Annotated in this window: 101 protein-coding genes, 1 tRNA gene and 1 other RNA gene (2 of these 103 running past the window's edge); 69 read left to right on the forward strand and 34 right to left on the reverse strand. The window is 54.0% G+C overall.

The features are described 5' to 3' along the window. Positions 1–6,053: the 5' portion of an excinuclease ABC subunit UvrA gene (gene uvrA, locus SH302x_RS11775; protein WP_479368884.1), read on the reverse strand. It extends 742 nt beyond the left edge of the window; only the first 6,053 of its 6,795 coding nucleotides appear in the window; it begins with the start codon at positions 6,051–6,053; its stop codon lies beyond the left edge, outside the window. A gap of 156 nt (positions 6,054–6,209) precedes the next feature. On the opposite strand from uvrA, the gene thrS reads away from it, so the two are divergent. Beyond that, positions 6,210–8,408, forward strand: a complete 2,199-nt coding sequence (thrS, locus tag SH302x_RS11780; protein WP_479368885.1) for a threonine--tRNA ligase — start codon at positions 6,210–6,212, stop codon at positions 8,406–8,408. A gap of 151 nt (positions 8,409–8,559) precedes the next feature. Next, the gene (locus SH302x_RS11785) at positions 8,560–9,324 is read left to right on the forward strand and encodes a PIG-L deacetylase family protein (RefSeq protein ID WP_479368886.1); all 765 of its coding nucleotides are present in this window, start codon (positions 8,560–8,562) and stop codon (positions 9,322–9,324) included. A gap of 612 nt (positions 9,325–9,936) precedes the next feature. Here SH302x_RS11785 and SH302x_RS11790 read toward each other — a convergent pair. The 3 genes from SH302x_RS11790 to SH302x_RS11800 all read right to left on the reverse strand — a co-directional run bounded on the left by SH302x_RS11790 (position 9,937) and on the right by SH302x_RS11800 (position 14,697). Continuing rightward, on the reverse strand, positions 9,937–11,682 hold the full coding sequence (locus SH302x_RS11790; protein ID WP_479368887.1) for a tetratricopeptide repeat protein: 1,746 nt from the start codon (positions 11,680–11,682) through the stop codon (positions 9,937–9,939). Between the two features lie 41 nt (positions 11,683–11,723). Then, positions 11,724–12,659, reverse strand: a complete 936-nt coding sequence (locus SH302x_RS11795; protein WP_479368888.1) for a hypothetical protein — start codon at positions 12,657–12,659, stop codon at positions 11,724–11,726. 715 nt (positions 12,660–13,374) lie between these two features. Then, the gene (locus SH302x_RS11800) at positions 13,375–14,697 is read right to left on the reverse strand and encodes an APC family permease (RefSeq protein WP_479368889.1); all 1,323 of its coding nucleotides are present in this window, start codon (positions 14,695–14,697) and stop codon (positions 13,375–13,377) included. Positions 14,698–14,815: 118 nt separating this feature from the next. Between SH302x_RS11800 and SH302x_RS11805 the strand changes: the two genes are divergently transcribed. Continuing rightward, positions 14,816–17,443 carry a PVC-type heme-binding CxxCH protein gene (locus SH302x_RS11805; protein WP_479368890.1) on the forward strand — a complete coding sequence of 876 codons (2,628 nt, stop codon included), beginning with the start codon at positions 14,816–14,818 and terminating at the stop codon, positions 17,441–17,443. 4 nt (positions 17,444–17,447) lie between these two features. On the opposite strand, the gene SH302x_RS11810 is transcribed toward SH302x_RS11805, so the two are convergent. Beyond that, positions 17,448–19,286, reverse strand: coding sequence for a prenyltransferase/squalene oxidase repeat-containing protein (locus SH302x_RS11810; RefSeq protein WP_479368891.1), 1,839 nt, complete (start codon positions 19,284–19,286; stop codon positions 17,448–17,450). Positions 19,287–19,639: 353 nt separating this feature from the next. On the opposite strand from SH302x_RS11810, the gene SH302x_RS11815 reads away from it, so the two are divergent. From SH302x_RS11815 to SH302x_RS11825, 3 genes are all read left to right on the forward strand, one after another. Next, positions 19,640–19,713 (forward strand) — tRNA-Met (locus SH302x_RS11815). A 607-nt stretch (positions 19,714–20,320) separates the two neighbouring features. Then, positions 20,321–21,574 (forward strand): PQQ-dependent sugar dehydrogenase, encoded by a 1,254-nt coding sequence (locus SH302x_RS11820; RefSeq protein WP_479368892.1) that lies wholly within the window; start codon positions 20,321–20,323, stop codon positions 21,572–21,574. Between the two features lie 18 nt (positions 21,575–21,592). Beyond that, the gene (locus SH302x_RS11825) at positions 21,593–23,716 is read left to right on the forward strand and encodes a ThuA domain-containing protein (RefSeq protein ID WP_479368893.1); all 2,124 of its coding nucleotides are present in this window, start codon (positions 21,593–21,595) and stop codon (positions 23,714–23,716) included. Between the two features lie 73 nt (positions 23,717–23,789). Here the strand turns inward: SH302x_RS11825 and SH302x_RS11830 are convergent, their stop codons facing one another. From SH302x_RS11830 to SH302x_RS11840, 3 genes are read right to left on the reverse strand one after another with little or no spacing between them, the layout of a single operon-like run. Beyond that, the gene (locus tag SH302x_RS11830) at positions 23,790–24,434 is read right to left on the reverse strand and encodes a leucine-rich repeat domain-containing protein (protein WP_479368894.1); all 645 of its coding nucleotides are present in this window, start codon (positions 24,432–24,434) and stop codon (positions 23,790–23,792) included. After that, on the reverse strand, positions 24,425–25,555 hold the full coding sequence (locus SH302x_RS11835; RefSeq protein WP_479368895.1) for a cysteine desulfurase family protein: 1,131 nt from the start codon (positions 25,553–25,555) through the stop codon (positions 24,425–24,427). The genes SH302x_RS11830 and SH302x_RS11835 overlap by 10 nt, the downstream gene beginning before the upstream one ends. After that, positions 25,552–25,950, reverse strand: a complete 399-nt coding sequence (locus tag SH302x_RS11840) for an ArsR/SmtB family transcription factor (RefSeq protein ID WP_479368896.1) — start codon at positions 25,948–25,950, stop codon at positions 25,552–25,554. Before SH302x_RS11840 ends, SH302x_RS11835 begins: the two co-directional genes overlap by 4 nt. An 80-nt stretch (positions 25,951–26,030) precedes the next feature. Between SH302x_RS11840 and SH302x_RS11845 the strand changes: the two genes are divergently transcribed. The 6 genes from SH302x_RS11845 to SH302x_RS11870 all read left to right on the forward strand — a co-directional run bounded on the left by SH302x_RS11845 (position 26,031) and on the right by SH302x_RS11870 (position 32,553). After that, complete coding sequence (locus SH302x_RS11845; RefSeq protein WP_479368897.1) at positions 26,031–26,645, forward strand: class I SAM-dependent methyltransferase; 615 nt, start codon at positions 26,031–26,033, stop codon at positions 26,643–26,645. 61 nt (positions 26,646–26,706) lie between these two features. Beyond that, positions 26,707–27,810: a cytochrome-c peroxidase gene (locus SH302x_RS11850; protein ID WP_479368898.1), complete on the forward strand. Its 1,104-nt coding sequence runs from the start codon at positions 26,707–26,709 to the stop codon at positions 27,808–27,810. 182 nt (positions 27,811–27,992) lie between these two features. Continuing rightward, entirely contained in the window at positions 27,993–28,991 is a 999-nt protein-coding gene (locus SH302x_RS11855; RefSeq protein ID WP_479368899.1) for a c-type cytochrome, read from the forward strand. Between the two features lie 55 nt (positions 28,992–29,046). After that, the gene (locus SH302x_RS11860; protein WP_479368900.1) at positions 29,047–30,369 is read left to right on the forward strand and encodes an APC family permease; all 1,323 of its coding nucleotides are present in this window, start codon (positions 29,047–29,049) and stop codon (positions 30,367–30,369) included. 100 nt (positions 30,370–30,469) lie between these two features. Then, entirely contained in the window at positions 30,470–31,147 is a 678-nt protein-coding gene (locus tag SH302x_RS11865) for a response regulator (protein WP_479368901.1), read from the forward strand. Next, positions 31,144–32,553 (forward strand): sensor histidine kinase, encoded by a 1,410-nt coding sequence (locus SH302x_RS11870; protein ID WP_479368902.1) that lies wholly within the window; start codon positions 31,144–31,146, stop codon positions 32,551–32,553. Before SH302x_RS11865 ends, SH302x_RS11870 begins: the two co-directional genes overlap by 4 nt. 1 nt (position 32,554) lies before the next feature. Here SH302x_RS11870 and SH302x_RS11875 read toward each other — a convergent pair whose 3' ends face one another. Continuing rightward, positions 32,555–34,216, reverse strand: coding sequence for a TolC family protein (locus SH302x_RS11875; RefSeq protein ID WP_479368903.1), 1,662 nt, complete (start codon positions 34,214–34,216; stop codon positions 32,555–32,557). 267 nt (positions 34,217–34,483) lie between these two features. Here SH302x_RS11875 and SH302x_RS11880 point away from each other — a divergent pair, with 267 nt between their 5' ends. From SH302x_RS11880 to SH302x_RS11990, 23 genes are all read left to right on the forward strand, one after another. After that, complete coding sequence (locus SH302x_RS11880) at positions 34,484–37,711, forward strand: efflux RND transporter permease subunit (protein WP_479368904.1); 3,228 nt, start codon at positions 34,484–34,486, stop codon at positions 37,709–37,711. Positions 37,712–37,744: 33 nt separating this feature from the next. Next, entirely contained in the window at positions 37,745–39,097 is a 1,353-nt protein-coding gene (locus SH302x_RS11885) for an efflux RND transporter periplasmic adaptor subunit (protein ID WP_479368905.1), read from the forward strand. Between the two features lie 465 nt (positions 39,098–39,562). Continuing rightward, complete coding sequence (locus tag SH302x_RS11890; protein ID WP_479368906.1) at positions 39,563–39,787, forward strand: hypothetical protein; 225 nt, start codon at positions 39,563–39,565, stop codon at positions 39,785–39,787. Continuing rightward, complete coding sequence (locus SH302x_RS11895; RefSeq protein ID WP_479368907.1) at positions 39,784–40,272, forward strand: DUF2924 domain-containing protein; 489 nt, start codon at positions 39,784–39,786, stop codon at positions 40,270–40,272. Before SH302x_RS11890 ends, SH302x_RS11895 begins: the two co-directional genes overlap by 4 nt. Next, positions 40,269–41,825, forward strand: a complete 1,557-nt coding sequence (locus SH302x_RS11900) for a recombinase family protein (RefSeq protein WP_479368908.1) — start codon at positions 40,269–40,271, stop codon at positions 41,823–41,825. The genes SH302x_RS11895 and SH302x_RS11900 overlap by 4 nt, the downstream gene beginning before the upstream one ends. Then, positions 41,825–42,256, forward strand: a complete 432-nt coding sequence (locus SH302x_RS11905) for a hypothetical protein (protein WP_479368909.1) — start codon at positions 41,825–41,827, stop codon at positions 42,254–42,256. Before SH302x_RS11900 ends, SH302x_RS11905 begins: the two co-directional genes overlap by 1 nt. A gap of 572 nt (positions 42,257–42,828) precedes the next feature. Further along, complete coding sequence (locus SH302x_RS11910) at positions 42,829–43,704, forward strand: OB-fold nucleic acid binding domain-containing protein (RefSeq protein WP_479368910.1); 876 nt, start codon at positions 42,829–42,831, stop codon at positions 43,702–43,704. Between the two features lie 13 nt (positions 43,705–43,717). After that, positions 43,718–44,377, forward strand: a complete 660-nt coding sequence (locus SH302x_RS11915) for a response regulator transcription factor (protein ID WP_479368911.1) — start codon at positions 43,718–43,720, stop codon at positions 44,375–44,377. 37 nt (positions 44,378–44,414) lie between these two features. Further along, on the forward strand, positions 44,415–45,782 hold the full coding sequence (locus SH302x_RS11920; protein ID WP_479368912.1) for a HAMP domain-containing sensor histidine kinase: 1,368 nt from the start codon (positions 44,415–44,417) through the stop codon (positions 45,780–45,782). Between the two features lie 829 nt (positions 45,783–46,611). Further along, complete coding sequence (locus SH302x_RS11925) at positions 46,612–47,814, forward strand: hypothetical protein (protein WP_479368913.1); 1,203 nt, start codon at positions 46,612–46,614, stop codon at positions 47,812–47,814. Continuing rightward, positions 47,789–48,985 carry an EMC3/TMCO1 family protein gene (locus SH302x_RS11930; RefSeq protein WP_479368914.1) on the forward strand — a complete coding sequence of 399 codons (1,197 nt, stop codon included), beginning with the start codon at positions 47,789–47,791 and terminating at the stop codon, positions 48,983–48,985. Before SH302x_RS11925 ends, SH302x_RS11930 begins: the two co-directional genes overlap by 26 nt. Positions 48,986–49,296: 311 nt before the next feature. Then, positions 49,297–49,986 (forward strand): sigma-70 RNA polymerase sigma factor region 4 domain-containing protein, encoded by a 690-nt coding sequence (locus SH302x_RS11935; protein WP_479368915.1) that lies wholly within the window; start codon positions 49,297–49,299, stop codon positions 49,984–49,986. Then, the gene (locus tag SH302x_RS11940) at positions 49,983–50,222 is read left to right on the forward strand and encodes a hypothetical protein (RefSeq protein ID WP_479368916.1); all 240 of its coding nucleotides are present in this window, start codon (positions 49,983–49,985) and stop codon (positions 50,220–50,222) included. Before SH302x_RS11935 ends, SH302x_RS11940 begins: the two co-directional genes overlap by 4 nt. 113 nt (positions 50,223–50,335) lie before the next feature. Further along, positions 50,336–50,500 (forward strand): hypothetical protein, encoded by a 165-nt coding sequence (locus SH302x_RS11945; RefSeq protein ID WP_479368917.1) that lies wholly within the window; start codon positions 50,336–50,338, stop codon positions 50,498–50,500. Between the two features lie 47 nt (positions 50,501–50,547). Continuing rightward, positions 50,548–51,594, forward strand: coding sequence for a PD-(D/E)XK nuclease family protein (locus tag SH302x_RS11950; protein ID WP_479368918.1), 1,047 nt, complete (start codon positions 50,548–50,550; stop codon positions 51,592–51,594). 15 nt (positions 51,595–51,609) lie between these two features. After that, on the forward strand, positions 51,610–52,392 hold the full coding sequence (locus SH302x_RS11955) for an ATP-binding protein (RefSeq protein ID WP_479368919.1): 783 nt from the start codon (positions 51,610–51,612) through the stop codon (positions 52,390–52,392). Positions 52,393–52,394: 2 nt separating this feature from the next. Further along, positions 52,395–52,856, forward strand: a complete 462-nt coding sequence (locus tag SH302x_RS11960) for a DUF669 domain-containing protein (RefSeq protein ID WP_479368920.1) — start codon at positions 52,395–52,397, stop codon at positions 52,854–52,856. A 190-nt stretch (positions 52,857–53,046) separates the two neighbouring features. After that, positions 53,047–53,499, forward strand: coding sequence for an ERCC4 domain-containing protein (locus tag SH302x_RS11965; RefSeq protein WP_479368921.1), 453 nt, complete (start codon positions 53,047–53,049; stop codon positions 53,497–53,499). Continuing rightward, entirely contained in the window at positions 53,492–55,657 is a 2,166-nt protein-coding gene (gene recD2, locus SH302x_RS11970) for an SF1B family DNA helicase RecD2 (protein ID WP_479368922.1), read from the forward strand. The genes SH302x_RS11965 and recD2 overlap by 8 nt, the downstream gene beginning before the upstream one ends. Beyond that, positions 55,654–58,227, forward strand: a complete 2,574-nt coding sequence (locus SH302x_RS11975) for a phage NrS-1 polymerase family protein (RefSeq protein WP_479368923.1) — start codon at positions 55,654–55,656, stop codon at positions 58,225–58,227. Before recD2 ends, SH302x_RS11975 begins: the two co-directional genes overlap by 4 nt. 776 nt (positions 58,228–59,003) lie before the next feature. Next, positions 59,004–59,243, forward strand: a complete 240-nt coding sequence (locus tag SH302x_RS11980) for a hypothetical protein (RefSeq protein WP_479368924.1) — start codon at positions 59,004–59,006, stop codon at positions 59,241–59,243. A gap of 177 nt (positions 59,244–59,420) precedes the next feature. Further along, a complete protein-coding gene (locus SH302x_RS11985; protein WP_479368925.1) occupies positions 59,421–60,803 on the forward strand; it encodes a DNA modification methylase in 1,383 nt (460 codons plus the stop codon). After that, positions 60,800–61,222, forward strand: coding sequence for an HNH endonuclease signature motif containing protein (locus tag SH302x_RS11990; RefSeq protein WP_479368926.1), 423 nt, complete (start codon positions 60,800–60,802; stop codon positions 61,220–61,222). The genes SH302x_RS11985 and SH302x_RS11990 overlap by 4 nt, the downstream gene beginning before the upstream one ends. 6 nt (positions 61,223–61,228) lie before the next feature. On the opposite strand, the gene SH302x_RS11995 is transcribed toward SH302x_RS11990, so the two are convergent. From SH302x_RS11995 to SH302x_RS12055, 13 genes are all read right to left on the reverse strand, one after another. Beyond that, positions 61,229–61,546 (reverse strand): hypothetical protein, encoded by a 318-nt coding sequence (locus SH302x_RS11995; RefSeq protein WP_479368927.1) that lies wholly within the window; start codon positions 61,544–61,546, stop codon positions 61,229–61,231. Positions 61,547–61,558: 12 nt separating this feature from the next. After that, positions 61,559–61,789, reverse strand: a complete 231-nt coding sequence (locus SH302x_RS12000; protein ID WP_479368928.1) for a DUF4314 domain-containing protein — start codon at positions 61,787–61,789, stop codon at positions 61,559–61,561. Between the two features lie 12 nt (positions 61,790–61,801). After that, positions 61,802–62,017: a hypothetical protein gene (locus tag SH302x_RS12005; protein ID WP_479368929.1), complete on the reverse strand. Its 216-nt coding sequence runs from the start codon at positions 62,015–62,017 to the stop codon at positions 61,802–61,804. Between the two features lie 252 nt (positions 62,018–62,269). After that, complete coding sequence (locus tag SH302x_RS12010) at positions 62,270–62,503, reverse strand: hypothetical protein (protein WP_479368930.1); 234 nt, start codon at positions 62,501–62,503, stop codon at positions 62,270–62,272. A 12-nt stretch (positions 62,504–62,515) separates the two neighbouring features. Then, complete coding sequence (locus SH302x_RS12015) at positions 62,516–63,085, reverse strand: winged helix-turn-helix domain-containing protein (RefSeq protein ID WP_479368931.1); 570 nt, start codon at positions 63,083–63,085, stop codon at positions 62,516–62,518. Between the two features lie 26 nt (positions 63,086–63,111). Continuing rightward, an RNA gene (locus SH302x_RS12020) (hammerhead ribozyme type II) lies at positions 63,112–63,179 on the reverse strand. Further along, positions 63,179–63,493, reverse strand: coding sequence for a DUF7678 domain-containing protein (locus SH302x_RS12025; RefSeq protein ID WP_479368932.1), 315 nt, complete (start codon positions 63,491–63,493; stop codon positions 63,179–63,181). Before SH302x_RS12025 ends, SH302x_RS12020 begins: the two co-directional genes overlap by 1 nt. An 84-nt stretch (positions 63,494–63,577) precedes the next feature. Continuing rightward, positions 63,578–63,826: a hypothetical protein gene (locus SH302x_RS12030; RefSeq protein WP_479368933.1), complete on the reverse strand. Its 249-nt coding sequence runs from the start codon at positions 63,824–63,826 to the stop codon at positions 63,578–63,580. 144 nt (positions 63,827–63,970) lie between these two features. Continuing rightward, on the reverse strand, positions 63,971–64,243 hold the full coding sequence (locus SH302x_RS12035) for a hypothetical protein (RefSeq protein WP_479368934.1): 273 nt from the start codon (positions 64,241–64,243) through the stop codon (positions 63,971–63,973). A gap of 108 nt (positions 64,244–64,351) precedes the next feature. After that, the gene (locus SH302x_RS12040) at positions 64,352–64,627 is read right to left on the reverse strand and encodes a hypothetical protein (RefSeq protein ID WP_479368935.1); all 276 of its coding nucleotides are present in this window, start codon (positions 64,625–64,627) and stop codon (positions 64,352–64,354) included. 291 nt (positions 64,628–64,918) lie between these two features. Continuing rightward, on the reverse strand, positions 64,919–65,176 hold the full coding sequence (locus tag SH302x_RS12045) for a hypothetical protein (RefSeq protein WP_479368936.1): 258 nt from the start codon (positions 65,174–65,176) through the stop codon (positions 64,919–64,921). A 279-nt stretch (positions 65,177–65,455) separates the two neighbouring features. Then, entirely contained in the window at positions 65,456–65,746 is a 291-nt protein-coding gene (locus tag SH302x_RS12050; protein ID WP_479368937.1) for a hypothetical protein, read from the reverse strand. A gap of 279 nt (positions 65,747–66,025) precedes the next feature. Then, positions 66,026–66,883 carry an amidoligase family protein gene (locus tag SH302x_RS12055; protein ID WP_479363196.1) on the reverse strand — a complete coding sequence of 286 codons (858 nt, stop codon included), beginning with the start codon at positions 66,881–66,883 and terminating at the stop codon, positions 66,026–66,028. 274 nt (positions 66,884–67,157) lie between these two features. On the opposite strand from SH302x_RS12055, the gene SH302x_RS12060 reads away from it, so the two are divergent. From SH302x_RS12060 to SH302x_RS12155, 20 genes are all read left to right on the forward strand, one after another. After that, positions 67,158–67,364, forward strand: a complete 207-nt coding sequence (locus SH302x_RS12060; RefSeq protein WP_479368938.1) for a hypothetical protein — start codon at positions 67,158–67,160, stop codon at positions 67,362–67,364. Next, positions 67,354–69,621, forward strand: a complete 2,268-nt coding sequence (locus SH302x_RS12065; protein ID WP_479368939.1) for a terminase gpA endonuclease subunit — start codon at positions 67,354–67,356, stop codon at positions 69,619–69,621. Before SH302x_RS12060 ends, SH302x_RS12065 begins: the two co-directional genes overlap by 11 nt. An 85-nt stretch (positions 69,622–69,706) precedes the next feature. Beyond that, the gene (locus SH302x_RS12070) at positions 69,707–69,904 is read left to right on the forward strand and encodes a hypothetical protein (RefSeq protein ID WP_479357489.1); all 198 of its coding nucleotides are present in this window, start codon (positions 69,707–69,709) and stop codon (positions 69,902–69,904) included. A 72-nt stretch (positions 69,905–69,976) separates the two neighbouring features. After that, complete coding sequence (locus tag SH302x_RS12075; protein ID WP_479368940.1) at positions 69,977–71,461, forward strand: phage portal protein; 1,485 nt, start codon at positions 69,977–69,979, stop codon at positions 71,459–71,461. Then, complete coding sequence (locus tag SH302x_RS12080; protein WP_479368941.1) at positions 71,427–73,460, forward strand: phage major capsid protein; 2,034 nt, start codon at positions 71,427–71,429, stop codon at positions 73,458–73,460. Before SH302x_RS12075 ends, SH302x_RS12080 begins: the two co-directional genes overlap by 35 nt. Positions 73,461–73,520: 60 nt before the next feature. After that, positions 73,521–73,850 carry a DUF2190 family protein gene (locus SH302x_RS12085; RefSeq protein WP_479357458.1) on the forward strand — a complete coding sequence of 110 codons (330 nt, stop codon included), beginning with the start codon at positions 73,521–73,523 and terminating at the stop codon, positions 73,848–73,850. A 9-nt stretch (positions 73,851–73,859) separates the two neighbouring features. Next, positions 73,860–74,213: a DUF2190 family protein gene (locus SH302x_RS12090; protein ID WP_479368942.1), complete on the forward strand. Its 354-nt coding sequence runs from the start codon at positions 73,860–73,862 to the stop codon at positions 74,211–74,213. 3 nt (positions 74,214–74,216) lie between these two features. Then, positions 74,217–74,543: a hypothetical protein gene (locus tag SH302x_RS12095; protein ID WP_146675902.1), complete on the forward strand. Its 327-nt coding sequence runs from the start codon at positions 74,217–74,219 to the stop codon at positions 74,541–74,543. Between the two features lie 119 nt (positions 74,544–74,662). Then, positions 74,663–75,262 carry a hypothetical protein gene (locus tag SH302x_RS12100; protein WP_479368943.1) on the forward strand — a complete coding sequence of 200 codons (600 nt, stop codon included), beginning with the start codon at positions 74,663–74,665 and terminating at the stop codon, positions 75,260–75,262. A gap of 5 nt (positions 75,263–75,267) precedes the next feature. Continuing rightward, positions 75,268–76,320 carry a hypothetical protein gene (locus tag SH302x_RS12105; RefSeq protein ID WP_479368944.1) on the forward strand — a complete coding sequence of 351 codons (1,053 nt, stop codon included), beginning with the start codon at positions 75,268–75,270 and terminating at the stop codon, positions 76,318–76,320. Positions 76,321–76,369: 49 nt separating this feature from the next. Continuing rightward, the gene (locus SH302x_RS12110; RefSeq protein ID WP_479368945.1) at positions 76,370–76,660 is read left to right on the forward strand and encodes a hypothetical protein; all 291 of its coding nucleotides are present in this window, start codon (positions 76,370–76,372) and stop codon (positions 76,658–76,660) included. Then, positions 76,657–77,040 (forward strand): hypothetical protein, encoded by a 384-nt coding sequence (locus tag SH302x_RS12115; RefSeq protein ID WP_146675898.1) that lies wholly within the window; start codon positions 76,657–76,659, stop codon positions 77,038–77,040. The genes SH302x_RS12110 and SH302x_RS12115 overlap by 4 nt, the downstream gene beginning before the upstream one ends. Continuing rightward, positions 77,037–77,465: a hypothetical protein gene (locus SH302x_RS12120; RefSeq protein WP_479368946.1), complete on the forward strand. Its 429-nt coding sequence runs from the start codon at positions 77,037–77,039 to the stop codon at positions 77,463–77,465. The genes SH302x_RS12115 and SH302x_RS12120 overlap by 4 nt, the downstream gene beginning before the upstream one ends. After that, positions 77,462–78,028 carry a hypothetical protein gene (locus tag SH302x_RS12125; RefSeq protein WP_479368947.1) on the forward strand — a complete coding sequence of 189 codons (567 nt, stop codon included), beginning with the start codon at positions 77,462–77,464 and terminating at the stop codon, positions 78,026–78,028. Before SH302x_RS12120 ends, SH302x_RS12125 begins: the two co-directional genes overlap by 4 nt. A 26-nt stretch (positions 78,029–78,054) precedes the next feature. Further along, positions 78,055–78,471, forward strand: coding sequence for a hypothetical protein (locus tag SH302x_RS12130; protein ID WP_479368948.1), 417 nt, complete (start codon positions 78,055–78,057; stop codon positions 78,469–78,471). A 51-nt stretch (positions 78,472–78,522) separates the two neighbouring features. Further along, positions 78,523–79,023: a hypothetical protein gene (locus tag SH302x_RS12135; RefSeq protein WP_479368949.1), complete on the forward strand. Its 501-nt coding sequence runs from the start codon at positions 78,523–78,525 to the stop codon at positions 79,021–79,023. 20 nt (positions 79,024–79,043) lie between these two features. Further along, positions 79,044–79,322, forward strand: coding sequence for a hypothetical protein (locus SH302x_RS12140; RefSeq protein WP_479368950.1), 279 nt, complete (start codon positions 79,044–79,046; stop codon positions 79,320–79,322). After that, on the forward strand, positions 79,283–82,468 hold the full coding sequence (locus SH302x_RS12145) for a phage tail tape measure protein (protein ID WP_479368951.1): 3,186 nt from the start codon (positions 79,283–79,285) through the stop codon (positions 82,466–82,468). Before SH302x_RS12140 ends, SH302x_RS12145 begins: the two co-directional genes overlap by 40 nt. Next, positions 82,468–83,259, forward strand: a complete 792-nt coding sequence (locus SH302x_RS12150; protein WP_479368952.1) for a hypothetical protein — start codon at positions 82,468–82,470, stop codon at positions 83,257–83,259. Before SH302x_RS12145 ends, SH302x_RS12150 begins: the two co-directional genes overlap by 1 nt. A 75-nt stretch (positions 83,260–83,334) precedes the next feature. After that, a complete protein-coding gene (locus SH302x_RS12155) occupies positions 83,335–83,646 on the forward strand; it encodes a hypothetical protein (protein ID WP_479368953.1) in 312 nt (103 codons plus the stop codon). 62 nt (positions 83,647–83,708) lie between these two features. On the opposite strand, the gene SH302x_RS12160 is transcribed toward SH302x_RS12155, so the two are convergent. After that, a complete protein-coding gene (locus tag SH302x_RS12160; RefSeq protein ID WP_479368954.1) occupies positions 83,709–84,233 on the reverse strand; it encodes a hypothetical protein in 525 nt (174 codons plus the stop codon). A gap of 20 nt (positions 84,234–84,253) precedes the next feature. Beyond that, positions 84,254–84,379, reverse strand: coding sequence for a hypothetical protein (locus SH302x_RS12165; RefSeq protein WP_479368955.1), 126 nt, complete (start codon positions 84,377–84,379; stop codon positions 84,254–84,256). Positions 84,380–84,780: 401 nt separating this feature from the next. Between SH302x_RS12165 and SH302x_RS12170 the strand changes: the two genes are divergently transcribed. Further along, complete coding sequence (locus tag SH302x_RS12170) at positions 84,781–85,455, forward strand: hypothetical protein (protein WP_479368956.1); 675 nt, start codon at positions 84,781–84,783, stop codon at positions 85,453–85,455. Here SH302x_RS12170 and SH302x_RS12175 read toward each other — a convergent pair. Then, positions 85,433–85,660 (reverse strand): hypothetical protein, encoded by a 228-nt coding sequence (locus SH302x_RS12175; RefSeq protein ID WP_479368957.1) that lies wholly within the window; start codon positions 85,658–85,660, stop codon positions 85,433–85,435. The two genes, SH302x_RS12170 and SH302x_RS12175, sit on opposite strands and share 23 nt — an antisense overlap. Before the next feature lie 129 nt (positions 85,661–85,789). Here SH302x_RS12175 and SH302x_RS12180 point away from each other — a divergent pair, with 129 nt between their 5' ends. Genes SH302x_RS12180 through SH302x_RS12220 form a run of 9 tightly spaced genes read left to right on the forward strand, consistent with a single transcriptional unit; the run spans position 85,790 to position 92,532 of the window. Further along, entirely contained in the window at positions 85,790–86,533 is a 744-nt protein-coding gene (locus SH302x_RS12180) for a hypothetical protein (RefSeq protein WP_479368958.1), read from the forward strand. After that, positions 86,530–87,102 carry a hypothetical protein gene (locus tag SH302x_RS12185; RefSeq protein ID WP_479368959.1) on the forward strand — a complete coding sequence of 191 codons (573 nt, stop codon included), beginning with the start codon at positions 86,530–86,532 and terminating at the stop codon, positions 87,100–87,102. The genes SH302x_RS12180 and SH302x_RS12185 overlap by 4 nt, the downstream gene beginning before the upstream one ends. Further along, entirely contained in the window at positions 87,080–88,450 is a 1,371-nt protein-coding gene (locus tag SH302x_RS12190; protein WP_479368960.1) for a glycosyltransferase family 25 protein, read from the forward strand. The genes SH302x_RS12185 and SH302x_RS12190 overlap by 23 nt, the downstream gene beginning before the upstream one ends. A 5-nt stretch (positions 88,451–88,455) precedes the next feature. Further along, complete coding sequence (locus SH302x_RS12195) at positions 88,456–88,893, forward strand: hypothetical protein (protein ID WP_479368961.1); 438 nt, start codon at positions 88,456–88,458, stop codon at positions 88,891–88,893. A gap of 3 nt (positions 88,894–88,896) precedes the next feature. After that, complete coding sequence (locus SH302x_RS12200; protein WP_479368962.1) at positions 88,897–89,652, forward strand: glycosyltransferase family 2 protein; 756 nt, start codon at positions 88,897–88,899, stop codon at positions 89,650–89,652. Next, positions 89,645–90,373 (forward strand): glycosyltransferase family 2 protein, encoded by a 729-nt coding sequence (locus tag SH302x_RS12205; RefSeq protein WP_479368963.1) that lies wholly within the window; start codon positions 89,645–89,647, stop codon positions 90,371–90,373. Before SH302x_RS12200 ends, SH302x_RS12205 begins: the two co-directional genes overlap by 8 nt. Beyond that, entirely contained in the window at positions 90,370–91,389 is a 1,020-nt protein-coding gene (locus SH302x_RS12210; RefSeq protein WP_479368964.1) for a hypothetical protein, read from the forward strand. Before SH302x_RS12205 ends, SH302x_RS12210 begins: the two co-directional genes overlap by 4 nt. Beyond that, entirely contained in the window at positions 91,361–92,173 is an 813-nt protein-coding gene (locus tag SH302x_RS12215) for a radical SAM protein (RefSeq protein WP_479368965.1), read from the forward strand. The genes SH302x_RS12210 and SH302x_RS12215 overlap by 29 nt, the downstream gene beginning before the upstream one ends. After that, on the forward strand, positions 92,170–92,532 hold the full coding sequence (locus SH302x_RS12220) for a hypothetical protein (protein WP_479368966.1): 363 nt from the start codon (positions 92,170–92,172) through the stop codon (positions 92,530–92,532). The genes SH302x_RS12215 and SH302x_RS12220 overlap by 4 nt, the downstream gene beginning before the upstream one ends. 199 nt (positions 92,533–92,731) lie before the next feature. On the opposite strand, the gene SH302x_RS12225 is transcribed toward SH302x_RS12220, so the two are convergent. The 9 genes from SH302x_RS12225 to SH302x_RS12265 all read right to left on the reverse strand — a co-directional run bounded on the left by SH302x_RS12225 (position 92,732) and on the right by SH302x_RS12265 (position 110,120). Continuing rightward, a complete protein-coding gene (locus tag SH302x_RS12225; RefSeq protein WP_479368967.1) occupies positions 92,732–94,555 on the reverse strand; it encodes a hypothetical protein in 1,824 nt (607 codons plus the stop codon). Further along, on the reverse strand, positions 94,552–94,776 hold the full coding sequence (locus SH302x_RS12230; RefSeq protein ID WP_479368968.1) for a hypothetical protein: 225 nt from the start codon (positions 94,774–94,776) through the stop codon (positions 94,552–94,554). The genes SH302x_RS12225 and SH302x_RS12230 overlap by 4 nt, the downstream gene beginning before the upstream one ends. Positions 94,777–94,839: 63 nt before the next feature. Further along, positions 94,840–97,023, reverse strand: a complete 2,184-nt coding sequence (locus tag SH302x_RS12235; protein ID WP_479368969.1) for a GmrSD restriction endonuclease domain-containing protein — start codon at positions 97,021–97,023, stop codon at positions 94,840–94,842. A 93-nt stretch (positions 97,024–97,116) separates the two neighbouring features. Further along, positions 97,117–99,183 carry a BREX system Lon protease-like protein BrxL gene (gene brxL / locus SH302x_RS12240; RefSeq protein ID WP_479368970.1) on the reverse strand — a complete coding sequence of 689 codons (2,067 nt, stop codon included), beginning with the start codon at positions 99,181–99,183 and terminating at the stop codon, positions 97,117–97,119. A 6-nt stretch (positions 99,184–99,189) separates the two neighbouring features. Further along, positions 99,190–101,532 carry a BREX-1 system phosphatase PglZ type B gene (gene pglZ, locus SH302x_RS12245; protein WP_479368971.1) on the reverse strand — a complete coding sequence of 781 codons (2,343 nt, stop codon included), beginning with the start codon at positions 101,530–101,532 and terminating at the stop codon, positions 99,190–99,192. Positions 101,533–101,719: 187 nt separating this feature from the next. Beyond that, on the reverse strand, positions 101,720–105,298 hold the full coding sequence (locus SH302x_RS12250) for an Eco57I restriction-modification methylase domain-containing protein (protein ID WP_479368972.1): 3,579 nt from the start codon (positions 105,296–105,298) through the stop codon (positions 101,720–101,722). A 39-nt stretch (positions 105,299–105,337) separates the two neighbouring features. Further along, on the reverse strand, positions 105,338–108,787 hold the full coding sequence (brxC, locus tag SH302x_RS12255; protein WP_479368973.1) for a BREX system P-loop protein BrxC: 3,450 nt from the start codon (positions 108,785–108,787) through the stop codon (positions 105,338–105,340). Between the two features lie 3 nt (positions 108,788–108,790). Next, positions 108,791–109,345, reverse strand: coding sequence for a hypothetical protein (locus SH302x_RS12260; protein WP_479368974.1), 555 nt, complete (start codon positions 109,343–109,345; stop codon positions 108,791–108,793). Continuing rightward, positions 109,338–110,120: a hypothetical protein gene (locus SH302x_RS12265; RefSeq protein ID WP_479368975.1), complete on the reverse strand. Its 783-nt coding sequence runs from the start codon at positions 110,118–110,120 to the stop codon at positions 109,338–109,340. The genes SH302x_RS12260 and SH302x_RS12265 overlap by 8 nt, the downstream gene beginning before the upstream one ends. Before the next feature lie 532 nt (positions 110,121–110,652). Between SH302x_RS12265 and SH302x_RS12270 the strand changes: the two genes are divergently transcribed. From SH302x_RS12270 to SH302x_RS12285, 4 genes are all read left to right on the forward strand, one after another. Next, positions 110,653–111,138 (forward strand): RNA polymerase sigma factor, encoded by a 486-nt coding sequence (locus SH302x_RS12270; protein WP_479368976.1) that lies wholly within the window; start codon positions 110,653–110,655, stop codon positions 111,136–111,138. Continuing rightward, on the forward strand, positions 111,128–111,724 hold the full coding sequence (locus SH302x_RS12275) for a hypothetical protein (protein ID WP_479368977.1): 597 nt from the start codon (positions 111,128–111,130) through the stop codon (positions 111,722–111,724). The genes SH302x_RS12270 and SH302x_RS12275 overlap by 11 nt, the downstream gene beginning before the upstream one ends. Then, on the forward strand, positions 111,663–115,127 hold the full coding sequence (locus tag SH302x_RS12280; protein ID WP_479368978.1) for a UvrD-helicase domain-containing protein: 3,465 nt from the start codon (positions 111,663–111,665) through the stop codon (positions 115,125–115,127). The genes SH302x_RS12275 and SH302x_RS12280 overlap by 62 nt, the downstream gene beginning before the upstream one ends. A gap of 88 nt (positions 115,128–115,215) precedes the next feature. Further along, positions 115,216–115,343: the start of a multiubiquitin domain-containing protein gene (locus SH302x_RS12285; RefSeq protein ID WP_479368979.1), read on the forward strand. Its footprint extends 553 nt past the window's final position; 128 of the gene's 681 nt are visible here — the first part of the coding sequence; it begins with the start codon at positions 115,216–115,218; its stop codon lies off the right edge, out of view.

Here is a 115,343-nt window from a genome sequence, read left to right on the forward strand (position 1 = left end):
ACTGACGCGAGCGCACTGCCGGTGTGGCTGACTAAAGGTAGTTTATCTGCTGGCTCTAACACCGCAACGGCCGCGGAAGCATAGTTTTGCGACGCGTCGACTTTCTTCGGCACACGTTTCGCCTTGGTTTTCGCAGTTGATTTCGTCGTCTGGCTGGTAGCGGTCAATCTCGCTTCTGTGGCGACAGCGTAATCAACCAGTTGCTCCGGAGTGCCTGCGAATACTAATTGGCCCCCAGCCCAGCCCGCTTCAGGCCCCAGCTCGATGACCCAGTCTGCGTTCTTGATCACGTCTAGATTGTGTTCAATGACCACGACCGTGTTGCCTTGATCGACCAATCGATGGAACACATCCAGTAGTTTTGCGATATCGTCAAAGTGCAAGCCGGTGGTGGGTTCGTCGAACAAATATAAAGTCTTACCTGTCGCTGGCCGCGCCAGTTCGGCCGCTAGCTTTACGCGTTGAGCTTCCCCGCCGCTCAGCGTTGGGGCCGACTGCCCTAGCGAAACATATCCCAAGCCCACATCGTCCAAGATATTCAAAACGCGCATGATGCGTTTTTCCGTCTTAAAGACCTCTTTGGCTTGCACGATCGACATATTCAGCACATCGTTGATCGACTTCCCACCATACAACACATCCAACGTTCGGCTTTGATATCGCTGGCCGTTGCATGAGTCGCACTGGACCCACACGTCAGGTAGAAAATGCATTTCGACTCGACATTGACCGTTGCCTTCGCATTTCTCGCAGCGACCGCCGGGAACATTAAAACTGAAGTCACGGGCGGTCAGGCCAGCGCCGGCTGCTTGCGGCTGTCGGGCGAACACATTACGAATATCATCAAAGATGCCCGTGTAAGTAGCTGGCGTTGACGAAGGCGAATTACCCAGCGGACTTTGATCGACACGGACAACTTTATCGATCCCACGCGTGCCTTCGATCCCGCGATGAGGGCCCGGCGTTACATTCGCGCGGTGGTACTTCCGCGCCAGCGATGGATAGAGGATACCATTGATCAAACTGCTTTTACCCGAACCGCTTGGCCCAGCGATCGCCGTGAATCTTCCGAGCGGAATGGATACATCGATATGCCTCAGCGTGTGCATGTGTGCGTCGCGAATCACCAGCATCTCACTGGAGGCAGCGATTGGACGCCGATTGGTGGGAATTGCAATCGCGTTCTTGCCACTCAAGTGAGGGCCAGTTACGCCTTGCCCGCGCCGCTTCACCTGTTCCACTGGCCCTTGGTCGACGACGGTGCCTCCCAAATGTCCTGAACCGGGGCCAAAGTCACACAACTGATCGCAGCTTGCAATCACATCGCGATCATGTTCCACCACAATTAACGTATTGCCGTTGTCCCGCAATCGGTGCATCGCGGATATTAAGCGATGATTGTCTCGCGGATGCAAGCCGATGGTCGGTTCGTCCAGCACATACAGCACGCCACACAAGCCGCTGCCCAGTTGCGCTGCCAAGCGAATGCGTTGCGCTTCACCGCCGCTCAGGCTGTTGGCCGCTCGGCCAAGTGTCAGATAGTCAAGTCCGACTTCGACCAGGAATTCTAAACGTTTGCGAATTTCAGCGATCAGCTCTGCGCAATACTTCTTCTCATGCGCGGTGAGTTTCCAGGAGCTTACCAATTGCAGCAAATTCCCCAACGACTGATTGACTAAGTCGACAATCGTATGGTCATGGAACACAGCATGCGCTGCTTCTGGTCGGACGCGTGAACCAGCGCAAGATAGGCATTCCACTTCCGCGATGATCGTATCCAGTTGCATGCGGACCGTGGTGCTCGCTCGGGAAGCGGTTTCCAGCGCAGGCACCACGCCGCGAAATTGAAACGAAAATCCGACGTGGATATCCTTGCTCGCAGGCACTTCATACCATTGCTCGCCAGAGCCAAACATTAGCAGTTGTCGATGTGCGGCCGATAATGAGCCGATTGGGACGTCGATACGGAACCCATGCTGATGCGCAACCGCGCTAAGCATCGCTTGTGATTCTGGCGTTTGCAACATAGGCCACAACGTGATGCCCTGTTGCAGCAGCGAACGCGTGGGATCGATAAAGCTGTCAAGGTTGCGGCCGATCTGAGTGCCCAGACCGTTACAGCTATCGCACCAACCGACGGCACTGTTGAATGAAAAATTATGCGGCGTCAAATGCTCGTACGACTTGCCACAATTCACGCAGGCCAAATGCAATGAATGCGTTTCGATCTCCCAGTTCTTTTCCATGCGTGCTTCATTCGCCAAAGCCAACCGGAGCCGTCCATCGCCAAGCCGCAACGCTTGCTCGATGGAATCTGCTAGTCGTGATCGAGATTTCTTGTCGATGGTAACGCGATCCACCACGACTTGGATTTCGTTCCTCTTCAGCGCGTCCAGCGGACCACGCTCGGCAATCAACGTCGTCTCGCCATTGATGCGAACACGTGTGTACCCATCGGCGGTCAGTTTGTCAAAGAACGCATCATCGACGACACGATTTGGCATCGATTTGGCATCGATAATCGGAGCCAGCAACATCGCTTTTGTGCCTGCTGGATGTTCCATTACGCGGTCGACAATTTGATCGATCGTCTGCGTCTTCACTTCTGATTTGCACGCGGGACAACGCATGCTGGCCGCCCGCGCCATCAGCACTCGCAGATAATCATAGATTTCTGTCACGGTACCAACCGTGCTGCGAGGCGTGTGGCCAAGGTTTTTTTGTTCCAACGCGACGGCGGGCGACAAACCGGTGATCGAGTCCACGATGGGTTTGGGCATCTGGCCCACGAACTGCCTAGCATACGAACTTAAGCTTTCGACATAGCGTCGTTGCCCTTCGGCATAGATTGTATCCATGGCCAACGAGGTTTTCCCGCTGCCACTGTGTCCGCAAAACACCGTCATCTTGTCGCGCGGGATCGTTACATCGACCGATTTCAGATTGTGCATCTGAGCGTTCTGCACCGTGATGCTTTCCAGCGGTGTAGGAATGAAATCATCGCTCGTTTTCGTCGCCGATTTGCTTGGCGACTTCTTCGATCGCTTCTTAATGACATTCTTTGCGACTTGTTGTTCGAAGTACCGCAGCAGTGACCGTGCGGTATATGACTTCTTGTGCTTGACGACATCCTCTGGAGTACCCGTCGCAATGATTTGACCGCCGCCATCGCCGCCTTCCAACCCCAGGTCGATGATCCAGTCGGCCGCTTGAATGAGATCCAAGTTGTGCTCGACAACAACAACCGTGTTTCCTAGATCCACCAATCGCTGCAGAACGCTCAATAGCATCGAGATATCGTGGAAATGCAAACCGGTGGTCGGTTCATCGAGTACGAAGATTGTCTTCCCTGTCGAGCGGCGGCTAAGTTCTTTGGCCAGCTTGATCCGTTGCGCTTCGCCGCCACTGAGCGTTGGCGATGGTTGCCCAAGCTTGATGTAATCCAATCCAACATCATGCAGCGTTTGCAGCTTCTCTGCGATCTTCGGTATATTCGCATAGTGCTGAAGCGCCTGCTGCACGTCCATCTCCAGCGTGTCGGCGATCGATGCTTCTTTGAAGCGGACATCTAACGTCTCATGGTCATAACGTTTGCCATCGCACACCGGACACGGAACCCAAATATCAGCCAACATCTCCATGTCCAGGCTAGTGGCCCCGTTACCACCGCAAGCGCTGCAGCGACCGCCTTCGGTATTGAAGCTAAACCGCCCCGCGTTAAACCCTCTGCGTTTCGCGTCTGGTAATTGGGCATACAGGTTTCGAATTTCGTCGAACACTTTGACATACGTCGCGGGATTGCTGCGAGGCGTACGACCGATGGGGCTTTGATCGATATCGATAATCTTGTCGAGATGTTCGGCACCCACAATCGAAGCGTGAGCCCCCGGCTTCTGTTCCGCTTTCATCAGCAGGTTGGACAATGCGGGCGTCAGAATATCGCTGATCAATGAGCTTTTACCGCTGCCGCTGACCCCGGTCACACACACTAAACAGCCCAGCGGAATTTCGACATCGACATTCTTGAGGTTGTGATGCCGAGCGCCTTGAATCTTCAGCGATTTACCGTTGCCCGCACGACGCTTCTCGGGCCGACCAATGTTCAAACGACCTGAAAGATAAGCCCCTGTTAAGCTATCGCCGTCCGAAGCGATGTCTTGCCAGTCGCCGATCTTCAAAAGCTTGCCGCCACGCACGCCGGGGCCTGGTCCAAAATCGACGACTAGATCTGCCTGCTGCATCGTGTCTTCGTCATGTTCGACCACCAGCAAAGTATTGCCCAGGTTGCGCAATCGCTTCAGCGAATGGATCAATCGATCGTTATCGCGAGGATGCAAGCCGATCGAAGGCTCATCCAAGACGTAAGTGACGCCGACCAAGCCGGAGCCGATCTGTGATGCCAGCCGTATCCGCTGCGATTCGCCGCCAGATAAAGTGGGCGCTGTTCGATTCAGCGTCAGGTATTCAAGTCCAACTTCTAGCAAGAACCCCAAGCGAGCGCGAATCTCCTTGACCGCTTCGCTGGCAATCTGCCAATTAAGCGTATCGAGTTCCAGATGTTCAAAGAACTCGAAGCAATCGGCAATAGCTAGATCGCCGACATCGGCCAGCGACAGCCACGCTCGTTTTTTGAATGCCGCTGCCGAACTGGAAGTCTTCAGCCGCAGGTGACGAGCTTGAGCGTTCAGCCGCTGGCCCTCGCACTCGTCGCAGTTCATGGTGCGCATCAACTTCTCATGCTGCCGACGCTGCATCGGATTCTTGGAGCTCTCCCAAGTTGATTTGAACTCACTCAATAGGCCCGCAAAGGATTTAAAAACCAACGTCGCTCGACGACCACTGCGGCGTTCTTTCTGTACCAGCGGCTTGCTATCGCCATAAAGCCAAAAGTGTTGATACTCGGGCTTTAATTTCATCCACGGCGTCTTCAGCAGATGGCCTTTTGCAGTTCCAAATAGCTTCTCCATACTATCGGCGATAGAACGCAAACGCACTTGCGTCGCCTTAGATAGACTTGCCCAATCGCCCAGCAGCGTCAAAGCACCTCCGCGAATCGACAGCTTGGGGTCCGGTATCAGCAGTTCAAGATCGTAGGAATAAGTGACGCCCAGTCCGTCGCAGCGTGGGCACATACCTTGCGGCGAATTAAAGCTGAGCATCTGAGGGCTGGGCGGCTGCAGCGATATCTGACAAGATGCGCAAGAGAACTGAGTCGAGAAGACTTGTTCGTTGCTGGATTTCTTTTTCCGCCTCGAACTGGGCTTGGTCCCCTTCGACGCTTTTGCCGAGTCACTCGATGCAGCGGCAGTTGAGGCAGCGGTATCGCTAGCGGCAACAATCACGCTGCCTTCGCCGAAACGAATGGCGACGGCCAAGGCGTCCAGCAGCGGTTTGCGATCAGCTTGCGGCGACGATTCGTCATGCACCAGCACACGATCGATCAACAATTCGACATCATGCTTTTTAAGTTTGTCTAGCTTGGGCGGGTCCGCTAGTTCAATCAGGGCACCGTCGACGCGTGCTCGCAAAAAGCCCTGTCGTTGGAGCTGTTCAAAAAGGTCGCGGTGCTCGCCTTTCTGAAGCCGAATGATCGGCGCGAGGAGAACGACTTCGCTGCCACCAAAGTTTGAAATAATGCTTGCGGCAATTTGATCCAGGGTTTGAGCTGTGACGGGCTGGTCGCAGCTTGGGCAAAACGAAGTCGCCACGCGAGCGAACAGCACGCGAAGGAAATCTTGGATTTCGGTAATGGTGCCAACCGTGCTGCGAGGATTATTGCTGGTCGATTTTTGGCTGATAGAAATCGACGGACTCAGGCCCGATAGATGGTCGACGTCCGGTTTCGGCAGTTGGCCAATGAATTGGCGTGCATAACTGGACAAGCTTTCCAGATAACGCCGCTGTCCCTCGGCGTAAATGGTATCAAAGGCCAGCGAACTTTTGCCGCTGCCGCTGACACCTGTAAAACAGATCAATTTTCCGTGGGGAAGTGCTAGATCGACATTCTGTAAATTGTGCTCACGAGCTCCTTTGACGACAATTTCTCGATCCACGGGAGTCCTTTCAGGCAGACGTCGTATAACACAGAATGGTTTTGGGCGTTACACTATTGAACCGCAACCGCTAACTTTTGCAATCGCAACCACGGCGGCGGAGGAAAGGTCTGTTTTGATAGGAAGGACGCCTGTAGGGCGCAGACAAAGATAACCATGATTTCAGTACAACTACCGGACGGAAAAATTCTAAACGTCGACCATGCCGCGACCCCGCTTTCGATCGCCAAGACGATCGGCCAGCGGCTAGCGGATGCCGTGATCGCGGCAAAAGTGAATGATACGATTGTGGACGCGAATCGCCCGCTGGCGGACTTGCAAAGCGATAATGCGACCACTCCGCTTGCTTTGAGACTGCTGACCGAACGAGATCCCGAATCACTTGGGGTCTTGCGACATTCGGCGGCGCACGTGATGGCCCGAGCGATCATGCGTTTGTTTCCCGACGTGTCTTTAGCATTCGGTCCAACCACCAACAACGGTTACTACTACGATTTCGACTTACCGCACAAACTGAACGAAGACGATTTTGCCGCGATCGAAGCGGAGATGGAACAGTTGGTCAAGGATGCGGAGTCCTTTGAGCGATTTGCCTTGCCGCGTCCCGAAGCGATCGAGCTGTGCAAAGGCATGAATCAGGCTTTGAAAGTCGAACATATCGAGACGGGGCTCGCCGAACATCCCGAGCTGGGCTTTTACCGCCAAGGCGAATTCGTCGATTTATGCCGAGGCCCCCACATTCCCGACGCGGGACGAATTAAGGCCTTCAAAGTAATGAGCGTGGCAGGCGCTTATTGGAAAGGGGATTCGGCCGGCAAACAACTGCAACGGGTCTATGGTACCGCTTTCTTCAGCAAGAAAGATATGCAGGCACATCTAGAACAAATGGAAGAGGCCAAGCGTCGTGACCATCGTGTGCTGGGTAAGAAGTTGGGCTTTTTCCAGATCTCGCCAGAAGTCGGCCAAGGATTCTGCTTATGGATGCCCAAAGGAGCTCGGATCCGTTTGCTGCTGGAAGATTTTTTACGCGGTGAACTGCTCAAACGTGGCTATCAACCCGTCTACAGTCCGCATCTGGGACGCGTGGAACTGTATGAAACCAGCGGACATTTTCCATACTATCGCGATTCCCAATTCCCCCCCCTCTTCGTGGAAAGCGCTGGTGCTTTGGTCGATGCGTGGATCGAACGGTTGAGTTCCGAGCGTGGCATGCTGGAGAAGGAAGAACATGCGTTCCTGGCCGCAGCGGCGGTGATGGGCTGCGAATTGAAAGAGTACGCCAAGGCGGAATCGAAGGCAGCGAAAATCGCAGAACTGAAGACTTGGCAAAGTTCGCACGAACGATACCTCGTCAAGCCGATGAATTGCCCTCATCATGCGATGATCTACAAAGCGGTACCTCGTTCCTACAAGCAACTGCCGCTGCGCCTATTCGAATTTGGAACGGTCTATCGATACGAACAAACGGGCGAGTTGAACGGTATGCTGCGCGTCCGCGGACTTACTCAAGACGATGCACATATCTTCTGTACCTCGGACCAAGTCGAAGACGAGTTTCGTAAGACGATCGACCTAACTCGCTTTGTGCTCGAAAGCGTCGGCCTTAGTGACTATCGCGTTCAGTTATCATTGCGTGACCCCAAGAGCGATAAGTACGTTGGTTCAGAAGAGAATTGGCAGAAAGCCGAATCTGCACTGCGGCGTGTGTTGGAGGAATCCGGATTGCCTTTTAGTGCCGCCGAAGGCGAAGCGGCATTTTACGGTCCAAAAGCAGACTTCATGGTCCGCGATTGCATCGGACGCCAATGGCAATTAGGGACCGTGCAGTTGGACTATAACTTGCCCGAGCGATTCCAGTTGGAATACATCGGTTCGGACAATGGTACGCATCGCCCTGTCATGATCCACCGAGCTCCATTCGGCTCGATGGAACGATTCGTCGGTATGTTGATCGAACACTTCGCAGGCGCATTCCCACTGTGGCTTGCACCGGAACAAGTTCGCATCTGTCCGCTCAGCGAAAAGAGTAATGATTTTGCGATGCAGTTGGAAGAAAAGATGACTGCCGCTGGCTTGCGTGTCTCGACCGATGCACGTGGTGCAAAGGTTCAGGCGAAGATTCGCGACGCGCAGCTTGAATTGATTCCGTACATGGCTGTGATTGGACCGAAGGAAGCCGAGAACAATATGGTTTCGCTTCGAGATCGTATCGATGGCGATCTGGGAGCCAAACCGGTGGACGAAGTGATCTCGATGCTATGCCAAGAGGTCCATTCGCGCAAGATTCGACAAGTCGCTCAGTCGGCCACACCAGCGGCGACCGAATCGAACGAAGCGGCCGGCAACGAGTATTAATCGTCCGCTGAAAAGGTAGTCAGTAGTTCGTAGTACCGCCTTCAGGCGGAAGTGTTAGTTCGTAGTACCGCCTTCAGGCGGAAAGGTCTCCTTCCTACGCAACACTTCCTCCTCAGCATCACTCACCCCTCACCCACAAGGACAAAAACCTATGCCAAGCGTACTTGCCATTGCCGCTCATCCCGACGACATCGAATTCGTGATGGCGGGGACGATGCTTCAGTTGCAGAAACGTGGCTGGGAGCTTCACTATTTGAACATTGCCAATGGCTGTTGTGGTTCCTTGGAAACCAACCGCGAAGAGACCGCTCGCATTCGGCTAGCAGAAGCTCAGCGGGCGGCGGAAATTTTAGGAGCACACTTTTATGCTCCGTTCTGTGACGACATGGGTATATTTTATACGCCAGAATACTTGGCCAAAACCGCTGCCATTGTTCGACGCGCGAATCCTCAAATCCTGCTGACTCACGCGCCGATTGATTATATGGAAGACCATCAGAACGCATGTCGCCTGGCGGTCTCTGCGGCATTTATCAAGTTCAGTCCGAACTTCCTGTGTGACCCTGACACGCCACCCGTCCAAGGTGACATCGCAGTCTATCATGCTCAACCGCACGGCAATTGCACTCAGGTTCTTGAGCCGATCCATCCACACTTTATTGTCGATTGCAGCGATATCATTGATCGCAAGCGGCTATCGCTGGAGCAGCATCAAAGCCAACAGAATTGGTTAGACAGTACCCAAAAAATGTCATCGTACGTTCAGACGATGATTGATAACTCGCAACGCGTGGGTGCCATGCGTTCGCCAGGTTTCGCACATGCTGAAGGTTGGCGAAGGCATTTAAGTTATGGGTTCTGCAGTGCAGACTATGATCCACTGACGGAAGCACTTGGCTCCCAGTTCATCTGTTAGCAGCCTTGATCAATGAATCCGCATCCTCGTTTAACCGTCAGCCGTAGGCGTACGCGTTCTTCTTCACCCTCCCGCTCGGGAGGGTCGGACGCGAGTTCCGCGAGCGACTGGGGAGGGGGGGCATCGTTCGTAGTCCCGCCTTCAGGCGGTCTTAGTTCTAAGTCCCGGCTTTAGCCGGACGCTCGCTGTAACCACAATCCCATTCCGCCTGAAGGCGGTACTACAAACAGTAGGCGTACGCGTTCTTCTTCACCCTCCCGTTTCGGGAGGGTCGGCCTACGGAGGCCGGTAACAAGCAAAGCCACCGCCCGCGCCGGAACATCGGTCGCTTGTATCTGGTCAACGTCACCAACCCACTCAGCCCATTCATGATCGGCTTTGCGCAGTTCCGGCAATAACACAAGCGACCTTGTTCCGGCCTACATTGAACAGCTTACGCGTCCGTCTTCACCCTCCCGCTCGGGAGGGTCGGCCGCGAGTTCCGCGAGCGACCGGGGAGGGGGCATCGTTTCAACGCCAACTCACCAATTGATTCAGTATCGATTTCATTTTCTATCGGGCTTTGCGCAGTTCCGGCAATAACACAAGCGACCTTGTTACCGGCCTACACCTCTATTGACCGTTGCTGGACTCTTCTGGCTCAGTTGGTGGCTGATCGGGCGCGTCGGCGTCGGCCGCCGACTCCTTCTCGGCAGGCATACTTTTCGATATGAATCTCAGATGCGCTTCGCTGATTTCGTTTTGGCCAATCGCAGCATAGCATTTGGCCAACAGCGCTCGCGTTGCCGGCCGATCTGGAGCAATACGAAGCGCTCGCTCAAACATCGCGATCGCTTCTTGATGACGTCCGACATTGTACAGCACTTGGCCGTACGAGTCGCAGACTTCGACGCTTTGCGGTGCCATCTCAAACGCTCGATGTATCCGCTCCAAAGCCAACTCCGTATTTGGCTTGGGAAGATCAAACTCAAGCATCGCCAGATTATTCAACGCTTCGATCAAATTGGGACGCAGCTCGACAGCTTTCTTCCATGCCGTTTCCGCTTGCAAGTATTTCTTCTGTTGGTAGTACATTCCACCCAAGATCATCAAAGTGTCAGGGGCAATCTTACTGGCCGCGATCTGCTTGGCCAACACATCGGTGAACGCCCGCGGGATATCGTCCTGCTTGATCATGTTTTGCGACAACAACATCGCAATGATGCGTCCCAGTTGTGGATTCAACGGCTCGATCTCAATCGCCTTTAGCAGCATGGCCATCGCATCCGTATTGACCGACTCGCGTTGGTCCTTTTGCAATTCGCTAAACTGACGCAAATAGAAGTCCGACAAAGCGAGTTTCAGCTCGGGTTGCGGCAGCGTCGAGTTTTGAATACCTGAGTTCAAGATTTCCACCGTCATCGCTTTGCGATCCAGCAGCATCTGCGTTTCTGCATAAGCGATTCGATCCATCGGTTTCTCCGACGCTTTGTCAATTCTGGCACGATAGTACTTCTCGGCCTTCGTCACCGCCTGCTGAAAGACACGTTCGCGATTGTTGCTTTTCGCAAGAACCGCGATGGGCAGCAGCCGCCCTGGCTGTCGTTCAGCGGCAATCATCAGTTGATCAAGTGCTCGATCGATCTTACCTTGTGACAAGAGAAGGCCAGCAAATGCCGCACGGATCTCCGGTTTGACCGATCGCCATTCAACAGCATGCCCCAGAATTCTGGCTAGTTCGGAATCCAAAACGGTTTGACCGCTGGAACGTTTATTCAGCAAGTTGATCGACTGCCAATGATGTGCTGGCAGCAAAGGAATCCCTGATTGTGACGTCAATTTGGCGATCACCTCGTTGGCCGATTCGACGTTGCCTTGAAGTGCATCCAAGACCGCACGTCGATACTTCACTTCTCCGTTCTCTGGCACGATTTGCTCGACCCGCGCCAAAGTCATGCTGATGCGATCGAACTGCTCAACTGTCGGGGACTCTAGATCTTGCAGCGTCACGCGGTTAGCGCCTGTACTGCTGGTCGATGAATTCTGATTTGCTTCGTAGTACTCTTCGTCGTCAGCGACCGACAGATTAGCGGCTTGAAGCTTGACGACATCGCGGTAAAGCAGCGATTCCAGGTTTGTCAAAGGATACTCGGAATCAATCTTCTCAAAGTAGGACCGTACGCGCTGTTGCTCGCCAGCCGAATCTCGCACCGCAGCAAAAATGAATATGCCGATAAAGAATAAGGCAAATGGGACCATTGGCAAGATTCGCATCCATCGACGCGAAGCACTCCACTCGCCACATGTTTCGATCGACGCCGTAAAGGCCTCGACGGGATTCAAGAAGAACCGCTTTAGTTCGCTAAATAATCGTTGCATAAGTCATCCAAAAATGGTTGGAATTGTACAAGCAAGTTCTTCTAATTTCTCGCAGCCGCGTCGGCTGTTATTGATGCTGGAAATCGAGCCATGAAATTCCAAAAATAGGTTGCCACCGGATAATCCCAGTCATTGCGTTCCAGCGGAATCGCTTCCGTAATCGCACTGACCATCACCGCAATGCCTAACGCCAGCAGTAGTGTCAGTAGATTCCACAAGACGCCCAACGCTCCTGGCTCAATTGCTCCAGTTACCGCGCCGGTCGATGCCGTAGAAATGTTCCACCAAATCGATAGCCCCTGCATACAAATCCAGACGCCAATCGCAGCCAACAGCATGCAGCACGCTTGGAACAAAGACTTGCGACCTACAATCACTGGCAAAATAACCACGGCAATCAGCGGCAAAATGCCCAGCCACGATTCCACGACGCTCATTATGCTAAGCGAAGCACCAATGGTTCGAATATCAGAACCTTCCCGAAGGTGTGCGACAGTCGATGTATCCAATAAACTGCTGGCCAGCCAGGAAGTCCATTGAACAACGACATCCTTGAAAACCACCAGACTACCAGCTTCCCCCGCCAGCCAAAACACCATCGAAATGACGGTCGCAAGTGCGGCTGGTCGAGTCCAAATTTCCTTGGGTTGCAGCAATCGGAAGATCGCAAAGCAGCTTAACCAAGTTGCCATCAAGCTGGCCGTGATACTGCCTGAGACCGCAAAAATGAGAGCGAATAGGGTAAAACCTAAAGCGGTGGCCGCGATCGCTAAATTCTTGATGGATACTTTGTCAGCCGAGTAATCTGACTGGTAAAGTCCAATGGCAACCGCAATCAACAGGAGCACGGTCGCAATCGCTTTGTCTGGCGTTCCAAAGACACTGATTAAGTTGAAGAACTGGAGACTGGCTGCCGTCAAAGTTGCAATCCCGCCGATGGCGAGCAGCACCATTTGAATAGTTTTTCGCTTGTTCATTGGATCGAGTGATCTTGGTTACGCGGTTCCGTTTCAACGCTAATTCGATGTTTGTCATTGTGAGTGTGAACGGGCGGCGGTCAAGTGCGAAGCGTGCGGTGACTAACGAATTCACGGACCTATTACAATTGCGCCGCTTGCCCCACCGTCAAATATTAAGATTTGATCGGAAAAGAAGAGCGGCACTGGTTCTCGCATCGATTTCGTTTAGCCGTCAGCCGTACGTGTTCTTCTTCACCCTCCCGCTCGGGAGTGTCGGCCGCGAGCGACCGGGGAGGGGGCATCCTATCAACGCCAACTCACCAATTGATTCAGCATCGATTTCGTTTAACCGTCAGCCGTAGGCGTACGCGTTTGTCTTCACCCTCCCGCTCGGGAGGGTCGGCCGCGAGTTCCGCGAGCGTCCGGGGAGGGAGCACCATATCAACGCCCACTCACCAATTGATTCAGCATCGCTTTCGTTTAACCGTCAGCCGTAGGCGTACGCGTTTGTCTTCACCCTCCCGCTCGGGAGGGTCGGCCGCGAGTTCCGCGAGCGACCGGGGAGGGAGCATCCTATCAACGCCCACTCACCAATTGATTCAGCATCGCTTTCACTCAACCGCGTGCCCAACGGGCCGCGTCGCCACCGCCGAACAATGCCACCGCCGAACAATGCCACCGCGGGGCGATGCCCAACGCGGTTAAACGAACTTCCGGCTTGTGTGCTGCAACACTATCGCCGAACCAAATCCGCCACACGCCACCAAACCAACCCGATCCCAATCAATACAAATCCAGTTGCCCACACATAACGGTCTACCCAAAAGGCCAAAAACAGACACGACAGCAACCCAAGGCATGCAATCGATCGCGGATAACGGCGTTCTTGGTTCGTCATCCGCATCGCCGCCATATTCGTAATCGCATAGTAAATCAAAACCGTGAATGCACTAAACGACCACGTCGTCTTCACATTGCCTATCAATACCAATCCCGCGATGATCATTCCGACCACCAACACGGCTGCCCGCGGCGAGCCAGCATCATGGCTAAGTTCAGCTAGTCGTTTTGGCATATCTCCGCGGCGCCCCATCGCCAGCACAACCCGCGACAACCCCAAAACCAGATTGATCAACACTCCTAACATGGCAGTGACCGCGCCAATAGCAATGATCGTATTCACGCCTGGAATTGAGAACTGGCTAGCGACTAACTCCAGTGGCGCGGCTGCCTGCTGCGTTGCACTGCCCAACGCGCCGGCACCAATTACTGCGATGGAAACCCATGCGACCGAGATATAAAGCAACATCGAGACCAGCAACGTCACGATGATTGCAAGTGGAATGTTGCGACGTGGATCGCGTATCTCTTCCCCTAAGGTGGCGATTCGACCGTATCCAGTGTACGCGACGAACATCAAAGCACACGCTTGCAGAAAACCACTGAATCCAATTTCTTCTATTGACTCATTGCTTTGTAATGGCGTCGGCGTCTGCAACGGCAAACTCCACAGCGTCATCAGACCGGCAATGACGAAAATCGCGAGTACCGCTAACGTGATCGACACCACGATCGAATTGACAATGCTGCTCCATCGGATACCAGCCAGCAATAAAACAGTCACTACCGCGACAGCAATAAGACCTATGGGAACTTGCAGCGAAGTGCTCTCCACATGCAACAGCCTTAATCCGTACCCAGCAAACCCTAAGGCCGCCGTGGCCGCCGAAGCACTTTTTGCGCACAGAAACATCCAGCCCGCTGTGAAACCTAGGCTCGGGTGCAACCACCGATAGCCATATTCGTAAGTCCCGCCGCTCACCGGATGCGCCGCGGCCAGTTGCGCACTGCTCAGTCCATTTAGTCCTGCCACAAATGCTGCCACGGCGATGGCTGTGACCACCCAGACACCAGACACACTGGCAGCATGTCCAATGCTTACGAAAATCCCTGTCCCAACGATCGCGCCTAAGCCCATCATGACCGCACCAGGGACGCCAACCTCACGACGCAAGGACTTTGGCAATCTTGTGGACTCCGCAGATCGGTTGGACATAGTTTTCCGAAGTACTGGGTAAGGTGGGATGACAGTGGCCTATCCACTGTACGCGACAATTGCAATTCGACTATAATTGGCCAAGTTCACTTAGGCCCATCTCGCTAACGGTACCATAATGCTCGCACAAAGCTTATCCAGGCAGCTTGCTATTCTAACAACTTTAGCTTTTTCTCTATGGTTCGGCGGCAAGCAGAGTGACGCTCAAACGTCAGTAATTCCCACACCCAAAGTGCTATTGGAAGGTTGGCAGATCGAGCTCGTTGACTCCGAGCCGAACATTGTGACGCCAACCGGCTGCGATGTGGACTCAAGCGACAACTTGTATGTCATCGAATGCCACACGCACTTTCCACCCAAAGACTACGATGGCCCAAAGACAGATCGTATTTGGGTTTATATCGATGCCGATAAGGATGGCAAATTCGAACGACGAGAATTGTTTCATGAAGGCGGCGTGGCCAGCATGTCGCTAGTCTGCGACTCTGACGGTTGGGTCTATATCAGCACGCGTTCAAGTATCACTCGTTATAAAGACACCAACGGCGATTTTGTTGCGGACCAACAAGAAGTGGTTATCAAGCATCAGACGCAAGCGAACTATCCTCATAATGGACTATCTGGCTTGCTGCTGGTGGGTGACGATGAGTTGATGTTTGGACAAGGCGAGAACTTTGGCGAGTACTATGAAGTGATCGGCACCGATGAATCCAAACAAACCGGTGGTGGCGAAGGCGGCAATGTGTTTATTTGCAAGCGGGACGGTTCGCAAGTACGACGCTATGCTACCGGCTTCTGGAATCCATTTGGCTTAGCCAAACAGAATGGACAGTTGTACGTTGTCGACAACGATCCTGACGCCACGCCGCCCAACCGTCTGCTGCAAGTCGCACAAGGCGCCGATTATGGATTTCAGTTTCGCTTTGGACGCGCGGGCACCAATCCGCTTTTGTCTTGGGACGGCGAATATCCTGGCACTTTCGGTATGGTCGCTGGCGTTGGCGAAGCTGCTTGTGCTGTCGAACCCATTGGCGATAGCTTGCTCGTCAGCAGTTGGGGTGACAATCGCATCGAAGCATATCGGCTTGAAGCATACGAGAAAACCATTCGGCAGCCGATCGACAGTTCGTTTGGAAACTATGGCGATTTTGAAAACCAAAGTGATGTCATAGTCCAAGGCAACTCGATGTTTCGGCCGGTGGATTTTGCGACCAATAGCAAAGGGGCGATTTATATTACGGATTGGGTAGATCGCAGCTATGAAGTTCACGGTAAGGGACGTATCTGGAAACTTGTCCCGCCGAAGAATCATGCAATGCAGTTTGCTTCAATGCCCGCCCTCGGCAACTCGATACAGTACAGACGAACCGTTGCTTCACTGCAGATGTGGGAGCTTTACTTCGCTGCCGCATCGAAGACGTTTTCCGATTACTTTGAAGCCGACCTGTATTCCGAGCGGGACTATCGCAGCATAGAATTTTCGCCGTCTGTTGCCGCAAAGCTTGACGGCATCTCAAAGTACGATCTCAGAAGATCGCAAGCGTTTCCCTGGCTGCTTGATTTCCGACTTCTTCATTGGAAATGGCTTGAAAATGGGCAAACTGCAGGCGATGAACAAATCGGATTATTACTAAAACGAATCGTTGCGTACTTGAAACTCGACGTGGAGTCTCGTCTCCTGGCAATTCGTTTTGCTGCTGAGTTAAACGACAAGCGATTGTTGCCTGCACTGGAAGATCGTCTTGGTCAACCAAACTTAGATTTCAAGCGTGAGCTCAAGCCCCTGATTGCCGCGATCAGCTACATCAAATCAGGCGGAGCTTCCGGTGGTCGAATCGATCCAGCACGTGAGGAGGTATTGAAAGAACTGTTATTAGCCAAGCGGAACAGCATCGAGCTGCGCACTTTTGCCATGCGAGAACTTGCTGCGGGATACAAAGGCGCGAAGATCAGCGATATCGATGCGATCGTACGGCAAGAAGACTATCCCCCGCTGACTCATCATTATGTCGCTTGGCTGGCAGCCAAAGGCGACGCCGACGCTCGCTCCACTCTTGAGAAAATCATCAGTGACCTCGATTTTGATAAGCCAGTTCGTGCGGATGCCTTCGCGGCTCTATCCGGGCTAGACCAGCAGAAGGCGATGAAGGCGTATGATTCGTTGCCATCGAAAGAATCGCTCGCTCAACTCACGGAAGAATTCAATCGTGTTCAACGTCATACGCAAGTACAATCATCTGCACCGGAGTCTTCGGAAGCCAAGGCGCACATCGCTTCATATCCACCACTGTCTGACACCGACGCTTGGCTATCGGAGATCAAAGGCAAAGGTGATGCCGAAGCGGGCTGGCGAGTTTGGGCTCGATCCCAGTGCGTGAAGTGTCACGCGTGGGAAGGCCGCGGAGCGACTGTGGGGCCTGAGTTGTCAGCGATTGCGAAAGGTTCAGTGGATCTACAACTTTTGATTTCCATCCTGCAACCCAGCAAAGAAGTCGCACCGCTTTACGTCACGTGGAAAGTGCTCACTACCGAGGGTAAAGTGGTCGTCGGTTCCAAAGTCAACGGCGGTGGCGTAGGCGAGTCGAATCGCTACCTCTTAGCGGACGGTTCGACCGTGGACATCGCTCAAGAAGACATCGAAGAGCAACAAGCTGTCGAACAAAGCATTATGCCAGAGAATATCGTCTATACGCTCAGCCTCGACGAACTTGCCGATCTCATGGCCATGTTCCGAGCTGCCAGATAGTTCCCTATCGCATCGTGCTTTTCGCGTGATCGTTATATAGTGGCAGATGGCGATAGTAGACTTCCAAGCAATAGATGGCTAGGCACGTCGCATACAAACGGCCGCCTGCGTAGTCGTGTGGATCGCCTTGCGGAGGCCAACTGCCCGTTTCATTGCCGCTGCGAACCTGCAACGCCGGTAGCGCTTCACGCATGACTGCATTCCAACCTGTCCAAGCCGACTGGCCAATATGATGCATCGTTTGAGTCGCGTAATACCAATAGTAATAGTCGCGAGATCGCACGTCGATCGAGATCGGCAACTGGCTGAGCATACTTGCCCCTTTGAGTACGCGAGGATCGGTGGGCGACCAGCCTAAATACATGCGGCACAGCAGGCCTTCGGCGGTCATCGCCGGATCGATGGCGTTGTCGTCGCCGATGCGAGAATAATCGGTATAAAAGTAAGAAGAGCCGTTCATTCCCGACACGGAATCAAGATACTTGTTCGCACGATCCAGCACTGCTTTATCGGTCGATAGCCCAGCCATGCGAGCACTGGTCAATGCCATGACATACCAGCCCGTTACGGAAAGGTCGGAGTCGGCGCGCGGCGAATATCTCCACCCCCCCCTTTTTTGGTCTTGCCAATCTTGCGCATGATTGACCGCGAGTTGCGCGGGCAGGCGAAGGCTATTGTCGCGTGTCATTCCAAAAAGCTCGCACAGTGCAATGGTTGCTTGAGCGTGCGCGTAGGATTGATGTTGCTCCGGAGTGCTTTCGCGACCAGGCTTAAATCCTCCTTCGGGCGTTTGCCAACTGAGCAGACGCTTGAGCCCTTTGGAAACCGCCTCTTGGTACTTGCCTTCCGTCGGAGTGTTACCAGCACCCGCAAAGGCGATCAACGCCATCGAAGTGGCCGCAAGCTTATTGACATGGTTACCGCCGTTGGAGTATGGCTCTTTCAGCGACCATGAGCCATCCTTCAGTTGGTTGCGTACCAGCCATTGCAAACCTAGATCGACAGCATCTTCGGTAGCTTGATTGCCACCGTAGGCACCTAGCAACGCGTCCTTCAAAGCACCGCTACGCCCCGAAAGTCCCATGCTGATGGCGGGCGACATGGTCGAATCGGTCATTGACATCGACAGTTCAGCGGGCTGGATATCTGGCAGAGCGCTTTCCATGGAAATGGAGTCCAGCATAAGTGCTTCGTTGGTCAAGCTGGCATCATCGATGACGTTTCCGGCCGCCAGTTCGAAGGTGGCTAACTCTCCATCGCCGCCATCGCCAGTGTTGAGAAACAAATTGAAGACCGACTTCGGCTCCGTAATGATGGGGATCAGAGCCAAAATGAGAATCAATCCTAGATGTACACAAAAAGAGACCAGCCAGGACGGAACACGGCGAGAATCGCTGGTGAGATAAGCGACAATCTTCGCCTTGATCACTTGCGGCCAATTCTGCGGCGTAAGTTCAGACGTCGAGTTGACGTCCAGCGGTTCGGAAGCGACCGGGGGGGGGAGGATCGTTGGGACAGGAGCCGACATCTGTGGCTTGGCGACAGGCGGCAGAGTGGACGAACTGGTAGTGGGTTTTGCAGAGCTGCGGGTGGACTCGGTGTTTGTCTGCGATTTCTGATTGACTTGCAACCCAATGAGATTTTTCGACTGAGGGTTGTTTTGCGGGACGTTTCTCTGTTCGGCGTTGGGCGTCCCCTTCTTTGCCAAGTTGGGGGGGGCCGTGTTTGATGAATGCGAAGTGATTGGTTGTGGCCGTTTGCTTGGAAACGGCAGCACGTCACTGTGGCTGGAAGAGCTATCTCCCGCGTTGGCTGAGCTGATTGGAGGCGGAACGGAACTCATCGGTATCACGAGCAAGAGGACAAAACTCAACACCCCAGGGTAGCAGGCACTCTCCAAGTGCCGTCCGCGATCGCCAAACGCAACTGCAGCGTCTTCCGCGCAACTCAATTCCAAGTTGAGCAGCCACAATGGCGAGAACTAAGTCATATTACGGCGTGCAGCAGCGAAACGACTACCTTAAAAAGTGGAACTTGGCAGAAAACGAGCGTCGAGTGCTTGGAATTTTAGCACATGGGGTTGGGTTGGAGGTTTAAATTTCTGTCGAAGCGAACTTTGCGGATAGATTTTTGACGTAATGGACTGAAATTCTGGCTTGGGCTGGACAATCCCGAGCGGATGTGCGATAACTCTCCTGCGGGATGGAGCAGCCCGGTAGCTCGCGAGGCTCATAACCTCGAGGTCGTCAGTTCGAATCTGGCTCCCGCAACTTCTCTGTTTGGTTAGGAAACTGACCGCAGTAGGTTATTCGATTAAGCCGGTGTCTTGCAGCAACGCAAAACACCGGCTTTTTTCGTATTTCCCTGCAATCTTCGGGCTCTCGACCACTCGCCAGAGACTCGATTCCCGGCCGCGACTCTCGCTAAAACAGCCCCTCTCTGGGGGCCAATCCGAGACAAATACTCTCAGAGTCTCTGGGTTATGAAAACCGCCGGGTTAACGACTCTGGGTAATGAACCGTCTGCCTGACTCGGGTTTCTTTTCGGCTCATTGATCTGGCTCACTGGGAGGTGCAAAGTTGCGAAATTCGAGGCTGGGTAATGGCCGGGGGGGACAGACTTCACGTTCTCCTGAATCATATCGGGGCGAAATTCGGTGAGGCGTATGCAATTCAGCATCGATTTCCAACGACAGCGAAAGGTGACTCCCACGGAGCGGCGTTAAAGGAAGCGCATGGGGAAGCAGATGGCGAACGACAAAAACCATGACGAGCGGGTAGTAAGCAAATACCAATACAGCCAATTTCGGTAGAATCTCTTCAGTCCTTTCCCATTTGGAGGGAAGTTTGTTTGATTGGCCGTGAATTTGGACATGCCATGAATCGATCAACTGCAATTATTTGGCTCGCGCTGTTTTCATGCGTTTCTTGGATGCCGTCGCAGTTGGTGGCAGATGAGCCGCCGCTCGTGCAGATGCTCGTGCCGGGCTTTACTGTCCACGAGTTGCCGATCGAACAAAAGAATGTCAACAACCTTCGGTACCGTGACGATGGGAAGCTGTATGCCCTTGGATATAACGGAGATATTTGGCTGCTGAGTGACGGCGATGCTGATGGATTGGAAGATACGGCTCATCGTTTCTTCGAGAATACGGGGCGATTGCGAGGCCCGATTGGGATGGCAGTTATCCCCGAGCATCATGCATTGTTATCAGCAAGCGTTCGCGAGGGAAAAGTTGCTGGTCGGGGAGTCGTTGTTGCGTCCAAAGGGAAGGTCTCTGCGATTCTCGATATGGATGGCGATGATATTGCTGAAGAGGAGCGTGTCATCGCTTCCGGCTGGGTTGAAATACCGCAGAACGTCGATGCGATCGGGGTTGCGATTTCGCCCGTCGATGGTGCAATCTACTTTGGCATTGGTGTTAAGGACTACAACAAAGCGTATCAACTGGACGAGAACGGCAAGTCCCAGTTCAACCTCAACACCGAACGAGGAACCATTCAACGGATCTCGCCGGATTTATCTGAAAGACATACTGTTTGTACCGGAGTTCGCTTCACGATCGGACTCGGATTTGATGAGCATCAGGAACTGTTCGCAACGGACCAAGAAGGTGCGACTTGGCTGCCAAACGGCAATCCTTTTGATGAACTCCTTCATATCAAATCGGACCGACACTATGGTTTTCCACCTCGTCATCCCAAGCATTTACCAAACGTTTTCGATGAACCAAGCCTTTTTGACTACCGACCACAGCATCAATCTGCCTGTGGTCTCGCCTTTAACTTACCAACGAAGGCCAATGGTCCAACATGGGGACCTCCGAATTGGTTTGGCGATTTGTTTGTCTGTGGGCAATCGCGTGGAAAGATTTACCGAACTCGGTTGCTTCGGACCAGCGACGGCGAATATGTTGCAACCAATCAGTTGATCGCCTGTTTGGGAATGCTCACAGTTGATTGTTGCTTGTCACCCCAAGGTGATTTGCTAGTCGCGTGTCACAGCGGTGGGCCGGATTGGGGTTCGGGGCCCTCGGGGCTTGGTAGGATTTTCAAACTGAGGTATCGCGATTCGCAACAGGGACAACCAATCGCGATTTGGTCATCGGCTCAACGCGAGATCCGTGTTTAATTCGATCAGGCAATCGATTTGGAAACTCTCAAGGAAGTGACGAAGAAGACGTCGATTGAGTTTGGGGAATACGTTTCGGCGGCCGATCGACTGGAAACGATCCGCCCGGGCTATGCCGTAACGAAACTGCAGCAAGCTACGCCCCGTGAGTCGCTTCCGATCCACTCTGTCGGCGTTACTCCTGACCAGCGCACCTTGATCTTTCAAACCGAACGGCATCGCAAAGCCGTTCATTATGCTTTGAGTCTTCCCGGACTTAGTCGTGACGATCAAAGTCCGCAAGCGTCGGCTATTCCACAACTACCAGCCATCGATCTTGCATATTCATTGCAAGGTATTCAGGTGGACTGGCGTTCTAATGATTCTTCGATTTCCAATTGGCAAGGATGGCTACCACATCCCAATTTCGACTTGGCGAAGAAACTAACGCTAGGACAACGCCATCCGGAAGAGCTTTGGAAACGGCTCGAACGGCCAGGTGTCTTGACGATGTCGATGCAACTCGACGCGCGAGGGCTCTTTTATCCGAGTGTCCAACCCGGTTCGGCTCTCGACTATCCACCCGAAGAAGATCAGTTCATTGCGGAGTCTTCATTTTCGTTTAAAAGTTCGCATCCATTCTCGTGGGGTACTTCGGTTGGCGATTTAAGGCCAGCAACTCAACGGGCAGAGAGCTACTTCGGACAATCGATTCTTCCTTCGCGAGCAACTCGTGCAGTGCCCTTGGTATTGCGATGCGAGACTGGCGTCGGAACTAACCTTTTGAATGTTGATTGGTTAGCGAAGCTTTCGAATGAAAACATTCGTCGTGGGTCATTGCATCTCAATCGGTTTTTGCTGCCTTGGGCAGAAATGGAATCGTCGGAAGAGACAAAGGCTGTGGATGCATTGATTCCCCAACTTGCCGATGCCAATTGGGGACGCGGTCGACGGCTTTTTTACGGCGAGCAAGCAGGGTGCTCGAAGTGTCATGCGTTAAACGGAAAGGGGAGCGCCATTGGCCCTGATCTTTCGAATGTTATCCATCGTGACTACGAATCGGTTTTGCGAGACATCGTGAAGCCGAGCTACGCAATCAATCCCGACTACATCACTTATTCCGTGCTCTTACATGATGCGCGCGTTTTAGTCGGTGCTCTACGCAGCGAAGGAGAGCAATACTCACTCAGTGATCGAGAAGCAAAGACGACGCATTTTCGGAGAGACGAGATCGACGAAATGAAGCCATCCAAGCTCTCAGTAATGCCAGACGGAGTGATAGAAAAGCTGACTCAAGCACAAGTCGACGACTTGATGGCGTTTCTCTTGCTTCCGCCACCGCACATGCCGACAGATGTCAAAGCATTTAAAACGCCGATACGCCGAAGAGGCGAAATCGAATCGATTCTTGGAACGGCCAAGCAATCCGAAAAGGAGACGATGCAAGTCGGTTCCGAAACGGCTGCGCTCAAGCCGTTGAGTATTCTGTTGGTGGCCGGTAAGAAAGACCATGGTCCCGGCGAACATGATTATCCGGCGTGGCTTCGGATGTGGAGTCATCTGATGGCCGCTGCCGATGGGGTAACGATTGACACGGCGATGGACTGGCCTAAAGACGAACAATGGGAAGCTGCCAATACCGTCGTATTCTTTCAAAAAGGGCGGTGGACTCCCGAGAGGGCAGCCTCTATCGACCGTCATTTGGCTAAAGGAGGTGGCTTGGTATTTGTCCACTGGGCGGTGGAAGCCGGAAAAGATGCACCATCCTTTGCAGAGCATATCGGCCTTGCCTCTCACTCGGCGACGACTAAGTATCGACATGGAGATGTTGAATTGTTGTTCAACGCGACGGACGCGCACGCCATTACGCTGGGCTTTGACAAGCTGGTGTTACACGATGAAAGCTATTGGAACCTGCATGGCGATCCGAAGAAGATTCGCGTACTTGGGACGGCGAGCGAAGAAGGTGAGCTCCATCCGCAGTTTTGGACGCTAGAACGCAATCGCGGCCGTGTCTTCGTTTCGATCCCCGGACACTATTCAACAACCTTCGATGACCCGCTCTTTCGAATCTTGCTGCTGCGCGGTATCGCCTGGACTTCGAGAGAAGCGGTGGACCGTTTCAGTGAATTAGTTTGGTATGGCACCAACGTACTCGACTAAGGATTTCGTACCTTTAATGCTGCGAATGGGTTTGCGATCTAACCTATTCATCCACACAGTTACAGGGCAAGCCTTAGCGACGAACTCTGACACTTGGAACCAGTGCGTGTAGGTCGGCTACGCCAGAGTCAGTGATGGATGTGCCGAGAAGCGATAAGAATTTGAGTTGTCGTAGATCGCCGAAATTCCGCATCGATGCGTCCGAAACTTTGGTGCGGTTGAGGTAGAGCCATTCCAGTCGAGTCAGCAAAGCCAAAGTTACAGTGCCTTCATCGCTCACGCTTGTATCACTGAGCTGAAGCGTGGTTAGGTTCTTTACGCCAAGAAGATGCTTAAGCGACTCGTCCGAAATTCTAGTACCGCTGAGCGAAAGAGACTTCAACGAAGGTAAAGTCTTCAAGATAGCGAGTCCTTCACCATTAATCTTCGAGCCTTCAAGCGATAGGTACTGTAACTGAGTTAAACCTGTTAGCCGCTTCAAAGACGTATCGTCGATGTCGCAACTGCGAAGATAGATCCGACGAACGCCGGAAGGGAAATCAAGCTGCTCGAAGTCCTGTCGAGTTCCGTCGTTGAGCGTGATTGACCGCGAGCTACTTGCTACGACTGCGTCCTGGTCGATCACCGTCTCCTGAGCGATGGCAACCGCGTAGCCGAGGCTAGAGCCAGTCAGAAGAAATATAGACCAAATGAAATGAAGTAGTTTGTTTACAGACATAATCGTTTACTTAAGGCTGACACCACCATATCGATCTCTTCTTTAGAGCTCGATCGGCCGAGGCTGAAACGCACCGCACCCAAGCATCTTTCCGAGTTCAGCCCCATTGCGGTCAGGACTGGACTCTTATTCTGTTTACCGGCGTGGCAAGCGGAACCAGTAGATGCAGCCATGAATGGAAAATGAGCCAGCAGGTCGTAGCCAGCGATGCCGTCGAAGCTGACATTCAGCGTATTGGGCAGCCGTTTGATTGGGTGGCCGTTCAAATGGACTCGCTCACCGAATTCGTTCCGCAGGCGCTCCCAAAAGTAATCTCGCAGGTTTTCGATCCGAGCATCGTCAATCCAGTCTGCTGCTTCTTGGCAAGCGACTCCGAGGGCTGCAATCTCGAGTATGTTCTCTGTTCCCGCACGTCGGCCGCCTTCGTGCCCTGCACCGTGCATAAAAGGGGCTAACTCAACTCCTTCACGAATGTACAGCGCACCAATGCCTTGCGGAGCATAGAGCTTGTGACCAGCGATCGACAGCATGTCAACGCCCATCGATTCAACGTCCACAGGGGTCTTGCCGACCGCTTGGGCGGCATCGGTATGGAGCAGAACTCCGTGGGCCTGTGCGATCGCAGCGATCTCTTCGATAGGCTGGGTTGTACCCACTTCGTTGTTGGCAAGCATGATCGAAATGAGCACGGTCTCAGGCTCAATGGCGCGTCGAACATCGTCAGGATCAATCAGGCCATGTTCCTCAACGGGCACTCGAGTCACGCGAGCCCCCAGGGTTTCAAGAAAACGCAGCGGCTCTGTAACCGCGGGGTGCTCGATCGAACTGATGATGAAGTGCGGCTGTTTCAGTCGATGGCGGTTCGCGAAGAACACGCCCTTGATTGCGTGGTTATTGGCTTCGGTACCGCCAGATGTGAAGATGATCTCGGTGGGATCGCAACCGATAAGCGAAGCGATGCGAATCCTTGATAGCTCGACGATCTCAGCAGCGGGCGCACCTGCCCAGTGACGGCTGGAGGGATTGCCGAGATCGAGCTGAAGCAATCTCAGCAACTCGGCTTTGACCAAAGGTGAGAGTGGAGTGGTCGCGTTGTAATCCAGATAGATTGGCTGGTTCATCCTCGAGCTCTCGCCGTGCGTTTGCTCGCTTGCTTCGGCTTCTTCGGCATCGCGGATTGTTTGGCCTCGAGCTTGGCCTTCTCGGCTTTGATTTGCTCCGTTGATTTCGAGACGGGGACTTCGTTACGAGCGAGCTCCTCGAGTAATAGTCCAGTCAACTTTGGTCTGGCCAGATAGTAACAGCGCGTCTGTGCGTCCTGAGCGAAGTCGACTAACTGCGTGTGCCTGAGTAACGCCAAATGCTGCGACAGATTCGCTTGTCGTGCGGGTAGCAGGTCTTCGAGGTCGGTAACACACTTCGGACCTTTCGAAAGCTCTTGCAGAATGGCCAGTCGCGTGGGGTGCGCAAAGGCTCGCAGCAGCACGGTGGCTGATTTCGTATCGATCTCCGTCAAGATCTTTCTCCGGGTTGTTGTATTCGCATATCCGAATACAATCTTACTGCCTCTTATGACTCGCACAAGCAGGGATTTTTATGGACAAGACAGCGCACTGGGAAAACGTCTACCAAACGAAGAGCTCGACCGAAGTCAGTTGGTACGAGCCTGACCCGAAACAATCGCTGGACTTGATCCTCGAGGCTACTGGCGAAAAGCGTGGCCGAATCATCGATGTGGGTGGCGGGCAATCGTTTCTCGTCGATCGTCTGCTCGACTCGGGATTCAAGCAGGTGGCTGTGTTGGATATTTCCAGCGCCGCCATCGAAGCGACCAAAACTCGACTAGGCGAACGAGCGTCGCAAGTGGAATGGATGGTTGCCGACATTACCCAAGCGGAGTCGCTGGGCGAGTTCGACATCTGGCACGACCGAGCGGTGTTTCATTTCATTACCGATATCGAAGATCGTCGGCGGTATCTCGATTTGCTCACGCGAACATTACCTATTGGCGGTTACTTCGTCGTAGGGACATTCGCCATCGGTGGTCCAGAGAAATGTAGCGGACTCCAGATCCAACAATACGATGCAGCTACGATGGAAGAGGCGCTGGGGCCGTCTTTTGAATCATTGAGTTGCTGCAACTATAAGCACACTACTCCCTCGGACAAGCAGCAGTTGTTCTTTTTTGGCGTCTATCGGCGCGTAATGTAATCGAGTAACGCTGTAGTCGAAAAACACGGGAAACCGAAACTTCAACAATAGGAATTTCATCATGAATCAAGTCGACAGTATCTTCAGGTTCTCGACGCTGCTAACTTTCGCAATAGCGATCAACTTGTGCATGTCAGACTCTCACGGGAATGAGCCAGTCGATGAACTGCTTAAAGATGCTCAAGCTAATTTCGGCTTGATCACTGCTGCAGAGCCGGAAGAACTTGAGAAGCCACTGACCGTCCTGGGACAACACTTATTCTGGGACAAGCGACTTTCGGCCAACGGCAAAATTGCATGTGCCTCTTGCCATGCGGCCTCCGACTGGGGTGCTGACTCTGAGCAATTCTCGATCGACGCGAAAGAGAAGCCAACGAAGCGCAATTCGCAGACGGTATTTAACGCAATGCTGCAACCCAATCTGCGGTGGACTGGAGATCGCAAGTCGGGTGCACACCAAGCGGAGAAGTCACTTACGGGTTCGATGGGATTTGCCAGCGCAGATGACGTCGTTGAATTGATAAAGCGGCATGGCTACGAGGCCAAGTTTAAAGCTGCGTTTCCGGAGACGGAAAACCCAATGAATCCTGTGAACTACGCCAAGGCGATCGAAGCCTACGAATTCACTCTTAGCACTCCAGCAGCCTTTGATCGCTACTTGAGTGGGCAGTTGGACGCAGTGACCGAACAGCAGAAGTCAGGGCTTCGATTGTTTATGAGCGTTGGCTGCGCGGACTGTCATTCGGGAAAGTTGCTCGGTGGCGAGGGTCTTGAGAAGTTTGGTGTTCATCAGGATTATTGGAAGGCGACGGGGTCGAAGCAGACGGATGCAGGTCTTTTTGAATCGTCGAATAAAGAAGAGGACAAGTACCAGTTCCGCGTTTCCATGCTGCGCAACATAGAGAAGACAGCACCTTACTTTCATGATGGATCGGTGGCCAGCTTAGGCGAAGCTGTTCGAGTCATGGCAAAAGTTCAGCTCGACCAGGAACTGAACGATACCCAGATTCAATCCATCGTCGCGTTCCTAAGTTCACTGACGGGCGATATTCCACGGAATTACACCGATCCACTGAGTCAGGTTGACGTTTCACTGAAATCAAAAGCAGGCGAGACAGTCACTCGCACCTCGAGAATTCCGGATTCCAAAGGGGTGCGAAACTGAAGCTGCCGATTGAATAGAGGGCTAAACGGCGGTTTAGCATTAGATCCTCCTAATGAAGCGTTCCACGATATTGACGCTCAATTGCGTGGGGCCTAGCCTGAGTTTGCCATGGGCCAATAGCACGTCGTAGATGACCACGTGCTTGAGACGAGACCACAGGTATTTGCAGGAGGATCGATCGAATGTCCAAGCACTCATTTCTTTTGGTTTCAATCGGCGTCTTCGTTGGGCTCTTTACGGGAAGCTTGGTGCAGCTCTATGTCCCCGAGTTTCCAGTTGCATCCGCGCAGACGGTCGCTGCGCCTAAGGCGGCACAGCTCACTTGGTTAGACCTACCTGATGATGACAAGTTTTCGCAGATTGAACGCCAAATGCGAGGATTTGATACGACCATGATGGAGGTGGGGTATCGATACGATGAACTGGTCGAAGCGGTCAAAAACCGCAACTTTGAGTATGCCAAATATCAAACGGAGAAGATTGGTCACACCATAAGTCTCGGTATCGAACGTCGACCAAAAAGAGCAAAGTCTGCAAGACCGTTTCTGGACGTTGAAATCCCCAAAATGCTTTCGGCTATTGAAAAGCAACAAGCGGAAATTCTCGATTCCGCGATCCATAGCCTTCACGAAGGATGCATTCGATGCCATCGATCAGAAAACGTGCTATTTATGGGATCTCGATTCGCAACCATACAACCAATAGCAGATGAGGTGCGTGAGGAAATCAAACGATATCAAGATATTCTGAGCGACGAGGTTATCGCGAAGGCAGATCGAGCCAACGGTCACAAATTGTTTACTCAAAGCTGCAAGAACTGTCACTCAATCTTCGGCGAGGGCAGCCACACTGGCCCCAATCTTCAAACACTCCCCATGTCCGATCGCAACTACCTCATAAAGTCAATCATTGCGCCAAATGCTACCGTTGGCTTTGATTACATGACGCAGCAATTCCTTACGCATGATGGCAAGGTGTTGACGGGACTCGTACTCTCAGAAGACGAACTCTCGCTGACTCTGCAAACCGCAAATGAAACCCTTGCGATACAGAAGTCTGCCATCGAAGAACGAAAAGCGTCTACGGTATCCGTCATGCCTGAAGGAATCCTTCAAAAGCTAACCCACGAAGAGGCCCGGGATCTATTCGCGTATTTGCAAGGCAGTGAGCAAACGAAATAACCCAGACAAGTAATTTGAGCCATACATCCAGCTCAGGCCTTTACCGAGAGCATCCATGAATTCCAATAGCCAACCTGAGCCAGTCACGGGGACCTTGCGTCGAGACGTGGGGATCTTTGGTGCGACGATGATGGGCTTGGGTGCGATCGTTGGCACTGGCATCTTTGTGAGCATTGGTCATGCGGCCGGAGTTGCCGGAGATTGGATTGTAATTGCGATTGGGGTCGCGGCAGTCGTGGCGACGCTCAATGGTCTCAGCAGTGCACAGCTCGCGGCGGCACATCCTGTCAGTGGTGGAACATACGAATACGGGTATCGATGGCTTCATCCAAGTCTGGGGTTTACCGCTGGCTGGATGTTTCTGTGCGCCAAGAGCGCGTCGGCCGCCACGGCTGCCCTGGGGTTTGCCGGATACGGTTTGCGATTGCTTGGCATCGAGTCGACGAACATGCAGATTCCCATCGGGCTTGGAGCACTGCTGGTTGTGCTTGGATTCGTTCTGCGAGGCATTCGCTGGAGTAGTATTTTCAATGCGACTGTAGTTTCATTGACACTCACGTCCTTGGTTCTGTTCGTCGTAGCGGGAGTGGTCACGATCATTCATGCGCCCGCTACTGGACCCATCGCAATTGCTTCACGCACGACGCTGCCATCAACTTCGTTGAGTGGCGTTTTTGAGGCCTGTGCCCTGATGTTCGTGGCATACACGGGCTACGGCAGAATCGCGACGCTCGGTGAAGAGATTCGTGACCCCAGTCGGAATATTCCCATCGCCATCATTGTCACGCTTGGCATATCCATGGCGCTCTATGTGTCGATTGCGTGGGTGTCGATCGGCGTTGTCGGGGCAGAAGCGTTTAGTGCTGCTGCGGAATCAGAAGCAGCACCGCTAGAAATGGTGGCGAGCAATTTCGATTATCCCGCGATACGTTATGTGATTGCAGTGGGTGCCGTAACCTCAATGCTGGGAGTTCTGATCAATTTAGTCCTCGGGCTATCTCGTGTGGTATTAGCGATGGGACGCCGAGGTGATATGCCTCGCGCGGTAGGTAGAATCGATCAATCCGGTGTCTCGCCGAGAAACGCAGTAATCGTGGTTGGGACGCTCATTGCAGTTCTGATCCTCACTGGCAATGTGAAGACAACGTGGTCATTCAGTGCGTTTACCGTTCTGATTTACTACGCCATTACCAACCTGGCGGCAATTCAAATGTCGGATGCCGAAAGGCGTTACCCCCGGGCGATCGCGTGGCTAGGGCTGCTGTCATGCCTGTTCCTTGCGTTTTGGGTTGATCGAGCAGTATGGCTTGTTGGATTATCGCTAATCGCTGCCGGGCTCGTGTGGTGGCGGTATGGCAAGCAACTACTCGCACATTAGCAACTTCTAATCAAAGCTGGATTGCCTGTGAAGTTAATTGCGAAGAAAATCAGAATCTGTGTGATGTAACTGGAGATGTCGTTTGGACCGGAATTACCGTGTGGCAAAAGTACTAGTTGTTGAAGATCATGCCAAACTCCGGAGCAATCTCTTAGAACTCTTGGCGAGTGAAGGTTACGAAACCGCCGGCGCTGCCGTCTACGCAGATGCCTTTCAAGCAATCACCGAAGCGAATCTAGATCTTGTTGTGTTGGATCTTGGAATACCTGGCGGTGACGGGCTGGACCTGCTTAGGCAACTCCGAACGCAAAATGAGCCGCCAGCAGTCATGATTCTGACCGCGCGTGATACGGTTGAGGACCGCGTTACGGGACTGGACGCAGGTGCAGATGACTATTTGATCAAACCGTTTGCACATGCGGAGTTTCTGGCGAGAGTTCGGGTGCTTCTCCGCCGGCAAAGCGGCAAACGAGATTCGGTGATCCGCTTCGGAGGAATTGAACTGGATTTTATTGCACGCACCGTGTTGCGAGATGACACGCTCGTTGAACTCAGCCAGAAAGAGTTTGAGCTGCTCGAGTATCTTCTCCGGCACAAAAATCAAAGTGTGTCACGGGAGATGCTAGCGAAAGACGTGTGGAAGGAACCTGGTGGGATTCTAACCAATGCGATTGATGTTTGCGTGAACTCATTGCGTCGTAAGATTGAACTGCCTGGTTTGCCAAAAGTCATCACAACCATTCGAGGCATCGGCTATATGATTCGAGATGAAACATGATGAGGCAAACGCGACTCAATATCCGCTGGCGACTGACGATTTGGAATGCGCTGGCATTCGCCTTCATCCTGGTTGCGTTTGGAATAGGCGTGTATCAGTTGTTGCGCCAATCGCACTTCGACATGCTCGACAAGAGTCTGAAAAACCGCTTAGTAACACTCGAGAAGTCGCTTCAGGGGGGCAGTTCGGTTGAAGATGCTATTCGCGACTGGGTTGGGAAGTTTGGAGAACACAGCGACTACTTCGCTTTCGTCCGCGACAGTCTTCAGAATACAGTAGGAGCAACAGCAACGATAAATGAAGTCGACATCGTTCGGCTGCTCCCTAGTCTCGTCAACGATTATGGCGGTACCATTCATGACTCTACGCTAGGGCGGATTCGATATGCTTCTCGTGAAGTCCAAAGTCACGAGCAACCGTTACGAATCTATGTGCTGGCAGAGCTAGAGCACCTAGATGAAGAATTATGGCTGGTGCGAAAAACTTTCCTATTCGCCATTCCGCCGGCGCTGGTGCTTTCTGCTGCGTTGTCCTATTTGTTGGCGGTGCGAGCACTTTCGCCGGTTGAAAAACTGAGGCTCAAGACGGACTCCATCTCTGCGACAGATCTACACGAGCGAATTGCGATAGCCAATCCGAACGACGAAATCGGTCATTTGACCGCTACGATCAACTCGTTGTTGGCGAGGCTGGACGAATCTTTTGATGAAATCAAACGATTCACAGCCGATGCGTCGCACGAGCTTCGCACCCCAATCGCCATCATTCGCAGTGAAGCAGAAATGGGATTGCACAGCGATGCCGATCACTCTCGTACGAACAAGCGACTGAGTAGCATCGTTGAAGAATGTGGACGACTGACAAGTCTTACGAGCCAATTGCTGGCCCTGAGTCGGGCGGAATCATCAATCAATAAATCGAACTTAAAGCCAATTCAAATTGACCGACTGTTGACCGAAGTGGTGGAAGCCCTAGAACCCCTAGCGAATAGGGCTCAAGTTCAGATTCGACTGGTTACCGGCGAGGAACCCATTTCTGCAAAGGGTGATTATGATTCCTTGCGGCAGGTCTTTCACAATCTGATTGACAATGCGATTAAATACAATGTTGCTGAGGGAATCGTTGAAATCGAAACGACGGGAGATGGTCACAACACAATCGTTAGCGTGCGAGATTCAGGAAGAGGGATCGCCACTGAGCACTTGCCACGCATCTACGAACGGTTCTTTCGCGGTGAAAGCGAGTATGGAGCAAAGGAATCCAGTGGGATTGAGTCATCCATTCAAGGCTCAGGGCTGGGGCTTAGTATTGTTCGTCGCATCATCACCAATCACGGAGGACGATGCGAAGTTGAAAGTGAACTCGGTAAGGGAACGCTATTTCGTGTCATCCTGCCCAACGAATAAATCATTCGGTAGGTGATGGTTCCATCGGCAAACTGGATGAACTTATCGGCCAGCCAAGGGCCCATTGAAGTTGCAGCTGAGCGCGGTTGTAGTCGACGACGGCCCGCATGTAAGCTCGCTGTGCGGTCTCAAGGGCCTGAATCGCTTGCAGGGCTTCGATCGGCAGCCCTTGGCCATCACGAATGCGATCGATATTCCGCTGGTAAGAGTCTTGTGCACGCCCAATGGCCGTTTGCGCCATTTCGACTTGCTGCTTGCGAATGCCGACTTGAGCGTTGGCCTCGGCCACTTCTTGAGCGACTTGATCCATGATTCGCAGTTTAACGAAATTCGCTTGTTGGACTTGGGAGTTCCGCTCACGTCGAGCTGCTCCTTCTCCAAAACCAAGATTACGCATTTCCCAAACCATCATGGCATCCACGTCATAGCGTCCACCAAAATTGTCTGCGCTGCTCCCTAGACCGCCACCGAAGCTGGTCGTACTGAAGCCTAGAAGAACGCTCGGAACAAATGGAGCGTACTTCTCACGCTTGAAGGCTTCACAGGCAGCAGCGACCAGCGCTTGTGACTCCTTCAATTCGGGCCGCGTCGATAATCCAGTTGCAATCAGAGTGGGCTCATCAGAAGCTTGCGGAAGCATATCGAGTGGAACGGCTACGGTGTCCTGCGGCAATAGGGTTGAAGACATCGGGATACTCAATACTCGTGCTAATCGCGTCGATGCGACTAGTTGCCTTTCTTTGATCGCAAGCTGACGAGTTTGTAGTAATGCAAGCTCTGTTGCGGTGCGATCCGAATCGGATTGCAGTCCTTCGCCTGCATCGGCAAAGTTAGCTGTTAGCGTAGCAAGGTCGGACGTTCGCTTGACCGCTTCGGCGATGATCTCTTGATCCTGATAGGCTTCCAACAGGTCGATGTATGCGATGCCACTATTGAGCAGTTGCTGATTGAGCGTCGCAGTAGCAGCATGTCCACGCGCCCAGGCTGTCATTTCCGCAGCCTTGGGCAAAAAGATTGCGTCGGCCAAGTGGAATTGAGCCACGACGCCCGGACGAGTTGGCGACCCCGCTCCGACTGCGCCTGCGCCAAGACCGTAATTGAACGAATTGAGATTCACATCGACAATCGCACCTTGCACATCTTGGTAGTTGCCATCACGACGGCGATAGTTGAAGCCTGACTGAATACTCGGGAGCCACATGACCTTGGCTCGGTCGAGCTGTGCGTATGCTTCTTGAACTCTCCAGCGAGCAAAGCCGACGACTGGATGTTGTCCGCCGATCATAGCCAGCGCTGTCGGCAGGTTGATTGGGACTGGCGACGCAGACGCCTGATCGCCAGAGATCTCCGGCAATGTCGTTTGCTCGATAGGTTGTAACTGTACGTTTGATGCCACGGCGACTACCGCAGTCGGTGTCATCGTGTTGGACGACGCACTTGCTTGCGTTTCTGGACTTGGTTCGTTTGCCGTGGCTGGTGCAGGTGTAACGTGGGATACCGGATGGACGGGATTCACGTCCGAAGGCTTTATGGCGATCGCGCCAACCGCTGAAGGTGTCGTGCTAACTAAAGGCGGCTTGGTGACTGGCTGGGTAGTGGCACAACCGGCGAAAACCATCGAACCAGTCACTGCCCCAATCCAGAGTTTAAGGCTTCGCTTCATTTCGTTGTTCCTCAGATTCCCTGGTTTTGGGATTCAAATCCGTTTGTAGCGTCTTTACTAGATTTGTTTCGACAAACGATGGGTCCGCTAATAGCGGCTGAAGCGAATGATTAGCAACTTCTAATCGTACGGCCTTAGTGGCTGATCGATGCAGCGATTAAGATGGGGATTCCTGTTTGGCAAACCTTACCGCCTAGCGAATCGGAATCGGCTGGGCCGGCAAGTTCCCATCCCGTTGTTCGCGGACTAAATCGGACTCCATACTGCATGCAACTCATACTTTCCGCCATGCGTCGCCCCGCGACCGTCATGGTTCTCGTTCTCAGTTTGGCACTCGGCTGCTTCCTGGCTGTCGGTCCGTCGGTGTTTCAGCACTACAAATGGCCTTACCCAGCGGGATTGCCCAAGGGTATGGAAGTGGACATCTTCCCGAAGCTGAATTTGCCGGTCATCTACGTCTGCCAGCCCTACGGTGGGATGGACCCGGCGCAGATGGAAGGCTTTCTGACCAACTACTACGAGTATCACTTCCTGTACATCAGCGGCATTCACCACGTGGAATCGCGGAACGTACAAGGAACGGCGCTTATGAAGTTGTACTTCCATCCTGAAACCAATATGGCTCAAGCGATGGCAGAGACGATCAACTATGTGAATCGCTCGCAAGCGTTCATGCCGCCTGGTACCGTATCCCCGTTTGTGATGCGATTCGACACGGGTAGCGTTCCAGTTGGCTACCTAGTGCTCTCAAGCGACACACGAAGCATCGCCGAAATCCAAGACTTGGCACTTTTCCGTGTACGTCCGATGTTTTCGAGTCTGCCTGGTGTTTCTGCACCGCCGCCGTTTGGTGGTAGTGCTCGCTCGATCGTCATCACGGTCGATCCCAAGAAGTTGCAGTCCTACAGCATGTCACCGGACGAAGTGATCGTCGCGCTTACGCGGGGCAATACGATCAGTCCCTCGGGTAACGTGCCTATAGGTGACTCGTACCCGATCGTACCAGTCAACTCGGTGGTGAAAGATCCACAGCAATTGGGCTCAATACCTGTTCGCATGGGCGAGAACCCCGTCTTCATCCGTGACCTTGGCGTCATTCAAGATTCGGCCGACGCGCCGGCGGGTTATGCGTTGGTCAATGGCCGACGTGCGGTCTACATCCTCGCGACGAAGCGGGCTGAAGCTTCGACGTTGAGCGTCATCAACAACATCAAAGACGCTCTTCCTAAAATGAAGGAAGCGCTCGGTGCCGATGGCGAAGGGATCGATGTTCGCTTTGAGTTCGATCAATCGCCATATGTTACCCGCGCAGTTGGAGGTGTGGTTACCGAAGGCGTTCTCGGTGCCGTGCTCGTGGGGCTTATGATCTTGCTGTTCTTGCGCGATTGGCGAAGTTCGTTGATTGTGGTACTGAATATTCCACTGGCACTTTTCTGCTCGATCTTGGCTCTTTGGATCACTGGTCAAACGATCAATTTGATGACGTTGGGTGGACTGGCTTTGGCGATCGGCATTCTTGTTGACGAGGCAACTGTCTCGATCGAAAACATCCATTCCCATTTGCAACGCGGCGTGCCGCTAGCAAGAGCAGTACGCGACGGTTCTATGGAAACCATCGTTCCACGCTTGCTGGCCATGCTTTGCATCTTGGCAGTCTTTGTTTCGTCGTTCTTCATGCAAGGAGCTGCGCGAGCGTTGTTCGTACCATTGTCTTTGGCAGTCGGTTTTTCGATGATCGCATCCTACTTTCTCTCCAGTACGTTCGTCCCGGTAATGTCTGTATGGTTACTCAAGAGTTCCAATGGGCATGCCGCGAAACGTACGGCGTTTGATAGTCTTCGAGACGGTTACGAGCGACTGTTGTCAGGACTTGTGCAACTGCGATGGATCGTTGTTCCTGTCTACTTGGCGGTTTGTGTCGGACTGATTGCCTGGATTGCGCCTCAGTTGGGACGTGGCGTATTTCCTGTCGTCGATGCGGGGCAATTCCGCCTGCGTATGCGAGCTCCTGATGGTACGCACATTGAGAAATCTGAAGCCTTAGCCAAGCAGGCGTTGCAAATAATCGGCGATGAATTGGGGCCTGAAAACATCGAGCTAACACTCGGCTATGTGGGCATGATTCACTCCAATTTTCCGGTGAATGCGGTATATCAATGGTCGCGAGGTCCCGAGGAAGCGATACTTTACATAGGCCTCAGTGAAGCATTGCATCTTTCGGACGAGGTGATGAAAGAGCGAGTTCGCGAGCGACTTGCCAAGGAGATGCCCGACGTCCGATTCTCCTTTGAGCCATCCGACATCGTGAACGAGGTCATGAGCTTCGGTTCGCCAACGCCCATCGAAGTCGTTGTGAGTGGAGCGGACTTTGCAAAGAATCGCGAGTTCACTGAAAAACTTCGAAAAGAACTAGCTCAAGTGCCTGCGCTTCGAGATCTGCAGCTCGGTCAATCGATGGATTACCCAACGGTCCAGGTGAACGTAGATCGCGAGAAAGCTGGTATGGCAGGCCTGATGCCTATCGATGTTTCGCGGGCATTAGTGACTGCAACTTCATCGAGTCGCTTCGTTGTTCCGAACTATTGGGCTGATCCCAAGAGCGGCGTCGCCTATCAAGTTCAAGTTGAACTGCCGCGTCCAGTCGTGCGATCACCTTATGATGTAGAGACCATCGGTTCTGTGGCTCAGCTCGGCCGCATACCTCTTCGCAAGACAGCGGACGGCCAAGTACTTATTCAAGACGTCGCCACGCTCGAACGTGGCACGATGCCAGGTCAATACGATCGGTACAATATGAAACGCCAAGTCACGTTGACCGCCAATATTGCAGGGAGCGATCTTGGTTCAGTCTCTGCTCTCGTGCAGAAAGCCATAGCACGTGCTGGCGATCCGCCAACGGGTAGCACGGTAGAGGTGCGAGGTCAGATTCCGCCGATGCAAGAAATGCAGTCGGGACTATCGATTGGATTGCTTCTTGCGATTGTGGCCGTATTCCTATTACTGACGGCTAATTTTCAGTCGATTCGGCTGTCGCTCGTTACCGTCTCTACCATTCCAGCCGTCGTCACGGGTGTGGTGATCATGCTTTACCTCACCAATACGACTGTGAATATTCAGTCATTCATTGGGGCGATCATGGCCGTCGGTGTCGCGATGGCGAACGCGATTTTGCTCGTGACGTTTGCAGAGAAACGGCGCAGCGAAGTTAGCGATGTGAAGACTGCTGCTGTGAGCGGTGCGGGCAGTCGCTTACGCGCGATCCTCATGACAAGCTTGGCAATGATCGCAGGCATGTTACCGATGGCACTGGCTTTTGGAGAATCTGGCCAGCAGAACGCACCGCTGGGCCGCGCGGTCGTGGGTGGCCTCATAGCCGCAACCTTAGCCACGCTATTTCTACTACCACTATTCTTTGCGATGTTGCAGTCCAAGGCGAGCTTGAAATCGGCCTCGATGGACCCCGACGATCCTGAAAGTCGCTACTTCGCAGCCTAAGCACATTCAAACATTCACCCAATCTAACCAAACATGAACAAAACACTGTCTATAATTTCTGTACTCACCTCCGCGTTCTTGATCGCTATCGCAGGATGTGACTCGAAGGATGCGATCAATACAGCAGCTGTCAGTGGAGCCGCATCGGCAAACTCGCTGGATCGAGTCACAGCCGGCGTTCCCATAAAGAAGACACTGCAGCTATTTACGGAGCAGCCGGGACGCGTTGTCGCGTTTGAAGAGACGCCAATTCTGTCGAAGCTCCCAGGTTATGTGGAGTCGGTGCAGTTTGACATTGGCGACAAGGTTTCCAAAGGCCAAGTGCTGGTGCGTCTCCACGCACCGGAGTACATGGACCAACTAGAGCAAAAGCGTGGCTTGCTTGGCCAAGCCGAAGCTCAAGTCAAGCAAGCCGAGGCCGCATTGGTTGCCGCCGAGGCCGCCTCGAACTCGTCTAAATCCATGATAGCCCAAGCGGAAGCGGGAGTCGGTAGAACCGATGCCGAGTTCGCTCGCTGGGATTCGGAACTCAAGCGAATTCAGCAGCTTGTTAGTAAGGGTTCCGTGACACCAAAGCTTGCCGATGAGACATCAAGCAAATTTCAATCTGCTGACGCCGCGCGCCAAGAAGCAATGGCCCTGATTGAATCGGCCAAGGCCCGCCAACGAGAAGCCGAAGCGAACGTCTTAACCGCTCAAGCAGACATCGACGCGGCCAAAGCCAAGTTGAAAGTAGCGCAATCCGATATTGCTCAAGCCGAGACGATGTTGACCTACACCGAACTTACGGCACCATTCGACGGCTTTGTCACAAGCCGACATGTCGACGCCGGGCACTACGTCCAACCGGCCGGGGCCAGCAACGCAAAGCCACTGATGACGGTTGCAAATGTCAGCAAGGTGCGAGTTTTCGTGAACGTTCCCGAAAGCGAAGCCGGTTGGGTCGACGCCGGTTTTGGAGATGCGAAAGCAGGCGATATGGTAACGATTCTTTCGCCGTCGCTGCCGAATGGAAAAATAGAATCTCGTGTCACTCGAACCAGTCTGCAGCTCGATCCGCAGAGTCGATCACTCTCGGCCGAAATCGATCTCGACAACAACAATTTGAAATTGCTGCCTGGAGCATTTGTGACGACAAAATTGCTTCTTGAGCAACGTGAAGATGTACTAACTTTGCCAACGGGAGCCATCCTCAAATCCGCCGACGAGACCAGATGCTGCGTTGTGGTCGATGGCAAGATTCAATATCGCCCCATCGAGCTTGGTCTTCGCGCTGGAGATGACGTAGAGATCAAGTCGGGTCTCGACGGAAGTGAGACAATAGTCCTTCTGCGAGCCGGTTCACTGCAAGCCGGGCAGTCAGTCGAGATCATTGGTAAAAAATAACGACCAAATGTTCTGTTGCAGAATTTGCCCCACTAAGAGGTCGTTAATTGCGAATTTTCTCGTGGGGTAATGGGACGCGCGTCGGCTGTTTTGCATAGATAGATCTGGGAGGGATGCCATTTCGGTTCCCTCGAAGAGGTCTTTCCATGGAGGCAGAACCATCGACGCTTACTCTCTCGACTCTCTTCCCACCGACGACGAACTTGCCCGCGATCCGGCGTCTGTTCGCTTTCGATCCGTCGCCGAGATATTGCTTCGCGGCATTCGCCGATGTGTGGCAGCAGACCGCGAATTGGATGACGAATCAAGCCAAGTTTCGGCGCAGGAGAGACCTGTTTTGGAGAATCTCGGAGACTCTTTACCCGAGCCGCTTGATTTCGTTTTCAACAAACCCCTCTCTGTGTCCGCCGTCTCCAAAACGCTGGGTTTTGGAAAAGATCGAGACATTCAGATAGGAGGTAATTCGTGAGCAACGAAGCGAGACACAGAGACATTGCAGCTCTGCTAGCCAGAGGGGTCGTACGAGTAAAAAAACAACCATTGGTCGCCAAGGCATTCGAGTCGCATATGCCGGATGCCAAGGCGTATCCCACCGACCAGCAATCTCAAGCCGAGAGCTTGCGAGCGAATGACGAAAGCATTGACCAGATTGAGTCAATGACTCCGATTCAGGACGGAGGTGAACAATGAGTCCAAACGTAACAATCGAGATCGCCGAACTGCAGGACAAGACGGTCAGCCAGTTGGTCCAACGCTACGAACAAGTCTTCGAAGAGGAATGTCGCAGCCGCAACAAACAATATTTGATCCGGCGCATCGCGTGGCGGTTGCAAGCGAACGATGAAGGTGGACTTTCTAGAGCAGCAATCAAGAAAGCTGAGGAGTTGGCTGTTGACGCCGATACACGCGTGACGGCTCCACGCAAATACAGCTCCGACGGCGTGAAGTTGGTTTTGGCCGAGCCCGATTCCTTTGTCGATTGGGACCCGCGGCTACCTCCACCAGGCAACATCGTGGAGCGGCAATACAAGGGCAACATGATCCGTGTGATCGTGTTGAAGGACGGCTTTGAATACGAGGGACGGCGTTACAAGTCCCTCACGGCGATCGCAAAAGAAGTTAGCGGCTCGCACTGCAATGGATTTCTATTCTTTCGACTTGGAAGGAGAGCATGAGCAACAAACCTACACCGCGCCCCAAAACAATTCGCTGCGCGATCTACACTCGAAAGTCCACCGAAGAAGGCCTCGATCAACAGTTCAACTCGCTCGACGCTCAGCGTGAAGCGGCCGAAGCGTACATTCGCAGCCAAAAGTGTGAAGGCTGGGAAATCGTTTATGATCGCTACGACGACGGTGGATTCTCTGGTGGCAACATCGAACGGCCGGCGCTCAAACGTCTGATGGAAGACATCCAGGCCGGCAAGATCGACTGCGTGGTCGTCTACAAGGTCGATCGACTGAGCCGCTCGCTACTGGATTTCGCGCGAGTGATGGGGACATTTGATAAGTTCAACGTCTCCTTCGTCTCAGTGACACAGCATTTCAACACGACGCATTCGATGGGTCGGTTGACGCTGAACATTCTGCTTTCGTTTGCACAGTTCGAACGCGAGATCATCGGCGAACGCATCCGCGACAAGTTGGCTGCCCAATGTCGGCGCGGCCAATGGACCGGTGGCTACCCGGTCCTTGGCTACGACGTCGATCGTAGCGAACGCACACCGAAATTGGTGATCAATCCCGAGGAGGCCACTCAGGTTCGTCGGATCTTTTCGCTCTACCTCGAGCTCAAGAACTTGATGCCGGTCGTCGAAGAGCTCGACAGACGTGGCTGGAGAAACAAACTCTGGCATTCGAAGAAAGGCCTTCCTAAAGGCGGTCGCCTTTTCGACAAATGCAGTGTCCATGCGATGCTGACCAATCCGATCTACTGCGGGAAAATCAAACACAAGACCGACCTTTATCCAGGTCAACATCAAGCGATCGTCGACGAAGACATCTTCCAACGTGTGCAGGCACAGCTAAGGGACAACAGCTTCAACCGTGGAAACCGGCTTCCAAGCAAACACGGTGGACTTCTGAAAGGATTAATTCGATGCCCGGACTGCAATGTTGCAATGGTCCACAACATGACCAAACGCAACTCGATCGTCTATCGCTATTACACTTGCGTCCGTGCGATCAAACGTGGACGGCAATCGTGTAAACATCCGTCTCTCCCAGCCGGCGAGATCGAAGCGGCTGTGGTCGACCAAGTTCGATCTATCTCGCGGGACACTCAGCTTCGTGACGAGATCATTCGCCAGGCGATGGACGCCACACAACAAGGCAAAAAGGAACTGGAGTCGCAACAGACTCAGCTCACACGCCAACTCAATCGCGATCACGGTGAAGTTCAGCAATTGGCCCTCGACCAACAACCAAACAATTCGATCGTCTACCGAATTGCCGATGTTCAAGAGCGGATTGAAGAAGCGGAACACAAGCTTGCCAAAGTGAACCGCCAACTGCTGGATCTGGAAAAGCAAGAGTTATCGACGCAGGAGATCGAAGAGGCCTTCATCGACTTTGATCGTATCTGGGACGCATTGACTACGCGTGAGAAAGCACAACTTTTGGCGCTGCTTGTCTCGAAGGTCGAGTTCGATCAAAGCGACTGCACGATTGCAATTTCCTTTCACGCAAGCGGCATCGAGTCGCTTGAGCAACAATCACAGGAGGTTTAATGGTCACTATCAAACGCAAACTGAATGTTAGCATCGCTTCACGAGGTCGCATCGCGATTCGACCCATCGATCCGAATGCTGAACCCCCTCTCCCAAGACCAACGAGCAAGGTACCTCGCATCTCCAGGCTTATGGCCCTCGCGATTCGCTTCAACGAGATGATTCGAACCGGCGAGGCGACAGACATGATCGAGTTAGCTCGGCGCGGACACGTTACCCAGCCACGAGTGAGCCAGATCATGGCGCTCAATCAACTCGCGCCCGACATCCAGGAAGCGTTACTCAATCTGCCGAGTACCAAGGGCAAGCCCAAGATCCACGAAAAGCGTCTTCGCCCGATTGCCGCCATGCTCAACTGGGATGACCAGCGATTGGCGTGGCGGGAATTGACCAGTGTTGCATCGATCGATGCTGGAAACTCTCTGAAATAAACTACTAAAGGCAAGTTGGTTGGCGCTGCTATAAGCTTGTAATGAAGCAGGAAATCTACCAATCTCTCCCAACGATAGGTGCATCCCAAATGACGGTTCGTCCTGTGGCATGAACGCCGACCGCAGGCGGGCAAAGATGCTCTGTTCCCATAGGCGTCGGACCTGTCGTCGTGCTTAGAAAGTTGATAGCCTCTCCCAGTCGAGAAAGTTGCAAGCATCTCTACAAAAGCTTGATTGACCATCACGGCAGCGGCCAGATGCCATGGGGCAAAGCCCATGAATCGTCTGTCTGAATGTGTTTATCCTTCTTGATTGGTCTGGCTCACTGGGAGGAAACAAGTTGCGAACTCTCTGTGGCCAGGACTCGCGTTTTCTTGTTTTATTAGGCGAAAGGTCGGACTACGACACTTTCTATTGTGAGCCTGGACATGGATCGAATCGCGAGCGTGATTGTCGGTTCGCGAATCCTCTAATCTGCCATTAAGAATCACTCCCTATGATGCTGATGTGGTTGGAAGTTATCGCGAGCCGATTCGGTCGCGCTTTCAATCGAATCATTGGGAGATAGTAGCATGTCGTGGCGTGGATTTTCGAGAAAATTGTTGGCTCTGACGGGTACGGCGGCGTTGGCAGTGGGAGCTTTTTTGGGTTTTGGCTCCGAGTTCGAGAGCGCAGCAGCGCCACCTCCACCGGTTGACAGACCTGCCGCGCTGGAGGTCCTCCAGTTGGTCGAAGGGAGCATCGTTGAACTTGCTAGAAACAAGCCTGGGGATGTCGATGGGTGGAAATTGTCGAGCGGATCACAGATTCACTTTCCACCGCATGTTGGAAAAGAGCTTGAAAAAACGATCGCTGTGGGAGCCTCCGTGCGAGTGCTCGCCAAGCTGAAGTCGCGGCCAGACGGATCGCAGGTCCATGAAGCGGTGACCATCGAATCGGGAAAGGTCGCCTATCTGGTCGCTCCTCCTGCGCCAAAGCCTCCGCGTGGGCCAGAAAGTGGTCCGCCCTCTGCCGACGATCATCGGCCGAAGCCCAAGGACGAAACACCGATGAGCCTGACTGGTAAGGTTGGGGAGTTTCACGAGAATAAAGGTGGCGATATCGATGGCTTCAAGTTGGGTGACGAATCGATCGAAGTCAAGTTTCCGCCCCATCTTGCAGAGAAGGTAAAAGCCGCTGTGCAAACTGGCCAATCGATTACAGTTCACGGGCGTCGTCATGAAACTCCCAAAGGAGACATTCATCTTCACGCAGACAAAGTCATTGCCGGTGACCAAACGATTCTCGTCGATCGTCCTGAACCAAAGCACGAGGGGCCAAGACACGAAGGTCCAAAGCACGAAGGGCCAAAGCATCAAGCAGGCCCAGAGCACGGCCCTCCCCACCACGAGGAAATCATGCGAGAACTACGTTCCATTCGTAAAATGGTCGAGGCACTTCAGAAATAGTATGGCGGTTTGAATGCGCGTTCTCGTCGTTGAAGATCAGCCTGATTTGCATCGTCTGCTGCGTGGCTTCCTGGAAGATGCGGGCTACGCGGTCGACGGTGCCTTTGACGGCCAGGAAGGGCTGGCCAAGGCGATGACTTACCCTTACGACGTCATTGTCTTGGATATCATGCTGCCGAAGTTGGATGGCAAGCAAGTTCTTGACGAACTACGCCGTCATCGGAAGACGCCCGTACTGATTCTCTCGGCTCGCGATGGGCTTCGAGATCGTGTGGACGGTCTGGATTTGGGCGCGGATGATTACCTCGTCAAGCCATTCGAGCGAGTTGAATTGCTCGCGCGACTGCGTGCCATCATTCGCAGGGCGGCCGGCCAAGCTCGATCGACCGTTGAATTTCATGGCATCTTGCTAGATACCCGCTCGAAAACCGTTGCACGAGGAGAAGAATTGATTGCGTTAACGTCGCGCGAGTACGGCTTGCTTGAGTACCTGGCGGTCAACCTCAATCGTGTCGTGAGTCGCGAGGAGTTGTTGGATCATCTCTCCGATGAAATTGACGAATCGAATTCGAATGTGCTCGATGTCTACATTTCTTACTTGCGTAAGAAGCTAGGACCAGAAGTCATTGAAACAAGACGCGGTTTGGGATACATCATCATGGAGCAACGTTAACTTGGAAGCGAAGCAATCACGAACATCACTTTTCCAAATGCTCCTTGGTTCACACCTTGCTCTTGTTGGCGTGATGATGGTCGGCTTCGCATTGGCGTTCCTGTGGATTTCTTACCGCAGCGTCTACGAGCGAGCTGAAAGCGAACTGCTCGGAGCGGCTGAAACACTCACCGAGCAACTGCGAAAAGGAAGTCCGCTTAACGCACTGGAGATACCCGATGTTTTCGTGCACCGCTTTGGAAAAGCACCACGCGATCGAGCTTACTGGGGTGTTTGGAATAAAGCAGAGCAGCTTGTAGGCTCAGGCGGAGAAATGATCGGTCCGTTAAAGTTGCCCGATAAGCGACCGTCGCACGCTGGTCCCAAGCAGTTTGTAAGCCGCACGGAGGGCAGACGCCTTGACGTGTTTACCAACCTTGACGATGGAGGAATTCTAGTAATCGGTCGCCCGTTGTCGAAGGAGTTCGATTCGTTAGGAAGAATTGCCCTACGATTGATTGGCGTCGGCGTTGTTGGTTTCTTGCTCACAGCCACTCTCGCTTGGTGGATTGCTCAAAAAGTTGCAAACCCAATTTCGGACTTGGCAATGAGGGTACGGTCCATCAATGAGCAGCAATTGAGCACTCGACTCGACGCCTCACAGCCAACGATGGAAATGTGTGATTTGGCCAAAGCATTCAATGCGATGATGCAATCGCTGCAGACTTCTTTTCAACGCCAGCAGCAATTTACCTCTGACGCAGCCCATGAATTGCGAACACCCGTCAGCATTATTCTCTCTCAGTCTGAATTTAGCCTGCTTCGAGATCGCACGACGGATGAATATCGTCAGGGTTTCGATACGTGCCGTCGAACGGCTGTCCATATGAAACTTCTCGTCGATGAACTATTGGAAATCTGTAGGCTTGATGCGGGGCAGATTGAAAACCAGCTCGTCCCAGTGAGATTGGACATACTGGCCAGTGAAACCCTTCAATGGATAGAGCCAATCGCGGCGGAACGACACGTTCAGATCCAGTTGCAGGCAGCAGCGCCGTTGAGCATTTTGGGCAGCTCGTCCAGATTGCAGCAGATCATCCTGAACCTGCTGGCAAATGCGATAGAGCACAGTCCATCCGGAAGTGTTGTTCTAGTCGAGGTTGATCATTACATGGATCAAGTTCGCCTGCGAGTAAGCGACCGCGGTGCGGGAATTGCCACCGACGACTTGCCGTTTGTCTGGAACCGATTCTATCGCGCGGACCGAGCGAGAACTCAAGGGGAACGCAGCGGCTGCGGGCTGGGCTTAAGCCTCGTTTCAGAACTTGTCAAACTGCATGGCGGTTCCTGCGAAATCGAATCGACCCTCGGCAGCGGAACGACGGTTCAGATCCATTTCCCAGAATTGCGAGATCATGCTGGTTGACTGATTTGAGCAAACGTACTCAAATTTCAAAGTCAACTTGACAACAACCGCGTTTCGACAGCGCGCTCAGGAGGGCGTGTCTTGAGCGCGCAGTTGAATGCTAGTTCTGATGGAATTTCGAATACAGTTCCATGTGACGCTTCGACGCTCCGGTCACCCAAACCGGGGCAGATATGATCACGAGATAAGTTGCCGGAGGTTGGACAAACCGAAGCGAGTTTGACTCATTGTCTTGTACAAAAACACAACATTTGGTTGAGCGGTCAATTTGACAACAACTACTTTTCGCCTGCGTGCACAGGCGGGTGTGTCCTGAGCATGCACTGGGTAAAGAACAAGGCCAACCAGTAGTGCGACTCCTATCGTACAGTTGACGGCGTTTGCCATTCGCGTCCGCAAGAGCAAAGCTTTGGACACGAATGAGCCAGATCATGGCCTTCAACCAGCTAGTGCGGGGCATCCAGGAAGCCCATCTCAATCTGCCTACCAAAAAAGCACGCCCGAGATCCACGAGAAGCGACATCGCCCGATCGCTGCCTTGCTGAACTGGGAGGATCAGCGGGGGGCGTGGAGGCAGATCTGCGCCGAGGTTGGCCTCCAAATTGACGCTTTGGCAGGGTCTGCGGATCAATTCTGAAAAAATAATTGTGCGGGTTTTTCCTGCAAAACACGTACTTTTCCGAAATCTTCCATTTTGCTGTGACCAGACGTGTCACGGGGGTGCTGTTCAATACTCCCACTACATTAGTCAAAAGCTAGCAATTCGGAGACGCTGGTCTTAAACGAGTCTCAAGGATGCATTTCAACATGAGTGGAAGAGTGATCGCCAATGCCTATTTACAACCCAAAGCAACTCGGTGAACCAGAGGTCATCCGAGAAATTAACCCGACTGTTCTCTATGCATTCTTGCAGCCGTTCGAAGGCTATCTTCGATCGCGTGGACTTGTAATCAGCGAGCCAAGTCGCATCGACAACTCCGCCATCGAACAGTTGGTTGAGATCTTAACGAATCCTTCGATGAAGACGCCACAGGCACTGCTGAACGCAGTCTTCTACGTCGAGGAAATGTTAACGCCCTTTGCCGCTGACTCGCTGCTAAGCGCTGCACAACAAGCTGGAATGCCATTCGATGAAAATGGAAAGCACTCGCTGGCTGACGTCGTCATGCAAGTCTGGCTGTTCGATTCAAAGATGGTCGAAAACCAGCACGCTTGGCACACTTGGAAGACCCCGCGGCGCATGGAGTGTTTTCAGGCTGTGCAACCGTTCGGCATTGCACCGATCGCGATCACAGATGAGCGATTGAACCAAGCGATCCAGGACGCTGGTGACTGGTTTGCGAAGAACAATCGCGGTCGCAAGTTATTCATGACACCTCGCTTTTCGGGAAAACAAATCCAGATGAGCATACGTCGTGGCGATCCGTTCAGTCGAAAGCCAACGATTGATGATAATGGAATGGACACGATCACCTTTCGCGAAGCTCGCAAGGACTCCATGATCTTCGACATGAACGAAGAAGTCTTGATGCTCAACTCGAGTTTGAAGAAGACCTATCCAGTTTACTGTCGGATCTTCGGCGAATTGCTTTACGACAATCCCAATCACTTCGGGATATTCACGCGATACACGCTGGCACCGTTGTCAGAGCTTGGCGAAGACGCTTTGTCACCAGGCGAGATTGATGCCATCGAAGAGATCGTCTTGCTCAACTATCGAGTCCGCTTGGGCGGGCCGTTCAATCGCTACATCATTCATGGGGCTGATGATTTTTTCGCAGACCTCAAGTGGCGTGGTGGGACGTTTCAAGCCGAAGGACCGTTGGATCGTGCGACCTTTCGGATCAAGTATCGGCACGTCAAAGCACGTCGGACGCTGACGTTATATGCAGGCAGTTCTTCGTCGTACACACGCGATGAAAACGCCCACCACGCAGAGCAATGGCTGCTACTGCGGAAGTTTGTCATGAAGACTGGTGCAAGGGCGGCAAAAGGAGTGAACACGGATGACCAAGCTGTGGCGAACTATTGAGGAATCGCCACTGCTCATGGATGTCAAGGATGTTTGGCGTGAGCGGCTCGGGATGGAGTTCGAGCCGCTAAGCCGCTTTCTCGAAGCGACGAATATTGTCGCGACGAGATTGCCAGGTCGTAATCCATGGACATCGTATAAAGTCGTTTCGAACGATGAAGGCTTCGCTGTGTTCTGTGAAAGTACCGGTGAATCGAGAGAGATTCCCCGCGCCGACGTGATTTGCCACCAGCTCAACAGCAGGCAACTCGCAGCGGAGTTGAACGCTGCGCTCAGCCTGGGCCGAAAGCCGGAATGGCTCGACAATAGTCGCCGAGTCTGGTTCCTCGGCAACTTATCGCTGGAGCTTCAGTCGAGGCCGGTCTACATGTCGCTGCACATTGCGAGCGACTTGATCACCGAAGCACTACACACCGCAGCTGCCCACGCGAGATCGACGTTTCTATTGCTGGATGTCAACAGCCGACGTCGTGACCAGAGGTTTGACGCAAGTGCCAGGATTGTCGATTGCAAGCCGGTGGAGATCGATCAGCTCATTAGCGTAACAGCAGACGGTCGTTTGCTGGCCAAGTCGAAATCGCGAGAGCTCATCGCATCGATACTTGGCGTGACACTAGAAAGTCGGCTGTCGGGTTACGTCTTCCAGTGCAAAGGTAAACACCGGATGCTCGCGTTCAACAGCGAGATCGAAATCACGTCTGAAACCAATGGCAACTGGTACATCGAGCAACTGCTCGCCAAGCACAACGTTTCGTTTCGCTGTACACATCTCGAATCGTTGCTGGCCGGCTTAGCCGAGGAGACTTCTACTGGTTCAATCGGCGAAGTGGTCGACATGGAAACTCTCAAAGGCTACCGCGATCGCCTGCAGGAGATCGACGAAGAGCTTGAGGAAGCGACCAGTTTCAACGATCCGGCGCGTCAGGAGAAGCTTGGCGATGAACGCCAGGCCATCTTGGATCAGATCAAATCGGCCCAAGGCCTCGGTGGACGCGTTCGCCAGAAGTTCGATGCCGAGCGTTCGCGGAAGACGGTTTGCAAGGCGATCTCGCGATCGATCGAAGCGATTGAAAAGGTGCATCCCGAACTCGGACTGCACCTACACAAGTCCATCAATCTGGGCCTCGAGGTCAGCTACAGCCCTGACGTCGTCATCGACTGGTTGTTCTGAGGACCAGTCGCTCTCTGCTTTGCAGCCCCCATCACTGGGCGGCTTTCTGCTGCGCCAACGCTGGCTCCTCGCCTTACCAAAAATCCCCGTTGATCCAAAACCCAGGAAAACACTGGTTTTTCTTGACTTCTGAAGTTGCGACACGTTCTGTCGCGATGCGTCACGACTTGTAGCGGCTCGTCCTCGGTTGAGAGGACGTGAATCGCCCGACTGACCGTTACCTGCGTTTTCCGCGAGTTGGTCTCCGGCGCATTTCTGGTAGCGGCTTCAGCGGCTGTGGTCATGCCATTCCTCCAACCGGAGGATGAAAATTGACTGCATCTGATTACCAAAGCCAGATGGTTCCCTTCGCGATGGAGCTGGCAAGTCGCATTTCGCTGCGGCTCGAACATCACAACTCGCTGACGTCATTTGAGACCGAGGACATCGAACAAGAACTGATCACCTACGTTCTTGAACGAGCCTCGCAATTCGATCCGACCAAGGGAAGCGTCGAGGCCTTTGTCACGCGGATCATGCGAACGGCTGCCGCAGGTCTCATTCGCGGATCGAATCGACAGCGAAGCAATCCGCCAGCCGGCTCCGGAATCGAATCACTTTCGAAGATGGTTGAAAGCCCCGATCGAAAGTCCGAGGAGCTCAATCGCGGGCTCACCTCCTCGGATGGCAATCGACGCCGGCAGACTGAGCATCGAGATCCACTTCGTGACGTCGAACTGGCTGATGCCGTTGATCACCAGATCCAAACTTTGCCCCGCCGTTACCGCCGCGTCGCTCGCCTTCTACGAACTCACAACCAAATTGAAATCGCAAACAAACTTGGTTGGTCAAAACGAAAAGTTTCGCAGGTTTTATCAGGGATTCGTGAGCATTTTGCGAGTGTCGATTGGAGCGATTCAGGATTTTCTTGGGACGTCGTCGCTCCAGATTGCATAGCTAGTTCTGGAGAGGACAACGTTTTTCAAGCCACCCAAGAACCTGAGATGGAGAAATCAGCATGAGCGCACCCACCATGGATATCGAACAGCGAGTCACTGTCTCGCTCGCATTGCAGCGATACCTGCGAGCGGTCGAACGCTTCGAAGCCGCTTCCAACGAGTTCAACGAATCCTGCCAAACGATTCGCCAGACGCTGCCTCGTGAGAGCCGCTTCGTCGCCAACATCTCGCACCAGCATTATCTGGTGACCAGCGACAACGAAGGCAACTTCGAGGTCGAACAAGTCGACACGGTTTGATTCACAACTTGTCATCACCCTCTTCGAGCTACTCGCTGAAAGATCCGCTGACCATGTCAACGCGACTGCTACCCAATGAACCCGGTGATCGGAAGTGTCTGAAGTGCAACGAAATGTTTAGTTCGAAGAGCGCGGCTAACCGCATTTGCAAGAAGTGCTCGCAGCTCAATGCGTCACTGAAAGTGAGTGAGGCACAGCTCGCTCGAGAACGAGGCGCGAAACGCCTCAACGGCAATCTGATCGAGGAACAAGACACCTACGAGATGAACTTCTCGTAAGCCGCCAAAAGCCAATCAAACGCACCCATTTTCAGTTCGAAAGTCTTATGTCTCAAGCAACTCTAACCCCTGAAACGAGCGACAAGAATGTGCTGACCTACTCGGCGCTCAACACGTTCCGCAATTGTCCTCGGAAGTATAAGCATCGTTACGTGGACATGCTGCGTCCTCGCGTGAAAGCTGAGTCACTCTCGTTTGGAAGCGTGATCCATAGCGCAATCGAGCATTGGTATCACGCGGTCGACGATGCCAATCGACTGTGGATTGTGCTGGACTTCATCGATCGGAGTTTCCCTGAGCGTGACAGCGATGAGTACCAGCAAGCGAGTTGGCACTTAGCGCGTGCCATCATGACTGGTTACGCCTCGCGCTATGCCACCGAAGATTTCACGATCATCGAGATAGAGAAGTCATTCATTGGCAACATTCGTAATCCAGACACGGGCCGCTGCAGTCAAACGTTTGTGATGGCCGGCAAAGCCGATGCGATCGTCCAGCGTGCCGACGGCATGTATCTGCTCGAGCACAAGACCGCTGTATCGATCGACGCCAACTATCTCGACAAGCTTTGGACCGATACGCAGATCGCACTGTACTGCTATTACCTGCGTGAACTGGGTTACCCGATCGTTGGCGTGATTTACAACGTGCTGCTCAAGAGCCGCCTCAAGCAAAGCAAGGGCGAAACGCAGGAAGAGTACGAAGCTCGCCATGCGGAGCTCGCTGCCAAGAACAAGAGCGGCAAATCGACTGCCAAGCGGCAATTGCCCGAAACCAACGAAGAGTTTCAAGGGCGACTGGCAGCCTGGTACGCCAAGCCCGAAGCATTCCATCGCGAGTTCATTTATCTCTCCGAAGATCGTCTCGCCATGCTGCAAGACGAAGTCTGGGAGATCACCCAGCAATACCTCGACGCGCGACGTCGTGGCAAATGGCTACTTAACACATCGAGCTGCTTCTCGTACCAGCGACCGTGTGAGTATCTGCCTTACTGCCAATCCGGCTTCAATCCAAACGTGGTGGACAACCTTTACGAGATCAGTCCACCGCATGAGGAACTCAATTCAATCGATTCTGACGCACCCGTTTTTTGAAAGGAATAGCACCCGATGTCAATTTCATTACCAACCGAAGCATCCAAGCCCGTGACCGAACTCGGCAAACAAACGATCCTGCTTTATGGCAGCCCCAAACTTGGGAAGAGCTCCTTCGCAAGTAAAGCTCCAGGTTCGCTCTTTTTAGAGTGCGAGCCGGGACTGAATCACTTGGAGGTTTATAAGGTGCCGACCTATTCATGGGAAGCATTCCTGGAAGCCTGCAAGCTCGTTGCGAAAGGCGATCACAACTTCAAGACGATTGTGATCGACACCGTCGACAACGCGTTCAAGATGTGCTCGGACTATGTCTGTGCCAAGCATGGGATCGAATACGAGGGCGACATGGGGCATGGCAAAGGCTGGGCTTTGGTCAAGAACGAGTGGCATCGCGTGCTGACTCGATTGGCCAGCTTGCCATACGGCTTGATTCTCATCTCACATGCGGTCGACAAAACGATTGAGACACGCACCGGCGAGTACACCAAGACGCAGCCGAGCCTTCCCGATCGCGCTCGCAACGTGGTGTTAGGTCTGGTCGACATCATCCTCTATGGCGACTCGATCGCCAAGAAGGACGCTGCGGGCAACGTCACCATTGAACGTGTTGTGCGCACCAAACCACATCCAACCTATGAGGCCGGCGATCGCACCGGTCGTCTGCCTGAAATGCTCCCTCTCGATTACGAGCATTTCGTCAAAGCTTTCAATTCTCCCGCTCGCAACTCGGAAACCGGCACCAGCAGCGCAGCGAAGAGTCCCACGCCGGCAAGCACCCTTTCAGGAAAGGCTAAATAGTCATGAGTGATCACGAATCATTCGAACCTATCGATTCGCAAGTCGACCTCTCATCGTTTGATGAGGAGTTCGAGACGGCAGACGCGCCGAGCTATGACGAGGTCCCCGACGGCAAGTACCAAGTGAAGATCCAGACCGCGAAGCTTGAATCGAGTCAGAAGGGTGACCCGATGATCAAGTTCGATCTGGTGGTCATCTCTGGTTCGCAGGCTGGTCGGCACATCTTCAAGAACTCGGTCATCACCCAGGCGTCGCTGCCTTATGTCAAAGGCGACCTCAAGACGCTTGGGTTAGAACTGGCCAAGTTCAGTGAACTGGCAGGTCGGCTCGACGAGTTGCTCGACAAAACGCTCGAAGTCACCAAGCGTACGCGTGGCGACTACTCGAATGTGTATTTCAACCGCCGGTTGAATATTGCCCATGTTCCGAGTGCTGGAGTGGCGGACGAGGATCTTCCGTTTTAAGTCGCTGGTTGCTTGACCGGCGTTAGTCGTTCCCTGTGAACGGGTGCGGCCGAGGCGGGATGGCGTGACTTGGAAGCAGTTCTGCGAGGTGGTTCTTTTGCCGGGTCCGCATCGCGCTTCCTTGTCCAGACTCCCCGTGCCTGCCTCGGCTCTTTCTATTTCATCACTCGGATTGAACTGCAAGGAAAACATGGATTTCCGAATCGTTATAGACTCGCGCGAGCAGGAGCCTTACACATTCGCGTGCGAGGTAGTGAAAGCCAAGCTTGATGCCGGTGATTACTCGGTGGTTGGCTTAGAACAGCGAGTGACCGTTGAGCGCAAGAGCCTGCGAGATTTCGTTGGCACCGTCATCCACGATTACGAACGCTTCGCTCGTGAGCTCGAAAAGCTATCAGCGATGGAAGCGGCATGCATCGTGGTCGAAGCGGATCTAACCGCCGTGCTCTGTGGCCTGCACCACGACGCACTCAGAGCGGTCGCGCCACAATCATTGCTTGGTGCGTCCACTTATATTGGCATCAAGTATCGAGTGCCTGTTTATTGGTGCGGATCGCGGCCAGGGGCCGTCCGATTCACGGATGCCTACCTGCGATCGTTCATTCGTGTGATCTCCAACGCGGGAGATCTACACCGTGAGTAATAGCATCAGTGGTACGGTCGATCGAGTTTTCTTCACCAGCGCCAAGTTCTCCGCCGGCGCACTTGTTCGCGACGACGGCGATCGTGTGCGTTTTCGTGGGCCATTCTGCGTGAGTGAAGGCGAACTGGTCACGCTCACGGGCCAGTGGAAAAGCGATCCCAAGTATGGACCGCAGTTCGACGCGAAAAGCGTGAGCTACGATCTGCCTGAGACACCCGAGGGTTTGGTGCAATACCTCGCCAAGCATCCGGCGTTTACTGGCATCGGCGAAACTACGGCGCGGAAGATCGTCTCGTACGTCGCCAGCGCCGAGCATCTCGATCGAGTGATCCGCCAGGACATCGAGGAATTGCATCGCGCTCTGCGGATTCCCAAACGGACTCTCGCTTCATTGCGTGAAGCGTGGATCGCCAACAGTGACGAGAACGAAGTCCGATCATACTTGGCCAGCTTCGGGCTGTCCCATCATCAGATGGAAACACTGCTTGAAGAATTTGGATCCTCGGTAGTCGGCGTACTGCGGGCGAATCCCTATCTCATCATCCGCTACATCAAGGGCTACGGCTTTAAGCGGGTCGACAAGATCGCGAGATCGATGGGCGTTCCCAAAGAGCACCCGGGCCGGCTCGAATCCGCACTGTGTTATCTGGTTCGCGAAGAAGCGGCCGATGGTCATACATGGATCGCACACGATGAGCTAATTCGCAAAGCGATCGAACTACTGTTGCTCGATTCACTCGATAGTGGCTCGATTATCGAGGCGGCGTTCAAGCGAGCGGTCGAGCAGGAGGAACTCGTCGTCGATGGCGATGCCGTAGCGTTGCCGCACTATGCCGATGCCGAGCGATACATCTATGAATGCTTCCAACAATACTCGTACGTTCGTAGTCCTCTGGGTATTGAGCCGGGAAATACTGTTGGGTTGAAGCGAGCACAATTCGCTGCGTATGAGGCAGCGCTACGTCACGCGATTGTTGTGATTTCGGGCGGAGCCGGTACCGGAAAGACACACACGCTGGCGAGGCTAGCTCGTACGTTCGATGAGGCGGGACTGAAGGTTGCCCTTTGCTCGCCCACCGGAAAAGCGGCGAAGCGTATCGAGGAGTCACTGCGTTCGCAAGACATTGACCTAAATGCGAAGACCATACATCGGCTGCTCGAATCCAATGGTCTACAATTCCAACGCGAAAGCCTATCGTCGCCATCGCTGGACCGTGAAGGCAAAGTCCGTGACCCAGCCTACGACATCGTCATTGTCGATGAAGTATCGATGGTCGATGTGCCGCTGATGTCCGAGCTGCTACGCCGGATCGATTTCGACAAAACACGATTGATACTTGTCGGCGATCATAACCAGCTTCCTCCAGTCGGCGCTGGTAACGTCCTTCGTGATTGTATTGAACACAAGCTAGTTCCGACGTTCATTCTCGATGAAGTCGTACGACAGGCCGGCGTGCTGAAGACCAACAGCATGGCGATCCTTTCGCAGCGAGTGATGCCAACCGCTGTGGGAGATCCAGCCTGGAGCGTCATCGATTCTTTACAGGACCCGATGCAGATCCAGGTTTATCTGCGTGACCTCGTACTGAATCGCATTCCCGATCGGCTTGGTCTCGATCCTGTGAATGATGTTCAGATCATCACGCCAACGCATCTGGGCCAGCTCGGTACCAAGGCCATCAACGAGATGATGCAGTATCTGTTGCACGGCGCGGTTGATCGAAAGTTTGCAGTAGGCGACAAGGTCATTCAGACCACCAACGACTATGGCTTGGGAATCATGAATGGCACCATCGGTGTCGTATCAGAAGTCGAAACCAACGGAGGGACCAGTTACATCGTCGACTTCGATGGAGATGGCCACCGGCATATTCATGACGAACAGATCCTGAATATTCAGCTCGCTTACGCGCTGACCGCTCACAAAGCCCAAGGGAGCGAGTTTCCCTGCGTCGTTGTGCTTTGCCACAAGTCGCATTTCTTTGCGGATCGTAACTGGCTGTATACCGCGGTCACTCGCGCATCTCGGTATTGCATCGTGGTCGGTGATCGTTGGGGGCTTCGGAACGCAGTGAAAAAGAACAGCGTTAGCAAACGTCGAACGTTCCTTGATCGCTGGGCGAAGGCGAAGCACTCGTCGATGGAGGTGGAGAATTGAGCGCCGGACCTCCGCCACTACTTGAAGCTATTGAACGAAACTGCCCAAGCTGTCTTCGCGAACGTAATCAATGGGTTGCCTGGAAATACGTCGAGCGTGGAGGCAAGCCCACGAAGGCTCCGGTGAATCCGTCTGATGGCTCGCTGGCTTCTTCGACTGACGCGACCACCTGGGGAACCTACGCTCAGGCGATCGAGGCTTGCCGACGCAACAGTGCACTTGCTGGCGTCGGCTTCGTCTTCACCGCTGATGATCCGTACTGCGGCGTGGATCTCGATGATTCGGTCGACGAATCGACCGGGCAGATGAAGCCATGGGCTCAGCAGATCGTCGATCGTCTCGACAGCTACACCGAGATCAGCCCTTCAGGCTCGGGACTGAAGGTATTCATCAAAGCCAACAAGCCTGGATCTCGTTGCCGCAAAGCCTACGAAGATGGCGAAGTCGAGATCTACGATCGTGACCGCTTCTTCACAGTTACTGGCAATCGACTCCCGAGCATTCCTACTGAAGTCAACCTTCGCCAGGAATCGCTCGACTTTGTTTACGCCCAGGTGTTCGGGAATGACGAACCTGGTGCGAGCTCCACATCGAGCGCTAGCCGTGGGCCAGAACCAAGCGATAGCGGTACCGTTGCCTTGAGCGATGATGAGATTATCGATCTTGCATCCAAGCAACGGCGTTCTGGTCCGAAATTCCAAACTCTATGGGCCGGCGACTGGAACTCACATTTTAATTCAGCCAGCGAAGCTGATTCGTCGGTCGTATTTACGCTTGCCTTCTACACCAAAGACCCCGAGCAGATTGATCGGATCTTTCGGCAATCCCAGTTGTTTCGTTCCAAGTGGGACGAGAAGCATGGAAACGAAAGTTATGGTCAAACGACCATCGCGAAGGCTCTCAGCAAAGTCACCAAACAGTACAAACCGCAGGCGAAAAAGACGCGAACGGCTCGACCCTCGGCTCCAGCGCCGACCAATACGAGTTTGCCATCGATTTTGATTGACGATCGTCAATTGAGCGAGCTGACGGACCAGGCATTATCTGCGCTCAACTCTTCGAATCGAAAACCACATCTCTTCATCCGCGCCGGCGGTATCGTGCGTGTGGTCTACGATGAACAAGGTGTTCCGAAGATCGATGCGATCGACACTGCCAAGATGCGGTGTCGATTGAGCGAGTCAGCTAACTTCTTCACGATGCGTCGATCCGATGGCGGATACATTCAGGTTGGAACGATTCCACCGAAGTCGCTGGCGGAAAACATCCTCGCACAAAAGGACTGGTCCTTTCCAGCGTTGGCCGGCATCGCACGAGCGCCCATTCTCCGTCGCGATGGCACGATCTGCACAACGCCAGGTTATGACCCCACCTCGCGATTGATGTACTGTCCCGATCCAGCATTGAAACTGGTCCCGATTCCTGATCATCCCTGCGGTGAAGAGGTCCGCGCCTGCGTTGACATCCTAATGCAAGTGATCGGCGAGTTCCCATTTGTGGACGCTCCCAGTCGAGCCAATGCGTTAGCGATTCTATTCTCCATCTTGATGCGGCCGGTAATCGACGGCCATGTGCCGCTGGCAATCGTTGATGCGCCGATGCAAGGCACGGGCAAAACGCTATTGGTGTCATCGCTCGCTGGCATCGCGGTTGGCGGCGTCTCTTCGGAATCGATCCCGGCGAAAGAGAACGAGGACGAATGGCGTAAAAAGATCACGACGATTCTGATGACCGCTTCGCCATTCGTGCTTCTCGACAATATTCCCGACAACACAACGCTCAACTCTCCACCTCTGGCGGCCGCCCTCACCAGCTCCGATTGGTCTGATCGCGTGTTGGGCAAAAGCCAAGCGATCCGGTTGCCCTCGAGAGCCGTTTGGGTCGCCACTGGAAACAATCTGCGAGTCTCGGGTGATATGCCGCGGCGCAGCTATAGCATCCGCCTCGATGCCAATGCGGAGCGTCCTTGGGAACGCACCGGTTTCGCGATCAAAGGTCTGCCTCGCCATATCGCCACGAATCGTGGCAATCTCTTGAGTGCCGCGCTAACGATCATTCGAGGCTGGTACACCAACGGGCAGCCCAAGGCACCTACGCCAACGCTCGGTAGCTTTGAAGAGTGGGCCGAGACCATCGGTAGCGTGTTGGCCTACGCAGGTATTGATGGCTTCCTCGGCAACCTCGAACAGACGCAAGTTGTCCAGGATGAGGACACCCAGCAATGGACTGCGTTCTTCGAAGCCTGGTGGGAGCGGTTCGGTAGTCGCAAGCAAACGGCCGACGACATCTGCAGTGCCGTGATTCCGCGACTCAATGATCCAGTCGAGTACCTCAACGAACCGCTCTTTGGTGCGCTGCCCGAGGCTCTGATCGTCAACCGAGATAGAGGCGAGGGTGCATTCAAGCGTTCGCTAGGTCGGCATCTATCGCGACTGCGTGGTCGTGTCTTCAGTGGTCGCAAACTGAATGATGCAGGCCTCAATAAGAAGAACCACGTTCGCCTTTGGCAGCTCGTTGACACCAAAGCACCACCATCGACTTTGTTCGAGATGGAGGGCGCAGATGAGTAGCTCAATCAATCGTGGCGAGGTTAGCGAGGTTATTCGTGTGCAGATTTTGCGTACAGAATCGCATTTGCGCGCATGTGCGCGCACCATGTACATCGCCATGTACAAGCCTATGTACATGGGGTTGTACAACGTACATGACGTGCGCGCCGACCACCGATGCTATGGACGCGAAATCGGTTGTAAGACTCCGATATACAAGCACTTAGATGCCTTTGAAGCCTCTCTGGTGCTTTCGACCGCTAACCTCGCCAAACAGGGTCGTAACCTCGCCTTTTTGAGCCCTAACCTCGCCGTAACCTCGCCACACAAACACCAGAAAACATTGGGTTTTTATCAGAAAGCGAGGTTAGCGAGGTTAGAAGTCGACATCCCACGTATAGAGGAAAACGATGTACATACCCATGTACATGTACATTCGCCGTATAGAAGGGTATGGGAAATAACCTCGCTGGACCTCGCTAACCTCGCCAACGGGTTTTCGAGTGTGCGCGCGCTGATCTCTTTCGCATCAATCCAACGCACGACGTTGCCCTACGTCGCAAGATCTCTACCAAGTCGCCCAACGAGCCGCCCATCGCGCTCGACGCGTCAGTGGGCCAACGAGGGCCTCACGGTGCGTCTGCCAGAGTGGCACTCAGTCGCAAGTTGCGACGAAATCGCGAGCCCCCAACAGATGGGTCCTCCCCCAAAAATCAACGCGCCATTGGGCTGCGGGAACAGCCGCGCGATTAGACACAGTTTGTTTTTTATGTCCGCCAACAAAGGAGACCCAAAACATGAGTGACGTAAAGCCTGCTCGCGATCGTTGGAATGATGCAATCGTCCCAGCCGCGCGAGGACTCGAAAGCTTCTTCTGGAAGCTCGCTTGGTTCGTTGTTTTTCTTGCACTGCTGTTTGGAGGCGAGTGCCGTCGGATGCTCTTACCAGAAAGGATGCCCAATGATCATGTCCGTCCAGCAGACATCGAGTCGTCGAATCTGCTTGATCTGCGAACTTCGGCCACGAGCCGGCAATGACGACATCTGCGATGAGTGCACTTCGCTGCTCATGTGCGAACACCAGAACCATCGGCGGGAGTACCTGCAGTGGTCAAAGAAGCCGGCGGATCGTCGGCGTCGAATCTACGGTCCACGCGAAGGCGATGAGGCCACACCGTTTCAAGAGAATCTTATTCGAGCCATGGAGGAACGTTCATGCTAACGATTGAACTACGAAGTACCGGAGACATCCGTCCCTACCCCAACAACCCGCGAACGAATGACAACGCAGTCGATGCAGTTGCAGCGTCGATTCGTGAATACGGTTGGAGACAACCGATCGTTGTTGATTCCGATGGAGTCATCATCTGCGGTCACACGCGTTACAAAGCCGCGCAGAAGCTTGGCTTGGATCAAGTGCCAGTGCATGTCGCGACCGATCTATCGCCGGAGAAGATCCGCGCGTATCGCATCGCCGACAACCAGTCGGCAGACCTGGCAGATTGGAATTACGACCTCTTGCCGATCGAGCTGAAGGAGCTGGGCGAAGGCGGTTACGACCTTGGTTTGCTCGGCTTCGATGCGGACGAACTCGCCAACCTACTCGACACCGGCGTCAACGAAGGACTAACCGATCCAGACGATGTGCCGGAGCCGCCAGACGAAGCGGTTACTCAACCAGGCGATCTTTGGATCCTCGGTAACCATCGGTTGCTCTGTGGGGACTCGTCATCGCCGGCGGACTTGGATCGACTCTTGGCCGGCGCTGTGATCCACTTGTGCAACACAGATCCGCCCTACAACGTAAAGGTCGAACCGCGATCGAATAACGCGATCGCTGCGGGTTTGTCTTCGTTCTCGAACGATGCGGCATCGGGCCGGTTGAAGCAAGGACAGGGCAACGCCGCTTCGTTTGGTGTCGATCACGAAACGGGCAAACCAAAACACGCAGCGACTCATAAGAAGCTGCGTCCGAAGGATCGGCCGCTTGCGAATGACTTCGTCAGCGACGAGGCGTTCGACAAGCTGCTTGATGATTGGTTTGGAAACATTGCTCGCGTGTTGCTTCCAGGACGATGCTTTTACATCTGGGGCGGCTACGCCAACTGCGGCAACTATCCACCGGTGCTGAAGAAGCATGGTCTGTACTTCTCGCAATCAATCATCTGGGATAAGCAGCATCCCGTTTTGACGCGAAAAGATTTCATGGGCGCGCACGAATGGGCGTTCTATGGTTGGAAGGAAGGTGCCGGCCATAAGTTCTACGGACCGAAGAACATCACGGACCTTTGGCATGTCAAGAAGATCCCTCCGCAACAGCTTGAACATTTAACGGGCAAGCCTGCTGAACTCGCTGTCCGCGCGATGCAGTATTCCTCGGTGCAAGGCGAGAACGTCCTCGATCTGTTCGGTGGCAGTGGTTCAACGCTGATCGGCGCTGAGCAATGCGGTCGCAACGCGTTCTTGATGGAACTCGACACGCTGTATTGCGATGTCATCGTTGATCGCTTCCAGCGTTTCACAGGTATCCCTGCCGTCTTGGAACGAACGGGCGAATCTCCAATCCCCATGAAGGCGCGAGAGGAGAACATGCGATGACGCAGCGGTCACCAGCCAGAGGTTCAATCACGCCGTTCGGCTATCGACGGATCACGTGCAAGGATCGGAAGCAGAGATTTGAGCACGTGATCGTCTGGGAGTCGCATCACGGGCCTATCCCAGAAGGCATGGAGCTACACCATCGCAACGGTGACAAGCTCGATAACCGACTTGAGAACCTCATGCTGGTGACTCGCTTGGAGCACAAGCGAATTCACAGCGGTTGCATACGAGTTGGCAGCCGCTGGTTGAAACGCTGTCGGCGCTGCCAATGGTATCGGCCCGTCGACACGGAGTTCTACGAATACAAGGGACGCAATGGCGTGATGGGGGCGTGCAAGCGCTGTCTATCGGACCTCGCCGTCATCGCGAAACGCAATCGGAAACTTCGTGCAAAACAAAACTCATCGAATCAGTAAAGCCCATCAAAGCCTATGACAATGCCAAGCGTCGTCCTCAAAAATGTAAACATACTCGGTGCCACAGTTCCTCGCGAACTCGTGGAGAGCTGCACGCGTCGGCATGACAACCGTGCGATTACCGTCGGTGAAGCGTTCGGGCGTTCCGTCGTTAGCGAGCGATCGAATATCGCCGCCTGCGACCAGCGTTCGTGCCGACTCGATCGATGTGTAATGTTCTTTGAGGACTCCGCCGGCGTGGTCTTGATAGCCATCGAAGTGAAGGTAGATCGCTGCGTAGCGGCCATCTTCTTGCTTGCAGGCAATCGTTGCTCTTGTGGACATAGGTTGGTTTCCTTACTTCGACGGTTCGTGGTGGTTGGGTTCGACGATGGCGACACAATCGTCGGGCATCGACAGCATGAGGGAGCGGCCGTTGTCCCAATCGACATCGACCTGCGTCCAATCGTGATGCTCGTAAACTTCAACAACGGTCCCGAGCGATCCAACGGGGATCGGGTCTGGATCTTGCGGCATCGATACCAAACGGATGCGATCGCCTTTCTTCAATCGGGTCTGCATAGTCATTGGTTCCTTGTTTCATTTGGTGGTTGCGTTGAGTTTGTCGAGCAGCTCGCCGGCTTGGGCGAGTCGTGCGTTGACCTGAGCCATCGTGTGAACGTTCCGCCAGCGCAGTGCTGGGTCATCTGGTTGTTGCAAAGCGTCGAGCGATTGACGCAGTCGATCGAGGTAGTCGCGAGCAACGAGGTGAAGGTTCTCGTAGGGAGCTGCCGGCTCAAGGGCTGGTTTGGCCATAGTTGGTTCCTGGTTGTTGGAGAAACGAAAGACGATCCTCAACAGTCAGCCAGCGAATCGCAAAAACATCAAGCCAACATGCGAGCATGTTTTGCGAATTTCTTCCAAACATGTGGCTGCGCCGGCGAACCGCGGTTTCGCGATGTGTCGCGTTGTGTTGCTGGTGGGGCTTATGTTCGCATCAACGAGAAAACGCCCACACGGTGCGAACGTGGGGCGATTGGTGGAAAGCGTTCCGTGCTTCGGGCTTGTCTACAAGTCGTGCGGTACCAAGATGGCAGCGCCGTTGCCGGATACTGCGATCGAATCTCCGTTGGTCGTTCGGGCAAACAGTGTCGGGCCCTGGCGGATCACATCCACCACGCTGCCTACGTCGAGCTTGCGATTGTTAATCGTTCGAAGGTCGTAGGTGATGCCTGGCTCTGGCGTTGCGGTCTCGCCTTCGGCCAGGTCATCCACCGTTCGCAAATCGTAAAAGTGTTTCACCGGGTCGGTCTCCTAGCCTCGAACGGTGAAGCGTCCGCGTTCGGTCTTCACAAACTTGCTATCGTCCCCCTTGGCCAAGTCGCGAAGGATCGCGCTGTACAAGGTCGCGTGGGGCGTCTTGCCACCGGGGCTGGTCCAATAGCCCTTGGCTTCCATCGCCGTGATCAACTCTTGTGCGTTCATCGGTTCACTCGATTCGCCAAGAACTTTCAAGGCCGCAGCGACGCAGCTCAATCGCTTCTCCCCGGCGTCGGCAGTCTCGGTCGTTGCTGCCTTTGCCTTGCGTGGCTTCTTGAGAACCGCAACCGCTATGGAAGTATCGCCTCCGATCGTTTCGACGGTGGCTGGTTCGTTCTCAACCACCGTTACGTTACCTTCGGTGGTGACCTTCGCGCGTCCGCGCTTCGCACCAACTTCTCCCTGCAGTCGTTGGGCGCTCTTGATCAAGATCTTTTTGCCGGTCGCGAGGTTGGTTGCGTCCCATCCGCCCCGAGGCTTCTCGGCATCGATCCGAATCTCGCATCGATTGCCCGAAACGTTCGCGTAGTACTTGCCGCCGATCTTTACTTCTGCCTTCTTCATCTCGGTATCCCCAAATCTGTGTTCGTGGTTGGCTGCCATCGTCAGGCCGATCGAACCACCGATCGGCTACGCGCGTCCGTGCTGCGTTTCGGCTTATTGACCAAAGACCAAGTCCGACAATCCCTCGCAGAGAAAGTCGACTATCACTTGGACCTCCGTATTGACCGCCGGCACATCCAACCCGCGATCGAAGTTGAACATCACTTTGCGGTCGGCCAGGCGTTGAACCCAAAGCTTCGAAATCCTGCTTTGGTTCAATTCGTACGATTCGTGTTCTGCGTGTTCGGCGAAGACCAAAGCATCGAAGCGGTATTCGTTGTTGATCTTGCCTTGCACCCAGGACCCGCCAGCGCCGCGGTTGCGATTGCTGATCTTGGTGATCGTCAGGTCGAGGTCGTGTTGGGTCATCTGCTGGTTTCCGTTGTTTGGTTGGTGAATCGTTTTCGCGTTAACACACATGAGCCATGCGGTTTGAACCGCATCAAGCCGGATTCAAAAGGAATTCGAAATCTTTTCTTCGGTGCATACCTGTGTGCGGAAATGTTGGGCGAGCTTCGCCGCCGTGGCTTGCACATCAGCCAACTCGTCGAAGAAAAGTTTCATGGTTGTTGGGTCGGAAGCGGCGAGAATCGGCATCTCTTCGACCGCTACGTACAGGTCGCTGATCGTCTCGAGCGCTCGTCGGTGCGCGCCGAGGAATTGGGCCGAGGTCAGGCGTGGTCGGTTGGTCATGGTTGGCATCGTGTTGCTCTCCGTTTGTTTGTGGTGGATGTGTCGTATGCGATGACACACATGAGCCATGCGGTTCAAACCGCATCAAGCCGAAGAGGAAAAGATTCTGAAGGTTTTCCAGAACCTTTCCCCCGGCGCATCGGCGTGTTGCGCTCAGCTATCGCGACATGTTTCCCAAGCTCGCTTGCTGCCGTAGCAGATCTGGCCACCTTCGACGATGTAGACCGTGTGGTCGTCGGCGACGTCTTGGGCGTCGTCGTCTTCATCCTCATCGTCCGACGCATCGTTCATGTCGCGTCCGCTGGTCACGCCGCAGATGCGGTTCTCGAAAGGCCAGTTCTGCTGGGTCATCAGCCGCACTTCGGCGTCGCCTCCGAACTCTTCGCGGTAGTCGTTGAGGATTTCGATCAGGGTGTCGAGATTCATGTCTGGTTCTCCGTTTGGGTGAATGAAAATTGGTTATGCGATAACACACATGAGCCATGCGGTTCGGATAACCTCAAGCCGTCCTTTCAATGTTTTCAGCAGGTTTTTTCAGCATTCTTTCGAAGCCAAACATTCGTCGATCGCTTCGGGCAACATGCTGCCAGCGAGGGCATCGCAGGCGTCTTCAAACATGCGGAGTTCTGCTTCCAGGGCGCGGGCCGAATCTCCGCTCGATACCACGAACGCGCCGGCCAAGTTGTCGGCAAGTCGCTTCAACCGTGTGACCACTTCCCGATAGTCGTCGCAGATGTCCAGCGCGGTAGCGCGAGGCATTTGTTTGAAGGCGGTTCTGATAGCAGTGTGTCTGGCGTTGGTTCGGGACATCGGTTTGTTCTCCTCTTGCGTGGTGAAAGCGGTTGGTCGCTGGGCGATGACACACATGAGCCATGCGGTTCTACCGGCAGCAAGCCGATTTCAGCAGCTTTTACCCATGTTCTTCCATGTTTCTCGGGAGGCCTTACGGGCCCCGATGTTGGCCCGTGTTGCGATGTTTTGAATGTTGGGTACTTGGTCGAAGGTGTTCACAAGAACGCGACTGTGGGCGAGTGTCGCGACCAAGCGGAAGAACGCCTCGCTTCCGTTCGCGGCGTCCGTGGCATTCCGCTGGTCTGTGGTTTAGAGGATCTTTCCGAGGCGGCTGTTCTTCATCGCGTCCAGGGCTTGGACCGCGTTGAAGTGTTCGGTCAGAAGCGGGCCGGCGCTGGGTGTTTGTTGTGCGTCGGCGACTTCGAGGGTTTCCGCCAGGGTCATCAAACCCTCGATCGCTTTGTAGTAGGCTTCGCGGATCTCTTGGGCTTGGTGGGCGTCCATCGCCTTGAAGATCTGGCGAAGGGTTGCGTCCGTAGCTGCGTGTGGGTTGTTTGCGTTGGTCATGTTTGTGTCTCCGTTTCGGAAAAAGGTTTGAATCGTTTACGCGATGACACACATGAGCCATGCGGTTTCGATAACCTCAAGCCGAGCATGCGAGAATTCGGGAAAGATTCTGCAGCTTTCCTTTCCGCGTGTCCGCCGTCGCGGAAGTTCGCGTATCGGGAGGACGAGTATGTTGGCCCTCTATTAACTATCTATGCAAAAGAGGTTGAACGAGGTCCCAAAGAATCTCGCGAGAACTTCGCCAGCAGCTCGTGGCCGCCGGCGAATTCGCGTCGTTCGCTAGTCCTTCTTCAAAAAGAATTCGAGCATGGTTCTTTGTTGGTAGAGGAACTCGAGTTGGGCCTTCGCCTCGCGCGCGTTTCGCAGATCGCTTTCGGCGAAGTCCACCCAACTCATACTGCAAGGTTGGTTCGCCATCATGGCTTCCATGTCCTTGACCGCTCGTTCGGCTCGCCTGAGCATCGTTTGGGCATGCTCGTTGAGGCGGCGCTGCGCGTCGGGGATCATCCACGCGAGGCGTCGCAGTTCGTCCTTGATCGCTTGTTCGGCGCTGGTGGTGGTTTCGTTCATCTGTGTTTCTCCGTTTTGGAAAGGGAATGGAATCGTTTACGCGATGACACACATGAGCCATGCGGTTTGAATAACCTCAAGCCGAATCCAACAGCTTTTCTGAATGTTTTTCCATGTTTCTGGGAACGCCCCACGGTTTGCAACGTTCGCCCATGTCGCGTCGTTCTGGATGTTGGGTACTTGGTCGAAGATGCTCGTAAGAACGCGACAGTGCGCAACTGTCGCGACCAAGCCAAAGAACGCCGCGATTCCGTTCGCGGCGTTCTATGTGATTGCGGTTTAGGCCGCGCGGTCGTATTTGCGGGCGAGCTCGAGGAGTTTGGTTTTGATCTTCTTCCATTCCGGTTTGGTTTCGCTGGCGATCTCTCCGTAGACCTTGTCGCGAAGGGCACCCTTGTACCAACCCTTGGTCCATCCGAGTCGGTAGAACAATCGGTTGATTTCGGTTTCGCCCAGGCCGGCCCCAGGTCGATCCCAGCAACTCTTGGTTCCTTCCTTCTTGATGTAGTCCCATTCGCTGCAGCGTTTGGTATTGAGGGCGAGTTCAACCAAACCCAAAACCATCATCAGGTATCCGACCACCTTGGTCTTGTTGAGCGTTCCGCCGAAGGCCCGGAACTCGATTCGGTTCTTGCCGCGGGTCAGGTGGGTCAAGTTCAGCAGGTGGTAGCGATCGGATTCGCATCGGCTCTTGGCGTTGTCTTTGTTGCCGTATTGTTTGATTCGCTTGGCGTACATCATCTGTTCGCGTTTGCGGGTTCCGGTCGAGGCGTAGATCGCTCGTTCGTGGTTGCCGACCAAGGAAATCAATCTTGCCAAAGCGGCTGCGTCGCCATTCCAGCTAACCGTTATGTGCAGGCCGCAGCTGGAATTTACTCGGCCCCCGCGAGCGTTGATCTGGTCGATCGCGTTCTCGATCTGCTGTACGCCTTCAACCCCTTTGAGTATTGGGCTTACAAACTCGCAACCTTTGCGACTGGCGTTCTCTGGTCGGATGCTGCCGTCGCGTTCGGCTTTCCATCCGGTTGGCAGCCACGGTACTTGGTATCCGTTGTGGTAGGGTCCGATCGGTGTGTTGTCGGTGCCGGGGAGGGTGGTTTCGAATTCGATTCCGAAGGCGATTTCGTTTGCGTTCATCGTTGCGTTCCTGTGTGGTTCGAGGTGTGTTTTGCGTCGCGTTTTCTGCGTCGCGATGACACACATGAGCCATGCGTTTCGAGGAACCTCAAGCGAAGTCTTGCATGTTTTTCCCAGTAATTTTCATGTTTTTTGAGAGGCCACCGGTGCCCCAACATTACGCCAACGTCGCGTCCAAACATGCTCCGCATAACCAGGCGAACATGCGGCCAAAACGCGACCGTGCGCAAACGGTGGCCCCACGTTTCGAGATGCCAAGTCACGGAGGAATGCGATGAGTGAAGGAACGGGCCAGGTCGATCCGACGAGGCTTCCGGTCGATCAAGCGGCGAAGCTACTTGCGGCCGCATACCGAGAGCGGATCGATCCAGAGAAGATCCGCCTCGACTTACAAGACGGTGCGCCAATGAACGCCGATGGCACGATCAACCTCGTGCACTACAGCGCGTGGCAAGCAAAGGAGATGGGACGTGGCGAGTGATCCGAGGAAGCTAAAACCAAGCGAGCTATGCCGACTGCTGAACTCGACGCCACTGGGCGAGGTGATCAGCGAGCGGCAGTTGTATCGGCACCGGCAACGCGCCGGCGCACGCATCGGTGATAACAAGACCGTTGACTTGCTTCGCTATTGCGCATGGATGCATGTCGTACGACACACGCCTCGTACGACAAGCGGTGTCGATCCGTACGATGCAATGAAAGAGCGAGCTCGCGCACGCAACGCAGCGCTCGCACTTGCAGGTCGCGACATCGGTGAACTGCCGGAGGTCGATAACGCAGATCGCAAAGATCGCGCGTCGCGAGACTTCCGTTACTTTTGTGAAACATACTTTCCGTTGACTTTTCATCTCGCTTGGTCGCCGGACCATATCAAGGTCATCAATAAGATCGAGCAAGCGGTTGTGCATGGCGGTTTGTTTGCGCTCGCGATGGCGCGTGGTAGCGGCAAGAGTTCGATCGCCGAAGTCGCTTGTATCTGGGCAGTGCTTTATGGTCATCGCAACTTCGTATGTTTGATCGGCAGCGATGAAGGGCATGCGTGTGATATGCTCGACTCGATCAAGACCGAACTCGATAGCAACGAGCTGCTCTTAGCCGACTTCCCCGAGGTATGCTTCCCGATCCAAGCCCTCGATGGGATTTCCAATCGAGCCAATGGCCAACTCTACAAAGGCAAACGCACGCAGATCGGTTGGACCGCAAAAGAAGTCGTCTTACCAACGATCGAAGGTAGCAGCGCTAGCGGAGCGATTATCAAAGTCGCCGGCCTTACTGGTCGCATCCGAGGTATGAAGTTTAAACGTCCCGATGGCAGAACAGTACGTCCGAGTCTCGTGGTACTCGACGATCCGCAAACGGATGAGAGCGCACGTTCGCTCTCGCAATGCGCGAATCGCGAAAGCATCCTCGCCGGCGCAGTCCTTGGCTTGGCTGGGCCGGGCAAGAAGATCTCGGGCATCATGCCCTGCACCGTGATTCGTCCGGGTGATATGGCCGACAATATCCTCGATCGCAACCGACATCCGGAATGGAATGGCGAGCGGACCAAGATGGTTTACGCGTTCCCCAAGAACGAAACGCTATGGGAACGTTACGCCGAGATCCGTGCTGAAGGAATGCGTGGCGGTGATGGTGGTGAAGCAGCCACCGAGTTCTATCGACAGAACCAAGCCGCGATGGACGAGGGTGCCGTTATCGCTTGGCAGGAGCGGTTCAACTACGACGAACTCTCTGCAATCCAGCACGCGATGAATCTCAAACTGCAAGACGAAGCAGCGTTCTTCGCCGAATATCAGAACCAACCTCTGCCAGCGGAAACTGTTGTTGACGGAATGCTTAAACCAGAGGAGGTCGCCAGCAAGATCAACCGCATGGATCGTGGTTTGGTATCGATCGGTGCCAACCATCTCACCGCATTCATCGACGTCCAGCAAAAGCTCCTGTTCTATGTGGTCACCGCTTGGGAGGACGACTTCACCGGTTATGTGATCGACTATGGTTGCTACCCCGACCAGCAGCGTCCGTACTTCACGCTGCGCGAGGCTCGCCAGACGTTGAGCTCCGAAGCGACTGGAACTGGACTGGAGGGATCGATCTACGCCGGCCTCGACTCGCTGACGTCGAAACTACTCGATCGCGAGTGGCAACGAGACGATGGTGCAGCGATGCGCATTGGACGCTGTCTGATCGATGCTAACTGGGGGCAATCGACGGATGTGGTCTACCAGTTCTGCCGTCAGTCCACGCACTCCGCTGTGATCATTCCCAGCCACGGTCGCTTCGTCGGCGCTTCGAGTTTGCCATTCAGCGAGTACCGACGCCGGCCAGGTGATCGCGTAGGGCTCAACTGGCGTATCCCCAACGTCGCCGGTAAGCGGGCCATCCGCCACGTAGTCTACGACACGAACTGGTGGAAGTCGTTCATCAACGCTCGACTTCGTGTTTCCATGGGCGATCGCGGCTGCCTCTCGCTGTTCGGAACCAACGCCGAAACGCATCGCATGCTCGCCGAGCACCTAACCTCGGAGTACTTCGTCAAGACGGAAGCTCGCGGCCGGAGCGTCGACGAGTGGAAGCAGCGACCCGAGCAGCCGGACAACCACTGGTTCGACTGCCTCGTCGGTTCCGCCGTTGCGGCTTCGATGCAGGGAGCAATTTTATTTGGAACGGAATCAACACGCGAAATATCCCCAAAACGCCTGAGTTTTAAGGACATCCAGCAGAACCGACGCAAATAATTTTGGGACGTCGTTCGGACAAATTGCATAGTTAGTACTGGAAGAGGCTATCGAGTTTCTTTTTCACTCGAAGAGGGTTTCCAGTATGTCAGACAACTTGCAAGAAACGATTCGCGAGAGTGCGAAAGCACCCGCTAAGGCATCGGGAGATGCCGGTAGTGTCGAGCAGCATAAGCTGACCGAGCAGATCGCTGCTGACAAGTATCTGGCGTCCAAGGCAGCCGCCTCTCAACCGAAGCGTGGCCTTCGATTTAACAAGCTCGTGCCACCGGGTGCGGACTAATCGGTTCGCAACTGATCGAGCTTGATTCTATAGGCAGGGGTGTCGGGTTTAACAGAAGGGATTGATTCACGGATGTTTAAGTTGCTGTCAGGGATTCTGAGCAAGAACGGCGATCGCAAAGATCGGTCGCTCGTCCGTGGACGCTCGGCCCGACACCCCTGGTCGTTGGTGAGAATGCTTGGACGCTACGACGCTGCGACCACTACGGTCGACAACGTTCGCCACTGGGCGGCCGCAGACGGACTATCGGCCAGCGCGGCCAATAGCCCCGAAGTGCGGCGCACGCTACGCAACCGTTCGCGATACGAGATCGCCAACAACTCTTATGCTCGCGGTATCTCGCTGACTCTGGCCAACGACTGTGTGGGTACTGGACCTCGATTGCAAATGCTGACGGGCGATGCGTTCGCCAACCGATTTGTTGAGCAAGAGTTCTTTGCTTGGGCTGATGCAATTGGCTTGGCAGAGAAGCTACGCACGATGCGGCTCGCCCGCGTTTCGGACGGTGAATCGTTTGGTTTGCTAACCAGTAACCCAAGAATTGATTCGCCGGTTCAACTCGATCTCAAGCTGGTCGAAGCCGAACAGGTTACGTCACCCATCTTGGCTCTCGACAGTTATCGTTACCTCGATGGCATCCGCTTTGATGAGCACGGTAATCCGATCTCATACGATGTTCTTCGAGAACATCCAGGTGATGATGCGTTCTCGTTGACCGAAAACTATGACACCATCGATGCAAGTTCCATCCTCCATTTCTTCCGCAGCGATCGGCCTGGCCAGATCCGTGGTATTCCCGACATCACGCCGGCACTGCCACTGTTTGCACAACTGCGACGATTCACTTTGGCTGTATTGGCGGCTGCTGAAACAGCGGCTGATTTCGCAGGGATTCTTTACACCGATGCGCCGGCGGGTGGCGAAGCCGATGCGGCTGAACCGTTCGAGCCAATCGAACTGGAGAAGCGAGCGCTCCTAACGATGCCAGGCGGTTGGAAGATGGCTCAGATGCACGCTGAGCAACCTGCGACCACATATGCCGAGTTCAAACGCGAAATTCTCAACGAAATCGCGCGTTGTTTGAATATGCCATTCAACGTGGCTGCTGGCAATTCATCGGGTTACAACTACGCCTCCGGGCGACTCGACCACCAAACCTACTTCAAGTCGATCCGTGTTGAGCAGTCCCAAATGGCTCGCACCATTCTGGATCGCATTCTGTACGCATGGCTGCGAGAAGCGATTCTCATCGAAGGCTATCTGCCTAACTCGCTTCGCACTCTCGACTCGTCGTTCGAGCATCAATGGTTTTGGGACGGACATGAGCATGTCGACCCAGCCAAAGAAGCCAATGCCCAGAAAATCCGCCTCGCCAATCATACGACAACTCTGGCCCATGAATACGCGAGGCAGGGGCGTGATTGGGAGGCGGAACTTAAACAACGCGCGAAAGAGATCTCGCTCATGCGTGAGCTGGGACTCTCGACCGATTCAACTTCACTTTCTCCAGGAGATGTAACGGATGACGAAGACATTGCAATCGAACAAGCAGAGTGAGGTAGACGCTGAGTCGGTGCCAAGCTCGCTACGAATCGTTTGTGACGATGGCAGTTCGATCAATTTACAAGCCGCTGAGGCTGCCGAAGAAGGTAAGCCGGCGCTACGAAAGTTCTCGATGGTCGCTTACACCGGTGGCGCGATGCGTCTTGGTGGTTGGCCTTACCCTGTGGTTGTGGACCTTGCGGGCATGCGAGTGACACGAAAGTCTCGCCCGATCCTCAAGGACCATGATCGCGCTAGTATCGTTGGTCATACCGATGACATCATGGTCGGCGATTCGCGGCTCGAAGTTGCTGGTGTGATCTCGGGCGTGGGCAACACCGCTCAAGAAGTCATCGCCACCAGCGAGAACGGTTTCCCTTGGCAAGCATCGCTCGGCGCGAACGCCGACAAAGTTGTCTTCATTCCTGAAGGCAAGACTGCAACCGCCAACAGTCGCGAGTTCAAAGGCCCTGTTTACATCGCTCGCAAGTCAACGCTGGGTGAAGTCTCGTTCGTGGCCCTTGGTGCCGACGATGACACCGAGGCTCGGATTGCAGCTGGCCAGTCTGGCGATGACGAGTACCTCGACAACGGAGAGTCGGACCACGACAGCACCGACTCCGATGATTCGGAGATCGACCCGGTGAACGCCAGCTTGGATATGGGCAGCAAACCCAAGCGTCCTGTCACGAGTGGAGTCGTTTCCAAGATGCGTATCGAAGCCGCTGCTGAATCCAAGCGTATCGCCGGCATTCGCAAAGTGTGTGCTGGCAAGCATCCAGAGATCGAAGCTCGCGCCCTTGAAGAAGGCTGGAGCGTTACCAAAACGGAGTTGGCAGTGCTACGAATCGAACGACCTAAGGCCCCTGATCAACAGGCAAGCCAACCGATGTATCGTCGCGAAGTCCTCGAGGCAGCGTGCTGTCTGTCGGTGGGTCTTGATGAAACGAAGTTGCTCAAGGCCTACGGAGAGCGAACGCTCAACGCTGCCGATCCGCTTCGCCACATTGGCTTGCGTGAACTCGTTGCCGAGTGCGCACGGCTCGAAGGGTTCGATGTTCCTCGCGTCTTCGGCGATGGAACTGCAACGATTCGCGCCGGCTTCTCGACGATGTCGCTTCCTGGCATCCTCGAGAATGTCATGAATAAGACACTCCTGTCTGCCTATGAATCGACGCCGATCGCAGCGTTTGATTTGTGCAGCATCGGTACTGTGAGCGACTTCAAGGAGATCTCTCGTTATCGACTGCTCGGTACCGGTGGCTTCGAAAAGGTCGCGCCCGATGGCGAGCTGAAGCATGGCAAGCTTTCCGACCAAAAGTACAGCAACAAGGCTGATACCTATGGCCAGATCCTCGCGCTAACTCGTCACGACATCATCAACGATGACCTCAACGCGTTCATGGACATCCCTCGTCAAATGGGACGCAGCGGTGCTGAGTCGATCGATGAGCTGTTCTTCACGCTGCTGCTCAAGAACACGGCGTTCTTCTCCTCAGCCAATGGCAACTTGCTGCAAGGTCCCGATACTAAGTTCGGTCCCGAGTCGCTGACCGTTGCCAAGACGACCTTCCGCAAGCAGAAGGTTGGACCAGGCAACAAAGCCAAGGACCAAAAGCCGATCAACATTCGGCCCGAGTTCTTGGTCGTTCCAGTGGAAATCGAAACCGATGCGGAACTGCTGATGGGTTCGGCGCAGCTCATGATGGATGCCCAAGGAACGCCGACAAAGATTCCGGTCGACAACCCTCATCGCAACAAGTACCGCGTCATTTCAACGCCGCACTTGTCGGACAGCTACTACCAGGGAGCCAGCGGCTCGGCCTGGTATCTGTTCGCCAACCCGAATGTGCTGCCGGCGTTTGAGATCGTGTTCCTCAATGGTCGACGTACGCCGGTCATTGAACGCGTTGAGATGCCGGCCAACACGCTCGGTATGGGCTTCCGTTCTTACATCGACTTCGGTGTGAACTCGCAAGACCCACGCGCCGCAGTGAAGGTCACGGGCGAGTAAGCCTCGTCTCCTGACCGCTCTGAAACCAACCATTCTTTGTCCTCAAGGATTCCATAATCCATGCAAGCTCAATTCGTTCATGACGGTAAGGCCGTCGATTTCACTCCCACTGTTGATGTCGCGGTTGGATCAATCGTGATCCAAGGCGACCTGGTGGGGATCACCAAACGCGACATCAAGGCCGGATCGCTTGGCTCGATTGCTGTGGAAGGTGTCTTCGACATTCCCAAAGACCCCGCGGATGCCGAGGTCTATGCGGCTGGCCAGAAGATCTACGCGACGACCGACGGAATCGTAACCGACGTCGATGCGGGAACCGTATACCTCGGCAAAGTCGTGAATGACGCTGCCGCCACCGATTCCTTCGTCCGCGTTCGCCTGAGCCAGTGATGAGACGCCGTGAGCAACAACGCACAAATCATAAATGCAGGAGCCATCTTCGTCGCGGATGGTAACACCTTGCCGATCGTCCCCGAGTCCGACGTGGCCGCTGGCTCAGTGGTTGTCGTCGATCGACTCGTGGGCATCGCCAAGTTTGGGATTAGTGCGGGCTCACGTGGCAGCATCACGATGCGGGGCGTCTTCGATGTCGTAAAAGATCCAACCACCAACATTCCCGCTGGCACGATCCTTTACTGGTCGGAGATCAGTTGGCATGTGGTCAAGACGGCTTATGCCCATCCCATGATGGGCAAAGCGATTGAATCCGCTCCACCAGGAACCCGCTGTGTCCGTTTACGACTGAGTCAATAAGCCATGGGATCAATCGCAAAAGTAACTGTCGATCGCGCACGGTCTGTTCAGCCACTGCGTCTGGCAAACGGCCAAGTCAGCCAGTGGATCTCGGTGGGCGAGTTCCGCAGTTGCTTTTGTATTGCCAAGCAATCGACGCCATCGCAGTGGACCATCGAGGGCTGGCTTCCCAATGGAGAGGTCGCAGAACTCGCTAAATATGAAAGCGAGTTATTCGATCCTACCAATCCGCGCTACGTCACGATGAAGGCGATGTGTGGGCTGCCCATTCGCTTCGTGGCTTCGACGCCGCAGTCGAATCCGCAACTGTGGGTGGTGTTCAAGAGTTAGCGACGCCTACCGCTGGCCCGCACCAGGGGCACGAGTTGAGCCTCGGCTCTCCAAACGATCCCTGCGTTTGCGGTCCAGCGTTATTCGTCGCCATCAATAGTTTCAGAAACGAGCTCAATATGATTCATAAACAATTGATTTCAGCCTGTGCATTGATGCTGCTCGTATTGGCTGGCTGCGATTCGGGCGTCGTCAACGTTCGTGCATTACCAACGCCTGAACCGGAGCAACCGCCAGCCAATCTGCCTGTGCAATTGCATCAGCGCAATTGGACAGGATCACTTGGTCAGGGAAGCTGCGTTCATGCCTCGCTCGTGAACCATCTGCGTTGGCTTAACAGATTCGAGCTTGGCGAACGCTGGCGAACTACTTATGCCGACGGGGAGTGGGACTCGCGTCTGCGTGATCGCTTGGATGCTGCCGGCATCGATTACAGCTACACGCTCAAGGCCGATCCTCGCTTCCTGGATTGGGCCAGCGCAACCAGGCGTGGAGCCATCCTTTGGTGGAAGCCGGCGCACTGCTGCACGTTCGTCGGTTGGATCGAGCGAGATGGGAAGCAATACGCAGCGATTCTCGACAACAACTATCCGGGGCGCTTCGAACTCACGCCTCGTGAACAGTTCATCCGCTTATGGGCAGGCTACGGAGGCTTTGCCTTAACCGTTCTCAATGACCCAAGCAGTTCACTGCCTTACCAAAGTTATGAGGTTCTGTAATCACCATGATCAACGATACGATTCGAATTCGCTTAAGTCTGGGGCTGATCGTGGTGGCAATCGTCCACGCGATTCTCCTCGGTGTTGTCCTAACGACAGTTCACTATAAGCCGGTCACAGTACAACCTCAGCAACGTTGGAGTGTGCCGAGCTATCAGCCATCGGTGCCAAGCGTCGGTGCAATTGAAAAGCTTGAAGAGCCGCAGTCGGTGAACTTGCAGGCCCAGGGAGAGATCAAGCAACAAATTCGTAACTGTCCGCCGAATTGCCTATCACAACGCATCTATCCTGCGCCGGTGGTAGTTCAGCCCACAATTGTGCAACCGGCCGTTGTAACGCCAACCGTGACGCCCACATTGGCCCAACCGGTACCCGTCACGCCGAATTTTGTGGATGTTCAAAAGCCCGCTCAAGAACCGCTGGTTGTAACTCCCGTTTCGAATCCTGCAGCTCCTCCACCGAAGAAGAGTTACCAGATCGCGTTGTTCGTTAACGCCGATGCGACAAGTCAGCGACTGCAGGAATGGTTCACGCAGAACAAGCAACTAGCTGCGCTCAAGGAGAGTTGTGAATTCCAGGTCTACACGGCAACCAATGCGATCTACAAGACTCGCTATGCCGACATTGTGCCTGCGGAACAGTTCCCTGTGGTTCTCTTCCAAGACGCAACCGGCGGGCACATCCACGCCGCTGGTCGTTCGATGATTCCGAGCACGCCGGACGAGCTCTACTCAGATCTGCGCCATGGTTACACGCTCTACAAGCAAGCCAAAGAAGCGCAGAAGACTGGCGCAGTGAAAACCAAAGGTTACTCCTGGGACGATGCGATCACGCCGACCCTGTATCTGTCGGCCGAGGATTGTCCCGATGGCTATTGCCCAACGCCTCCCTCCGAAGACCGCCGGCCACTGGATCGAGTGCGCGATCTCTTCGACGGAGCGAAAGACACTCGCAACGCACTGCTTTGGCTGTCGGCCGGCGAGATCGCCACGGTCGCGCTCATCGGAATCGCAGCCGTGCTGCTCGTGTTCATTCTGATCAAACGCGGCATTAGCTGAGCGTTGCTTTAACCCAATCCATTCTCCTAGATGAGGTTCAACCAAAAAAATGTTATTAGCCATCGCCATCATTGTGGTTGTCGTCCTGCTGGCAGTTGCCCTGATTCCTGTGAAGAAACGGGAACCCGAGCAACTCAAGCAAGCGTCGCCCGTTGCATTCCTGACTCCAGAACCAGCCCAGCCCGTTCGTCAAACAACCCTTCGTCAGCAACAGCTTGACGAAGAGGCCAATGCGGTCGCGTCCGAGTATCAGCGCCGCGCCGATGCGGTTTGGCTTGATGAAGTCCGAACGAAAGCTTCGAAGCTGTTTGGCAACACGAAAGCAAAAGCCGAGTCATGACAGACATGCTTCAAAAGGGCCAGGAGTGGCTTGCCTCCAAACTCACCCAGCACGCGTCTCGCCAGGTCGTGTATCGCCGAGGAGAGCTCGGAGCCACGCTCCAAGCAACAATCGGGAAGTCGATGTACGACCAGGACGATGGCGAGGGCATTGTCACTCGCAGCCAGGTCCGCGACTTCCTGATCGACACTCAATCTCTGCTCCAGTCGATCATTGGAACGTTGCCTCGCCGCGGTGACACCATCGTCGAGATCGATGGAAACCACACCTTCATATTTGAAGTGATGGCCCTTGGTGGCGACCCACCTTGGCGCTACAGCGACCCATTCCGTTTGAAACTCCGCATTCACACCAAACAGATCGAATCCCATCCCTCATGACGACCGTTCTACAAGTTGCCGACAGCGTCACCGCCCAGCTCAATGCCGCCGAGTTCGATTTCGAGTTCGTGGCCGAGCGTTTGTATGTTCCCAACTTCGACCTCGAAGACATGAAGGAACTCCGCGTCAGCGTTGTACCTCGCGACGTCGAGCTCTTGCCTCATGACCGAGCACACAATCGATACCACTGCCGTGTGGATGTTGCTGTGCAAAAGAAGTTTTCCAAGGGAACCAATGAGGAAATTGATCCACTCGTGGACCTCGTGGAAAAGATCGCCGACGAGTTCCGACTCAAACGGCTCACTTCCTTTCAAGCTGCTCGCTGCTTAAAGGCAGAACATGCGGTGCTGTACTCCAGCGAACACTGGGAGCAGCTGCGTCAGTTTACAAGCTTGTTGACCTTAACCTTTGAACTGGCGCGATGATCAGGCTCACCGTTCGCACTCAATTCGATAAGCGAAAGCTGAAGAAGAAGGTAGAAACAGCGACCTTCACATCGATCAGCGAGGCCGGCGGTGCCATCCGAAAAACAGCAAGTCGGAGCATTCGTAAGCGTAAAAACCCATCCAAGCCTGGAAGCCCACCGAACACCCAGACTGGCATGCTCAGGCGAGTGATTCGCTACGAGGTAACCAATAACAAGACCGAAGTCATCATCGGGCCTGTGAATGAGATCGCAGGCCGGCTTTGGAACCTGCATGAATTCGGAGGCGTGGCAACCAAACGTCGCAAGCTGAAGCCACATCGCTTTCGAGTTGGCGAGCATGGTCCGATCCGAATCAAGCAGCACGGAAACAAAACGAAGTTTGCGAGGATCGAGTTGCGAACCGCTGCACAAGCCAATCGAGCCACTCGCTTGATCGCTGAAGAAAACGAGCGCCGCAGTGACAACAAACCTCGTCATTACCCCAAACGCCCCTTCATGAAGCCGGCACTGGATGCCAACCGGAGTCGGCTCCCCATGTTTTGGGCCAACTCAGTCAAGTAAACGTTCGCCATAAGGAATCACTCACAATGCCAGAAGTCAAACTCGGTCTCGAAGCCGTCCTCACTATCGACGGCGTCGAGATCACCAACGTCAAGGATTTGACAGTCAGCCTCGAAAAGGCCGAAGCCGATGCCAGTACTCGCGCGAACAACGGCTGGCGCGCCACAGTGGGAACACTCAAGGATGCATCTATCGAGTTCACAGTGCTCAACAAAGAGGGTGACTCGGCCTTCGGACTGCTTCAAGGTCTCTGGAGCAGCGGCGATCCTTGCGATGTCGGCATCAGCGACGCTGGTGGAACACTCACTCTGACTTGCGAAGTGATGACCTTCAATGTCAACCAGAACTTGGAGGAGGTCATCTCCGCTGATGTGACTCTCAAACCGACGCAATCGAGCTCAGGTAGTGGCTTGAACGTGGGACCTGGCTTGGCTGGACCTTGATCGCTGGCGTTTTAGTTGGTTTGGAGGATTCATAACTCTCAGGGAGGCATCATGCAGAAGTTCGTTGACCGCGCTGGACGCATTTGGATTGTGGATATCGATAACACGACGCTGCGCCGCGTGAAGACTCTCACCGGCGTGCATCTGCTGGAAGCGATCGACGGTGATTTGATCACAAGACTCTCGACCGATCCGTTGCTCCTGGGCGATGTGCTATTTGCGATTTGCAAACCGCAAGCTGATCAGCAACAGATCACGGACGAAGCCTTTGGTGAAGGTCTAGCTGGTAACTCGATCGACGATGCAACCGGTGCACTCTTGGATGCGTTGATTAGTTACTTCCCGGAGTCCCGACGCCGTCTTCTGCGGAAGGCGGCCGAGAAACAGAAGCTGATCGAGACACGGGGGATCAATGCGATCGAGAAGCGTCTGGACGATCCGAACTTGGTCGACAAGCTTGTCGAAGATCTCGAACGCAGGCTCGCTGTGCCGACATTGAGCGACTCATCGTCCGACTTGCCGGCATCGTCGGAGTCGATCCAGGTCCCTTAACACTTCGCCAACTTGTGCTGATGGCTGAGTCGAAACGTCAGCACGACTGGAATGTCGCCAGCACGATCATGGCACTGATGGCCGAGATGAACCGTGATCGCAAGAGGCGTCGCAAGCCATTCAAGCCCGATGACTTCAATCCCTACGCAGAGCAAAAGCCAATCGTTGCTAAAGGCACCGTTGAACAAGCGGCAACCATGTTGGGAGCTGCTTACACGAGAAACACTCAAGTCTCACCCCTAAAGTCTCAAGCCTCATTATGTCCCAAGTCAGAGCCGGAGGAGCCTACGTCGAGCTGACCGCGAGGAGCTCTCAGTTTCTCAAGGGGCTTGAAGCTGCGCAGAAGCGGCTCAAATCGTTCGGTGCGTCCACGCGACTGGTCGGCACCAAACTGATGGGGCTTGGCGTTGCCGCTGCGGCTCCGATCGGAGGCAGTCTGGCAGCATATACGAGCTTTGATGATGCCATTCGCGCTGCTGGCGCGGCTGCTAACGCAACAGGCGAATCGTTCGAGTCTTTGCGAAACACGGCCAAACATCTCGGGGCCACTACCAGCTTCTCCGCAGCTGAGGTTGCCAATCTCATGACCGAGCTCGGTCGCGCTGGTTTCTCGCCAAAGCAAATCGAGGAGATGACATTGGCTGTTATGAACCTCGCCCGAGCAACCGGTACGGATGCGACGCTCAGCTCTGGGATCATGGCAGCCACCATTCGTCAATTCTCTCTTGAGGCAAGCGATGCCGTACGTGTGGCGGATGGATTAACTGCCGCCGCAAACAAGTCCTTCAACTCAGTCGAATCCCTGGGAGAAGCTCTTTCTTACGCAGGACCTGTGGCTGCCGATGCGAACATGAGCCTCGAAGAGACGCTGGCGATCCTTGGAACGCTTGGCAACCTTGGGATTCAAGGCAGTGAAGCCGGTACCGCACTGCGTCGTTTGCTAACGCTCAGCGCCGCAGAATCGGAGAAGTTCCAGAAAGTCTTCGGCGTTGCCACTAAGGATGCACAGGGCAATGCTCGCAACCTTGTGGATGTATTGGGCGAAGTTTCGGCAGCCACCGCCAATATGGGATCTGGGGATCGAGCAGCTGCGTTCAACGAGGTCTTCGGGCTTCTGGGCATCACAAGCGCATCGGCGATCGGCAAGTCGGTCACCGACACCAGGCAGCTACTTGGTGAGATCCAAAAGGCCCGCGGTATCTCTGCCAAGACTGCTGCGGAGATGGACTCGGGAATCGGCGGTGCCTTCCGAATTCTCAAAAGCTCGATCGAGGGCGTGGCCATTGCGATCGGCGAGTCACTCGATCTCTCCGTGACCAAGATGATGAATGCGATCTCCCGTGCATTGTCTGGACTCACCGAATGGATCGGCAAGAACCAGGAAGTGGTCAAGAAGGTCGCCCTCATCGTTGCTGGCGTGGTTGGCGTCGGCGCAGCGTTCATCAGCATCGGTAGCGCCGCTGGTGTCGCTGCATTCGCAGTAGGTGGTCTGGCTTCGATGTTCTCGCTGGTGGGAACTGCGATCGGTGTCCTTGTGACCATGATCGGCGCTCTGTTCACACCTCTCGGGCTGGTTGTCGCAGCGGTTGCTGCCCTCGGCGCTTATTTCATCTACTCCACCGGCATCGCTGGCGAAGCGATCGAGTACTTGAAAGGTGTCTTCGAAACGCTGAAAGCCGACACGATCAAGGCCTTCGGTGCGATCGCCAACGCACTCGCTGCCGGCGATATCACCGCAGCGGCGAACGTCCTGTGGACCTACCTCAAGCTTCAGTGGATCAAAGGGACAACCTATCTCAAAGGCGTTTGGGCTGACTTTACCAATTATCTCTCTGATGTTTGGGGCGATACGGCTTATGCGATCGGTGATGTACTGATCAGTGCGCTCTCTGGCCTCGCCAGCGTTTGGAATGCAACACTCGGTTTCATGGCCGATGGCTGGACGATCCTTACCACCTCAGTGCAGAAGGGCTGGAACTCCACGATCGGCTTCCTCAAGAAAGGATTCATTCGGCTGCGTGAACTAGTCGACATCGCTGGCGACGTTTCTGTTCAGATCGGTGGCGTGCTCATCAATGCTCTGGCAGGCGTTGAGACTGCCTGGGTCGAAACCATCGACTATCTCGCCGACACCTGGTCGGTGTTCGTTGCTCAAGTTAAATCGATGTGGAACTCGACGGTCGGCTTTCTGCGCAAGGCCTGGATCAAACTGAAGTCACTGTTCGATGACGATGTGAATGTCGAAGTCGAAATGGCCAAGATCGACAAGGAGATCCGCACGGCCGACGAAGCGGAAGAGGCCAAGAAGCAGCAAGCCATCGCCGATCGCATGAAGCGGCGCGACGCTCGTAAACAACAGATCGAAGCTAATCGCGTACAGATGCAGGAAGGCATCAAGCAGCAGCTTGAAGAACGTCGCAAGGCACGCGCAGGTCGCGACATTGATGCCGAGATGGCGGTTATTGATCAAGAGACCGAAGCCAAGAACCAGGGGGTCGATGCATCGCGAGATGATCAGTTCAAACAGAACGAAGCAGCCGGACAGTCGCGACAACAGACGATCGACGACACCACCGCAGGCGTTCAAAAGACCCTCGATCAAATGCGAGAAGAGGCTCGCGTTGCCCGCGAAGCCGGTCGCCAATCGCCCGAGGATCGCGCTAAGGAACGTGACCAGCAGGTGGCTGCCGCGCAAGCTGAGTTCGACGCCGCCGTGGAAGCAGCCAATGCCGCAAAACCGCAAGAGCCCGAAGCTGCCAAAGAATCGGACTCTGGCACTCCAATCCCTCCCATGCCCGCGCCGCCGATGCCCGGCGATGTGAAGGTGCCGAAGGTCGAAGTGGACGGTATCAAAGATCCCAAACTGAAACCGCCCAAGAAGAAGGACCTCAAGCTTGGCCTTGATCGTTCTGCCAAGGATTCGCTTGATGAGTTCTCCAGTGGCCCGGAAACGGTGACCGAGAAGACCGAGGCGGCTGGCAACTTTGATAGTCGTGGACTCGGTCTGGGAAGCGGTGCATCGCTCATTCCCATTATCGAGCCTCCTGATCAAAAGGATAAAGCCGATCCGGATGGAGTTGCCCCTGACGTTGTAGCAGATGCTGACGCGAATGAACCATTAGTCGAAGTGCCAAAAGTTGAACCGGAGCCCGGCGTTCAACCGATGGACGCTGAAGTTTCCACGCCAGAGGACTTCATCGAGCCGACTGCAGAGGATCAAGAACCTTCGCTCAATCTCGAATCGATCATGGCATCCTTTTCAGCGGTGCGAGTGCGTTTAGAGGAATTCGATGCTGCGTTATCGCAAAGTGTCGCGAGGCTGCAGATGCCACCAGTCACGGGCGAAGGTCTTTCGGACGATGTGAAGCGAGCCATCATTCAAACTGCTGAGAACACAGCTCAGCTTGCCGAACGCGCCCGCACAGGAGGCTTCGTGTTCAGCTGATGGGATTCTCAAGCGGCATTTACGAGTTCGAACTTGCAGCGCTGTCTAAAAAGGCAACGCGAGGCAAAGCTACTTCCGACACGTTCGTCTATGTTGCAACCAACGGCGGCTCGGTCGATCCCGCTGCGGCTGCGGATGCGCTTCTAGATCACTATCGTGCAACGCAGCGAGAGTTGATTCCCTATCTACAGGTTGATGGCGAGTACATCAATGACAAGCATGCGCTTGTTACCGCGTCAATCAATAAGACCAAGCTCGATCCTGTCTCATTCAATACAACTGGTGCATCAACTCACCTCAACCAGTCACTCGTCACGCGTGGCACCTATGCGGCCCCAGGCAAGTTCGCGCCCAACTATCGAGGTGCAATCGGAGTCAGTGACTCAGGCGTTGCTGGCGTCGATGTAACCGTCCCTGCCTTTGAGTTCTCGGTGCGTAAGAAGTTTGAGTTCGTATCCACCGAATACCTGCTCGCAATGGTTGCTATGACAGGTCGTGTGAACTCGAGTCCTTGGTCGATCTTCGCTCCCGGCGAAGCGATCTTCCTTGGTGGTGAAGGCGGCGAGGATGATCAGAACTGGGTCGATGTGACCTATCACTTCGCAGCACGCCCCAATGAGATGAATTTGCAAATTGGCAATATCACAGTTGCCGAAAAGCGAGGCTGGGACTACCTCTGGGTCAAACATGGCGAAGAGGTCGTTGGCGATCGCGTCTTACAAGTTCCTGAAGCGGCATACGTCGAGCAGGTTTACCCCGAAGCGAACTTTAACGCATTGGGGATCGAGTAATGGCGAGGCGAGTTCGGCCAGGTGAGAGACTGAATATCACGGCAGCTGAATACAACCGGCTGCTGGCTGCCGCCGATGCCATCGCTCGCGATCGTCTCTCGGGTGGCGCAGGAACCCGCACTCACGTTCGCGACTCTGCCACCGTTCGCGTTCACTACCGAAGTGCGACCACTGTGGCCATCGGTGGAATCGTCGGTTTTAACGCCCCACTGGGCGATCCTGACGTTGGTCCAGCAGAGCTCGCGCGGTTTGTACGTGACGCGACAATCCAGTCAGTGCGTCCAATTGGCGACGAACACACAGGTCGATTCGGTGTGGCCATCGAGCCGATCGCTGACGACAAAGTCGGTCGCGTGGTGTTCGCTGGCGTCGTCGCAGCCCGTGTGAACGTGCAAGAGGCTTGGCATCAATACGCAGATGTAGCAGACTCTGGAGGAACGACCCTCCAGTCAAAGCCCAGCGGATCGGCTCAGATTCTGTGGCGGCGCGATGCGAATCAGACCGGCGTCCAGTGGGCAGTCGTTCGGGTTGGCAGGCCGGCTGATCCAGCCTTTCTCATCAAGGTTCCCAGCGGTGGTATCCCTGGCCGATCTGGTATTTCGACTGGGTCCGCCAACTGCGACCTCTTTAAGCTCGACGATTCCGGCTCCATTGAACCAGTCCGAAAGCCTGATGGTCAAGGCGTTCGCATCATCGCTCGAAACCCCAGCGCCCAGCGCATTCGAGGTCCGGTTTCCAGTTACGACGATGGTCAGTATCTCAGCGTCACCTACGATGGTAGTCGCTCCTGGATCATCGACCCGCCCAAACAAACGTTGCTCTGCAAACCAGTCTCGCGACTCAAGGCCAAGAGCTGGGGCATGGCTCGCGAACTGCGCTATGCCAACGGAGTCTGGGCAGCGATCGGAGTGAAGGTCGCGGTCTACAACGTCTGCGATTATGCACTGCTGACAAGCCAACAGATCGTCTGTCATTTTCACGAGGACACCAGCGCCTACCTAACCATTGGATGCCGTTGCTGTGAAGGAAGCAGCAGCTCCAGTTCTAGTAGCAGTTCGTCATCCTCATCATCGTCATCATCTTCTTCTAGCAGCCAGAGCAGTAGCTCAGATTCGAGCATTAGCGATTCCAGCTCTTCGAGTTCTTCGCCATCTAGTAGTTCAAGTAGTTCGTCAAGCTCATCGAGTTCTTCAAGCTCAAGTCTGTCAAGCTCGTCGAGTGCATCGTCGAGTAGCCTCAGCAGCAGCGTTTCGAGCGGTAGCTCCTCGAGTCTCTCTTCCTCAAGCGGTTCCAGCGGTTCTTCAAGTTCAAAGAGTTCATCGAGCAGCCCATCGTCGTCTGGTTCCTCATCCAGCGCTCATTCGAGCTCATCGAGGTCTTACTCCGAGCCCTCGATCTCAAGCTCCGCATCGAGTTCTTCAAGTGCCTCGAGTTCCTCCGGTTCAAGCTCCTCAAAATCGAGCTCAAGCGATTCGAGCAACTCATCCAGTTCGGCCTCTTCTGATTCCAGCGAGTCATCAAATGACTCGAGCCAATCCGCTTCGATCAGCCTGTCATCCTATTCCGCCGAGCATTCATCTAGTGGCTCAAGCTCGACTTCAAGTCACTCCAGTGAATCAAGTGGCTCAAGCTCAAGCGACTCGGATTCCAGCCAATCCGAATCAAGCGAGTCAAAGTCAAGTGAGTCCGAATCAAGCGACTCCGCATCTGAAACTTCTCGCGACAGCACTTCCTATTCAAGTGACGCCAGCTATAGCGAGTCGTACAGTCATAGCCACTCGGGTTCATCCAGTGGCAGCGAATCAAGCGCGAGCGATTCGAGCAACAGCGAGAGTAGCCAGTCCAACAGCTCTGAAAGTGAATCGGCAAGCTCGGACAGCGACAGCGAATCGGAAAGCCAATCGGATTCGCAAGACCCAAGCAGCGATAGCAGATCGGTGCCGAGTTACTCGTGGCCCAGCTACTCGGAACCCAGTTACTCCAGTGGCAGCGGATCTGTGTCGGCGAGTGACTCCAGCGACAGCGAGAGTGAATCGCAAAGCCAGTCGGAAAGCGGATCGGATAGTGAATCGCGATCAGCAAGCGAGCCGTCGAGCAGCGAGGGCTCGGAAAGCAGATCCAGCAGTGAACGACCTAGCTACAGCGAAAGCTATAGCGTTCCATGGTCAACCAGTCATTCAACCAGTGGCTCGGTAAGCCACTCGGGTAGCGGATCAACGAGCGGCTCAGGCAGTGACTCATCGCCATCGACAAGCGATTCCCGTGATCCATCGACGAGTGACTCACACGATCCATCCACCAGCGACTCCAACGTTCCATCGATTAGTGAGTCAGATCGCCCAAGCGTAAGCCATTCCGATAGCGAACCGCCAAGCGAACCTCCCGCATCCGAAAGCAGCACGAGCGAACCGTGTAATTCAACTTGGATTTGGTCGTGCGGCTGGCAGCTACTTGAAAGCGATTGTCCTGAAGTTGGTGAACCACCAAGTGGCTCTGGTGGATTCGATGGGGAAGTTGTGGAGGTGGCAGCATGATCGACTATTCACTTGCCAAACCTGCCAAATATCCGCCGGTGTTGAATCCAGGCGTTTATCCACCCATCACTTCATTCGTAGCCGTGACTTCAGTGTCACCTCACCACCACGACCACAAACGACAACAAAGAGCGTTGCAATCATGGACTCGCTTTGGACTAACCATTCTTGCCGTCAACACCTGTGACGAAGTCCATCTACTTCGAGAGCAGTATCCGATGGTGAATCAGTGGATTGAATTGCCCGGCCATCATGAACACGCGGGAAGGCAGAAGATATGGGACCTTCTTCAAATTGCAAGACTCTTCAACAAGCCCATTCTGCTTTTGAACTCCGACATCGTCATTGAAGGTGAGCAGGAGGATTTGATCAATCAAATCGATGAAGTGCATGCGTTAGTGGGGATACGCAGCAACGTTCGTAACGGAATCGTAAAACGCGAGGTCTGGGGTTTCGATGCCTTCTATGTCACGCCATCGATGACCGCTGACTTGCCGAAGCTTGATTGGCTTCTGATGGGCAAGCCTGGCTGGGACTACTGGTTACCGCTCCATTTTCTCGTCCATAAGATTCCCGCCTGGTACGTCGCTAATCGATTGTTCTTTCATCACTGTCACACAACACGATGGACGCGAGACGAGAACCAACACTCACTTGCACTTCTCGCTGATTACTACGGCCGGCGCAACTTGAATAGGTTGCGACATCGCCTCCCTTATCCACCCGGGAGCGACCAATGATCCATTGCCCCAATCTCACTAACGACAACCGATGCCAGGTTGCCAGTCATCTCGCTGACTGCGCCGTCCAGGCGTCATCGACTGGCTGCCATGCGTGTTCTGAGTCTTCGAATCCACAGGCGGTCAATCTTGTGACGATCGGTATGGCCATCGTCAACAAGCGTCGGCGCAATCAAAACGTCGACGAACTCAAAACACTGCTGAAGAGCTACCTGCCTAATCAGGAAGAACCCGCGACTCTACGAATCGCGGCCTATAGGCCTGGGCCAGGTAACGAACTTCGCAAGATGCTCGCTTGGTTCGCCAGACCCAGCGACACCTGCAAGTGTGAGACCCGCGCCGAGACCATGAATGATTGGGGCGTGGAAGGATGCCGTACGAATCTCGACACCATTATCGAATGGCTTTTGGAAGAAGCCCAACTCAGAGGATTACCCCATGGAAAGTTTACTAGAACCATCGCCAAGTCACTCGTGCTCACTGCCATCCGCCGGTTCGAACGTAAGTTCCCAGACGGTGCACCCGAGCCCAACGAAGACGATTTCGATGCCGACGAAGAAGATCGTTGAACGTTGCTTCCTCATGAATCTCGATCGACGCGATGACCGTCTGCGCGAATGGATGCAGCAACTACCGCAGCCATGGCCATTCCCAGACGTCGAGCGATTCGCAGCCATCGATGGTCGCAAGCTTTCGACGCCCGAGCAGTGGCGCGCCGGCAATGGTGCCTGGGGCTGCTACCGGTCGCACTTGCTGATCCTCGAAAAGTGCCTGCTGGAAGGCATAGATTCGTACGTGGTCTTCGAAGATGACGCAGGCTTCGTTCCCGACTTCGTTGAACACCTCGAGGCATACGTTCGCGAACTTCCTGAAGACTGGGGACTAGCTTATCTCGGAGGCCAACACCTCTACGCTGCCAAGCATCCGCCCAAGAAGATCAGCGACCGCGTGTACCGACCTTACAACGTCAATCGTACGCATGCCTTTATGGTTCGCGGTCGCTCAACGATGAAGGCTTTGTATCGTCACCTGAACTGGAATGACTGGCATCTGAAGCATCACATCGATCATCACCTGGGCAGATTGACTCAGCGGCGCTATGAAGCCCTGGTTCAAGGCAAGAACGTCGAGAAAGAATCGATCCCTGTCTACACGCCCGATCGTTGGCTCGTCGGCCAGTTGCCGACCAAATCGAACATCTGCGGTCGCAAGTGGACCCAAACCCGATTCTTCAACGATGCCAAGAATGCCGACCATAGCGACGCTCCGTTCTTCGCCGTCCTCGGGCCTCATCGCAGTGGCACAAGTTGCGTCGCAATGGTCATGCATCATTTGGGCGTTCATATGGGCAACGAACTCGGTGGCTACGAAGCAACCGGAGGAGGCGAGGCAATCGGGCTTGCGAACCTCTGTGAAAAGGCGATGCGATTCCCAGCGATCGATCCAAAGATCCCTGACGGTCAGCTTGCCAAGCAACTGAAGGCCTGGATCGTAACGCGGAAGGCAGAAGCCATTCGTGATCGAACCGTGGCTGGCGGTAAGTATCCGCATCTCTGCCGATTCGCAAATCATCTCCACGAGGCTCTTGGTAACTCACTGCGAATCATCGCTGTGGATCGCCCAATCGAAGCGTCGATTCGTTCGCTTCAAGATCGAAGTAGCCGACATCCAGGCCAATGGTTCGCAGCCGGCGATGACGCCTGCGACAAACTCCAGCATTCGCTTCTGGAACATCGCGAAAGGTTTATCCAAGAACATCCCGAAGTTCCCGTCCACCGGATCAACTTCGCCAAGCTAACGGAAGATCCCGAAACGGCGATCAATGAACTGATCGCGTTCCTCGGCATTGAGCCCACTGCCGAAGAGATCGATTCGGCAATCGCACACGTGAACCCGGAGTTGAGGAAGTTCGGATGACACCCGTGGAAGACGTCCTTGCCAAGATTCGACATCGATACCTCATCATCGGCTCCGGCGCACTGAGATTGCATGGGATCGATTGGGAAGAAGGCGATCTCGACATTGGGCTTGATCCCAACCTCTCCGATGACGAGTGGCAAGCCGCTGTCGATGTGGCCGCTGGCTCGCTACGAAAACCATGGAAGCGAGGTGAGCCTGATGGAGCCGGTGGCCTGCGTGCATCGACTCGCATTGCCTGCTCGCCACCACTGGATGTGATGCGTGAAGTCATGGGCTGCACGACAGAGGACTTTGAGAAGGCCTTCGACAACTCGCTGATCTCGTTTTACGGCAACGTCGCTCCACTGAATTCAATCATGCACATCAAACGCAGCGCGAAGCGTCTCAAAGACTATCGCCATGCCATCAAACTTGCTCGCAAACTTCTTAACGCGTGGTGAAACATGGAAGCAACTGTACCCATTCAAGACATTACCTTTTGCATTAAGACCATTCATCGGCCTTGGGCATGCCATCGACTCGTCCAGTCGCTTCGAAAGGAGTTCGGCGAGCCCAAGATCGTCGTCGTTGACGACGGACTGCCCGAACACTGGTTCTCGCGCAAGTATCCCGAGACCGCCAAACACTGCAAAGTGATTGATCTCCAGCAGCACGATGTGGGTGTCGGCATTGGACGCAATACAGCAATCGACGCGGCAGAAACCGAGTTCATCTTTCTGCTCGACGATGACCAGATCGTAACTCCAGATCTGCATCTTGACCGAGTCTACCAGCGGTTCATGGAGTACGGCCTCGACATTTTGGCTGTGCGTCAGGGCGCGGGTGGCCGTCCAATGCTGTTCAGCCCGCTGATGAATGGCAGCCGCATCTGGATGCATCGAGGCGAGCACAAACGCATCGGCGAAACGTGTTGGTGCGACATGGTTAGCAACGCGTTCCTCGCGCGTCGCGACACGATCGCCCGCGTTCGCTGGGATGACGAGATCAAAACCTACGAGCACTGGGAGTTCTTCTATCGAGCTTCTCATATCGAACATCTTCAAATCGCCGTGGCACTCGATTGCTCGGTAGTCCACGACCACGTGGCAGCCAAGCCTTACGGAGCACTGCGAGCCCGGCCCAAGTTCCGCCGACTGGGGCTTCGTAAGCACGGCTTTGATTCACTGCGCTATCCAGGAGGAGGTATCGTCCATGCGTGATCGTGTCACATTCTGCATCAAGACAATCCATCGCCCTCAATGCTGCGCGACTCTGGTGCGTAGCATTTACGAACACTGTGGCGACGATCGTCCGTTGATCTACGTCCTCGACGACGGGAAACCTGAACTGCGATTCTCGCTGACCTGTCGTGACGAAGCAGCGATGGTCGATCGACTGATCGAAACCGAATACGACATCGGCTTATCGGCTGGTCGCAATCGCCTAGTCGAAGTCGCCCAGACCCCCATGGTGATCTTCTCTGATGATGATCACGTGGTTGGTCCACAGACTCGGCTGAATGATCTCGTCCGGAAGTTCGAATCGAGTCGTCTCGATCTATTGGCAACACTTAGTAAGCAGCCCCATCGTCCGAATCCAGATGGAACGCCCAGACTGCTCAATTCATCAGGTGGAGTGCTTCACATTCCTCGTGGCGAATATCGGCGCGTTGGTGACATTGCCGAGTGTGCATTCGTTTGTAACTGCTTCGTTGCCCATCGCGACATCTTGCAGGCGATTCGCTGGGATGAAGATCTCAAGGTCGATGAGCACTGGGACTTCTTCTGGCGAGCCAAGGTTGCCGGCGTCAGGGTTGGCGTGGCGATGGACCATGTATTCCCGCACATCCACGTTGATCCGCCGGCCTACAAGCGACATCGGCCAATGTTCTTAAGAGCTGCACTTCGTAAACACGGATTAAGGAAGGTACTTTGGAAATGAAACGAGTCATCGCAATTCTGGATCTGCCACCGCGCCGTGCGGTGCCGACGGTACGAGAGAGTGTCGAGGCTGCTGCCGAGCGTTGGAACTCGGAACTGCATTGGATTCGACGTCCTCTGCAACCGTGCCATCCGTTTTGGCAAAAGATGTTCGTCTGTGGTGATGTTGCAAAGCGGTTCGGTCCGTCGCATGTCCTGCAGATCGACAATGACATGGTGATTCGCAGCGACTGCCCATCGCCGTTCGAGTTGGCTCAACCTGGCCAATTCGCAATAGTTGCAGAACGGCAGTGCGCCCAAAACCGAATCGACAACGGCGGGTGGCAAAAGACAGCGCACGAGATTTGGGCCAAACGTTGTCGGCTCAACCCCGCGCCAACTTGGATGCATCCAAACGGCGGACTTTATCTTTATGACACCGAAACGTTTGCTCGCATGTTCGAGCGAATCATCCAGTACTTGATCGTCACCTTCGGTGCTAACGACCAAGCAACCGACGAGTCGCTGATCATCAATCAACTGTGGAACGATCACGCTGATTTGATCACTTTCCTGCCGCCTGACTTTAACGTCAGCATGTTGCAAACGCCCGAGTGGGCAACCAATCCTGTGATGCAGTCCTTTGTTTACCACTTCATCGGTCCCAGTAAACCGCACCTTGATCGATGTCGCTGGCAACGAAGCAGTCCACCCGAGTTGCCATTTCCTGTAAACCGTCAATCGATCGAACTGATAAACGAGTGGAAAGACGATCCACCAGCGAGCTACGACATTGGCTCAATCCTTCGACCAGATCTAGCGGCGAATCTTCTGGCTGTTTATCCGAAACTGATCGTTTCAGGAACGTGGTCCGATGAGCTGACAGTTTACGACGAAAGACTGACGAGCTTGGATGAAACGTTTTCATCGCATTTAGTGCTAACTCGGTTTCTGATCCGCCTTGGCGTGAATGCACGACGTTTCAAACTTCGGATCAAGGAGGGCGACGATGCAACGTTTCAGCTTGCCTGCTCTTGAGTACCACGTTGCTCATGGTTGCAACCTGTCCTGTCAGCAGTGTAGCCACTACAGCAATTTTCACTTGGCCGGCAAGTTGCCAACGCTCGCAGACGCTGAGTCCGAGTACTCCCAATGGTCGCATCGACTTAAGCCTGCTCGATTCGCGCTACTCGGCGGTGAGCCACTCCTCAACCCTGCGATTTTGGAACACATTCAACTCGCTCGACAACACTGGTACGACAGTGAATTGATGTTGGTGACCAATGGATTCTTTCTGCACCGCTTCCCTGAGTTGCCAAAGGTCCTCGCTGAAACAGAGTGCCAACTTGAAATCAGCCAACATGGTACGCATCAAGACTACCTCGAACGATTCCGCGACGTGAAAGCGATCGTGTGGAGTTGGCGTAAGCAGTATCCGAAGCTTCGCATCAACATTCGCAAGTCGCACAAGGGCTGGATGCGGCAATACGACGTCATCGATGGCAAGCCGATGCCGTTCAATTCCAAGCCAAACGCCGCATATCGCGTCTGTATGCAGCGAACATGCACCCAGCTTGTGAATGGCTGCCTCGCTAAATGTCCTGCACTCGCATATTGGCCACAGCTAGAGACAAAAGCCCGCCTCGAATCGATTTCGGAGTGGGATTTGTTCCGTGATTACGAAGCCTGCCCGCCAACAGCGAGTGACGACGAGCTTCGCTTATTCCTCGAAACCAAATCGATTCCCCAGTGCGCGTTGTGTCCTAGTAGACGCGTCGCGTTTCGTCATCCCAGTCCCTTGCAGAGGAGCAACTTGCAATGATTGATAAGTTTAAACCCAAGATGCCACCGTACCCATTCATTCCACCATTCGATCCACCAAGTGAAGAGCCGCCATACATTCCACCGGAGAGTTCTGAAGGAGACGATGAAGGATCATCAAGTGAAGACTCGGGGCCACGTCCACCATGGTGGCCCGAGGATTGGCCTTGGCCGCCTCCACCGGATGAGCCAGTGGTTATTGAAGCGCCGCCACCACTACCCAACATCATCTGGCCGCGGCTCCCGCCAGATCATCCCTATCACCTGCCACCAGGTTATCACTACCCAGACAATCTGCCCGACGGCCATCCAGGTCACTATTACCCAGGGATGCCACCGTATCCAGTGATCGCTCCGTGATGATTGCTTTAGATTCGTTGCTGAAGTCGAAGCGATCGGACACTAAACGCGTGTTGGACTCCGGTCCAACTGTCGTATATTTTAAACCTAACACCCGCGGGTCGCATTTCCGGCTCGCGGGTTTTGTCATCGTGCAACCATTCCAGGTGCGGAGCCAGTTTGGCAACTGCAAATCGATCTGCAGATTTGGGTAGCAAATCTACCGAGATTCGTCTGTGTTCGTTGGCAGTCCGGTGGCCTCGCCACTAGCGAGGACTTTTTGAATTTGTTTTTCATCACCACCCTGCATCATGCGGTACAGGGCGTCGCATTTGAGAATGTCGTCACTGTCCGCAGTTTGAATGCGTTCAATCCAACGGTTCTGTTCGTGGGCCAAGTCGATCCCGCTGCCATCGCTGGCGAACAACTTCACGAGCGAATCATCAACGACATTCATCGCCAACATCAGCTCTTTTTGATCGACTCGTAATCCACGCATGAAGAATGAGTCCGTTAAGCAATCGCGAGGGTACTTGGCGACATGCACCAGAAATCGAAATGCCTGGGACGCCTGGGTCGACCAATCGGAATCCGGTGCGGTAGCGATCCGCACGTCCAGGAAGGAAAGCATCGGCAGCAATTTACCGCCGGTGGCACGTCGTAGGCGGTTCTTTAACTCTTCGAGGATCTTGTCGACCGTTTCTTTGGGGATAGTTTTGCCAGCATGCATTTCGGCATATTGCTTCTGAGCATCAACTGCGACGTCTTGCCGTTTGGATTCGACAAAAGCGTGCACGTCTTCCCCTACAGTGTCTCCTAGAAGTTTCTTGCCTTCCTCGTTGACACGCTGAAGTTCTTGTTCCAAAAGTGGACGGGCCGTATGCGGTACCCAACGCGCACCGTCTGCCAAAGGATAGCTCATTTTGTTGAGAAGTTCACGGGTTCGCTTGCGAAACGACTCCAGCTTTTTAAGCGTCTTCTCGTCAATCGCGGACACTCGAAATTTAGTTTCTCTCGAAACGGTCCCGGTACGACGGTCCGCATCTACACCGAAGAGCTCGGCACTGATGGGGCAGTCAAGTGGCCCGACTCGTGACGAATTGTCGATAGTCGCCAGCGATCCCTGGTGCAGAACTTTGCCAACTTGCACCATCGCAATGCTTGGACGGGGAACCTTGGCTTGATCCAGTACAGATTCGATCCGGTTGCCTTCGGCATCCACGATGTCACCAGTTTCTGAATCGACGGTGATGGTTTGCCTGTTGCCTTCGTTGGATTGTTGTTGGCTTAGCCGAGCCAGGTAAACCTGCCATTGCCGATCGGCTTCGGGATCACCGACGGCGGGTACCAGGTCGGGTACGTTCGCACTGGCTGCATCGAGCGGATTACCGATCGCCCATTGATAATCGAACCAGGACGTGAACTGATGGTGCAGCGCGGTGTCGGTTGAAAAGCAAAGGTGCAGGAAGTCAGGCGATACCGGCCGCAGCGAAAAATTACCACTGGGCAAAACGACCATTTTGCTTGATCCGGTCTTGGAAACGATGCACAGGTTGGTGGCCACTCGGTCTTCACCTCGCGGCATCGGTTTCAAGCGAACTTTTAGTCTATGGCTGAACCGGTCGCAATGCTGTAAGAGTGAGCGTAGAACCTCGCTATTGGTCGCACAGGCAGGATAGATTGCAAGGATCAAGCACACTGATCGCTCTTCATAGTCGCCTAGAGCTCCAACGATCCAGTTAACACCTTCAATTGTGAGGTTATGAACGACACCGAAAATTGTCTTGGCCTCGACTATCTCGGCACCAAATACAGGGGCATTGATGTAACGGTGTGATTGGTTGAGCACCCGCGTCTCGGGCCACAGAAATGGCGACACTGGCGAAATAATGGGAATCGAAGTTTGATCGACGCTGTCATCGGTTGGTGCGGACGACGGTTGCATGGGGGCACTGCTAGGCTCGGCGGATGGCTCCAATGCGGAGTTTGCATCCAAGTCCAAGGGTGGAGATGTTTGTGATGAATTGCGTCTGAAAAACTTCATGGGATTAGTTGGCAAGTGCTCACTCGTTGGAAAGCCGACAGGTACGGTAGCTCAGATTCGAGCTCTGGTTTGTACCTCAGGACGTGCGCGGGAGCATCGTCCGATGCGATCTTGATCGACGCATGACCAGAACAGCTTGGATCTCGCTGCATCAATACGGACTTTCCGCTGGCTGCCGTCAGCTTCTCTTCGATCGATTTGGATGCATCAATTGGATTCACAAGTTGTTCCACTAGTTTCAGATACTTGAAAGACTTACGTACCACAGCCGAAAAAAACTACAATCAATCATCGTCATCATCATCGGTCTCATCATCATCTACATCTGACTCGGCCGCGATTGACTCCAGATATTCGATTCGCACATCCCTCAGTGATTTCTTCGCTTGTTTATCAACTAGGAAGAACCACCAGCCGCTCACGGAAGCTCCGGTGAGTGTCTTGGCAGCTTCTGAAACCGATGAATACACAACGCCTTCGATATCCACACGTCCGTCTCCGAGCAACGTTGCAGTTTTTGACATGAACTTCTTCCGGCGCGGAGTCAACGTCATACCAACGTGAAGGCAGCCAGCACTTATCAGATCGCTCAAGTCGACGCGATGGCTTGGCCGAACCTTCTCCGCATTGAACGCCGACTTGTGCCCCTCGGGAACTGGCCAGATGTCGATAATCAACTTGCTGAGCGAGTCTGTACGCGATCGAATCTTGGCTTCGGTCCAGTCATCCGCTGCAAGATCTTTAAGTTTCCGGTTGAGAAACAGTACACAATGGTTTTCCAACGCCTGCCTCTTGCCGGCATCTCCATTCCAAGGGCCATTCGATACCTTCGAGTTCAAACGTGATGTAAGCAGCGTTAGATTACCAAGCGTGTGCAACAAGGCTTCGCGTTCGCCCTCTGCTCGAGTGCCCTCGGGAAGAGGCCAATGCGTTTGCCACTTTCTAGGCATCACATGCTCAATGGCAAGCTTCCCTCGCATTACACGCTGTTCGCTTAGGCTGGCTTTGCTACCAATCCAGCCTCGCATATGGTCTTCAATGGCCTCGATCACCATGCGTAATCGCCCGCGCCCGAGGCGGCGATAGGCTGGAAGAATACGCAGTTCTTCTCGGATTTCATTATCGTCGGGCCAATAGCGGCTACCGGTGGATTGACTCGTGAAGAACTCTTCAATCAGGTTCCCAACGTCCGAACGGTCCTTACCGCGAAGGAAGCGTATAAGCTCTGCGAAGATTTGGTTGTAACCCTTCGTGGTTGCTCGCACGAGCATTCTGCGAACCATCCAGCTTTCGATCACGCCAAGTGCTTTGTCAAACTGCTCCTTTGGTATCGATGGAAGCTCGGGATCTAGCAAGAAAAGAAGTAGCGGCTTTACGACTTCACTCTCAAGGACGCCGGTGCGATAGGCAAACAAGCCAAGGCGATCGATCGCACTTCCCTCAGCCCCACCGCCCATCACGAAGTCCTTATAAACTTTCGATGCGCGATTCAACTGCTTCAGCAAAGTCTCCATCGGCAGTCCGGCGTCTAACACGAATCGTTTGAATCGCGTGAAAACTTCCCTTGCAACAACTTCCTCGCCTGTTTGGGCTACCAGCCAATGATTGAGGAAGATCGATGAGCGAGGGTAACGCATACGCCCCACGCTGATTTCCAGCTCCCAGAAAGCAGACTCAAATTCTTTCCAATACTTCTGGTATGCGGCCTCGACGTCCGCACCCGATTCCAGTAGCCGCTGAAAGATGAAGTTTTTAATTAGGTCAGCAGCAGTAAGCTGTGCACCGCGGGCGTTTAGCGTTTCAAAAATCTCCTGAGCGTTTTCGTCGGCTCCAAGGTCAATCACAACGACTTGGAGCAGTTCTCGTACAACCGTTTCAATCGCACTTGCTCTCGTTTGTACTTTCTCCGCTCCATCGAAGTTTAGCCATTCTCGGGCTTGATCCGAAAAGTAGCGATGAGCTTGAACCATGCGTTCTTCGGTAAAACCAACGGCTTCATAATCGACTGGCTCAGCCGCTGACATGACTGCGTTGAATGCTGGTCGGTCGCGATTAGTGGGCCACACCTTGAAGCGGTCTTCGGGTTGTGAGCAAAAAGGGGCCGCGTTGATTACGAGCGTTTCTAATCGCATTGACGCAGCAGTAGCACCTGCTGCCACCAGTTCGGCATGCAGCGCATCAAACATCAACTGAAGCGTAGTTAGCCGTTGCTGACCGTCGATGATGGTGCGTTCCTGCATGGTTCCAGCAGAGTTTGAAACCTGCTGCAAGACCACGGCTCCGAGGAAATGCGGATGGTGTTTCGCATTGGGTGCTGCCAACAATCGCTCGGTCATCCGAATAATGTCATTCCACAATGGCTCCCATTGATTCTCTTCATTCCAAACGTATGGACGTTGAAACAAAGGAACAGTCAACCTTTGCGGTTGCATAAAGATAAGCTGTGGTGTTCGAACTTGAGTTTCCATGCCGGCGACCTTTTGATGTCAATTTGCGTTTTGCTGTCGGGAACTGTGTGGCCGTAAGACACTTCAATCACCTGCAGGCGATACATGTCTCTCTTAATCCATCAAGCACTTGAAGAACGCGTCTTGTGCGTCCTTGTAGAACTCGATGCTGATCTTGGTCCAGAGTTCGTCGGGTAGGTCGTTCAGAAGACGACGGGCGGCGACGGGCATGAGGAGTGTGGTGGCTTGCTTTTCGATGGCGACTTCGGCGATGGCGACGGGATTGGGAATCATCTCGACAGATCCACCGAGGTTCAGCGAACCGACGATGATCATGCCACCCTTGGTACTGCGCTCGAGAAGAGAGCTCGACAAGGCGACGAGCACGGGCAAGCCCAGCCCCGTCCCGCTGTGGTCATTGTCCATCGCTCGCATCTGGATCGAAAACTCGTGCGAACGAGGGTCACGATCACCAACCAGTGCCTTGCTTTGCGTGTAGAGGTTCTGTTCGCCGATCTTTACGCTCTCGCGGAAGGATGGGGGCGTTGGCGTGTTGAGGATTCGAACGCCGCCTCCTGGACCCGATGTGACCTCCAAGCGATAGAGCCCGGGGCCCGCTTCGCCAGAGCCGGGGCTGATGGCCCAAACTTGGCCTGGAGGCAGTGGATCGCCGTCGATCGCGGCATCGCTGTGCAACTCGGGTGTTGATACGAATTGCTCGACGCCATCGACACCCATCGTGAAGCTGAAGTGCGTGTTGCGGAACTCGCTCTTGAGACACTTCTTCTGCTGCTCTTTAACTCGTCGGCGGGACTCGAGTGCAATCCGAACGATTCGCTCAAGCTCATCATCAGAGATCTCCATCGCGGGATCTGGGTACAGCAGCTTGATCAATCCGCTGATCGTCTTGTTACATGCCTCGATATCGCGGCCGCTGAGTGCGCCACCAAAGAACACGCGATTCTGAAGCGTCGACACTCGGCTCGACATCCGAAGATTCGTCCAGCACTCGCTCAAGAAGTCGCTTACCAAGCCAAAGTGATTCGTGAGATGCTGGTTGGGATTGAGCTTCGGAAAGTCCCAGCCTGGCACGTACGCGTGAATACGATCATGAAAAGCTGTGTCATCTCGCATCTCAGGAGGCAGCGGACTCAGCAGGTGACCGATCCTTTGTTGTTGCTCGACATCGACATCAAAGTTCCCGACCATCACGATGCCGCCCTCGGCGCGTATACTCTCTTTGCCTCGGCTGAATTCACCCGATGCCATGTAACCTTTCATGATGTTGACCCCATCCTTCTGGTCGAAGGAGACGCCAGATACTTCGTCGAAGCACACCACGTCGTATTGGCATACCAACCCGCGTTGACCGTTGGAATTGTTCACGAACATCTTCGCGACAGTCGCCTTACCACCGGAAATCAAGTGCGAGTAAGGAGAAATCTGCTGGAACAAGTGGCTCTTGCCTGTTCCGCGTGGGCCAAGCTCGACCATGTTGTAATTGCGTTCCACAAAGGGAACGATTCGCAGCAGCACGACATATTTCGCACGTTCGGAAAGCTCTGTCGGTTCCAAGCCAATCGATCGAACCAGGAAGTCGATCCATTCCGAAGTCGAGTACTCCGCACGTCCGCGTCGCAACACATCCAGAATGCCCGACTTTGACATCTGAATCGGACGCAGGCTGGAAATACGAAACGGCTTACCGTTCTTCTCCTGCGCGATGACCGAGTCGTACTCGAGCGTGATCTCCGCATAAAAACCATCGGTCAACATGCGTTCGTGATCATCGACCAAGCTGTCTTCTATTGACGCTTCCTTAATGGCCAGGCTCGGGATCTCGACAGAGTAAGTATCTGTCCTGGTGTCGAGTTTTGCTCGAACGATATCGATCAGCTTAACAGAGCCCTTATCGCGAGCTTGCTTGATGAAAACTTCTTCCTGGCCAGTCTTTACAGTTCGGTTCTGAAGCTGCTTCTCGACAATCTCTAGACCTTCGGCAATCTCGGCCTCATCGACCGTGGCACAGTATCGCCCAAGAAGAAACTCAACCACATAAGTTGGGATCGGATATTGTCTCGCATATTTGCGAACCAAGTCCTTTCGGACCAGGTACCCGTCGAAGACCGAAGCTGACTTTCGATCTAGATCGTCCATTTGGAGGTTCGATGTAATCATCATTTATTCCTATTCACCACCAACCGTGGTGCTTTGTTTTGCAAGTACTTGGCCGGCTTCGCTGCATACGACCGCAGCTACCACGGAGCCCTCAAGATCTTCATCCTCAACAAACAGCGTGACCGTTCCATTTCCGTCAAGGGCCTTCCCGCCACTGGTGATCGAAGTTGTCGGATCGTTTGGCTTGTTTCTTAAGTCAACCTGCAATCCTGACACAACTGGCTCGACCGTGATGCGACACTTCAGTCCCTTCCAATCAACCTTGGCAATGTTCGCCGCCTGAGCAGTTACCTGAACGTCGGGCGAAACCAAGATGTCTGCCACCAAGCACTCCTGCAGACTCACTCCGCCATGCTGGTAACAATGCCCTGCTGAAAAACATTTGATTCCTGAAGCACTGGCGAATTCAGCCTGCGGATTCCAATACCAGGCATGCCGATCCACATCCGGTTTTGATTCGCCTTTAATCGTCGCACATCGCGACCACTTGGCTTCGGTCAAGAACGACGGCAGCTCCTGCTTAGGCAAGCCGCCAGGCATCAGCAGCCAACCGTGATCGGTGACCACTCGAACCTTGCACCAGCCCGCGTCCAGCAACTCGACGATGCGATCTGCCAGCGCTTCCACCTGGCCCGCAACCAATGAAGCGAGCTTGATCTGCAAATCATGACCACGCTTGTCGATCTCACCCGTTTCTACCCAGCCACGTGCTTTCGGCTTCGCTGGGTCGCCAACCTCACTAGCTGAGATGATCTGGTAACCCTCTGTCTTGAGCAGGGATTGCAAGCGTGCATGTGTCAGCGGCTTACTCTCGCCCGCATCAACGATCTCTGGCGTAAACGAATCCGGCAGTCCGCGTCCCTCCAGCTTCTCGGCGATCGGAGAGACGGCTGGTTTCGCAGTAGCCGTTACCGAAGGCAGCGCCGCCCATCGCCGGTTCTCATCCGTCGTGTAACCACGCTCGCGCAGCAACTCCGTCAATCGCACTGCCAGGTCGTAACGCAGGCCATCGGCGAACAGCAGGCAAGTCCCAACCTCGGCCTTAACCGTCGGTGGTCGGTTGCTAGACGCCCTGTTGGGCCAAGACTCTTTCTGAACGCAATCCTGGAAACGTTCCGCAGCATGTTCCAACCACGGCAGGTACAACGCTCTCACAGCCGCTTCGATCGCATCGCAATCCGCTTTCGTCTTTACCGACGCCAGCGCCTTCAAAGCAAAGTCGTCAGCGAGATAACCACCTTGGACATACTGCTTTTCCAAATCAGCAATTGAGTCGCCGCCGAGATGGGATGCCGTTCGATTGGCTAGTCCAACCAAGAACTCCAGCGCACACGCCATCGGCGCTTGCCCCAGCTTTGCCCACACCCAACTGCGTCTCACTCCATGATGCTGTTCCAGCTTGGCGATTTCAGTTCTAGCACTTCCCTGGTCGACGGTGGCAAGGTCAAGCAATGCCTTTCGCAGAGCATCTTCATCCTGCTCATTCTCATCCGGCCAATACTCACGATCGAACCGCAAACGCGATTGAGGCTTCGCTTTGCGCAGCGTCGTGGCGACGCCGCTATAGGTTGCCGGCGCTTCTCGGAACCGAGACCACAAAGTCTCCCAGCTACTCGTCTCCTGCAGCCCCAGCTTCTCGCCGGCCACGATCTCGCCATCGGTGTTGGGATCAAAGCCGTACTCGTCACGACAGCGATTACAGAACGCGTGCCACTTGCCCTCGTCCATCTCGGCTCGCACTTCTTGTGGATTGCTCATCCAGCGCAGCAAGTCGCGAGGGTGATCGCCGATCATCAATCGATCAAAGTCCTCAGCCTCCAGTCTTCGTCCTTCCAGCTTTGTGACGGGCGTGATCGCCAGAACCGCCAGCGATGCCATCATCGACAGTTTCGTGTTAGCAGTCCCCGACACATCCAAGCCCAATGCCGGGCTTTCTTTGGATACCAGCATCGCTTCGACCGTCCAGTCACGACCGTTCTTCTGTGCCCAGACCGTTCCTCGGTACAGCAGTTCTACCAAAGGCTGCAGTTCCCAGGGGCACTGCGTTCCAGCGCGCAGTTCCTGTCGGCTAACACCAGGCAGGTACAGAATCGGTGTCTTCCCCTTTGGAAAGTCAACCTCCGGCAACACGCTCTGCATCGCGCACTTCAGCCAGATCGCTGGACCGGTTCGGGTATCTAGCGCGTATTCACCGAGCACCAATAACTGTGGCAAGCGGGCTTTCAACTGTTCCAGCAATGGCAACCATTCGCTCTTGTGGTCAGTCCAAAGAACTGCCGTTGGAGCAACTTCACTGCTGGCGCAACGCGTCGAGGCGTCTAGGCCTTTGATGACTGAATCGAGAAGTGTCATTGGGCTCCTCCGGCAAGCGAAATACGGCAAAATCGACCGCGATTGCGGCAATTTTGCTTCGGAAACACCGTGAAACACCGGGGGAAACGAAAAGAAAGCGGAATTAAAGCGACAATAAAGCGACAGTAAAGCGGCCAATCAGATCTACTCTTCCACATCTTTAGCTGCTTCTCACGCGACGGCGACATCATGACTGCACCTCACGATTTTTCTCGGCTTCTCTCGCTTTTTGCTTGAACGCGTTGGTGTAGTGCAAATCGTTCCAGCGATCGCCGGTGAATTTTTTGTCGCCGGTGAAGTCTTGGGTCTTGCCATCCCAGTCCCAGAACCAGGGGAATTCCTCCATCGGCCTTTCGACTTCCTTACCTCGATCCTTTGTCCACTTGATGGTGTTTGGCTTTACGCGAAGGATGCCAGCGCCTTTCTTGCCGCCTTGGATATCGACAGCCATGAAGGGACGAATGTTGAGGCGGACACCGTCGTTGATGTCTGGCTCCCAGCCGACGGGCTGTTGATGCAACGGCTTCCATCGCACAAAAATGTCATAGGGTGGCTCGCCGGCAAGGATAAGTTCCAACTGTGCCTTCAGATTGCGAGCCGCGATCAGTCGCCCGTCCGCGCCTTCTGCACCACGCTTTGATTCGTCTTGCTGGCGATTGATCCAGTCTCCTAGATAGCTGTGGGTTAGCTTTTCGAGTAGACGACGGCCATTTGAGCCTGCCAGTTTGTGGTAGTTGACGAGCGATGAGAACCCTTCTCGATGACCATCCCAGATGTGCCAAATGAAAGGTGTATGGTTGAATCGCTTGCAGTGCGAATCGAAAAATTTGTCACGCAACCACGATTCAAGTGATTTACCCTTATGACCATCAGCATCGAGCAATCGATTAAACCACGTATTGAAGTCGTTGGGCAACGACGGTTTCCATCCACACCTCAACAGATCCAAAGTCAAAGGATCGTTTTTATCTGCAACTTCGATCTTTTCACTGAAGACTCGCTCCTGCGCGCGTCCATCTTCGAATGCTTGATGCAGCAAGCTCATCAGGCGACTTTCGGCGGGCTGTTCTGATGCAACAGCGGGAATGCAGACGATGCCATCGTCATCCGCCAGGTTGGTTACAACAGTATTGCGATCGATCCATGCGCGAGCGTCAGTAGCCAGTTCTATCTCCGAATTCAACTCGGCTGGCCAGCGATACCCGAGTAGCCGAGCAACGGCAACTTGCAATGCATCTATGCAGTTAGCCGGATGGCCATGGAATATCCATTGTGTCGGATCGTCTGAGTAGGGATTCGGAAGCCCATGAGGATACTTTTCAGCGGCCACTGCTTGCCATCGGGCAAGGTCGAAAGGAACCTGTAACAGGTTTCGCGGGGTAACTTTTAGACTTTGGTCAAGCTTCCGTACTTCGTTACAAAATTCATCGGAATAGCAGTACACCCACAAAGCAGAGACATGGCCAGTCTGGTTAGGAACAATGGCGCATGCATTACAGTCATATATTGCGCCGGTGTACAATGTTGAAGCAAGTGATCGCATCTGGCTCACCACAACACCAGTTTTACCCCAATTGGGTTTTCCCCGAAGCCAGTTCTGAGCTGCGTGATTTAGGTGCTTCACGCTTTGTGCAAGCTCAAACATCTCGCCTGACTCGTGCTGCCAAAAAACAATTTCAGATTTTCCACCAAAATGACAAGGCTCAACTACGGTTGTTTGGTGAAGTTCCCAAGCAGGATTTGGCATTGAGACTTCCCACATGTTTTTCACAAATCTCGGGCCATCACCTGCATAACAACCAGCCAGCGCCGTAGCGTACGCAGATAGCAGCGGTTGGCGTTCAATTTTGTCGAGGGAAATAACGCTGTTCGGGTTGTCAAGCTGCTGCGACTGTTCGATTGAGGCGATTTCGTTCGTGCGCATCGCGTTTAATTTCTCAATTGGTGAGGACACAGCTGCCGCATCAATTCCAGCGCAAAGCCCTTCTTTCGCTTCGTTGTTGCTAAGCAATAGAAGAGCGGTGAACGCACCTGCTGCAGCCGATGAGCTAAAACCGCCTTCACCGAGCCTAACCAAGAAATGCCAAGATTGGTTGGTAAGTAGCTGCTGACGAAGCTTCTTGTAACGGCCTAGGAACAACCACGTTTGCGACGTTACGACGCCAATACAGGCGCTCTTGTTGCCCAATTGAAGGCACCGCTCTACGAAGACCGTCGCAAGATCATACTTTGACAAAGGAAAATTCTTCTCGCAGTATTGCCTTATAGCAGAATGCTGCTTTCCTGTTGCCAAATAGGGAACATTGGTGACGATTAAAGAATATGTATTGCCAAGAATCTCCGCACTCTTGAGTAGCCCGTGTGCAACAACCGCTATTTCTCTTCTTTCATCGGTGCTTTCCGCAGACAAGGCTCGCGTGACGGTTGGAGACAGTTGTTGCCATTCAACTACTTTCGACGCCATGCTCTTTGCGGGATTCAAGAGACTTCCCAACACGGCTGCCTCCCTAAACTCGTCGTACATCCAATCAAGCGCAATCCTCAGTTGATTGTCATCACCAGCTAGATTCTTCCACTCTTCTTTGGTTAAGCTGACACTCAGGCCGCAGCAAGCAACGTTCAAGTCTGGAAGTACTCGGTAGCCACCGGCGCCCGGAAACTTCCAAGCTGTCAGAGCGAGCGCAAATGCGGCTAGTTCGACGCATCGTTGATCAATCTCCAATCCGTGAAGGTTCTCGCTCAAAACGCGATTCACGGCCTCCTGTGCTGACAACCCTTCTAATTCCATGCGCATCGGAACCAGCATCAGAAAAGCAGCAACGAGGAAATGACCGCTACCGCAACACGGATCAAGTGTCTTGAGATCAGCCAGCGACTCGGGCCAAGCGTCAAAAGTACCTGTTGCAGGAGTCCAGGGACCGGTGTTTTCGTCGCCCTCAGCTTCGTTGCCTGATGGCGCACGAACAAATCGCAGGTACTCCAACGGCACGCCCACCAACGCGACTTTATCTCGGAGTTCTTGCTCGCTGGTTGCGGTTCGAAGGTCATCTTCGGTCAGGCGTCGCGCTGCCCACCAAGCACCCAGCGAGTTATCCAACAGAAAGCTGACCATGTACGGCTCTGTAAACAATTGAGTCACGGCCGGCAACTCACGCGCTCCGATCTTCACCTCGGAGTCGTTCACTTCCTTCTTTCGCTTAGTTTGCCAAAACTGATAAACCCATCCCAGTGAATCCGATGCGGCGAATACATCATTAGGGAGTGACTCGAGCAGTTCCTCAAGCTTCTTGCGTTTTTCTGTGGGGAGCGACAAAGCAAGGACCGGACTGTCAACGCGAAAGATCTGTGGGAGCATTCCGGTCGCAAATGACGCAGCCAACTCCCATAGGTCGACATTCTCTTCAGACGCAAACTCCGCAACGTCTTCTAGCGATACCGCCATCCCCGACTTAGGTTCTACTAACAATTCATTGGCGGCGAGAAATCGCGAAAACAACATGCGATGCCAATGCTCATAAGCGCACTCATTGACCAATAGTTCAATTGCTTGATCGCCGTTGTCGCGCCGTTCGTCACCGAGCTGGCGTCCGTGGATACGCAATCTATTGCGCAATTCGGCTTGGGCTTCGCTGAGATGCCCACCACGTTTGCCTTCATGCACGGTCAAAGCTTGCAACGCATCGCGCGCACCAGCTTCAGCAACATCTCGTGCTTCAATTACAACGTCTTCAAGCTTCTTGCGAAGTTTGGAATCAAGTGTTGACATGGCAGCCTGCTGATCTATTCAAGTGGTGGGGATGAAGTGTTAGGAAACGATTACGGGGCCTGCTTTGAGTTTCTCCAGCAGCTCGTTTTCCTTTTCACTCAGCCATTGCTTCACATCTTCTGGTGTTTTTAGTGTGCCGCTCGTCAGTCGAACTTGCTGCAACTTGGGCTCGAGCATTTTGCCTGCTTGAGCTAACGCAGCCGAGAATCGACCAGGAATTGCAGCCGACTTATCTCCCCACGACGACAATGGAGTTGAATCCAGAGTTCGCAATAGCTCGTCATCGGTACCAACCTTGATCGCCGCAATATCGGTGATCCCATTGGAACTGAGAACGCTTGACTGCTGATCTACCGTCAGTTTGGTCCAGACGTCTGACTTGGTCAGCAGCGACATCTGTTCGTCATGCGTGTTCTTCAAAGTTGCATGCGCCGCTGTGATGGAAGCTCGCAGCAGCTCTGCACATTTCTTGACGAGTCCCGACACGTGGTCCGAAGTGTCGAGCAATAGACGATTGGTGCGAACTCCATCGGCTGAAGATCGGATATCCTCCACGCCAGGCAGATCGGCTGCATGACGAAGCATGCGATCAAGTGTCTTCCAATTCGGAAGACGCTTCTCAGCAAGTTCGCCAAGTTCTCGCCACTGCTTCGCGAGTGTCTTAAGCCCGGATTCCTGCTCTAGTAACTTGCCTAGCCGCTCATTCCCCGCATGGTTGCGAATGTCGAGAAGGGCTTGAGTATCAGGCGGTGGAGGCAGTGGTGCATCCCCGCCGGCCCGCGATGCGAGGCCAAGCATTGCTTCGATGAACTCGCTTGATTTCTCATCTAGATCGTCACTCTGCTTGGCGTTAACTCCGGCCTCTTGAAACAGTCCACGCAGTGACAATTTCTCGCGAGCGGTTATGACCCGTGTGACTTGACGGAATTCCGCTTTCTTGATTTTGGTTTGATCGAGGTTGCCGGCCGAAACAGCTTCTCCAGAGTATCGAACAGAGACGTCGCCTGCGTTATGCAGTGCCATCAGTGCGCCATCGACCGCGTCCTGGGGCCAACCGTAGGGTGGCGAACCAAACTTCTTGTGAAGATCGCGCCCTTCGGCACCAGAGCCAATTGCCTTTAGAATCGCTTTGCAGACGGGGTGTGCTTTGGCTTCGTCGGTCCATTTGATCGCTTGAAGCGGTGTGTCGTCTTTCGCTTTCGCTCGCGTGATGACGACCGGCCAATTCTTGTGATCAGCGTCTTTGAAATCTGGGAACATTCGGACGAGGGCTGCGTTTCCTGCGTCGACGATTTTATGTTCTATCGTGATGCCGTTGACTTCGGCTCCGCCACCCTTAAAGACCTTCGCGGCATCGATGATTTCGGCAAGCAGTTCGTTGCGATGACTCGCCGCATCCGACATACGGGTCTCCATTGCCTTCTTGGCTTCTTCACCTTCGGGCGTGCTGGGGAGACCCTTGAATTGAATCGTTCCTGCGGCCGCTTCGTTCCGAACGATCTGTGACTTCAGTCCATCGGCATTTCCTTTGGGTAGGAAAACGAAAACGATAGGACTGTCGGTGCCCGCAGCCCTTGCCGCTTCGACAACGCTCTTCTCTGAGGTGTTGTATCCGTCGCGAATCCAGACCGGGACCGTATCGTCGTCGACTTTGGGGGCATCCTCACCGAAGAAGATTTCCAAGCGTCGCTTCTCTTTGCGTTCCCCATCATGGACCAGTTGAACGTTCTTGAGTTCCTTTTCAGCGGTCGCTCGAATCAACGCTTCTCGCTTGGCGTGGAGCTCAGCATTCTTTTCATTGAAGCGCGCGACACGGTTACGATACTCGCGATCCCAGTCGGAGTACTCTTTGGTTTGAAGGTTGAATTCCGTTTCATCCTTGAGCAACACACCATCTTCGACTAGTTGTTCAAGTAACAGTGGCACTTGCTTGCGCAGGTCGGAGCCATCGTTCCTCAGGTCGCTAACCAGTAGGTCGGCTAACATTTCAGGTGTCGCACGAATACCGATATCGAAGCCCGATTCGCGAGGGATCTTGCGAACCAGGAAGATCAGCCCGCAGATACGTCGCTTGAGCTTGCCCTCGGGTGTGTTGTCATCAAGCTTGCGGATCGTTTCATCCAGCTCACGCAGCAAAACGCCTTGCTGAACTAGATTGGGTTGTAGCTGCTCGAACATGAAGTCCGCGGGCACAACAGTACCGAGTGGAAGTTCTGCCAACTCCTGCAGTGCGTCGTGAATGATGCGCAATTGCGATCGCAACATGCCACTCGTGCCCGTCGGATCGACCGCACGGAACACGTACTCCCAAAAGCGACGTCGCGTCGGTAGTAACGGATAGTCTTCAACGATGATGTTGCGATCATTGCTGGTGCTGGCGATACGAGTTCCCGAGAGCTGTCGTTCGATTTCGCCGGCGTGTAGGTCCAGGCATTTGCGAATATCTGGAACATGCTTGGGCTCCTTTTGGAGGAGCACGCGCCGCGTGACCGTTTCGACGTCCGTATCCGAAAGTTCAACGGGGATCGTGAAGCGGTCCTTCAGCCATTGGAAGTGCGGAGCCTGAGCACTAAGTGCGTTCTGACCGGCACCAATAACAACGATGCGACAGTCGAGTTGCTTGCTGAGTGCTTCGGCCACTTCCACAACATCGCGGGCACGATCTTGTTCTTCCCCGATGTAGACTTGCACTTCGTCCAGCACGATGACCGTGCATGGCAACTGGCCATTCACGGAGATGACTTCTCGAATGGTTTCGATGAATTCCTTGGTTGAGACGTCATTTGGTTGCACAAACTCGGTCTTGATCGTGGCTCGCGCAGACTTGCGATCGCCAAAGCCAGAATCGACCTCTACCAGCGCGTCGTGCAATATCGGACTGACGTAAAGGTCATTCAGCTCGCGAAAGAAGTCCTTGCCTTTCGATTCCACCGCCGCTTTGACTTTGTCATAGAAGCCATTGTTCTTGAGGTAGAGACAGAACTTGGCCTGTGCGAACTTCTCAGGCAGACCTTTGGATCGAAAGATCATGCCCAGCACGGTCAAACGAACGCTTTCGTTGGCACCTGAGGGGAGCGTACCCGAGGCGGAATGAAGGCCACCGTAGCGCCGGCCAAGCGTATCCAGCTCTTTCAAATTGGCGACCAATGCATCTGGCAAGTCGCGTGGCAATGATCGGGCACGCGAGCCATCAGGAAACTCCGAGTCGACCCACAGGTGACAGAGCATCTTGAGCAGGTGCGATTTACCACTGCCGAAGAAACCGCTAACCCATGCCGCCGGTTGGCTGGTACCGCCGAAGTGACGAATGTAGGATTCGAGAATGCGAATCGCACCGTCTTCGTATTGGCCTTCGCAGACGAAGTTCGTTAGCTCTTCTTTGAGCGTGAGAAGCTCCTGTTCGGTCTGGCCATCATTGATCCGAGCCTGGCCATTGTTCATCAGGGCCGATGAGGCTGGGTCTCGCAAAAACAGTTCACGGTTCTTCATTGATTATTCTCCAGACCGATGCGTGATCGGTGTTGCCAAGTAGTTCCAGCCAGATCGTGCGCCGAGCAAGCTGTACGTGCCTTGCTCAAAATGACCTGGGAAAAAGAAGACCAAGCGTCCACGGATATCGCCGGCCACTTTGTCGATTAATTCAGAGATGTGCAGGAAGCCATAGAGCGACGCCCCACCAACCACCGCCACCACCGATTGCTCGGTCGCATCGCTATTGGTCAACACGCCACGTAGGTGCTGCGAGACGAAGCCCATAAATGCGGTGTCAAGCTTGAGCTTGAGGTCCGACGGATCTTCAAAGTAGCTCTCGCGATACTCTTCACTGGCCATCCACTTGGGAAACATGTCGGTTAAGTCGACGAGTTGCCAATCATGACCAGCGTTGCGAGTGCGAACTTCGAAGTCGCCGATTTTTGCTCGCATCCGACGCTCATCTTCCTGTGGATACACAACGAAGATCGAACGCTGCGCGCCGGCTAGATTTCGCTGCCATGGGGCACTGATATGTTTTTCATAGTTATTAGCTAGATCGTCTAACCTACTCATTCATGTGCCTCCAATCGCGTTCGCCGATCAATGGAGCAAAGCCGATATCGAAGGCGTTGCTGTTTTCGCGCAGCTCAATTAAACCAAGTTTGCGAGCTTCGATGGCTCTTGCTCTAGCCGTGTCCTCGTCGGCGTCGATGAGCCGAACGAAATCGCTTGATAAAAGCCGCTTGCCCCGCACGCCGGCCGCATAGGCAAGTAACAATGCAAAAGTCATTGAAGTGGGCGTTGGTTTAACCAGTTGTCGCACCTTACGGACGCGGCCAACTAAGTGTCCACTCTGGGTAAAGCTCGAGCCTGCATTTCGCACAACTTTATCAATTGTGGAGTCGGCCATTGTGTCGTCGCAGAATTCTTTAATGGCCCGCGTGAGCTGTGTACGGCTAACTTCTGAGTCGACCGGAGTGCCGAGGATTACCGGGGCCGCGGCACGAAGCGTTGGGTCACGACCGTAGGCGGAGAGTATTGCGATGAGCGGCTGTGAGCTCTCGTCGAGATTCCAGAGCTTGCGAAGAGCACGGAATAGAGGGACCGATTGGTCCAGGCTGTAGAGTTCACGCAGAAATCGAAGGCTGGCTTTTCGCGTTGCCTGGGTCGGCTTGGTCAGAATGTTGTCGTCGACAATCGCATGTTCGTAGTCGGCCAGAGATTGAATCGAATCTGGCTGATCGAAATGCGCAAGCAGCCCCCCGAGCTCATCGCTCATCATGGTTCGGCTAGTGTGGGGACCGCTCACCCCGTCTTTTAGGCCGAAAAACTCTGAAATCTCATTCATATCCCGCGTCGCTTCTGATCTGGATCGCCAAGAAAGCTTCAATACGCGGCAATTGTAGCAGGTTTCGATCGGCTGTCCAGATTGCCGGCAAACTTGCCGGCAAACACGAAAAGATTATTTGACCGGCTGCGGGTACCTGCATATGTTTACGACAATCATGCTCCCGCCGACGTTCGGGGGGCTCGCTGATTTTGCTGGCAATGGTAGCTAGGAGGCAGAGGTGATCGAACCACTTAGAAAACTGAAAGACGGAAAACCGTGCAAACGACCGCCAAAAATCGAAGCAAAACTGCTTGAGCTTGACGGGCTGTCGAACGCGGAACTGATTCGCAGGAGCGAGATCGTTTCGACCACCGACCCTGGCTTTATCCCAGCGGAATGCTTGGTCTACCTGGTACGCAGCTGCAGAGGGTGTGACCCAAGCGACTCGACGTTCGAGCAGCTGTACACCGCCCTTTTCAAGCGAGTCCTCGCGCAACTACCTCGAGAACCGGAACAAGACGGTCGTGGAGAGGCTGGCCTCGAGTCTGAAGTGAGATCAATTGCAGCGAGCAAGTTCGCAGAATTGATGGCCAATGATCGCAAGACGGGCTACGACGATCGTCTCGACGTCTATGAGTATCGTTTTGCGATGGCTGTAGCCAAGCTGCGAGTTAGTGCTTACCGACAGGCTTGCAGCAAGAAGAATCGAGCGGCGCAAATTGCCTCCTTCGAAGATGACGTTGAACTTTCTGATCGTGAGCTCGAACAGCTTAGTTTTGGCGATTTGGCCGAATTTGAAAAATTCGGCGACAAAGACTACCGGATGGTGCTCAACGCCGCGATTAATCGTTTGCCTGATAAATACCGAACGGTTTTGGAATTACACCGGCGGGGAGTCCCCATCGAATCCACAAATGAGAATGCTATCTCAATCTCGAAAGCAGTCGGCAGAAACCCCAAGACTACTGGAGGCTATCTAAAGAAGGCTATTGCGGACGTAATTGAGATGACGAAGGAGTGCACCCATGAGCAATGAAGATAAGAAAAAGGACGTCGAGTCTGTCCTTGAGTCGTTTCTTTTAGAAGACGAAGTCGACGCAGCAACATTCCAGAAGTATTTGCAACAGTATCCTGAGTTCGCGACTGAGTTGACGGACTTAGCAAGGGAAATCGCGTGCATATCCGACTATCCAAACTACGCCGCCAGCGAAGGTGACGATGCGCTGATCGCGAAAGCCTGGAGGATGCATGCCGACACAGCACCGCCCGCCAAGGTCGATCCGCTCGCACTTCTTCAGCCAAAGGATCTGAATAAGCTTGCATCCGCGCTCCAACTGCCTCGGCAAGTTCTCGCGGCACTTCGTGAGCGACGTGTGATCGTCGCTTCCATGTCTGCGAAGTTCTTAGATACACTTGCCAAGGAACTCGCTTGTTCGGTCAGCGCTCTTATCGAGATTCTATCTTCGCCCACCGCTGCCGAGCCTGCTGGAAGCCACAAGTCCGATGTAAAGCCTCAAGCGGCGGAGAAGGTAGACTTCGCCCGCGTTCTGCAGGACGCAGGTGTTGATCCAAGTAGAGTGGCTGATCTCGTCGCGTCTGGTGGTGACCATGGACGCAATTGAGAACGCCAGGCGGATTGCTGCACAGTTGCATGCTGAGCGAGTAACTGAGGGCGGCGATCCGACTAAGCCCTATGACTTTATCAAATTAGAGATTGAGAGTCGCGAACTTTACTTAGAAGGCACAAAGCAAGGCGCTGTCTTGCTTGACGGTGGCCGCGCGAAGTACATACCGAATGAAGCACTGGTTCTGCATGAACGGTGCGAGTCGGAGTTCGAGAATGCTTTCCTTGCCGCGCATGAGCTAGGTCACGTTGTTTTGGGCGACGGTGTTGATTCTGAGCAATCTCCCGCCATTGAGATGGATAGAAGCGCCGAGCCACCACCACATGCTGAGTACCGCGTGGTGGACTATGGACGGCTGCAACGGCGCGAGATCCAGATGGATTTGTTTGCTCGTGAGTTCCTGCTTCCTAGGCAATACGTTAGGAACATGCATGTTGATCATGGACTTAGCGCATCAGAGATTGCTAGACGTCATGGAGCCCCGTTCGAAGTTGTAGCCCAACAATTGCTCGACGCCGTTCTGTTGCCACCGTGTGTGGATGTTGGCGAAGTCCTTAAGCCAGAGCGTCCACTGAATCCACAACAAGAGCAAGCTGCGTTACATCGCGGCAACGCTTTGTTGGTTGAGGCTGGTCCAGGAACTGGTAAGACTCAGACCCTCACTTCACGAGTGGAGTCGTTACTGGACGAGGGCATCGATCCTCGCAAAATCCTTCTGCTGACATTCTCGAACAAAGCAGCGGCGGAAATGGCTGACCGCATCGCCAAGAAAAATCCGGAAGGGGCGGCTGCGATGTGGATAGGTACCTTTCATTCATTTGGGCTCGACATAGTTCGCCGCTTTCGACAGGAGCTGGGGTTCGAAAAGGACCCTAGATTGCTGGATCGAACGGAAGCCGTTGAGCTTCTTGAGGAAGAGTTCCCTCGATTTGGGCTAAAGCACTATCGAAACATCTACGATCCCGTTCAGCTAATCGACAGTATCTTGGATGCTATCTCGCGAGCAAAGGATGAGGTAGTTGACGCTGCCAACTATCGACAGCTTGCCATCGAGATGCATGAAAACGCGAAGTCACAGAATAATCTCGAAAAGATTGAAGCTGCAGAAAAGTGTTTAGAGATAGCTGAAGTCTACGACGCATACGAACGGATCAAAGAATCGAAGCAACTGATCGACTTTGGCGACTTGGTACTTCGACCAGTTAAGCTGCTCGAGTCACAGGAAGCAATTCGAGACAAAATCGCGAGCACCTATCAGCACGTATTGGTGGATGAATATCAGGACGTTAACCGGAGCAGCGTCCGACTGCTCAAATGCCTGTCGCCGTCTGGTGAGGATCTTTGGGTAGTCGGGGATTCCAAACAGTCGATTTATCGATTTCGCGGCGCGTCCAGTTTCAACATGAAGCGATTCGGTTCCGACGACTTTCCTGGTGGTCAGCGACTAACATTGACCGTTAACTACCGGAGCGTGCCAGAAATTACGGACGTATTCTCGAAGTTCGCAGCTCGTATGCCACAGAGCATAAGCGGGGCAACGGGATCGATTGAGCCGAGCCGGGAGCCGATCGGAGCGAATGCCGAGTTACGGACGGTCGACCGCGCCGCTGACGAGGCCCCCGCGATCGCAGAAGCCATAGAGGAACTGCGATCGAACGGCTACGCATATCGAGACCAAGCGGTTCTTTGTACCGGCAACGGCAAACTGGCTAAGTTCGCCGCCGACCTCGAAGCGCTCGGCATACCTGTACTCTTTCTTGGAAATCTCTTCGAACGAAGGGAAGTGAGAGATTTACTCGCCTTTCTGTCGCTCTTAGTCGACCGGCGTGCCACTGGTCTGCTCAGGATCGGCCGCTTGGATGACTTTCGATTACCGCTAAGCGATGTTGCTGCCACCATTGAAGGATTGCGTACAGAGTCACCACAAGATTCACACTGGCATTCCCGAATCGATTCGCTCGAAACCGTGGCCGTAACAGGCAAGGTGACGCTACGACATATTGCGAGCACAATTCAAGGTTTTGATAATACATCGTCGCCATGGATCGTGCTTGCGACAGTGCTTTTCGACCGCACTCGCCTCGGCGTGGAATTTGCGAAAGCGTCAGCAGTGAAGGATCGAACTGCTGCGATTGCAGTTTGGCAGCTAATGAATTTTTTGAAGCACCAGCCAGCCGGAAAAGGCCTTCCGATACCTCGAGTGCTCGATCGAATCCGAAGACTTGTTCGTCTTGGCGATGACAAGGAACTTCGAAAGCTTCCCGAAGTCGCTTCTGGGCTTGACGGGATACGGTTGTTGACGGTCCACGGGTCAAAGGGCCTGGAATTTCCAGTTATCCATTTTCCCGGACTTAATAACACATCACTTCCCAAGAGCTTTCGACGACCAGACTGTCCAGTTCCAGACGGGATGATCGAGGGCGCAGCGGGTGACCCAATTTTGCACGAGCGTAACAGCCATTATGAAGAGCAGAAGTGCTTGTTTTTCGTGGCGCTTTCGCGCGCTAGAGACCGGCTAATTGGTTACGCACCAACTTTAATGGCAGGTAATCGCCGATGGTCACTTACGCCCTTTGTAGCCGACTTGGGAAATGCGATAGTCAAGCGGCATGTAAGACCCACGCCCAAGAGCGACGCTGCAGTAGATGATTTGCTAATCGATTTCGCAATTGAAGGCCCTTGCAATTTTTCGGCTGACCAGATTGGACTATATGAATCCTGTCGACGACGCTTCTTTTACACCCACATATTGCAGATTGGCGGTCGCAGGAAGACAACGCCATTCATGTTAATGCATGAAGCGGTAAGGGTCTTGTGCGAAGAGTTCGTAACCAAGAACGTCAGTAAGATCTCCGACGACGAACTACGGGAGAAAATTGAATCACAATTCCAAAGCGTCGGATTAAACGAGCATGGTTACACATCAAATTTCCGCGCTCATGCGATCCGACTTTTGAAGTACTTCTTGTCAACACGTGACATCGGGGACCCAGTTAAGCCCACAACCGTCGCAATCACGATTAACGGCGATCAACTAACTTTTGAACCGGACGATTGTTTTTTGGTGAGCGATAGCGGTGGGCATCGTTTTCGCGCTGTAAAGACTGGCGGATACAAGCCAAAGGTGGACGATCTTGCAGCTGCTGCGTTGCTACTTGCTGCAAACGAGCATGTCGCGGCCAGCGAAGTCGAGTTTGTACATCTATCGGATCAGGACATTACGCCGATCACGATCACCCACGATAAGCTGAAAACGAAAACCGAGTTGCTGGGGCAGGTGCTAAGTTCGATTCGATCTGGCAGCTTCGAGGCAAAGTCTGACGAGCGAGTATGTCCATCATGTCCCGCGTATTTCGTTTGTGGGGAAGTGCCCAGCGGACCTCTTAGAAAAACTTTCTGAAAACATTACCGGATCGGAAAAGTCACTGCGATTGTCCTTGTAGAGCGAAGACTTCCTGAGCTCAAAGATCTGCAAGGAGTAATTCACGATGTCAAAATCAGACAACCCACATTGGGATTTTAGCCTGGCCTGCGATGGGCTCGACTTCAATCAGTTCGCAGTTGATGACCCCGTTCCAACGGGTACCCAAATACTCGAAGCCGCAAACGCTCACGA

The sequence above is a fragment of the Njordella calcicola genome, assembly GCF_056494125.1.

What these genes read in the sequence shown, in the direction of transcription:
- SH302x_RS11955 (WP_479368919.1), top strand. Translation starts at nt 51,610, where the DNA reads ATGTCAATTTCATTACCAACCGAAGCATCCAAGCCCGTGACCGAACTC.
- SH302x_RS11980 (WP_479368924.1), top strand. Translation starts at nt 59,004, where the DNA reads ATGAGTGACGTAAAGCCTGCTCGCGATCGTTGGAATGATGCAATCGTC.
- SH302x_RS11925 (WP_479368913.1), top strand. Translation starts at nt 46,612, where the DNA reads ATGCCTATTTACAACCCAAAGCAACTCGGTGAACCAGAGGTCATCCGA.
- SH302x_RS11965 (WP_479368921.1), top strand. Translation starts at nt 53,047, where the DNA reads ATGGATTTCCGAATCGTTATAGACTCGCGCGAGCAGGAGCCTTACACA.
- SH302x_RS12105 (WP_479368944.1), top strand. Translation starts at nt 75,268, where the DNA reads ATGATCAACGATACGATTCGAATTCGCTTAAGTCTGGGGCTGATCGTG.
- SH302x_RS12095 (WP_146675902.1), top strand. Translation starts at nt 74,217, where the DNA reads ATGGGATCAATCGCAAAAGTAACTGTCGATCGCGCACGGTCTGTTCAG.
- SH302x_RS11960 (WP_479368920.1), top strand. Translation starts at nt 52,395, where the DNA reads ATGAGTGATCACGAATCATTCGAACCTATCGATTCGCAAGTCGACCTC.
- SH302x_RS12180 (WP_479368958.1), top strand. Translation starts at nt 85,790, where the DNA reads ATGATCGACTATTCACTTGCCAAACCTGCCAAATATCCGCCGGTGTTG.
- SH302x_RS11820 (WP_479368892.1), top strand. Translation starts at nt 20,321, where the DNA reads ATGAATCGATCAACTGCAATTATTTGGCTCGCGCTGTTTTCATGCGTT.
- SH302x_RS11990 (WP_479368926.1), top strand. Translation starts at nt 60,800, where the DNA reads ATGACGCAGCGGTCACCAGCCAGAGGTTCAATCACGCCGTTCGGCTAT.
- SH302x_RS11920 (WP_479368912.1), top strand. Translation starts at nt 44,415, where the DNA reads ATGCTCCTTGGTTCACACCTTGCTCTTGTTGGCGTGATGATGGTCGGC.
- SH302x_RS12110 (WP_479368945.1), top strand. Translation starts at nt 76,370, where the DNA reads ATGTTATTAGCCATCGCCATCATTGTGGTTGTCGTCCTGCTGGCAGTT.
- SH302x_RS12125 (WP_479368947.1), top strand. Translation starts at nt 77,462, where the DNA reads ATGATCAGGCTCACCGTTCGCACTCAATTCGATAAGCGAAAGCTGAAG.
- SH302x_RS11845 (WP_479368897.1), top strand. Translation starts at nt 26,031, where the DNA reads ATGGACAAGACAGCGCACTGGGAAAACGTCTACCAAACGAAGAGCTCG.
- SH302x_RS12200 (WP_479368962.1), top strand. Translation starts at nt 88,897, where the DNA reads ATGGAAGCAACTGTACCCATTCAAGACATTACCTTTTGCATTAAGACC.
- SH302x_RS12040 (WP_479368935.1), bottom strand. Translation starts at nt 64,627, where the DNA reads ATGTCCCGAACCAACGCCAGACACACTGCTATCAGAACCGCCTTCAAA.
- SH302x_RS11905 (WP_479368909.1), top strand. Translation starts at nt 41,825, where the DNA reads ATGGTCACTATCAAACGCAAACTGAATGTTAGCATCGCTTCACGAGGT.
- SH302x_RS12235 (WP_479368969.1), bottom strand. Translation starts at nt 97,023, where the DNA reads ATGGAAACTCAAGTTCGAACACCACAGCTTATCTTTATGCAACCGCAA.
- SH302x_RS12115 (WP_146675898.1), top strand. Translation starts at nt 76,657, where the DNA reads ATGACAGACATGCTTCAAAAGGGCCAGGAGTGGCTTGCCTCCAAACTC.
- SH302x_RS11950 (WP_479368918.1), top strand. Translation starts at nt 50,548, where the DNA reads ATGTCTCAAGCAACTCTAACCCCTGAAACGAGCGACAAGAATGTGCTG.
- SH302x_RS12035 (WP_479368934.1), bottom strand. Translation starts at nt 64,243, where the DNA reads ATGAATCTCGACACCCTGATCGAAATCCTCAACGACTACCGCGAAGAG.
- SH302x_RS12070 (WP_479357489.1), top strand. Translation starts at nt 69,707, where the DNA reads ATGTCAGACAACTTGCAAGAAACGATTCGCGAGAGTGCGAAAGCACCC.
- SH302x_RS12225 (WP_479368967.1), bottom strand. Translation starts at nt 94,555, where the DNA reads ATGAAGTTTTTCAGACGCAATTCATCACAAACATCTCCACCCTTGGAC.
- SH302x_RS12000 (WP_479368928.1), bottom strand. Translation starts at nt 61,789, where the DNA reads ATGACTATGCAGACCCGATTGAAGAAAGGCGATCGCATCCGTTTGGTA.
- SH302x_RS11810 (WP_479368891.1), bottom strand. Translation starts at nt 19,286, where the DNA reads ATGAGTTCCGTTCCGCCTCCAATCAGCTCAGCCAACGCGGGAGATAGC.
- pglZ (WP_479368971.1), bottom strand. Translation starts at nt 101,532, where the DNA reads ATGACACTTCTCGATTCAGTCATCAAAGGCCTAGACGCCTCGACGCGT.
- SH302x_RS11855 (WP_479368899.1), top strand. Translation starts at nt 27,993, where the DNA reads ATGTCCAAGCACTCATTTCTTTTGGTTTCAATCGGCGTCTTCGTTGGG.
- SH302x_RS11930 (WP_479368914.1), top strand. Translation starts at nt 47,789, where the DNA reads ATGACCAAGCTGTGGCGAACTATTGAGGAATCGCCACTGCTCATGGAT.
- SH302x_RS11895 (WP_479368907.1), top strand. Translation starts at nt 39,784, where the DNA reads ATGAGTCCAAACGTAACAATCGAGATCGCCGAACTGCAGGACAAGACG.
- SH302x_RS12205 (WP_479368963.1), top strand. Translation starts at nt 89,645, where the DNA reads ATGCGTGATCGTGTCACATTCTGCATCAAGACAATCCATCGCCCTCAA.
- SH302x_RS11985 (WP_479368925.1), top strand. Translation starts at nt 59,421, where the DNA reads ATGCTAACGATTGAACTACGAAGTACCGGAGACATCCGTCCCTACCCC.
- SH302x_RS12120 (WP_479368946.1), top strand. Translation starts at nt 77,037, where the DNA reads ATGACGACCGTTCTACAAGTTGCCGACAGCGTCACCGCCCAGCTCAAT.
- SH302x_RS12260 (WP_479368974.1), bottom strand. Translation starts at nt 109,345, where the DNA reads ATGAGTAGGTTAGACGATCTAGCTAATAACTATGAAAAACATATCAGT.
- SH302x_RS12080 (WP_479368941.1), top strand. Translation starts at nt 71,427, where the DNA reads ATGACGAAGACATTGCAATCGAACAAGCAGAGTGAGGTAGACGCTGAG.
- SH302x_RS11870 (WP_479368902.1), top strand. Translation starts at nt 31,144, where the DNA reads ATGATGAGGCAAACGCGACTCAATATCCGCTGGCGACTGACGATTTGG.
- SH302x_RS12135 (WP_479368949.1), top strand. Translation starts at nt 78,523, where the DNA reads ATGCAGAAGTTCGTTGACCGCGCTGGACGCATTTGGATTGTGGATATC.
- SH302x_RS12190 (WP_479368960.1), top strand. Translation starts at nt 87,080, where the DNA reads ATGCCGACGAAGAAGATCGTTGAACGTTGCTTCCTCATGAATCTCGAT.
- SH302x_RS12030 (WP_479368933.1), bottom strand. Translation starts at nt 63,826, where the DNA reads ATGCCAACCATGACCAACCGACCACGCCTGACCTCGGCCCAATTCCTC.
- SH302x_RS12060 (WP_479368938.1), top strand. Translation starts at nt 67,158, where the DNA reads ATGAGTGAAGGAACGGGCCAGGTCGATCCGACGAGGCTTCCGGTCGAT.
- SH302x_RS12100 (WP_479368943.1), top strand. Translation starts at nt 74,663, where the DNA reads ATGATTCATAAACAATTGATTTCAGCCTGTGCATTGATGCTGCTCGTA.
- SH302x_RS12265 (WP_479368975.1), bottom strand. Translation starts at nt 110,120, where the DNA reads ATGAATGAGATTTCAGAGTTTTTCGGCCTAAAAGACGGGGTGAGCGGT.
- brxC (WP_479368973.1), bottom strand. Translation starts at nt 108,787, where the DNA reads ATGAAGAACCGTGAACTGTTTTTGCGAGACCCAGCCTCATCGGCCCTG.
- SH302x_RS12275 (WP_479368977.1), top strand. Translation starts at nt 111,128, where the DNA reads ATGAGCAATGAAGATAAGAAAAAGGACGTCGAGTCTGTCCTTGAGTCG.
- SH302x_RS12145 (WP_479368951.1), top strand. Translation starts at nt 79,283, where the DNA reads ATGTCCCAAGTCAGAGCCGGAGGAGCCTACGTCGAGCTGACCGCGAGG.
- SH302x_RS12005 (WP_479368929.1), bottom strand. Translation starts at nt 62,017, where the DNA reads ATGGCCAAACCAGCCCTTGAGCCGGCAGCTCCCTACGAGAACCTTCAC.
- thrS (WP_479368885.1), top strand. Translation starts at nt 6,210, where the DNA reads ATGATTTCAGTACAACTACCGGACGGAAAAATTCTAAACGTCGACCAT.
- SH302x_RS11790 (WP_479368887.1), bottom strand. Translation starts at nt 11,682, where the DNA reads ATGCAACGATTATTTAGCGAACTAAAGCGGTTCTTCTTGAATCCCGTC.
- SH302x_RS12015 (WP_479368931.1), bottom strand. Translation starts at nt 63,085, where the DNA reads ATGAAGAAGGCAGAAGTAAAGATCGGCGGCAAGTACTACGCGAACGTT.
- SH302x_RS12140 (WP_479368950.1), top strand. Translation starts at nt 79,044, where the DNA reads ATGGCTGAGTCGAAACGTCAGCACGACTGGAATGTCGCCAGCACGATC.
- SH302x_RS12045 (WP_479368936.1), bottom strand. Translation starts at nt 65,176, where the DNA reads ATGACCAACGCAAACAACCCACACGCAGCTACGGACGCAACCCTTCGC.
- SH302x_RS11875 (WP_479368903.1), bottom strand. Translation starts at nt 34,216, where the DNA reads ATGAAGCGAAGCCTTAAACTCTGGATTGGGGCAGTGACTGGTTCGATG.
- SH302x_RS11835 (WP_479368895.1), bottom strand. Translation starts at nt 25,555, where the DNA reads ATGAACCAGCCAATCTATCTGGATTACAACGCGACCACTCCACTCTCA.
- SH302x_RS11850 (WP_479368898.1), top strand. Translation starts at nt 26,707, where the DNA reads ATGAATCAAGTCGACAGTATCTTCAGGTTCTCGACGCTGCTAACTTTC.
- SH302x_RS11860 (WP_479368900.1), top strand. Translation starts at nt 29,047, where the DNA reads ATGAATTCCAATAGCCAACCTGAGCCAGTCACGGGGACCTTGCGTCGA.
- SH302x_RS11880 (WP_479368904.1), top strand. Translation starts at nt 34,484, where the DNA reads ATGCAACTCATACTTTCCGCCATGCGTCGCCCCGCGACCGTCATGGTT.
- SH302x_RS11830 (WP_479368894.1), bottom strand. Translation starts at nt 24,434, where the DNA reads ATGTCTGTAAACAAACTACTTCATTTCATTTGGTCTATATTTCTTCTG.
- SH302x_RS11945 (WP_479368917.1), top strand. Translation starts at nt 50,336, where the DNA reads ATGTTTAGTTCGAAGAGCGCGGCTAACCGCATTTGCAAGAAGTGCTCG.
- SH302x_RS12160 (WP_479368954.1), bottom strand. Translation starts at nt 84,233, where the DNA reads ATGACAGACGATCTGTTGGCTTGTCAGCAGTGCATAATCGCAGACGTT.
- SH302x_RS11795 (WP_479368888.1), bottom strand. Translation starts at nt 12,659, where the DNA reads ATGAACAAGCGAAAAACTATTCAAATGGTGCTGCTCGCCATCGGCGGG.
- SH302x_RS12050 (WP_479368937.1), bottom strand. Translation starts at nt 65,746, where the DNA reads ATGAACGAAACCACCACCAGCGCCGAACAAGCGATCAAGGACGAACTG.
- SH302x_RS12055 (WP_479363196.1), bottom strand. Translation starts at nt 66,883, where the DNA reads ATGAACGCAAACGAAATCGCCTTCGGAATCGAATTCGAAACCACCCTC.
- SH302x_RS11785 (WP_479368886.1), top strand. Translation starts at nt 8,560, where the DNA reads ATGCCAAGCGTACTTGCCATTGCCGCTCATCCCGACGACATCGAATTC.
- SH302x_RS12155 (WP_479368953.1), top strand. Translation starts at nt 83,335, where the DNA reads ATGCCATCGCTCGCGATCGTCTCTCGGGTGGCGCAGGAACCCGCACTC.
- SH302x_RS12130 (WP_479368948.1), top strand. Translation starts at nt 78,055, where the DNA reads ATGCCAGAAGTCAAACTCGGTCTCGAAGCCGTCCTCACTATCGACGGC.
- SH302x_RS11885 (WP_479368905.1), top strand. Translation starts at nt 37,745, where the DNA reads ATGAACAAAACACTGTCTATAATTTCTGTACTCACCTCCGCGTTCTTG.
- SH302x_RS12085 (WP_479357458.1), top strand. Translation starts at nt 73,521, where the DNA reads ATGCAAGCTCAATTCGTTCATGACGGTAAGGCCGTCGATTTCACTCCC.
- SH302x_RS11800 (WP_479368889.1), bottom strand. Translation starts at nt 14,697, where the DNA reads ATGTCCAACCGATCTGCGGAGTCCACAAGATTGCCAAAGTCCTTGCGT.
- SH302x_RS12170 (WP_479368956.1), top strand. Translation starts at nt 84,781, where the DNA reads ATGACTCGAGCCAATCCGCTTCGATCAGCCTGTCATCCTATTCCGCCG.
- SH302x_RS12075 (WP_479368940.1), top strand. Translation starts at nt 69,977, where the DNA reads ATGTTTAAGTTGCTGTCAGGGATTCTGAGCAAGAACGGCGATCGCAAA.
- SH302x_RS11910 (WP_479368910.1), top strand. Translation starts at nt 42,829, where the DNA reads ATGTCGTGGCGTGGATTTTCGAGAAAATTGTTGGCTCTGACGGGTACG.
- SH302x_RS11995 (WP_479368927.1), bottom strand. Translation starts at nt 61,546, where the DNA reads ATGTCCACAAGAGCAACGATTGCCTGCAAGCAAGAAGATGGCCGCTAC.
- SH302x_RS12165 (WP_479368955.1), bottom strand. Translation starts at nt 84,379, where the DNA reads ATGCTCGAATCTGAGCTACTGCTCTGGCTGCTAGAAGAAGATGATGAC.
- SH302x_RS11805 (WP_479368890.1), top strand. Translation starts at nt 14,816, where the DNA reads ATGCTCGCACAAAGCTTATCCAGGCAGCTTGCTATTCTAACAACTTTA.
- SH302x_RS11900 (WP_479368908.1), top strand. Translation starts at nt 40,269, where the DNA reads ATGAGCAACAAACCTACACCGCGCCCCAAAACAATTCGCTGCGCGATC.
- SH302x_RS12150 (WP_479368952.1), top strand. Translation starts at nt 82,468, where the DNA reads ATGGGATTCTCAAGCGGCATTTACGAGTTCGAACTTGCAGCGCTGTCT.
- SH302x_RS12250 (WP_479368972.1), bottom strand. Translation starts at nt 105,298, where the DNA reads ATGTCAACACTTGATTCCAAACTTCGCAAGAAGCTTGAAGACGTTGTA.
- brxL (WP_479368970.1), bottom strand. Translation starts at nt 99,183, where the DNA reads ATGATGATTACATCGAACCTCCAAATGGACGATCTAGATCGAAAGTCA.
- SH302x_RS11940 (WP_479368916.1), top strand. Translation starts at nt 49,983, where the DNA reads ATGAGCGCACCCACCATGGATATCGAACAGCGAGTCACTGTCTCGCTC.
- SH302x_RS12185 (WP_479368959.1), top strand. Translation starts at nt 86,530, where the DNA reads ATGATCCATTGCCCCAATCTCACTAACGACAACCGATGCCAGGTTGCC.
- SH302x_RS12220 (WP_479368966.1), top strand. Translation starts at nt 92,170, where the DNA reads ATGATTGATAAGTTTAAACCCAAGATGCCACCGTACCCATTCATTCCA.
- SH302x_RS12215 (WP_479368965.1), top strand. Translation starts at nt 91,361, where the DNA reads ATGCAACGTTTCAGCTTGCCTGCTCTTGAGTACCACGTTGCTCATGGT.
- SH302x_RS12210 (WP_479368964.1), top strand. Translation starts at nt 90,370, where the DNA reads ATGAAACGAGTCATCGCAATTCTGGATCTGCCACCGCGCCGTGCGGTG.
- SH302x_RS11915 (WP_479368911.1), top strand. Translation starts at nt 43,718, where the DNA reads ATGCGCGTTCTCGTCGTTGAAGATCAGCCTGATTTGCATCGTCTGCTG.
- SH302x_RS12025 (WP_479368932.1), bottom strand. Translation starts at nt 63,493, where the DNA reads ATGACCCAACACGACCTCGACCTGACGATCACCAAGATCAGCAATCGC.